The sequence below is a fragment of the Caulobacter sp. GW822-FHT01G02 genome (assembly GCF_058802865.1).
The window spans coordinates 166,751-282,093 of sequence record NZ_JBXAON010000002.1; the positions used below are offsets into that span (position 1 = coordinate 166,751).

The 115,343-nt window shown below is 68.1% G+C and carries 94 protein-coding genes (2 of these 94 running past the window's edge); 45 read left to right on the forward strand and 49 right to left on the reverse strand.

Going from position 1 to position 115,343, the window contains the following annotated elements; genetic code table 11:
* The 5 genes from AC1RNC_RS06335 to guaA form a co-directional block, all read left to right on the forward strand.
* A protein-coding gene (locus AC1RNC_RS06335; RefSeq protein WP_492884660.1) for a potassium channel family protein crosses the window boundary here: on the forward strand, positions 1-884 show its 3' portion. 163 nt of this gene lie to the left of the window's left edge; only the last 884 of its 1,047 coding nucleotides appear in the window; the start codon falls outside the window, past its left edge; the stop codon is at positions 882-884.
* A gap of 155 nt (positions 885-1,039) precedes the next feature.
* The gene (guaB, locus tag AC1RNC_RS06340) at positions 1,040-2,503 is read left to right on the forward strand and encodes an IMP dehydrogenase (protein WP_492884662.1); all 1,464 of its coding nucleotides are present in this window, start codon (positions 1,040-1,042) and stop codon (positions 2,501-2,503) included.
* Between the two features lie 3 nt (positions 2,504-2,506).
* Positions 2,507-2,902, forward strand: coding sequence for an MAPEG family protein (locus tag AC1RNC_RS06345; protein WP_492838377.1), 396 nt, complete (start codon positions 2,507-2,509; stop codon positions 2,900-2,902).
* Positions 2,902-4,179, forward strand: coding sequence for an RsmB/NOP family class I SAM-dependent RNA methyltransferase (locus tag AC1RNC_RS06350; RefSeq protein WP_492884664.1), 1,278 nt, complete (start codon positions 2,902-2,904; stop codon positions 4,177-4,179). The genes AC1RNC_RS06345 and AC1RNC_RS06350 overlap by 1 nt, the downstream gene beginning before the upstream one ends.
* A 42-nt stretch (positions 4,180-4,221) precedes the next feature.
* Positions 4,222-5,781: a glutamine-hydrolyzing GMP synthase gene (gene guaA / locus AC1RNC_RS06355; RefSeq protein ID WP_492884666.1), complete on the forward strand. Its 1,560-nt coding sequence runs from the start codon at positions 4,222-4,224 to the stop codon at positions 5,779-5,781.
* Positions 5,782-6,171: 390 nt separating this feature from the next.
* Here the strand turns inward: guaA and AC1RNC_RS06360 are convergent, their stop codons facing one another.
* The 5 genes from AC1RNC_RS06360 to AC1RNC_RS06380 all read right to left on the reverse strand — a co-directional run bounded on the left by AC1RNC_RS06360 (position 6,172) and on the right by AC1RNC_RS06380 (position 11,777).
* A complete protein-coding gene (locus AC1RNC_RS06360; RefSeq protein WP_492884668.1) occupies positions 6,172-7,428 on the reverse strand; it encodes a DUF2254 domain-containing protein in 1,257 nt (418 codons plus the stop codon).
* A gap of 128 nt (positions 7,429-7,556) precedes the next feature.
* Entirely contained in the window at positions 7,557-8,636 is a 1,080-nt protein-coding gene (locus AC1RNC_RS06365) for an AI-2E family transporter (protein ID WP_492884670.1), read from the reverse strand.
* Between the two features lie 150 nt (positions 8,637-8,786).
* Positions 8,787-9,965 (reverse strand): mechanosensitive ion channel family protein, encoded by a 1,179-nt coding sequence (locus AC1RNC_RS06370; RefSeq protein ID WP_492884672.1) that lies wholly within the window; start codon positions 9,963-9,965, stop codon positions 8,787-8,789.
* 42 nt (positions 9,966-10,007) lie between these two features.
* Complete coding sequence (locus AC1RNC_RS06375; RefSeq protein ID WP_492838330.1) at positions 10,008-10,367, reverse strand: hypothetical protein; 360 nt, start codon at positions 10,365-10,367, stop codon at positions 10,008-10,010.
* A 108-nt stretch (positions 10,368-10,475) separates the two neighbouring features.
* Positions 10,476-11,777, reverse strand: coding sequence for an SLC13 family permease (locus AC1RNC_RS06380; protein ID WP_492884675.1), 1,302 nt, complete (start codon positions 11,775-11,777; stop codon positions 10,476-10,478).
* 93 nt (positions 11,778-11,870) lie between these two features.
* On the opposite strand from AC1RNC_RS06380, the gene AC1RNC_RS06385 reads away from it, so the two are divergent.
* Positions 11,871-12,713 (forward strand): hypothetical protein, encoded by an 843-nt coding sequence (locus AC1RNC_RS06385; protein ID WP_492884677.1) that lies wholly within the window; start codon positions 11,871-11,873, stop codon positions 12,711-12,713.
* 16 nt (positions 12,714-12,729) lie between these two features.
* Here AC1RNC_RS06385 and AC1RNC_RS06390 read toward each other — a convergent pair whose 3' ends face one another.
* Positions 12,730-13,215, reverse strand: coding sequence for a MarR family transcriptional regulator (locus AC1RNC_RS06390; RefSeq protein WP_492884678.1), 486 nt, complete (start codon positions 13,213-13,215; stop codon positions 12,730-12,732).
* Between the two features lie 763 nt (positions 13,216-13,978).
* Here AC1RNC_RS06390 and otsB point away from each other — a divergent pair.
* From otsB to AC1RNC_RS06415, 5 genes are all read left to right on the forward strand, one after another.
* Entirely contained in the window at positions 13,979-14,752 is a 774-nt protein-coding gene (otsB, locus tag AC1RNC_RS06395) for a trehalose-phosphatase (RefSeq protein WP_492884679.1), read from the forward strand.
* Positions 14,749-16,164 carry an alpha,alpha-trehalose-phosphate synthase (UDP-forming) gene (gene otsA / locus AC1RNC_RS06400; RefSeq protein WP_492884680.1) on the forward strand — a complete coding sequence of 472 codons (1,416 nt, stop codon included), beginning with the start codon at positions 14,749-14,751 and terminating at the stop codon, positions 16,162-16,164. The genes otsB and otsA overlap by 4 nt, the downstream gene beginning before the upstream one ends.
* 199 nt (positions 16,165-16,363) lie before the next feature.
* The gene (locus tag AC1RNC_RS06405) at positions 16,364-16,660 is read left to right on the forward strand and encodes a hypothetical protein (protein ID WP_492884682.1); all 297 of its coding nucleotides are present in this window, start codon (positions 16,364-16,366) and stop codon (positions 16,658-16,660) included.
* Positions 16,661-16,952: 292 nt separating this feature from the next.
* Positions 16,953-18,287, forward strand: coding sequence for a chloride channel protein (locus AC1RNC_RS06410; RefSeq protein ID WP_492884684.1), 1,335 nt, complete (start codon positions 16,953-16,955; stop codon positions 18,285-18,287).
* Entirely contained in the window at positions 18,284-18,598 is a 315-nt protein-coding gene (locus tag AC1RNC_RS06415) for a hypothetical protein (protein ID WP_492884686.1), read from the forward strand. The genes AC1RNC_RS06410 and AC1RNC_RS06415 overlap by 4 nt, the downstream gene beginning before the upstream one ends.
* 9 nt (positions 18,599-18,607) lie before the next feature.
* On the opposite strand, the gene AC1RNC_RS06420 is transcribed toward AC1RNC_RS06415, so the two are convergent.
* From AC1RNC_RS06420 to AC1RNC_RS06445, 6 genes are all read right to left on the reverse strand, one after another.
* Positions 18,608-18,886: a hypothetical protein gene (locus AC1RNC_RS06420; protein ID WP_492884687.1), complete on the reverse strand. Its 279-nt coding sequence runs from the start codon at positions 18,884-18,886 to the stop codon at positions 18,608-18,610.
* Between the two features lie 93 nt (positions 18,887-18,979).
* The gene (locus AC1RNC_RS06425) at positions 18,980-20,899 is read right to left on the reverse strand and encodes a potassium transporter Kup (protein ID WP_492884688.1); all 1,920 of its coding nucleotides are present in this window, start codon (positions 20,897-20,899) and stop codon (positions 18,980-18,982) included.
* A gap of 93 nt (positions 20,900-20,992) precedes the next feature.
* Positions 20,993-22,231, reverse strand: coding sequence for a D-alanyl-D-alanine carboxypeptidase family protein (locus AC1RNC_RS06430; RefSeq protein WP_492884690.1), 1,239 nt, complete (start codon positions 22,229-22,231; stop codon positions 20,993-20,995).
* Between the two features lie 143 nt (positions 22,232-22,374).
* On the reverse strand, positions 22,375-23,076 hold the full coding sequence (locus AC1RNC_RS06435; RefSeq protein ID WP_492884692.1) for a hypothetical protein: 702 nt from the start codon (positions 23,074-23,076) through the stop codon (positions 22,375-22,377).
* On the reverse strand, positions 23,073-24,521 hold the full coding sequence (locus tag AC1RNC_RS06440; protein ID WP_492884694.1) for an outer membrane protein assembly factor BamB family protein: 1,449 nt from the start codon (positions 24,519-24,521) through the stop codon (positions 23,073-23,075). The genes AC1RNC_RS06435 and AC1RNC_RS06440 overlap by 4 nt, the downstream gene beginning before the upstream one ends.
* Positions 24,409-25,512 carry a PQQ-binding-like beta-propeller repeat protein gene (locus AC1RNC_RS06445; protein ID WP_492884696.1) on the reverse strand — a complete coding sequence of 368 codons (1,104 nt, stop codon included), beginning with the start codon at positions 25,510-25,512 and terminating at the stop codon, positions 24,409-24,411. The genes AC1RNC_RS06440 and AC1RNC_RS06445 overlap by 113 nt, the downstream gene beginning before the upstream one ends.
* A gap of 444 nt (positions 25,513-25,956) precedes the next feature.
* Between AC1RNC_RS06445 and nhaA the strand changes: the two genes are divergently transcribed.
* Positions 25,957-27,216 carry a Na+/H+ antiporter NhaA gene (gene nhaA, locus AC1RNC_RS06450; RefSeq protein ID WP_492884698.1) on the forward strand — a complete coding sequence of 420 codons (1,260 nt, stop codon included), beginning with the start codon at positions 25,957-25,959 and terminating at the stop codon, positions 27,214-27,216.
* A 57-nt stretch (positions 27,217-27,273) separates the two neighbouring features.
* Positions 27,274-28,521, forward strand: a complete 1,248-nt coding sequence (locus AC1RNC_RS06455; protein WP_492884700.1) for a cation:proton antiporter — start codon at positions 27,274-27,276, stop codon at positions 28,519-28,521.
* A gap of 185 nt (positions 28,522-28,706) precedes the next feature.
* On the opposite strand, the gene AC1RNC_RS06460 is transcribed toward AC1RNC_RS06455, so the two are convergent.
* From AC1RNC_RS06460 to AC1RNC_RS06470, 3 genes are read right to left on the reverse strand one after another with little or no spacing between them, the layout of a single operon-like run.
* Positions 28,707-30,086 carry an efflux transporter outer membrane subunit gene (locus AC1RNC_RS06460; protein ID WP_492884702.1) on the reverse strand — a complete coding sequence of 460 codons (1,380 nt, stop codon included), beginning with the start codon at positions 30,084-30,086 and terminating at the stop codon, positions 28,707-28,709.
* A gap of 3 nt (positions 30,087-30,089) precedes the next feature.
* Positions 30,090-33,209, reverse strand: coding sequence for a multidrug efflux RND transporter permease subunit (locus AC1RNC_RS06465; protein WP_492884704.1), 3,120 nt, complete (start codon positions 33,207-33,209; stop codon positions 30,090-30,092).
* A gap of 4 nt (positions 33,210-33,213) precedes the next feature.
* The gene (locus AC1RNC_RS06470; RefSeq protein WP_492884705.1) at positions 33,214-34,335 is read right to left on the reverse strand and encodes an efflux RND transporter periplasmic adaptor subunit; all 1,122 of its coding nucleotides are present in this window, start codon (positions 34,333-34,335) and stop codon (positions 33,214-33,216) included.
* A 168-nt stretch (positions 34,336-34,503) separates the two neighbouring features.
* Between AC1RNC_RS06470 and AC1RNC_RS06475 the strand changes: the two genes are divergently transcribed.
* The 8 genes from AC1RNC_RS06475 (at position 34,504) to AC1RNC_RS06510 (ending at position 43,173) form a co-directional block, all read left to right on the forward strand.
* Positions 34,504-35,193: a response regulator gene (locus AC1RNC_RS06475; protein WP_492884706.1), complete on the forward strand. Its 690-nt coding sequence runs from the start codon at positions 34,504-34,506 to the stop codon at positions 35,191-35,193.
* Complete coding sequence (locus AC1RNC_RS06480; RefSeq protein ID WP_492884707.1) at positions 35,190-36,281, forward strand: ATP-binding protein; 1,092 nt, start codon at positions 35,190-35,192, stop codon at positions 36,279-36,281. Before AC1RNC_RS06475 ends, AC1RNC_RS06480 begins: the two co-directional genes overlap by 4 nt.
* Positions 36,282-36,603: 322 nt before the next feature.
* Positions 36,604-37,542, forward strand: coding sequence for a LysR substrate-binding domain-containing protein (locus AC1RNC_RS06485; RefSeq protein WP_492884708.1), 939 nt, complete (start codon positions 36,604-36,606; stop codon positions 37,540-37,542).
* Positions 37,543-37,651: 109 nt separating this feature from the next.
* On the forward strand, positions 37,652-38,953 hold the full coding sequence (gene gabT, locus AC1RNC_RS06490; RefSeq protein WP_492884710.1) for a 4-aminobutyrate--2-oxoglutarate transaminase: 1,302 nt from the start codon (positions 37,652-37,654) through the stop codon (positions 38,951-38,953).
* Positions 38,953-40,431 (forward strand): NAD-dependent succinate-semialdehyde dehydrogenase, encoded by a 1,479-nt coding sequence (locus AC1RNC_RS06495; RefSeq protein WP_492884712.1) that lies wholly within the window; start codon positions 38,953-38,955, stop codon positions 40,429-40,431. The genes gabT and AC1RNC_RS06495 overlap by 1 nt, the downstream gene beginning before the upstream one ends.
* A 3-nt stretch (positions 40,432-40,434) precedes the next feature.
* Positions 40,435-40,791, forward strand: coding sequence for a cupin domain-containing protein (locus AC1RNC_RS06500; protein WP_492884713.1), 357 nt, complete (start codon positions 40,435-40,437; stop codon positions 40,789-40,791).
* 2 nt (positions 40,792-40,793) lie between these two features.
* The gene (locus AC1RNC_RS06505) at positions 40,794-42,206 is read left to right on the forward strand and encodes an NAD(P)/FAD-dependent oxidoreductase (RefSeq protein WP_492884715.1); all 1,413 of its coding nucleotides are present in this window, start codon (positions 40,794-40,796) and stop codon (positions 42,204-42,206) included.
* Between the two features lie 31 nt (positions 42,207-42,237).
* Positions 42,238-43,173, forward strand: coding sequence for a 2-hydroxyacid dehydrogenase (locus AC1RNC_RS06510; protein ID WP_492884717.1), 936 nt, complete (start codon positions 42,238-42,240; stop codon positions 43,171-43,173).
* Here AC1RNC_RS06510 and AC1RNC_RS06515 read toward each other — a convergent pair.
* The 6 genes from AC1RNC_RS06515 to AC1RNC_RS06540 form a co-directional block, all read right to left on the reverse strand.
* Positions 43,170-43,628 carry a hypothetical protein gene (locus AC1RNC_RS06515; RefSeq protein ID WP_492884719.1) on the reverse strand — a complete coding sequence of 153 codons (459 nt, stop codon included), beginning with the start codon at positions 43,626-43,628 and terminating at the stop codon, positions 43,170-43,172. The two genes, AC1RNC_RS06510 and AC1RNC_RS06515, sit on opposite strands and share 4 nt — an antisense overlap.
* 17 nt (positions 43,629-43,645) lie before the next feature.
* A complete protein-coding gene (locus tag AC1RNC_RS06520; RefSeq protein ID WP_492884721.1) occupies positions 43,646-44,371 on the reverse strand; it encodes an amino acid ABC transporter ATP-binding protein in 726 nt (241 codons plus the stop codon).
* A complete protein-coding gene (locus AC1RNC_RS06525; RefSeq protein WP_492884722.1) occupies positions 44,368-45,021 on the reverse strand; it encodes an amino acid ABC transporter permease in 654 nt (217 codons plus the stop codon). The genes AC1RNC_RS06520 and AC1RNC_RS06525 overlap by 4 nt, the downstream gene beginning before the upstream one ends.
* Entirely contained in the window at positions 45,021-45,788 is a 768-nt protein-coding gene (locus AC1RNC_RS06530) for a substrate-binding periplasmic protein (RefSeq protein ID WP_492884724.1), read from the reverse strand. The genes AC1RNC_RS06525 and AC1RNC_RS06530 overlap by 1 nt, the downstream gene beginning before the upstream one ends.
* Before the next feature lie 86 nt (positions 45,789-45,874).
* Positions 45,875-48,250, reverse strand: coding sequence for a TonB-dependent receptor (locus AC1RNC_RS06535; protein ID WP_492884726.1), 2,376 nt, complete (start codon positions 48,248-48,250; stop codon positions 45,875-45,877).
* A gap of 211 nt (positions 48,251-48,461) precedes the next feature.
* The gene (locus AC1RNC_RS06540) at positions 48,462-49,403 is read right to left on the reverse strand and encodes a LysR family transcriptional regulator (protein WP_492884728.1); all 942 of its coding nucleotides are present in this window, start codon (positions 49,401-49,403) and stop codon (positions 48,462-48,464) included.
* 33 nt (positions 49,404-49,436) lie between these two features.
* Here AC1RNC_RS06540 and AC1RNC_RS06545 point away from each other — a divergent pair, with 33 nt between their 5' ends.
* A complete protein-coding gene (locus AC1RNC_RS06545) occupies positions 49,437-50,936 on the forward strand; it encodes a CoA-acylating methylmalonate-semialdehyde dehydrogenase (protein WP_492884730.1) in 1,500 nt (499 codons plus the stop codon).
* Positions 50,937-51,058: 122 nt separating this feature from the next.
* Positions 51,059-52,795 carry an amidohydrolase gene (locus tag AC1RNC_RS06550; protein ID WP_492884732.1) on the forward strand — a complete coding sequence of 579 codons (1,737 nt, stop codon included), beginning with the start codon at positions 51,059-51,061 and terminating at the stop codon, positions 52,793-52,795.
* Positions 52,796-52,921: 126 nt separating this feature from the next.
* Here the strand turns inward: AC1RNC_RS06550 and AC1RNC_RS06555 are convergent, their stop codons facing one another.
* The 5 genes from AC1RNC_RS06555 to AC1RNC_RS06575 all read right to left on the reverse strand — a co-directional run bounded on the left by AC1RNC_RS06555 (position 52,922) and on the right by AC1RNC_RS06575 (position 57,929).
* Positions 52,922-53,824 carry a carbamate kinase gene (locus AC1RNC_RS06555; protein WP_492884734.1) on the reverse strand — a complete coding sequence of 301 codons (903 nt, stop codon included), beginning with the start codon at positions 53,822-53,824 and terminating at the stop codon, positions 52,922-52,924.
* Positions 53,824-54,948 (reverse strand): agmatine deiminase, encoded by a 1,125-nt coding sequence (aguA, locus tag AC1RNC_RS06560; protein WP_492884736.1) that lies wholly within the window; start codon positions 54,946-54,948, stop codon positions 53,824-53,826. The genes AC1RNC_RS06555 and aguA overlap by 1 nt, the downstream gene beginning before the upstream one ends.
* A 41-nt stretch (positions 54,949-54,989) precedes the next feature.
* The gene (locus tag AC1RNC_RS06565) at positions 54,990-56,435 is read right to left on the reverse strand and encodes an APC family permease (protein ID WP_492884738.1); all 1,446 of its coding nucleotides are present in this window, start codon (positions 56,433-56,435) and stop codon (positions 54,990-54,992) included.
* A gap of 3 nt (positions 56,436-56,438) precedes the next feature.
* Positions 56,439-57,485 (reverse strand): putrescine carbamoyltransferase, encoded by a 1,047-nt coding sequence (gene ptcA / locus AC1RNC_RS06570; RefSeq protein ID WP_492884740.1) that lies wholly within the window; start codon positions 57,483-57,485, stop codon positions 56,439-56,441.
* A gap of 177 nt (positions 57,486-57,662) precedes the next feature.
* Positions 57,663-57,929, reverse strand: coding sequence for a hypothetical protein (locus AC1RNC_RS06575; RefSeq protein ID WP_492884742.1), 267 nt, complete (start codon positions 57,927-57,929; stop codon positions 57,663-57,665).
* Between the two features lie 137 nt (positions 57,930-58,066).
* Here AC1RNC_RS06575 and AC1RNC_RS06580 point away from each other — a divergent pair, with 137 nt between their 5' ends.
* A complete protein-coding gene (locus AC1RNC_RS06580; RefSeq protein ID WP_492884744.1) occupies positions 58,067-58,540 on the forward strand; it encodes an Hsp20/alpha crystallin family protein in 474 nt (157 codons plus the stop codon).
* Between the two features lie 11 nt (positions 58,541-58,551).
* Positions 58,552-59,577 carry a zinc-binding alcohol dehydrogenase family protein gene (locus AC1RNC_RS06585; RefSeq protein ID WP_492885496.1) on the forward strand — a complete coding sequence of 342 codons (1,026 nt, stop codon included), beginning with the start codon at positions 58,552-58,554 and terminating at the stop codon, positions 59,575-59,577.
* A 99-nt stretch (positions 59,578-59,676) separates the two neighbouring features.
* On the opposite strand, the gene AC1RNC_RS06590 is transcribed toward AC1RNC_RS06585, so the two are convergent.
* The 4 genes from AC1RNC_RS06590 to AC1RNC_RS06605 all read right to left on the reverse strand — a co-directional run bounded on the left by AC1RNC_RS06590 (position 59,677) and on the right by AC1RNC_RS06605 (position 63,968).
* Complete coding sequence (locus tag AC1RNC_RS06590; protein WP_492884746.1) at positions 59,677-60,816, reverse strand: glycosyltransferase; 1,140 nt, start codon at positions 60,814-60,816, stop codon at positions 59,677-59,679.
* A gap of 130 nt (positions 60,817-60,946) precedes the next feature.
* The gene (locus AC1RNC_RS06595; RefSeq protein WP_492884748.1) at positions 60,947-61,627 is read right to left on the reverse strand and encodes an ABC transporter ATP-binding protein; all 681 of its coding nucleotides are present in this window, start codon (positions 61,625-61,627) and stop codon (positions 60,947-60,949) included.
* On the reverse strand, positions 61,624-62,883 hold the full coding sequence (locus AC1RNC_RS06600; protein ID WP_492884750.1) for an ABC transporter permease: 1,260 nt from the start codon (positions 62,881-62,883) through the stop codon (positions 61,624-61,626). The genes AC1RNC_RS06595 and AC1RNC_RS06600 overlap by 4 nt, the downstream gene beginning before the upstream one ends.
* On the reverse strand, positions 62,880-63,968 hold the full coding sequence (locus AC1RNC_RS06605; protein WP_492884751.1) for an efflux RND transporter periplasmic adaptor subunit: 1,089 nt from the start codon (positions 63,966-63,968) through the stop codon (positions 62,880-62,882). Before AC1RNC_RS06605 ends, AC1RNC_RS06600 begins: the two co-directional genes overlap by 4 nt.
* 184 nt (positions 63,969-64,152) lie before the next feature.
* On the opposite strand from AC1RNC_RS06605, the gene AC1RNC_RS06610 reads away from it, so the two are divergent.
* On the forward strand, positions 64,153-64,563 hold the full coding sequence (locus AC1RNC_RS06610) for a hypothetical protein (RefSeq protein WP_492884753.1): 411 nt from the start codon (positions 64,153-64,155) through the stop codon (positions 64,561-64,563).
* Between the two features lie 54 nt (positions 64,564-64,617).
* Here the strand turns inward: AC1RNC_RS06610 and mgtA are convergent, their stop codons facing one another.
* Positions 64,618-67,164 carry a magnesium-translocating P-type ATPase gene (gene mgtA / locus AC1RNC_RS06615; protein WP_492884755.1) on the reverse strand — a complete coding sequence of 849 codons (2,547 nt, stop codon included), beginning with the start codon at positions 67,162-67,164 and terminating at the stop codon, positions 64,618-64,620.
* The gene (locus AC1RNC_RS06620) at positions 67,161-67,802 is read right to left on the reverse strand and encodes a Bax inhibitor-1/YccA family protein (RefSeq protein WP_492884757.1); all 642 of its coding nucleotides are present in this window, start codon (positions 67,800-67,802) and stop codon (positions 67,161-67,163) included. The genes mgtA and AC1RNC_RS06620 overlap by 4 nt, the downstream gene beginning before the upstream one ends.
* 257 nt (positions 67,803-68,059) lie before the next feature.
* Between AC1RNC_RS06620 and AC1RNC_RS06625 the strand changes: the two genes are divergently transcribed.
* Both AC1RNC_RS06625 and AC1RNC_RS06630 read left to right on the forward strand, forming a co-directional pair.
* Positions 68,060-69,850, forward strand: a complete 1,791-nt coding sequence (locus AC1RNC_RS06625; RefSeq protein ID WP_492884759.1) for a PHA/PHB synthase family protein — start codon at positions 68,060-68,062, stop codon at positions 69,848-69,850.
* Positions 69,834-70,898: a lysylphosphatidylglycerol synthase transmembrane domain-containing protein gene (locus AC1RNC_RS06630; protein ID WP_492884761.1), complete on the forward strand. Its 1,065-nt coding sequence runs from the start codon at positions 69,834-69,836 to the stop codon at positions 70,896-70,898. Before AC1RNC_RS06625 ends, AC1RNC_RS06630 begins: the two co-directional genes overlap by 17 nt.
* On the opposite strand, the gene AC1RNC_RS06635 is transcribed toward AC1RNC_RS06630, so the two are convergent.
* The 4 genes from AC1RNC_RS06635 to AC1RNC_RS06650 form a co-directional block, all read right to left on the reverse strand.
* Positions 70,895-71,563 carry a helix-turn-helix domain-containing protein gene (locus AC1RNC_RS06635; RefSeq protein WP_492884763.1) on the reverse strand — a complete coding sequence of 223 codons (669 nt, stop codon included), beginning with the start codon at positions 71,561-71,563 and terminating at the stop codon, positions 70,895-70,897. The genes AC1RNC_RS06630 and AC1RNC_RS06635 overlap by 4 nt on opposite strands.
* A 149-nt stretch (positions 71,564-71,712) precedes the next feature.
* Positions 71,713-72,357, reverse strand: coding sequence for a glycoside hydrolase family 19 protein (locus AC1RNC_RS06640; protein WP_492884765.1), 645 nt, complete (start codon positions 72,355-72,357; stop codon positions 71,713-71,715).
* A 198-nt stretch (positions 72,358-72,555) separates the two neighbouring features.
* Positions 72,556-73,752: an LptF/LptG family permease gene (locus tag AC1RNC_RS06645; RefSeq protein WP_492884766.1), complete on the reverse strand. Its 1,197-nt coding sequence runs from the start codon at positions 73,750-73,752 to the stop codon at positions 72,556-72,558.
* Positions 73,753-73,771: 19 nt separating this feature from the next.
* Positions 73,772-75,022 carry a glycosyltransferase family 4 protein gene (locus tag AC1RNC_RS06650; RefSeq protein ID WP_492884767.1) on the reverse strand — a complete coding sequence of 417 codons (1,251 nt, stop codon included), beginning with the start codon at positions 75,020-75,022 and terminating at the stop codon, positions 73,772-73,774.
* Positions 75,023-75,211: 189 nt separating this feature from the next.
* Between AC1RNC_RS06650 and AC1RNC_RS06655 the strand changes: the two genes are divergently transcribed.
* Positions 75,212-76,429 (forward strand): glycosyltransferase, encoded by a 1,218-nt coding sequence (locus tag AC1RNC_RS06655; RefSeq protein ID WP_492884769.1) that lies wholly within the window; start codon positions 75,212-75,214, stop codon positions 76,427-76,429.
* A 5-nt stretch (positions 76,430-76,434) separates the two neighbouring features.
* Positions 76,435-77,367, forward strand: coding sequence for a hypothetical protein (locus tag AC1RNC_RS06660; RefSeq protein ID WP_492884771.1), 933 nt, complete (start codon positions 76,435-76,437; stop codon positions 77,365-77,367).
* Positions 77,368-77,422: 55 nt separating this feature from the next.
* On the opposite strand, the gene AC1RNC_RS06665 is transcribed toward AC1RNC_RS06660, so the two are convergent.
* From AC1RNC_RS06665 to AC1RNC_RS06690, 6 genes are all read right to left on the reverse strand, one after another.
* Entirely contained in the window at positions 77,423-78,523 is a 1,101-nt protein-coding gene (locus tag AC1RNC_RS06665; RefSeq protein ID WP_492884773.1) for a glycosyltransferase, read from the reverse strand.
* Positions 78,520-79,605 carry a glycosyltransferase gene (locus AC1RNC_RS06670; RefSeq protein WP_492884775.1) on the reverse strand — a complete coding sequence of 362 codons (1,086 nt, stop codon included), beginning with the start codon at positions 79,603-79,605 and terminating at the stop codon, positions 78,520-78,522. The genes AC1RNC_RS06665 and AC1RNC_RS06670 overlap by 4 nt, the downstream gene beginning before the upstream one ends.
* Before the next feature lie 14 nt (positions 79,606-79,619).
* Positions 79,620-80,939, reverse strand: a complete 1,320-nt coding sequence (locus tag AC1RNC_RS06675; RefSeq protein ID WP_492885498.1) for a lipopolysaccharide biosynthesis protein — start codon at positions 80,937-80,939, stop codon at positions 79,620-79,622.
* A complete protein-coding gene (locus tag AC1RNC_RS06680; RefSeq protein ID WP_492884777.1) occupies positions 80,932-82,092 on the reverse strand; it encodes a CDP-glycerol glycerophosphotransferase family protein in 1,161 nt (386 codons plus the stop codon). Before AC1RNC_RS06680 ends, AC1RNC_RS06675 begins: the two co-directional genes overlap by 8 nt.
* Positions 82,093-82,230: 138 nt before the next feature.
* Positions 82,231-83,145 carry a glucosamine inositolphosphorylceramide transferase family protein gene (locus AC1RNC_RS06685; RefSeq protein ID WP_492884778.1) on the reverse strand — a complete coding sequence of 305 codons (915 nt, stop codon included), beginning with the start codon at positions 83,143-83,145 and terminating at the stop codon, positions 82,231-82,233.
* Positions 83,146-83,189: 44 nt separating this feature from the next.
* Entirely contained in the window at positions 83,190-83,450 is a 261-nt protein-coding gene (locus AC1RNC_RS06690) for a response regulator transcription factor (RefSeq protein ID WP_492838246.1), read from the reverse strand.
* 289 nt (positions 83,451-83,739) lie between these two features.
* Here AC1RNC_RS06690 and AC1RNC_RS06695 point away from each other — a divergent pair, with 289 nt between their 5' ends.
* Complete coding sequence (locus AC1RNC_RS06695; RefSeq protein WP_492884780.1) at positions 83,740-84,417, forward strand: FadR/GntR family transcriptional regulator; 678 nt, start codon at positions 83,740-83,742, stop codon at positions 84,415-84,417.
* On the opposite strand, the gene AC1RNC_RS06700 is transcribed toward AC1RNC_RS06695, so the two are convergent.
* Complete coding sequence (locus tag AC1RNC_RS06700) at positions 84,385-84,972, reverse strand: gluconokinase (RefSeq protein ID WP_492884782.1); 588 nt, start codon at positions 84,970-84,972, stop codon at positions 84,385-84,387. The genes AC1RNC_RS06695 and AC1RNC_RS06700 overlap by 33 nt on opposite strands.
* Before the next feature lie 150 nt (positions 84,973-85,122).
* On the opposite strand from AC1RNC_RS06700, the gene AC1RNC_RS06705 reads away from it, so the two are divergent.
* From AC1RNC_RS06705 to AC1RNC_RS06750, 10 genes are all read left to right on the forward strand, one after another.
* Positions 85,123-88,134: a glycosyl hydrolase family 28-related protein gene (locus AC1RNC_RS06705; protein ID WP_492884784.1), complete on the forward strand. Its 3,012-nt coding sequence runs from the start codon at positions 85,123-85,125 to the stop codon at positions 88,132-88,134.
* A 22-nt stretch (positions 88,135-88,156) separates the two neighbouring features.
* Positions 88,157-91,192, forward strand: coding sequence for a glycosyl hydrolase family 28-related protein (locus AC1RNC_RS06710; protein WP_492884786.1), 3,036 nt, complete (start codon positions 88,157-88,159; stop codon positions 91,190-91,192).
* Positions 91,193-91,373: 181 nt separating this feature from the next.
* A complete protein-coding gene (locus AC1RNC_RS06715) occupies positions 91,374-94,373 on the forward strand; it encodes a TonB-dependent receptor plug domain-containing protein (RefSeq protein WP_492884787.1) in 3,000 nt (999 codons plus the stop codon).
* Positions 94,374-94,563: 190 nt separating this feature from the next.
* Complete coding sequence (locus tag AC1RNC_RS06720; protein ID WP_492884789.1) at positions 94,564-95,622, forward strand: LacI family DNA-binding transcriptional regulator; 1,059 nt, start codon at positions 94,564-94,566, stop codon at positions 95,620-95,622.
* Positions 95,615-96,898, forward strand: coding sequence for an MFS transporter (locus AC1RNC_RS06725; protein WP_492884791.1), 1,284 nt, complete (start codon positions 95,615-95,617; stop codon positions 96,896-96,898). The genes AC1RNC_RS06720 and AC1RNC_RS06725 overlap by 8 nt, the downstream gene beginning before the upstream one ends.
* Positions 96,899-97,384: 486 nt before the next feature.
* A complete protein-coding gene (locus AC1RNC_RS06730) occupies positions 97,385-100,186 on the forward strand; it encodes a TonB-dependent receptor (RefSeq protein WP_492884793.1) in 2,802 nt (933 codons plus the stop codon).
* 78 nt (positions 100,187-100,264) lie between these two features.
* On the forward strand, positions 100,265-100,903 hold the full coding sequence (locus AC1RNC_RS06735; RefSeq protein ID WP_492884795.1) for a sulfotransferase family 2 domain-containing protein: 639 nt from the start codon (positions 100,265-100,267) through the stop codon (positions 100,901-100,903).
* A complete protein-coding gene (locus tag AC1RNC_RS06740) occupies positions 100,900-101,520 on the forward strand; it encodes an aspartyl/asparaginyl beta-hydroxylase domain-containing protein (protein ID WP_492884797.1) in 621 nt (206 codons plus the stop codon). The genes AC1RNC_RS06735 and AC1RNC_RS06740 overlap by 4 nt, the downstream gene beginning before the upstream one ends.
* Entirely contained in the window at positions 101,517-103,418 is a 1,902-nt protein-coding gene (locus AC1RNC_RS06745; RefSeq protein ID WP_492884798.1) for a sulfotransferase, read from the forward strand. Before AC1RNC_RS06740 ends, AC1RNC_RS06745 begins: the two co-directional genes overlap by 4 nt.
* Positions 103,419-103,422: 4 nt before the next feature.
* Positions 103,423-104,361 carry an aspartyl/asparaginyl beta-hydroxylase domain-containing protein gene (locus AC1RNC_RS06750; protein WP_492884800.1) on the forward strand — a complete coding sequence of 313 codons (939 nt, stop codon included), beginning with the start codon at positions 103,423-103,425 and terminating at the stop codon, positions 104,359-104,361.
* Here the strand turns inward: AC1RNC_RS06750 and AC1RNC_RS06755 are convergent.
* Positions 104,358-104,933 (reverse strand): HD domain-containing protein, encoded by a 576-nt coding sequence (locus AC1RNC_RS06755; protein ID WP_492884801.1) that lies wholly within the window; start codon positions 104,931-104,933, stop codon positions 104,358-104,360. The genes AC1RNC_RS06750 and AC1RNC_RS06755 overlap by 4 nt on opposite strands.
* Before the next feature lie 22 nt (positions 104,934-104,955).
* On the reverse strand, positions 104,956-107,079 hold the full coding sequence (locus AC1RNC_RS06760) for a phosphocholine-specific phospholipase C (RefSeq protein ID WP_492884803.1): 2,124 nt from the start codon (positions 107,077-107,079) through the stop codon (positions 104,956-104,958).
* 187 nt (positions 107,080-107,266) lie between these two features.
* On the opposite strand from AC1RNC_RS06760, the gene AC1RNC_RS06765 reads away from it, so the two are divergent.
* From AC1RNC_RS06765 to phnX, 4 genes are all read left to right on the forward strand, one after another.
* A complete protein-coding gene (locus AC1RNC_RS06765; RefSeq protein WP_492884805.1) occupies positions 107,267-107,986 on the forward strand; it encodes a UTRA domain-containing protein in 720 nt (239 codons plus the stop codon).
* A gap of 90 nt (positions 107,987-108,076) precedes the next feature.
* The gene (locus AC1RNC_RS06770) at positions 108,077-109,408 is read left to right on the forward strand and encodes a DUF5690 family protein (protein ID WP_492884807.1); all 1,332 of its coding nucleotides are present in this window, start codon (positions 108,077-108,079) and stop codon (positions 109,406-109,408) included.
* Positions 109,409-109,410: 2 nt separating this feature from the next.
* Positions 109,411-110,547 (forward strand): TIGR03364 family FAD-dependent oxidoreductase, encoded by a 1,137-nt coding sequence (locus tag AC1RNC_RS06775; RefSeq protein ID WP_492884808.1) that lies wholly within the window; start codon positions 109,411-109,413, stop codon positions 110,545-110,547.
* Positions 110,544-111,353 (forward strand): phosphonoacetaldehyde hydrolase, encoded by an 810-nt coding sequence (gene phnX / locus AC1RNC_RS06780; protein WP_492884810.1) that lies wholly within the window; start codon positions 110,544-110,546, stop codon positions 111,351-111,353. The genes AC1RNC_RS06775 and phnX overlap by 4 nt, the downstream gene beginning before the upstream one ends.
* A 14-nt stretch (positions 111,354-111,367) precedes the next feature.
* On the opposite strand, the gene AC1RNC_RS06785 is transcribed toward phnX, so the two are convergent.
* From AC1RNC_RS06785 to AC1RNC_RS06800, 4 genes are all read right to left on the reverse strand, one after another.
* Positions 111,368-111,778: a Ros/MucR family transcriptional regulator gene (locus AC1RNC_RS06785; RefSeq protein WP_492884812.1), complete on the reverse strand. Its 411-nt coding sequence runs from the start codon at positions 111,776-111,778 to the stop codon at positions 111,368-111,370.
* An 80-nt stretch (positions 111,779-111,858) separates the two neighbouring features.
* Positions 111,859-113,409 (reverse strand): SulP family inorganic anion transporter, encoded by a 1,551-nt coding sequence (locus tag AC1RNC_RS06790; RefSeq protein WP_492838206.1) that lies wholly within the window; start codon positions 113,407-113,409, stop codon positions 111,859-111,861.
* A complete protein-coding gene (locus tag AC1RNC_RS06795) occupies positions 113,406-114,101 on the reverse strand; it encodes a carbonic anhydrase (RefSeq protein ID WP_125157796.1) in 696 nt (231 codons plus the stop codon). The genes AC1RNC_RS06790 and AC1RNC_RS06795 overlap by 4 nt, the downstream gene beginning before the upstream one ends.
* 180 nt (positions 114,102-114,281) lie before the next feature.
* Positions 114,282-115,343 carry the 3' portion of an ATP-binding protein gene (locus AC1RNC_RS06800; protein WP_492884815.1) on the reverse strand. It continues 261 nt past the right edge of the window, so the window shows 1,062 of its 1,323 coding nt (coding positions 262-1,323); its start codon lies beyond the right edge, outside the window; the stop codon is at positions 114,282-114,284.

The following is a 115,343-nucleotide window of genomic DNA, read 5'->3' on the forward strand; positions in this document are numbered from 1 at the left end:
TCTTCACGGTGGGTTATGGCGAGGTCAGGCCGATCAACACTGATTACTTGCACGGCGTCACCATGGCCACGATGGTGTTCGGGTGCACCGGAGTCATTATCGTCACCGGCGCCCTGGTTCAGGCCCTGACCCAATCGCAACTCGAACATTTCTTTGGAAAGCGCGTGGAACGCGACATCGACAAGCTGGAGGGTCACATCGTCATCTGCGGCTTCGGTCGCATTGGGCTGATGCTGGCCAGCGAACTGAGCGCCGCGGGCGAGACTTTCGTGATCGTGGAGCGTGACGAAGAGCGCTGCCGCGAGGCGAGGGCGCTGGGCTTCCTGTGTCGCCACGCCGACGCCACCGACGAGGACGTGCTGCGGGCCATGCATGTGGAGCGGGCCAAGGTCCTGGCGACCGTGCTGCCCGACGACGCGGCCAACGTCTACATCACCCTGTCGGCGCGCAGCCTGAATCCCAAGCTGGAGATCATCGCCCGCGGCGAGCGGCCCAGCACCGAGCGCAAGCTGATCCAGGCGGGCGCGGACAAGGTGGTTATGCCGGCCCATATCGGCGCCGAGCGGATCGCCGAGATCATCCTCTACCCCCGGCTGGCCAATTTCCTGCGCGAGGGGCGGTCCGACACGGGCGCGCGAGAGGAGGACCTCGCCGCGCTCGGTCTCGACCTCAGCGTGGTCACCGCCCCGGCGTCGTTCGCGGCGCGCCGCGTAACGGTCGGCGATTTCGAACGACGGGGGGGAGGCCTGCTCGTCGTCCGCCTCGATCGAAGCGATGGCCGGGTCATCGATGGGCCGAAGCCCGACGAGGTGATTCACGCTGGCGATGGCGTGGCGGTCGTCTCGAAGCTGGGACGGCTGGGACTGCCGACGATGGAAACCTGACATCGACGGCGTCCTGGGGCGTCAGAGGCCCCGTTGGGCGGGTCTGGCGCGAGGGTTCGCCTGGCCTTGGAAAAAATGATCCCCATTTCGCCTTCGCGGCGGGTCGACAACCGGCGGCCTCGCGGCTACATACGCGCCGCAAAATGGAGACTCCGATGGAGATTCGCGAAGGGCTCACCTTCGACGACGTTTTGCTCGAACCCGGCCCGTCCGACGTCATGCCGACCCAGGTGACGACCGAGACCCGGTTCACGCGTGAAATCAGTCTGAACATACCGCTCGTGTCCGCCGCCATGGACACGGTGACCGAAAGCCGCCTCGCCATCGCCATGGCGCAAGCCGGCGGCCTGGGCATCCTGCACCGCAACCTCACCAACGAGGAGCAGGCGGATCAGGTGCGCGAGGTCAAGCGTTACGAAAGTGGCATGGTCATCAATCCGCTGACCATCCATCCCGACACCACCCTGGCCGAGATCCGCGAGATCAAGGCCCGCCGCAAGATCTCGGGCTTCCCGGTGGTCGAGCGCGGCTCGGGCAAGCTGGTCGGCATCCTGACCAACCGCGACATGCGCTTCGAGGGCGACGACAAGGTCCCGGCCTCGGCGCTGATGACCCGCGAGGACCTGATCACGGTGGGCGAGGGGATCGATCACCGCGAGGCGCGCGAGCTGCTCCGCAAGCACAAGATCGAACGCCTGATCGTCGTCGACGAGGCCTATCGCGCTGTCGGCCTGATCACGGTGAAGGACATCGAGAAGGCCCAGGCTCACCCCCTGGCCGCCAAGGACGACAAGGGCCGCCTGCTAGTCGGCGCGGCCTCGACCGTGGGCGACGCCGGCTTCGAGCGTTCGATGGGCCTGGTGGACGCCGGCGTCGACGTCGTCGTCATCGACACCGCGCACGGCCACTCCAGCCAGGTCGCTCAAGCCGTCAGCCGCCTGAAGCGCGAAGCCAACCGCGTCCAGATCGTGGCCGGCAACATCGCCACCTACGACGCCGCCCGCGCCCTGATCGACGCCGGCGCCGACGCGGTGAAGGTGGGCATCGGCCCGGGCTCGATCTGCACCACCCGCATCGTCGCGGGCGTGGGCGTGCCGCAGCTGACCGCGATCATGGAAGCCGTGCGCGCCGGTCGCGAGAGCAACACCCCGATCATCGCCGACGGCGGTATCAAGTACTCGGGCGACCTGGCCAAGGCCATCGCGGCCGGGGCCTCGACCGCCATGCTGGGCTCGATGTTCGCCGGAACCGAAGAGGCGCCGGGCGAGGTGTTCCTCTACCAGGGCCGCTCGTACAAGAGCTATCGCGGCATGGGCTCGGTGGGCGCCATGGCCCGCGGCTCGGCCGACCGTTATTTCCAGAAGGAAGTGACGGACAGCTTCAAGCTCGTGCCGGAAGGCATCGAGGGCCAGACCCCGTTCAAGGGGCCGATCTCGCCAGTGCTGCACCAACTGGTCGGCGGGCTGCGCGCGGCGATGGGCTATGTCGGCGCGCCGACCATCCCCGAGTTGCAGGCGCGCGCCAAGTTCGTGCGCATCACGGGCGCGGGCTTGCGTGAAAGCCACGTCCACGACGTGATGATCACCCGCGAAGCCCCGAACTATCCGAGCGCGGTCTAGGCGATGCGGATGGCCTTCGAGCTTCAGATGCTGGCGGCGGCGGTCCTGATCGGGATCGTCCACCTGCTGTGGGCGGCCGCGGCCGCCCAGCCCCAGCGCGGCTTGAAGTGGAATGCGGGCCCCCGCGACGAGCCGGTCGTGCTGACCGGCGTCGCGGGGCGTCTGGAACGCGCCTTCGCCAACTTCCGCGAGACATTTCCATTCTTCGCGGTCTTGGTGCTGGTCGACTATCTCGGCGGTCGCCTGGGCGAGCTCACCTCGCTGGGCGCGCTGATCTATGTGGCGGCGCGCGCCGTCTATATCCCGCTCTATGCCTTCGGCGTGCCCTATGTGCGCAGCTTGACCTGGGTCGCCTCGATGGTCGGGATCTTGATGCTGCTCGCGGCCCTGGTGGTCTGATGCGCGACGGCGGACGGGTTTCGGCGGCGATCGAGGTTTTGACCGAGATCGAGACGCGGCATTTTCCCTCGAAGATGGCCTTGAAGCGCTGGGGCGAGACCGCGCGCTACGCCGGTTCCAAGGACCGCGCCTTCGTTTCGGGCCTGGTCCTGGACGCCCTTCGCCGCAAGCGTTCATTGGGCTGGATGATGGGCGATGCGAGCGCGCGTGGGGCGGTGCTGGGTGTGCTGGCCTTCACCTGGAAATGGACGCCTGACCGCATCGCGGAGGCGGCCTCGGAAGAGCACGGCTTCGGCGCCCTGACCGATGGCGAGCGTGAACGTCTGGCTCACCCGATCTCGCTGGATGCGGCTCCGGCCCCGGTGGCGGGCGACTATCCCGACTGGCTGGAAGAGCGTCTGGTGCGGGCCTTCGGCGCCGACCAGGCTGTCGAGATGCAAGCCCTGGCCGAACGCGCCCCGGTCGACCTGCGGGTCAACACTCTGAAGACCGACGCTGATCGCGCCGCCAAGGCCCTGGCACCGATCCACGCCGCGCCAGCTGGCGTCCTGCCCAACGCTTTCCGCATCCCCGCGCCCGCCGCCGCCGACCGCGCGCCGTCGGTCGAGGCGGTGCCGGCCTTCTCCAAGGGCTGGTTCGAGGTCCAGGACCTCGGCTCCCAGATCGCCGCCGCCGTGGCCGGCGAGGTCAAGGGCAAGCAGGTGCTGGACTTCTGCGCCGGCGGGGGCGGCAAGACCCTCGCGCTCGCCGCCGCCATGGGCAACACCGGCCAGATCTTCGCCCATGACAGCGACGCCCGGCGTCTGGCCGACTGCATCCGGCGCGGCCAGAGGGCAGGGGTTCGCAACCTGCAGATCCGCTCGCCGATCGAGGCCACGCCGCTGAAGGGCCTGGAAGGCAAGATCGACATCGTCTTCGTCGACGCCCCCTGCACCGGGGCGGGCACCTGGCGCCGCCACCCCGACGCCAAGTGGCGCCTGTCTCCCGACCAACTGGTCAAGCGCCAGATCGAGCAGGACAGCGTGCTGGAGGACGCCTCGACCTTCGTGAAGGCCGGAGGACGCATGGTCTATGTGACTTGCTCGCTGCTGGTCGACGAGAACGAGGACCGTGTCGCCGGCTTCCTTGAACGCCACCCCGAATTCACCGTGAAGCCGATCGCCCTGGAGGGCGTCGAGCACGTCACGCCCGAAGGCTATCTGCGCCTGACCCCTCATCGCGCCGGGACGGACGGCTTCTTCGCCGCCGTGCTGGAGCGATCCTCGTACACGCCCTGACCTGACGCCCTGATTGAAACGAAGACCGCTGGAGACCCGCCGATGACCACCGAAACCGAACACCAGCGCGTCCTGATCGTCGACTTCGGCAGCCAGGTGACCCAGCTGATCGCGCGCCGGGTGCGCGAGGCCGGCGTTTATTGCGAGATCCATCCGTTCGACAAGGTCGAGGCCCTGGTCGACGACTACAAGCCCGCCGCCATCATCCTGTCGGGCGGCCCCGCCAGCGTGCTGGAGGACGACAGCCCGCGCATCGGCCGCAAGTTGTTCGACCTCGGTTTACCGATGCTGGCCATCTGCTACGGCCAGCAGCTGCTGTGCGACGTGCTGGGCGGCAGGGTCGAGGGCGGCCACGCCGGCGAGTTCGGCCGCGCGGAGCTGACCATCGGCAAGCACAGTCCGCTGTTCCAGGGCCTGGCCGGCATTGGCGAGCTGGAAACCGTCTGGATGAGCCACGGCGACCGCGTCACCGCCATTCCCGAGGGCTTCGAGGTCATCGCCACCTCGACCGGGGCCCCGTTCGCGGCCATCGCCAATGACGAGAAGAAGATCTACGCGGTCCAGTTCCACCCCGAGGTGGTCCACACCGTCAACGGCTCGAAGATCTACAAGAACTTCCTGGCCCTGGCCGGGCTGAAGGGCGACTGGACCATGGCGGCCTTCCGCCAGGAGATGGTCACGAGGATCCGCGACCAAGTCGGGACCGGCAGGGTGATCTGCGGCCTGTCCGGCGGCGTCGACAGCTCGGTGGCCGCCGTCCTGATCCACGAGGCCATCGGCGACCAGCTGACCTGCGTGTTCGTCGACACCGGCCTGCTGCGCAAGAACGAGGCCGACCAGGTCGTCACCCTGTTCCGCGACCACTACAACATCCCGCTGGTCCACGTGGACGCCGGCGACCTGTTCCTGGGCGAACTGGCCGGCGTCAGCGACCCCGAGACCAAGCGCAAGACCATCGGCCGTCTGTTCATCGAGGTCTTCGACAGGGAAGCCGCCAAGATCGATGGCGCGCAGTTCCTGGCCCAGGGCACGCTCTATCCCGACGTCGTCGAGAGCGTCTCGGCCCGCGGCGGTCCCTCCGCCGTGATCAAGAGCCACCACAATGTCGGCGGCCTGCCGGACTACATGAAGCTGAAGCTGGTCGAGCCGCTGCGCGAGCTCTTCAAGGACGAGGTGCGCGCCCTGGGCGTCGAGCTGGGCCTGGCCCCGGCCTTCGTCGGTCGACACCCGTTCCCCGGTCCGGGCCTGGCCATCCGCATCCCCGGCGAGATCACGCCCGAGAAGGTCAAGGTCCTGCAGGACGCCGACGCCATCTATCTGGAGGAGATCCGCAACGCCGGCCTCTACGACCAGATCTGGCAGGCCTTCGCCGTGTTGCTGCCGGTCAAGACGGTCGGCGTCATGGGCGACGCGCGCACCTACGAGAACGTCCTGGCCCTGCGCGCGGTGACCTCGACCGACGGCATGACCGCCGACTTCTTCGAGTTCCCCTGGCCGATCCTGGGCAAGACGGCCACGCGGATCATCAATGAAGTCCGAGGGGTCAACCGGGTGGTTTATGACGTGACCAGCAAGCCGCCCGGCACGATCGAGTGGGAGTGACGGTAATATAATGCCGTATTCGCTGGATTTGCATCCGGCGTCTCACACTTACATGGGCGGCTCCGGCGACGACCGCTGGGAGATCGAGATCGATGAGTCAGGAGGGGCTACCGCGCCTGACTCATCGATGGCTCTTTGAAGGGGCCGCTTTCTGGCGTCGGCAACAACTCGCCGAGGCGGATCCCGCAGTCGGTGAGATTTAAGTCCTCTCAGCCAAGGTTGACGGGGTCAGGGATCGACCGCCGACCATCGACGCCCAGCAGCGGCCCCTTCGATTGCACCCTAACCTTGCCGTCGGGATAGGCGCGAAGGACATTGCTCGTGGAAGTGATGAACTGGCCGGTCGCCACGGGCGCGAGACATCGGCTGCGTATGTGCAATCGGAGCAGGCTACGCGCTCCCCTTGAGCCGGGCGGGGTCATCGCAGCCGAGCGACACCGCGCCCAACGCCCGGAGGAAGCCGAGCGCGGCGACCATGTCCCCGGCGCAGTACTGGGCCAGGGCTCCGAAGCCGCGCTCCATGTAGGTCTCGAAGGTTATGGGATGGGTGATCACCCGTAACGCGCCGTCCTCATCCACTCTCAGCGGTGACGGCAGTCGCCGTTGCGCCAAATCCGAGCAGGCCGCTCCCAGCCAGTCCAGGCAGGTCAGGGCCGTGAACGGGTCATTGACGCCCGGCGACAGCGCACGGCCGGCGATCTCGACGAGTTCGTCGATCAGGAACCGCAGATCCTGCAGCGCCGTGCGCCTGGAGCCGACCGCGAAAGCTTGGGTCACCGACCCGGCGCAGGCCTCGTCGTAGCGTTCCGGTGGCCAGGCCTCCACGATCGTACGACCCTCCTGGACGAAATCGCCCGGCTGATGCTGCAGGCGCAGCACCAGATCGTGCTGGCGGGCGAAAGCCATCAGGGTCTCGTCCTCCACCACCTGCAGGTAGCCGGTGCTTGGGGCGGCGATCAGGGCTCGGTTGGCGGCGTCGGCCACGCTGGCGTCCGGCCGGAACGCGGCGGGAATGGACGGCGGCGCGTTGTCGGCGGCGTGCGCGGGAGCCGGGGCGCCGACGACCCCAGGATAGCTGCGGCCGATACTCGCGAGCAGGCGGTCGCCAACGTCCTCGACGACGTGGTTGATATGCAGTTGGCGCGGCACATGGTGGATAAAGAAGATCAGGACAGCGATCGAACAGAGGGCCAGGGCCACCCCGACCAGAAGGGCGAGGTTCGGGACGAAGTCGCCTTGAGCGCCGGCCTCGTCGGCCGAACGGATCGTCCGCAGGATCAGCAGGCAATAGACGAAGGTCGCGATGAAGGTGCCCAGGGTGACTTGGTTGCCGCGATCGCTCATGAAGTTGCTGAGCAGTCGGGGGCCATATTGACCCGAGGCGTAGACGACCGCGGCGATGGTCACCGAAAACACCGTCCCGGCCACGGTGATCATCGAACTGCTGATCACCGAGAGCACCTGTCGCGCGCCGTTGGGGCGCGCGGCGTAGAGCCAGGGCAACCCGTCCATCCAGCCCGATCCAGCGTGGGTGTCGGCGAAGATCATCCCACTGGCAAGGCCGATAGCGGCCAGGACCATGATCGAGGGCAAGAACCAGTAGCTGCCCTGCAGGTCGTCGACCAGCTTGAGCAATTTGGATCTCATGGGCCGGACTCCTGGGCGTGTGGCGGGACGTGGCGCGCTCCTGGGAAGGCAACGCTTGGAGCGGGAAGATGCTGCACGCTTGGCCTGCTCCGTCCGGCTTCGGCGGGCATCGAGTCTTGAGCAGCCAACTAGGGTTTGGCCTGGCCGGGGGCGTGGGCGTCCTTGTCATGCAAGACGTCCTGCCGGTAGAGCATGGTGATGACGGTGTAGGCCACGAGGCACAGCGGCGTGGCGAACAGCACCCCGAGCGGCCCGAAGACAATACCCAAACCCACGACCGCGAAGATGCCGAGCACGACCGGAAGGGACGCCAGGTTCTTCTGCACCATCGGTGTGATGACATTGGCCTCCAGTTGCGACACCCCGGCATAAAGGGCCAGGGTCAGCCAGAAGGTCTGGCCGCCTTGCATCGCGGCCAGGATCAAGGCTGGCGCGGCCGAGGCGATGGGCCCCACGATCGGCACGAACTGGGCGACGCCGGTGATCAGGCCAAGCGCCACCGGCGCGGGCACGCCGATCGCCCAAAGCCCAAAGCCCACGAGCCCGCCGACGAGCGTCATCGACACCAATTGGGCCCGCAGCCAGCCGTTAAGGGCCGCGCCGCATGCGTTCAGCACCGCGCGCAGCCGGGCTCGGCGCGCCATGGGAATCATGGCCAGCACACCCTCGCGGCTGGCTTGGGGATGGACGGCGAGGAACACCCCCGCCACCAGGACCAGCAGCAGCGTCGCAAAGCCGGAGACCATCGCCAGGGCGACCCCGGGCGCGCGCGCCAACGCGGGCCCGGCCTCGGCCCCCAGGCCCTTCAATTGGTCGAGCACCACGCTCGCGAAGGGCCAAGCCGCCCACCGCGCCTGCACCGTCGCCCAGGCGCGGGGCAGGGTCGTGGAAAGATCCTCCACCTGATTGAAGATCTGGCGGCCAAACAGAAAGCCGATCCCGCTCAAGATCGACAGGACGATCAGAACGGCCAGGCCGACCGCGAGTCCGCTTGGCAATCTCAGCCGCTTGACCAACGGATCAGCGATGGACCGCAGGACCACCGCGACCACGATCGAGCCGAAGATCAGGATCCACAAGCTGGCCAGCTTCGCCGCGATCTGGGCTAGGCCATAGGTGACGACCAGCGCCACGGCGGCGCGGACGAGCGTGCCCGTCGAGATCGTGGGGCGCGCGCCCTCGCTGCGCGAAGGTGTTTCTGAGGTCATGGGCCTGGCTCCCGGGGCTGTCGGACGAGCGTCGCAATAGGGCCGAGGTTCCGTCGGCGAATCGCCCGCGGGGCCGACCCACGGCGCGCTCGCCGGCTTGAGTGATGGCGCGCGCCCCGAGATCCGCCCGACCCCGGCGCGGGACGCCCGTCAGTTGGCCGCGGCCCGCAAGCCAGCGAGTTCCGAGACTTGGCGCTCGGGCATCACCACTTTCAGGTGCGGGAAGGGGATCTCGACCCCGGCCTCGTCGAAGGCCAGCTTGATCCGGCGGTTGTACTCGCGCCCGACGTTCCACTGTTGGAGGGGCTGGGTCTTGATCCGCGCCTTGAGCACCACGCCGCTGTCGGCCAGGCTGTCGACCCCGACGACCTCGATGGGCTCGAGGATCTTGTCTGCGAAGTCAGGATCGGATTTCAGGCGCGCCCCAACCCGTTTCATGATCGCCAGGGCCGCGTCCAAGTCCGAGCCATAGGATACCTGCAGGTCGAAGACGTAGTAGGAGAAGCTCTTGGTCAGGTTATGCAGCACCTGCGCCTCGCTATAGGGAAAGACGTGCACGGTGCCGTCGAAGTCCCGCAGCCGGATGGTGCGCAGGGTCATCTGCTCGACCAGCCCGCCGCTGTCGCCGATGCGAATGATGTCGCCGACCGAGACGATGTCCTCGACGATCAGGAAGATGCCGGTCAGGAAGTCCTTGACCAGGGTCTGGGCGCCAAAGCCCAAGGCCACGCCGACGACGCCGGCCCCGGCCAGAAGCGGGCCGATCTTCACGCCCAACTCGCTCAGGGCCATCAGGATCGCCACGATGACTATCGCCGTTTGGGCCACGCCCCGCAGCAGGGGCGCGAGCGTGGCCAGTTGGGCGCGCCGGCGCGGTTCCACCGCATGGTCGGCGAAGCCCTCCATGCCCCGCCCGATCGCCAGGCTGACCACCTCGAACACCGCCACCGTCGCGATCAGCAAGAGTCCCAGGCGGATCACGCCGGCCAACATCCGCGCCCCCAGTGGCGTCGCGGTCCAGGCCAGCAGGTTGAAGCCCCAGATGTCGGCGATGACCAGCACGGCGGCGACCCCGGCGAGGGCCTGGACGATCCAGCCGGCCAGCCGCGCCAGGCGGTTGGCGCGGACGGTCATCTCCGCGTCGGCGGGACCGGGCAGGCGGTGGGCGCCAACCTTGGCGATGCGCCTGGCCAAACGTCCGGCCGCGATCGACAGGCCGACGACGAGCAGGGTCAGAAGCAGATTGAGCGCCCAGGCCAAGGCGCTGAGCTGGGCGAAATGGGACAGCAGGCCGGTCAAGGCCGCCAGGATGCGTTCGCTGGCCGTCATCGGGAGCGGGTCTCCTTGCAGGTGTGTGATTGGCGGGCCGGGTCAGGCCGGCGCGAACGCTTTGGCCAGCGCTCGGCGCACGCGCGCCACCTGCTCGTCCGGCGCGCGCCACCCCACCGTTTCGACCGCGGCGTGGGCGGTCTCGTCCAGCAGCATTGAGCGGACCCCCCAATTGTCGTTCAGGGTCTGAGCCAGCTGCTCGGCGCTGCGCTGGCCGGTGGTCTGGCTGGCCAGCAGCGCCACGGTGGGGCCCGTATGGGCGGTCACCGCCAAGGCCAGACCCGCGGTGGTGAAGGGGCCGATGACGCTCACCTGCGCCTCGTCCAGGGCGGCCATTAGTCGTGTGGCGCGATCCTCGTCGTCGCAGATCAGCAGAATGGTTTCGTTGATAGGATCGTCCATGTTCCCTCCAGCCGGTTGCGGTCAAGAAGCATCGTAGAGCGATCTAATCGGGCGCGGAAACACGATGGCCTGACAATATTGTGAGGCTTTGGCCGGGAACCTTGGCGGTCAGAACGGAAAGAACATCGGGATCACAGCCAGCCCCACCGCCCAGGTGATCAGATTGAGCGGCGCGCCGATGCGCACGAAATCCAGATAGCGATAGCCGCCCATCTGGTAGACCAAGACGTTGGTCTGGTAGCCGAACGGCGTGGCGAAGGCGGCGCTGGCGGCCATCATCACCGCCACCAGGAAGGGGCGGGGGCTGACGCCGAGGCTCTCGGCCAAGGCCACGGCGATGGGCGTCAACAGCACCGCCACCGCCGCGTTGGAGAGGATCTCGGTCAGCAGCAGGGTGGCCCCATAGATCAGGGCCAGGGCATAGAGCGGCCCCAGTTGCCGCAGCCAGCCGACCAGCGCGTCGGTGGCCAGGGCCGCAAGGCCGGTGACCTCCATCGACAGGCCCACCACGACCATGCCGGCGATCAGCAACAGGATCTCGGGCCGCAGGCCCTTATAGGCGTCGTCGACGCCGATCATGCCGGTAACCACCAGCAGCACGGCCCCCGCGAACGCCGCCGCCGCGATCGGTAGCAGGCCCAGGGCCGCGACCGTGACGACCAGGACGAAGACGCCCAAGGCCGCGCCGGCCCGCAAGGGATCGAACGGCGCGTCGACCGGATAGAGGGCGGGGTCTTCACCGGCGGGGGGATTGATCCCCGCGAGCGGGGCGGGGGCGTCCTGCGCGATGGGTGAGGGCGCGGCCGACAGCAGCCGAGGACCGAACACCACCATGTAGACGCCGGCGACGGTGGCGATGATCAAGGCCACGGGGGTGACCTCGAACAGGCTGAACGTCGGCTGGCCGGCGTTACGGGCCATGTCGTTGACCAGGAGATTGGTCGAGGTGCCGATCAGCGTGCAAGCCCCGCCCAGGATCGTGGCGTAGGACAGCGGGATCAGGAACCGCTTGGGCGACAGGTTCATCGACCGGGCGACATCGCGCACCACCGGCGCGCCCAGTACGACGATTGGAGTATTGTTCAGGAACGCCGAGGCCAGACCGCAAAGCACGATCACCAGCCACAGGCCTGTGGCGCCCAGGTGCGCGCATAGGCGCGTCGCCCCGCGGATCACCAAGCCCAGCAAACCCGACAGCTCCATGGCGTAGGCGATGACGAACAACGACGCCAAGGCCAGGATGGCCGGACTGGCGAAGGCGGCCTGCACCTCGACCGGACGCACGGTCCGCGTGCCCAACAGCACCGCCGCCCCGGCCAGGGCCACGACGTCCGAGCGCAGCTTGCCGTGAATGAGGCCGGCCACGACCGCCGCCAACACGGCCAGGGCGATGATCTGACCAGGCGTCATGGCCGGCGCGCGGACCCGGCGGAGAGGACGTCAGGCGCGAACCGGGGCGAAGGCGATTGCAATCGGGACCTTGTCTTCTGCTAGGCTCAAGCCATGAGCGACAATAGACAGAGGTCCCCGGACCGCAAGTTCGCCCTGATCGCGCCCCTGGCCATCGGGGCCGCGGCGATCGTCGTGCTGGTCCTGGTGCTGACGCGCCCCGCGCCCGCGCCGCCGGCTCCTGAGCCGCCGCCGCCCGTGGTCGCCGCGCCGCCGGCCAAGGTCGCGCCCGCCGCGGTCGTCTCTCGCGCCGACCTTATCCAGGCGGCGGCCAAGGCCGCCGACGCCTACGCCTCGGGAGCGCCCAGCCAGGGCGCCGATCTGATCGGCCGACGGTTTTCCGTGCGTCTGGCGTTTGGTTGCGCTGGCCCTCTCGCCGATCCCGGCCCCGCCCAGGCCTACTACCAGGTCGACGCCAAGGCTTCGTCCCTGCGTCTCGTCGCCAGGCCTTCGATCTGGACGGACCTGCCGCTCGTCCGCGCCGCGCCCACGCCGGCGGGCACCGAGACCGTCGAAGGGTTCTGGATTCCGCGCCCGTGGCTGACGGGCGACCAGTGCCCCAAGCGGCGAGAGGTCGCGCCGCCCGCCACGCCCACGCCGGTCGAGCAGCCAAGCCTTGGCTTGGCGGTCCTGCATGGTCAGGACGCCGCCCGGACCGAGCGTCGAGGCCAGCGCCCCTATGAGCATGTCCTGAAACTGCCGCCCGACAGCACAGCCCAGGGCCGGGTGTTCGAGCTGGTCCTGGAGGGGCGGATATCCGGCTTCGCCGATGGCGCGGCGGCCCATTGCTGGAGCGAGTCGGCCGAGCATCGGCCCGTGTGCCTCTTTGCGGTCGATCTCGATCGCGTCGCCTTCGAGGACAGGGACGGAGCGGTCCTGGCCGATTGGCCGCGATAGAGTTGCTCGTCTTGGATTACCGCGCGGCCGGCGCGGCGCGGTGAGCCGCCTCGATGATTTCGGCCAGGATGTCGGCGCCTTGCCGCAGTTGGCCCAGATTGCGCCTGGAGATGGTTTCCAGGATGTCCGCGCCGCGCGGTCGCAGCGCCAGAACCACCCGGCGGCGATCGGCGTCGTCATCGCGTCGCGAGACGAGGTCTCGTTCAATCAGACGCGCGACCAGTTCGACGGCGCTGTGGTTCTTGATCAACAGACACTGGGCTAGTTCGCCGATCGAGATGGGATCGGGGCCACGATGGGCCTTGATGGCGAGCAAAGCCTGATGCTGCTGACTGGTCAGGCCATAGGCCCGCGCGCCTTCTTCACTGAACGCCAGGAACTGGCGGATGGCCCGGCGAAACTCTCCTAAGGCTTGATAGTCATCGGCGGTGAGGGGCTGGCCAGGCTCGCCTTCGGCATTGCTTTCGACAAGAGGGAAGGCGGGCTGGTCGGGCGCGGTCACGGGCAAGGTCCTGGCGCGCGAAACACTCGCGTCGCGCTGGGCTTTCTAGCATGCCTGACGAGTCGAGGGAGAGGGGGAGGGCCCTCGATTTGACATCACATCGTGACACGATATTTATGGGCCATGACTGATCGCACACCCCAGGGCGACTCGGTCACGGGGGCGCCGAGGCGGACGTTCATGGTCTGGTTCGCATCAGCGTTTCGGGGCAAACGCCTGATGATCGCCTTGGTCGGGGCCGTCCTGATGGCGGCCGCGGGCGCTTGGGCTGGCGCCCGGCTTGGCCTGGACGATCTAGAACTGCGACCGCCTCGCGGACCGCACCTGCGCGTGCTGCCCGGGCAGGGTGGTAAAGCCAGTGTCACTATCCCGTGACCCGTCTCCCATCCGCCACCCTGCCTGTTAGGCTGCGGCGGGTCCTGACGCTTAGGCCGGGACCTGTCACGCTTTCGTCGCATCGTGCGACAGGATCGCCTGCCCGCTCGGCCGATCCCTCATCGTTGGAGAACCACCGCGCCGCGCACGGCGCTCGCATTCACAAGGGGCCTGTCATGCCATCATCGATCTCGCCAGGCGAACCACGCCTTCCGCTCGCCCGCCGCCGCGCCTCGTTGCGCCCCGCCGGCCAGTCGCCCAAGCCTTAGGCCTTTCGATCGCTCGGCGCGTTTGCGCGCCGCCCCCTGAGCCGCCGTCGGTCTCCACCGGCGCGCCGGCGTTCTTGCGTCCGAATTTGACCATTCCGGCGCCTGCCATGGAGCTCGCCATGACGGCCCAAATCATCACCTTTCCCGACCCCTTGCCGCCGCCGCCGCCGTTGATTACCGCCGGCTGCGCCTTGTTTCTGGATCTTGACGGCGTGCTGGCCCCGATCGTCGATAGGCCCCAGGACGTCGGACCCGACCCGCGAAGGACCTTCATCCTGCGCCGTCTGGCCGAGCGCCTGCAGCGACGGCTCGCCATCGTTAGCGGGCGCACCGTCGCCGAGGTCTCCGCGATCACCGAGGACGCCGTCGCGGCTGTCGCCGGCGTTCACGGCTTACAGAGACGCACGGTCTTAGGCGACGAGATCGCCGCGCTGCCCGACGCCGATCTGGCCGACGCCGCGGCGGTGTTCAGGGCGCTGGCCCGGGCCCAGCCGCTCTTGTTGGTCGAAGAGAAAGGCCTGAGCGTGGCGCTGCACTACCGCGCCTGTCCCAGCGCCTGCGAGGCGGTGCGCGAGGCCGCGCGGCGCCTGGAGGCGGCCACCGGCCTGGTCCTGCAGGAAGGCGACATGGTCGCCGAACTGCGAACGGCCGGCGCCGACAAGGGCCAGGCGGTGCGAGCCTTCCTGGGCGAATGGCCGTTCCAAGGCGCGCGGCCGATCTTCGTGGGCGATGACCTCACCGACGAGGACGGGTTCATGGCCGCCGAGGCCGCGGGCGGCTTCGGCGTGCTGGTCGGTCCCTCCAGCCGCCAGACCCTGGCGCGTCATCGTCTGCCGGACGTCCCCGCCGTGTTGGACTGGTTGGAGGCGGCCATTCCCGGAGGTGTCGCATGAGCCGGCTCATCGTGGTCTCCAACCGGGTCAATCCGCCCAGCGACGAGGGCGTGGGCACCGCGGGCGGTCTAGCCATGGCCCTGGCGGCGGCGCTGCGCGAATATTCCGGCGTCTGGTTCGGCTGGAGTGGTGAGACGACCGAGAGCTTCACCGGCCAGATCTCCATGCAGAAGGTCGGCGGAGTCACCGTGGCGCTCCTCGATCTGGAAGAGCAGGACCGGGAGGAATATTACGACGGCTACGCCAACCGCACGCTGTGGCCGATCTTTCATTCGCGGACCGATCTGGCCGCCTATGAGCGTTCGTTCGGGGAAGGCTATCAGCGGGTCAATCGCCGGTTCGCCGAGACCCTGGCGCCGCTGATCGGACCGGGCGACCGGGTGTGGATCCACGACTATCACCTGATCCCCCTGGCCCAGGAGCTGCGTCGTCTGGGCGTGGCCAATCGGATCGGCTTTTTCCTGCACATACCCTGGCCGAGCCGGCGGCTGCTGACGACCTTGCCCCAACACCGGGAACTGGTGGAATCTCTGCTGGCCTACGATCTGGTGGGCTTCCAGACGCGGGACGCTCTGGAGGCGTTCAGCGACTATGTCGAACGCGACCTGAACCTGACGATCGCGGACGGCGTGATCGCGGCCGAAGGCCGCTCCACGCGGATCGGGGCGTTTCCGATCGGCATCGAGGGCGACGCCTTCGCGCAGCTGGCGTGCGGGGACACCGCGCAAGCGGCGTTCGAGCGGGTGCGGGTGAGCCAGACCGGACGCAAGATGATCCTGGGCGTCGACCGGCTCGACTATTCCAAAGGTCTCGAAGAGCGTTTCCTGGCCTATGAGCAGCTTCTGGCCGACCATCCCGATTGGGCCGAGAGGGTGTTCCTACTGCAGATCGCCACGCCCAGCCGGGACGCGGTGGAGGCCTATCAGGAAATCCGCGCTCGCCTGGACGGGGTGTCGGGGCGCATCAACGGCGCCTACGCCACGGTCGACTGGGTGCCGATCCGCTACGTCAACCGCGCCCATCGCCGCGACGAACTGGCGGGTATTTATCGCGCCGCCCATGTCGGCCTGGTCACGCCCTTGCGCGACGGGATGAACCTGGTGGCCAAGGAATATGTCGCCGCCCAGGACCCCGATGACCCCGGGGTCCTGGTGCTGTCACGCTACGCTGGGGCGGCCGAGCAGATGCAGGACGCCCTGATCATCAATCCGTTCAGCCGCGAGGAGACCTCCGAGGCGCTCGGCCAGGCCCTGGCCATGTCCCGCGCCGAGCGGATCGCCCGCTGGCGGCGGTTGATGGACGGGGTGTCGCGCGATGACGTGGCGGCCTGGCGCGACGCCTACGTCAACGCGCTCGACCGGGGAAAGGCCGATGGCGATCAAGAGCACGGCGACAGTCGAAAAGCATCGTGATACGATGTACTGATCGATCCTAAATCGAAAAAGGCGACCGTCAGTGTCGCCAGTCGGGAGGAAACGCTCATGAAGCGCAACGGCGGTGTTCCGCTTGAGGTGATTATCGTGGCCTTGGCCGCAGTGGGGTGCCTGGCGGCGATGTCGCTGCGCCTGGCGGGTTAAGAGCGCTGCAAAACAGGATTGGAGTAGACGTCGCATGACTCATCTTGACTGGGAAGATGCGCTCGAAATCGTCGTGGGTTTCCTGGAGTCGCCCCCCGACGCGGATACCGAGGACGGTAAGCGATTCGATCAGGCGCTCTTTCGCGTGTTGGCCGGCGCTCCGGCCGTGGGGCACGACGGTGGGGCCCAAGCCGACGCCACGGCCGGGCTCGACGCCAGCTTGAGGGCGCGACTGGACGACCTAGCCCGTCGCCGCGCGCCGGCCAATCCGTTCGGGGATCATCCCGACGGGATCGGCCCCACCTTGGGCATGGATTTGAGCGGGTCATAGGACGGGCGGTTCGCGTAGATTGCCAAGAGCCGGCGACGGAGCGGGGCTTTAGAGGCCGCGTTCGGGAAGTCCGGGCTTCGCCAAGGGGTCGTCGCGGCCATCCTCATCAAGAACTTGCCGCCCCGGCGCCGGCTGTAGGCCTGCCGGCTTGACCCCGACGCCGGGCGCCCCTAGGGCGTAAACATCGTATGGCGATGCAATCGTCGCCAATGCTCTATTCCTCGCGCCAGGCAGCGAAACGTCCGTGTTAAAACCCTCGCCGCTCGAAAGGCTCGATCGTCAGCGCAAGCTCGTGAGCCTGCGCGCCCGGCGCTCGATGCGTACCGGGGCGGTGGTGGCCGCCGCCGTGGTGGCGGGCGCCGCCGCCGTCGGATTCGCCAAGCTCTGCGATGCGGCCATGGCCGCCCATGCTCATCTCGTCGCGGCCTGGCCCTGGCTTGGCCCCGCGCTCCTGATCGTGGGTTTGCCGCTGTGCGTCTGGCTGATGCGCCGCCTGGCGCCCGCCGCCGCCGGCAGCGGCATTCCCCAGGTGATCGCCGCCGGCGAAATCGGCCGGGGACGGGGTCTCGACGGCGAGAAGATCCATGATGACCGCGTTTCCATGCGCACCGCCCTGGTCAAGATCGTGCTGGCGGCCTTGCTGCTGGTTTGCGGCGGCTCGATCGGGCGCGAAGGACCCACCGTGCAGGTCGTCGCCGCGGTCATGGTGTTCCTGACCAGCTGGCTGCGCGGCGGCCCCGGGCGGCGCACCCTGCTGATCGCCGGGGGCGCGGCGGGAGTCTCGGCCGCTTTCAACACGCCCATCGCGGGCATCGTCTTCGCCGTCGAGGAACTGGCCCGCGGTTTCGACAAGCGCGCCAACACCGTGGTCATCCTGGCCGTGGTGTCGGCGGGGGTGGCGGCCTACGCGCTCGGCGGCAACTACGCCTACTTCGGCGACATGTCGGGCGCGGCCGGCTGGAAGGCGTGGTTCAGCGCGGCGCTGATCGGCGTGGTGTCGGGGCTGGCCGGAGGCCTGTTCTCGCGGTTGATGGCCGCCATACTGGTCGGCGACAATCCCGTGCGCCGGTGGAAGGATGCTCGACCCGTGCGCTTCGCCGCCCTTTGTGGCGTGGCGGCGGCCGCTGCGGCGGTCCTGAGCGGCGGCGTCACCTACGGCGCCGGCTATGCCGAAGCCAAGTCGCTGCTGTTTGGTCGCTTCGCTTCGGGCTGGGATCTGGCGGCCGGCAAGTGGCTGGCGACCCTTTCGGCGGCGGCCAGCGGCGCGCCAGGCGGGATCTTCGCGCCGTCTCTGGCCACGGGCGCGGGGATCGGGGCGCTGTTCGCGCACCTGGCGCCCTGGGCCGGCGGCCGCGAGGCCGTCACCTTGGGTATGGCCGGCTACCTCGCCGGCGTCGTCCAGGCGCCGCTGACCAGCGCGGTGATCCTGATGGAGATGACCCGCGATCCGGGCCTCGTCGGGCCGCTGCTGCTTTGCACCCTGATCGCCCGGCGCTGCTCAGAAGCGGTGGCCCCGACCCCGCTTTACCACGCCCTGGCCCGAGCCTGGACGGGGCCGCGCCGTCGCGCGGCCCAGGCCACGCCTGCGGGCGGCCCGGCGCTTCCTCCGGGAGACGGCGCGGCATGAGCCTTCTTCACCTGGCGCGAAGGCTCCTGTGCGCCAGCGCCTTGATCATGATCGGAGCGATCGGCGTCAGTGTCATGACCCATGACGCTTGGTTGATGGCGAGCCACATCGCTGGCGTCTTCAGCGCCGTGGTCGCCGCCGTCGCGGTGCTGGCCTTCGTCGTGGCGGGCTTGCGACGCGTCGCCGGAACGCTGCCGCCACGGCCGCCGGGTCACCCCGAGCTCGCCCCGTACGAGCGTGGGCTCACCGGGCTGGAGGCGGGGGCAGATCCGGCGCGCCCCTTGGCGTCGGATGGCTCTGCGGATCTCTGACCAACGCCTTCATCCGCCCGATCTCGCGCACTTGGGCGGTGAGGATCCCATCGGCCAGTTGGCGCACGCGGGGATCGCGGATATGGCCGCGTTCAGGCGCCGGTTGGAATACATCTTGCGCATGAACAGCAGCATGACGATCGCCATGGCCGCGCCCATCACCACAGCCATCCAGGCCCGGGTCTGGCTGAAGGCGACGTGATCGAGACTATAGGTGTTCAGATACATCAGGCCGTACATCAGCACGGTCGAGGTCGCGACCATCGCCGCGAAACGCAGATAGCTCATCGCGTCCTCCAGGACTGGCGCGGACCGCGCGCCCTGGCTCAATGATCGTGGAGCGATATATTTCCCGGCCCCAGCTCAAAAGCACGGTGTGGCCTAGACGGTGGTCTGGGTTCCCATCTCAACGACGCGGCCCGGCGGGATCCGAAAGAAGCTGGTGGGATTGGCGGCCACGCCCATCATGAACGCGAAGAGCTTATCCTGCCAGATGGGCATGCCCTTGGGCGAGGGGATGATGGTGCGCCGGCCCAGGAAGAAACTCGTTTCCATGATGTCGAACTTCAAACCCAATCGGCGGCTTTGGTTGAGCGCTTGGGGGAGGTTGGGGCTCTCCATGAAACCGTAGGTGACGATGAGCCTCTTGAAGTCGTCATTGACGGGCTCAAGACGCAGGCGCGCGGCGTCATCGACCCGTGGCACGGCGGCCGTGCGCACCGTCAGGATGACATTCTGGGCGTGCAGCACTCTGTTGTGCTTGAGGTTGTGCAACAGCGCCAAGGGCGCTTGGTCGGGCTCGGAGGTCAGGAAGATCGCGGTGCCGGCGGTGCGGTGCGGCGGCTTGGCCGCGAGGCTCTTGGCCAGCGCGGTCAGGGGGAGGGTTTCCTGCTGGGCGCGCAGCGCCAGGCGTCGCGCGCCGCGCGCCCAGGTCAGCATCGCCGTCACCAGGCCGCCGGCCAGCAGCAACGGCAACCAAGCCCCTTGCGGGATCTTCAGCAGATTGGCGCCGACGAACACTACGTCCAGCCCGCCAAACACCACCAAGGCGGCGACGGCGTTCCAGAGCGGGCGGTCCCACAGCCGCCGGATGATGACGAAGAACAGCAGACTGTCGACCAGCATCGCCCCGGTCACGGCGATGCCGTAGGCCGCCGCCAGGTTCGATGAGGTCTTGAACATCACCAGCAACATCAGCACCCCGATCAGCAGCAGGGTGTTGACGCCCGGCACGAAGATCTGCCCCGCCTGGGTCTCGCTGGTGCGCCGGATGACGATACGGGGCAACAGACCCAGCTGAACCGCCTGTTGGGTCATCGAGAACGCCCCGGTGATCACCGCCTGGCTGGCGATCACCGTCGCGGCGATCGACAGCAGCCAGACGGGCCAATAGACCGCGTGCGGGATCATCTGGAAGAACGGGTTGGTGCGCGCCTCCGGGTGGCTCAGCACGAAGGCGCCCTGGCCAAGATAGTTGAGCAGTAGGCAGGGCAGGACGAAGGCCAGCCAGGCGATCCGGATCGGCGTTTTGCCAAAATGCCCCATGTCGGCGTAGAGCGCCTCGGCTCCGGTCACGGCCAGGAAGACGCTGCCGAGAATAGCAAAGCCAAGCAGGCCGTTGTCGAGCAGGAACAGCGCGCCGTAGTGGGGTGACAGGCCGCGCAGAATGCCCGGGTCGTCCCGGATGTGGAGCAGGCCAAGCCCGGCCAAGGTCAGGAACCAAAGCGCGGTGACGGGCCCAAATAGCCGGGCGACGCTGGCGGTGCCGCGCGACTGGACCATGAACAGACTGACCAGGACGCCAATCGTCAAGGGCATGATCAGGAATGACAAGGTACGTCCGAACTTGGGGACCTCCCGCAAACCTTCCATCGCGCCGAGCACCGACACGGCGGGCGTGATGATGCCGTCGGCGTAGAAAAAGGCCGCGCCCAGGATGCCCAGGACCAAGACCGCGAACGAGCGCCGCCGTCCCGGGGTCTTGGCCAAGGCGCGCTGGGCCAGGGCCATCAGGGCCAAGGTGCCGCCTTCGCCCTTGTTGTCGGCGCGCATCAGGAAGACGACATATTTGAGCGTCACCACCAGGATGAGCGCCCAGGTCACCAAGGACACCACGCCCAGCACCGCCAGGGGCGCGGTCCCGCCCGAACGCGAATGGGCCAGGGCTTCGCGCATCGCGTAAAGCGGGCTTGTTCCAATGTCGCCGAAGACGACCCCGATGGCGCCCAAGGCCAGGGGCCAGAAGCGTTCGGCCGACGGCGCGGCATGGCTGTCGGTCGCATCGGTGACGATCTGGGTCATGTCATCCTCGCCAGGGCCGCACCAGGCTGCCTCCAGCGCGCCAAGGTTCGCGGTTCAAGCGCGCGAACCTTGAGGACGATGCATCAGACGGGCTCATTCCGTCAGCACCAGGCAATCCTCGCCCTCGGCGGCCAGGAGGGCGCAGGCCGCGTCGGCCCCCTCGGCGGTGCGGGCCGCAAAGCGCGCCGCGAAGAGGCCGCCGATCCGGGCTACGTCCCGCGACCGCTCCCCGAAACGGCGGGGATGACGTTTGACGACATCGGCCAGGCGCGCCTGGCCGCGCGCCTTGGAGCGGAACGCGCCAACCTGCACCCAAAGGCGAGACGGCGGCGAGGCCGCTGGCGAGGCGTCGCCCTGGGCCGTCGTCGGTTCGGCCTGGGTCAGGGCCGCCTGGATGACGGGCCGCGAGGCGACCTCGTCCGAAGCGACCGAGGCATACGAAAGAGGCGCGGCGGGTTGGGCCATCAGGTCCGCGACCGTCAGCTCGAAGCCGGCCGAGCGGATCGCGAGGCTGGAAAAGCTGGCCTGGACCAGTTTGGCCATGAACGCGTCGCGCGACCGCGCCGAGCGACCGCCCAGCACCACGGCGATCACCCGCCGACCGTCGCGCACGCCAGAGGTCAGCAGATTGTAGCCGGAGGCGTTGACGAAGCCGGTCTTGAAGCCGTCGATGCCCGGGCGGGACAGCAGGCGATTGTGCCCCTGGATCAGCCGTCCGCGGAACACCGTCTGCTCCTGGTCGAAAATGGCGTAGTCGTCGGGATGGTCGCGCAGAAAAGCCCGGCCCAGCAGCGCCAGATCCCGCGCGGTGCTGAAATGGCCCGCTTGGGGCAAGCCCGAGGCGTTGAGAAATTGGGTATGCTCCAGGCCAAGGCTTTTGGCCTTGGCGGTCATCGCGCGCGCGAAGGCGGCCTCGTTGCCGGCCAAATGCTCGGCCAGGGCCGTGGCGACATCATTGGCTGACTTGACGACCAGCACGTCCATGGCCTCCCGCATGCTCAGGCGCTCTCCGGCCCGCAGGCCAAGCCGCGAAGGGGGGCGGGCGGCGGCGCGCCGCGAAATGACCACCGGATCGGCCGATTTGACGCGACCGGCGTCCAGAGCGTCGAACGCCAGATAGAGCGTCATCACCTTCGTCAGCGAGGCTGGGTAGCGTCGCGCGTCGGCGTGGCGGGCATAAAGCGTCTCGCCGGTCTGCGCATCGATGACGATCGCCGCGAAGCGTTGCTCGACCGGGCTGTCGGCCATCGCTTGGGCTGGGGCGCAGACCATCACGACCATGGCGGCCAGGAGCTTGATCAGCGCAAGGCGCAAGCGCGACGACAAAATCATGGGCAGTCCGCCGGGCGGCGGTCCCTGAACTGGGCAAGAAGGTGTGGCCCATGTCGCCGGCAGCCTAGTTAACGTGATCTGAAGATTTGGGACAAAAATATCGCTACACGATGTTTTCGTGTTCGCGAACCCTTGGGGCGGACCTAAGATGAATCCGTGGCCTGTTCACAAACCGCGCCGCCGGCTGTCGCGGCTGACCTGCGCGCCGGTCCTGAGTGTCTGGTCGTCGCCTGCGGCGCTGGCGGCGGACGCCAGGCCCAGCAAGAGGCCCGCGCCTGCGCCCGCGGCGATCCTGGCCAGGATGATCGAAGGGCCGACAGGGTCTGATGCGGCGTGGGGTCGGTCAGGCTGACCACCACGCCATTGGCCCGCCAGGTCATGGTCACGCGCGGCTGGAAACTGGCCGAAAGGCGCACCCGAGCGCTTTTTGTCCGCGCCGGCGCGCCAAGCCGCGTCGTGAGCAGGTGCGTCACCGCATGGAAATTGTCAGGCGAGGTTTCGAACGCGACCGCCTCGACGATCTGTCTACGGATGATAAGAGTGAGTCGGGCTAGCCGCACCTTGACCGTGAGCGGCGCTGGGTCGTCGATCACATATTGGCCGTAGCGACGCGCCACGCGGCAGGCCTTGGCGCCATCGGGCCGTGGCGCGCCACAGACCAGAGGCGCGCGCGCCAGCGATGGCAGCTCTTGACCAATGAGGGCCTGGACGCCGGTCAGGCCCAGGGGCGCCGCGCCAGCCAGAGCTGCGCCGCCCTGTTGCTCGAAAGGCGCGCTCTGGGCGCGGGCTCCGCTCGCCAAGAGCGGCAGAACAAGCAAGAGGGCCAGGCCAGCTTTGCGGGTCATGGGTTGGCGCCTTTCGCGCTCGACGACGCCGGGCCGGGCAGGGCGTAGGCGACCAGGGCGTCGCCGATCGGGGTTTCCATGAAGTGGTGGCCGCCGGCCATGATCACCAGATATTGCTTGCCGCCGACCTCATAGGTCATCGGCGTGGCCTGGCCGCCGGCTGGCAACACGTCCTGCCACAGGGTGCGGCCGGTCTTCAGGTCGACCGCCCGAATGAGATTGTCGGTGGTCGCGGCGATGAAGATCACTCCGCCGGCCGTGACGACCGAACCGCCATTGTTGGGTGTGCCGATGGTCAAGGGCAGGTGCGAGGGGATGCCGAATGGACCGTTGGTGCGCGCCGTGCCCAGAGGACGATCCCATAGAGTCTTGCCGCTGAGCAGGTCGATGGCCCGCAGGCCGCCATAGGGCGGTTGCTTGCACAAAAGGCCCGTGAGCGGCAGGCGCCAGCCGGCGTTGACGTCGATGGCGTAGGGCGTGCCGGCCTGCGGATCGCCCGCGCCCTCGGCGCCCTTCTTCATCGAGCCGCCGCGTTCCTGGCCGCGCGGCGCCCAGCCCTTTTTGTCGGCTTCGGCGCGCGGCACCAGACGATTGTAGTTGGGCATGTCGTTGTAGTTGGCGACGATGACGCCGTGAACGGGATCGACGGCGACGCCGCCCCAGTCCGAGCCTCCGTTGTAGCCAGGATATTCGACGTAGCGGCTCTTGGTCTCGGGCGGGGTGTAGAAGCCCTTGTACGTGGCCAACCGGAACTGGATCCGGCAGATCATCTGGTCGATCGGCGACATGCCCCACATCGACCGTTCGGTCAGGTCGGGCTTGCGCAGGGTGTGATAGAGCGAAAACGGTTGGGTGGCCGAGCGCTCCTGAGGCTCGACGCCGCCCGTGGGCACGCGTCGCTCGGTTACGCCTGTCAGGGGCGCGCCGGTGCGACGGTTCAGGACATAGATGTCGCCCTGTTTGCTGGGGAGGATCAGGGCCGGAACCGAGCCCTGCCGGGTTGGGAAGTCCACCAGGGTGGCTTGCGATCCAAGGTCATAGTCCCAGACGTCGTTGCGCACGGCTTGGAACGACCAGACCTTGCGTCCAGTCGCCGCGTCCAGGGCCACAAGCGAGGTGGAATGGGCCTTTTCGCGTGAGGTGCGCAGCCCGCTCCAATAGTCCACCGCCGAATTGCCGAGCGGCAGATAGACCAGGCCAAGGGCCTCGTCGGCGGTCGCCGTCGTCCACATGTTGGGGGTTCCGCGGGTGTAGGTCTCGCCGGGAGGCGGCGCGCCGGTCCGCTCGGGCCGCACCATGTCCCAGGCCCAGGCCAGCTTGCCGGTGACGGCGTCATAGCCCTGGATCACACCGGATGGCGCGTCGCGCTTTTGCCCATCGAGCACCTGATGGCCCGTGACCACCACGCCACGCACGATGGTGGGCGCCGAGGTGATGGAGAACATGCCCGGCACGTGCTGGCCGATCCCTTGGGTCGTATCGACCTGGCCGCCGAACCCCGAAGTCGGGGCAGGGGCGGCCGGTGGCCGCGTCGACCGCGATCAACCGCGCATCCAAGGCGCCTTCGATGATCCGGGTGGCGCAGACCTCGCCGGACTTGGCGCCGGGCACGGCGTAGTAGGCCACCCCGCGGCAGGCGGCGGTATAGGGGATGTGGATGTCGGCGACCTTGGGGTCGAAGCGCCAGCGCGTCCTGCCGGTGGCCGCGTCGAGGGACATCAGGATGTTTTTTGGCGTGCAGAGATAGAGGCTGTCGCCCACCTTCAACGGCGTGGTCTCCGCGCCGTATTGCGACCGCGCCTGGGCGGAGGCTGGTAGGTCGCCCGTGTGGATCAGCCAGGCGCGCTCGAGCTTGTCGACATTGGCCGGCGTGATCTGGGAGAGGGTCGAGTAGCGTTGGGCGCCGTAAGTACCGCCATAGGCGGGCCAGTCGGCGCCGGCCGATCCCGCCGCCAGCGGGCCTGGACCGAGCGTCGGCGTTCCAGGGGCGGGGGGACGCCCCGCCAGGAGCACGGCGATCACCAGCACGGCCATTAGCGCGCTGGCCCCGACCGCAACCCCCAGACTCACCTGCCGGGGCGTGCGGTCCCGCGTCAGGTTGGGCACGCTGGCCATGACCAGCAGCAGCAGAATGAAGGGCCCCACAAGCCTTGGGGTCAGCGCCCACCCGTTGAGTCCCGATTCCCAGAGCGCCCAGACCAGGGTCGCGGCGAAGACCCCGGCATAGAGCCAGGCGCCCCGGACGCGCCGGCGGACCATCAGCGCGCCGGAGCCGACCAAGCCCAGTCCGGCCAGCAGATAGTAGGGCGATCCCCGCACGAGCGCGAGCCAAAGGCCGCCCGCCGACAAGATCGCGCCGATCAACACCAGGATGACGCCCACGGTGCGTGCGAACCAGGCGTGGCCTTGGACCAAGGTCTTGGAGGTGTTCGTCATGGGACGTTCCGACTGGAATCTAGGACGCGGCAAAGGGCGCGAGCGACGTTGAGCGGCCGCGCACCACAGACAATGCGTGAGACCGCCAAGCGGCGCCAAAAAAGATCGCGACACGATGTAAGTGCTTTTGGCGGGGGTGCGCAAAGTGGCCGGCGCAGGCAAAACGAACCACCCGAAGCCGGTTTTGCTTGACCTTGGCGGAGGTTGCGACAAGTTTCCGGCCAGATATCAGGCTGCGGTTGCGGCCAGGCCGCGCCTTCGGGCGAATACGGTCCGGCGTCCGTCGATAACCTGACGCCACGACAGCTCGATCCAGTCTGGAGGCCGCCGTGGCAGAACACCTGACCCTTGCACGATCCATCTTGAAGCACCTCTTGGCCCTTAGAAGCCGAATGACGGATGGCCGCCTTGCGCCCTCGTTTCCTATTTCGGAGGCCTGACGCCATGACCCCTTTCCAGACGGACCGGGCTCGCCCCATGTCGGCGCTGCGCGCTTTTCTCCAGCACGAGGCGTCGGGCGGCTATGTCTTGATGGCGGCCGCCGCGCTGGCGCTCATTGTCGCCAATACGCCCCTGGCCGACGCCTATTTCTCGGTGCTGGGCCATCACCTGGGCTTTTCATTGGGCCCGGTGTCGCTCGACGAGAGCGTGCTGCATTGGATCAATGACGGCCTGATGGCCGTCTTCTTCCTGCTGGTCGGATTGGAGATCAAGCGCGAGGTCCTCGACGGACAGCTCTCGCGACCGTCGCGCATCATCCTGCCGGGGCTGGCCGCTCTTGGCGGGGTCGCCGCGCCGGCCCTGATCTATCTGGTGTTCAACGCCGCCAATCCCGATACCCGGTCGGGCTGGGCCATTCCCTCGGCGACCGACATCGCCTTCGCGCTCGGCGTTCTGGCCTTGCTAGGTCCCCGCGTGCCGACCTCGCTGAAGATCTTCCTGACCGCCATCGCCATCATGGACGACCTGGCCGCCATTGTGATTATCGCCATCTTTTACACCGCCCAGCTTCACCTGGGCGCCTTGGCGGTGTCGGCCGGCATCCTGGCGGTTCTGATCCTCCTCAACCGTCTCGGTGTGAAGGCGCTTTGGCCCTATCTGCTGGGCGGGCTTCTTCTATGGTTCTTCGTTTTGGAGTCGGGCGTGCACGCGACCCTCGCCGGGGTGGCGCTGGCCATGGTCATCCCGCTGCGCAGGAGCCCGGCCTGTCCCGACGACGTGACCTCACCCTTGCATCGGCTCGAGCACGCCCTCCACAAGCCGGTGGCGTTCGTGATCGTCCCACTGTTTGGTTTCGCCAATGCGGGCCTGTCCTTCACGGGCGTCAGCCTGGCCAATCTGCTGGACCCGGTTCCGCTCGGGGTGGCCTTGGGTCTCTTCGTCGGCAAGCAACTGGGCGTGTTCCTCACCGCCTGGACGATCGTGCGGCTGGGCTGGGCCGACATGCCCAAATACGCCTCGACCGGCCAGCTCTACGGCGTGGCTGTGCTTTGCGGCATAGGCTTCACCATGAGCCTGTTCATCGGCAACCTGGCCTTTCGGCAAGACCATCTGGTCGATGAGACGAAGATCGGCGTGCTGGCCGGCTCCCTGGCCTCGGCTTTGCTCGGCATGCTGATCCTGCGAGTTTCCAAGTCCGATGCGCCCGAAAGCGAACGTCACGCCGCAACCCTGGCGGACGACGGGCAACTGGACCTTCGATAAGACCCAACGCGCCGCTCCGACCATTCTCCTCGAGGCCGTAGACTTTACGAGGTCCCCATGACCGCCTTCGATCTTGCCGCGATTTTCCTGGCCCTGGTGGGGCTGGTTGGCTGGTTGAACGTCCGGTTCTTCCACTTGCCGACCGCCACGGCGATGGTCCTGGCCGGTCTTGCCGGCGCGGGCCTATTGCTCGCCGCGCGGGCCTGGCTTCCCGGCCCCAACGCCGCGGGGCAGCTCGTTAGCGCGATCGCGGGGGTGGATTTTCCCAAGACCGTGCTGGGCTACATGCTGGCCTTCCTGCTGTTCGCCGGCGCCATGCAGGTCAGTCTCGCCGAGCTTCGCAAGCGACTGCTGGCCATCGGCAGCCTGGCCACCGTCGGCGTGCTGGCCTCGACCTTGATCGTCGGCGGCGGCCTCTGGCTGACCGCGCGTCTGCTCGACTTGCCGCTGACTTTGCCTTGGGCGTTCGTGTTCGGCGCCCTCATTAGCCCGACCGATCCGATCGCCGTGCTGGCGGCGGTGCGACAGGGCAGTCTGTCAAAGACCCTGGAGGCGGTGCTGCAGGGCGAGGCCTTGTTCAATGACGGGATCGGCATCGTGGTGTTTACCGCCGCGGTCGCGATCGCCAGTGGAGGGGGAGAGCTCCACCCACTGCAGGCCATCGGTCAGGTCGCCGTCGAGGCGATCGGCGGCCTGGCCCTAGGGTTGGCCGCTTCGCTCTTGGTCATCGCCGGCATGAGGGCCATCGACGACTACGCGGTCGAGGTCGGGCTCTCCATCGCGCTGGCGGTTGGCGTCTACGCCCTGGCCGACGCGCTGCACGTGAGCGGTCCGATCGCGGTGGTCGTCGCGGGCCTGATGGTCGGCAATCTGGGCATGCGCACGGCCATGAGCGACATGACCCAGAGGCACGTGCACGGCTTTTGGACCCTGGTCGACGAAATCCTCAACGCCTTGCTCTTCCTTCTGCTGGGCCTGGAATTGGTGGTGGTGCCGTTCGATTCGAGGATGGCGGGCCTCTGGCTGGTGGCCATCCTGCTGGTGATCCTGGCGCGATTGATCGTCGTCGCGCCCTGGGGCGCCTTCTTCCGCCGCCGGGAACAGCAACGCGGCGCCAGTCTGCTGCTGGGGTGGGGCGGACTTCATGGCGCCTTGTCCCTGGCGCTCGCGCTAACCTTGCCGCCGGGTGAGGCTCGGTCCTTGATCCTATCGACGACCTTCGCGGTCGTGATCTTCTCGGTCCTGGCCCAAGGTCTCACCTTCGGATGGTTGGCGGCTAAATTCGCCACGCGACAGGACCGGTGATGGGCGCCGCCTTGCCCTTGCCGGCCAATGTCTTCGATGGAGACATGTCCCAAGGCGACGCCTAAGCCGATTGATCGTCACTTCAAGGCCGAGCGGTGTGGACACATCGCTCTAATGCATCGCTTGGAGTGTCCGTGCAGGGGGGCGGCGTCATTGAATTCCGTCCTTCGATATCAGCTTCTCCATCACGACGTCGCCTCCAGACCGCCGCCGAGCGCGGCGTAGAGCGCTACCATGGCCGCCAGTTGGTCGCGCCTGAGCGACAGCAGAACCTGACGGGCGGCGTAGTCGGCGCGTTGCGCGTCGAGGCGTTCCAGCCGCCCGTCGAGCCCGGCGCGGTAACGCAGATCCGATAGCCGGAAGCGCCGGCGCGCGGCCTCGGCCACACCTTCCTGAACATGGATCTGGCTGGCGAAAGTGGCCTGCGCGGCCAAGCCGTCGGCGACCTCGCGGAAGGCGATCTGGATCTGGCGTTCGTAGGCCGCGACGGCGAGCGATTTGCGCGCCTCGCTTAGCGCCAGAGCGCCCCTCAACTGGCCGCTCCGAAAGATCGGTTGGGTGATCTGCGGCATGAACGTCCAGGCTTTGCTGCCTCGGTCGAACAGTGCGCCGAGGTCCGGACTGGCGCCGCCGATCGCGCCGCTAAGCGTAACCCTGGGCAGGAAGGCCGCGCGCGCGGCGCCGATGTCGGCGTTGGCGGCGCGCAGGACATGCTCGGCCTGGGCGATGTCGGGGCGCAGGGTCAGCAGCTCGGCCGGCAAGCCCGGCTCAAGCTGCGTCGGAAGCGGCTGACCGGCGAGGGGGATCGGCGGAGGCAGCGAAGCTGGTTCCGGCCCGCCGACAATGAGCTCAAGGGCGTTGCGCGCCTGGGCGAGCCCGCGCCGGCCCGCCTCGCGATCGGCCTCCGCCTGGCGAACCAGGCCCTCCGCCTGGGCGATGTCGAGGCCGCCGGCTTGCGAGGCCGCCTTGAGCCGTTGGGCGATGTCGAGAGAGGCCCGCCAGTCCGACAGCGTCGCTTCGCTCAACGCCAACTGCTCCTCGGCGAGCCGCTCGTCGAGATAGGCCGTGGCGACGGCCGAGATCAACGCGATCCGGGCGGCGCGCGCGCCGGTCTCGCTGGCCAGATAGCGCTCATAGGCCGCGCTGGACTGCGCCCGGAGCCGTCCGAACACGTCCAGTTCGAAGGCGGTGAGCCCAAGATTGGCCGCGTATGTCTCGGACCGCCCCTGGGCCAGCGAGCGCTCTTGGGTCCGAGAAAGATTGGCGTCGAGGCTTGGCCCCAGCGCGCCGCGCGCGATCCGGTTCTCCGCGCGGGCGGCCTCGACGTTCAGCAGGGCGGCGCGAAGATCGCGGCTCTGGTCCAGCGCCTGGTCGATGAGAGCCGCCAGCCTGGGATCGGTATAGACCTGCTTCCAGGCAAGCGACCTGGCCATGGGCATGTCCGCCGCCACGCCGCCTTCGACGACGGGATAGGCCGCCGCCACTGGAGCCGCTGGAAGGTCCAGACGCGGCGTGACGGAACACGCGCCGAGCAGCGCGGCGCCGCAGAGGATCAGACGACGCATGAATCAGGCCTCCATCTCAGGCGTGGCTTTGTTCCGTCTGAACAGGCGCTCCGCCGCGCCGACGACCAGGACGAAGAAGGTGGGAACCAGGATGATCGCGAGCAGGGTGCCGGTGATCATCCCGCCGAACACGCCGGTGCCGATGGCGTGATGGGTCTCGGCGCTGGCGCCGGACGCGATCACCAGCGGGACGACCCCCAGCGTGAAGGCCAGACTCGTCATCAGGATGGGGCGCAGGCGCAGCTTGGCCGCGTGTAGGGCCGCCTCCGTCAGGCTCATGCCGTTCGCTCGATTGGCCTTGGCGAATTCGACGATCAGGATGGCGTTCTTGGCCGACAGGCCGATGATGGTGATCAGTCCGACCTTGAAGAAGACGTCGTTGGGCAGGCCTCGTAGTAGCACCGCCGCCAAGGCGCCGATCAGGCCGAGCGGAATGGCCAGCATGACCGACAGCGGGATCGACCAGCTCTCATAAAGCGCCGCCAGCACCAGGAAGACGACCAGCATCGACAAGGCGAGCAGCGCGGGGGCTTGGGCACCCGCCAGTTTTTCCTGCAGCGACTGCCCGGTCCACGCGACGGCGTAACCCTGTGGAAGCTGCGCCGCCAGACGCTCCATCTCGGCCATGGCCTGGCCGCTCGAAACGCCGGGCGCGGCCGACCCCGTGAGGCGAACCGACGGATAGCCGTTGAATCGCATCATCTGGGCCGGCGCCCGGGTCCAGACCGGCGTGACAACTTCAGAGAGCGCGACCATGCCTCCGGTCTCGTTGCGGACGTAGAGCTTCAGCACGTCGCCGAGCTGCATCCGGAAGGGCGCGTCGGCCTGAACGATCACCTGCTGCAGGCGGCCGGCGTTGACGAAGTCGTTGACGTAGCTGGATCCCAGGGCGGTCGACAGGGTGTCGCCGATCGCCGCGAAGGAGACGCCCAGGGCTTGGGCCTTCTGGCGGTCGATATCCAGCCGCACCGTCGAGCCGGGGGGCAGGCCATCGGGATAGACGCCCGTCACCTGCTTGCTCAGCGCGGCCAGTTCCAGCAGTCGCGTCTGGGCCGCGATCAGGGCCTCCGGGCCGCGATTGGCGTGGTCCTGAAGCGCCAGGGTGAAGCCCGAGGAATTGCCCAGCTCGTCGATCGAAGGCGGCATCACCGACATGATCTCGCCCTCGCGCTGAGCTCCCATGGCCTCGGTCGCGGCCTGGACCTCGCTGGCGCTCGTCGCGCCGTCGCGCTTGTTCCAGTCCTTGAGCATCGTGAAGATGATGGCGGCGTTGGGTCCCTGGCCGGCGAAGCTGAAGCCGGTGACCGCCTGGGTGGTATCGATGGCGGGGCGCGTGCGCGCATAGTGCTCGAAGCGCGAGACCGCTTCGCTGGTGCGCTGCGCCGTGGCGTCGGCGGGCAATTGGAAAGAGGTCATGAAGTAGCCCTGGTCCTCCTCGGGAAGGAAGGCCGAGGGCAGGAGCATGAACGCTGCCGCTACGATCGCGACGACCACGCCGAAGGCGGCCATGGCGCGACCGCCGCGTCGCAACACCGCGCCCAGCAGGCGGGTGTAGCCCTCGGTGAGGCGGTCGAAGCGCTGGTCGAACCAGGCGAAGAAGCCCTTTTTCGGCGTGTGGGCGTCGATGGGCTTCAGCAAGGTGGCGCACAGGGCCGGCGTCAAGGATAGGGCCAGGAAGGCCGAGAACAGGATCGAGACGGCCATGGACAGGGTGAACTGGCGATAGATCGCGCCGACCGAGCCATCCGCCAGGGCCATGGGAATGAACACCGCCGCCAGCACGGCGGTGATGCCGATGATCGCGCTGGTCATCTCAGACATGGCCTTGCGGGTCGCGTCCTTGGGAGAAAGCCCCTCGGTCGCCATGATCCGTTCCACCGCCTCGACCACGACAATGGCGTCGTCGACGATGATGCCGATCGCCAGCACCATGCCGAACATGGTCAGCACGTTGATCGAGAAGCCCGCGGCCAGCATCACGGTGAACGTGCCCATCAAGGCGATCGGCGCGACGATGGCGGGGATCAGCGTGTAGCGGATCTTCTGCAGGAACAGGAACATCACCAGGAACACCAGCGCCATGGCCTCGACCAGGGTCTGGACGACCTTCTCGATCGAGACGCGGACGAATGGCGCGGTATTGAACGGGACGCCCAATTGCATCCCGGGCGGCGCGGCCTTTTGCAGCTCGTCGAGACGGGTCTGGATCGCGGCGGCGGTCCGCACCGCGTTGCCGCCGGGCGACAGCTGGACGCCCAGGGCCGTCGCCGCCTGACCGTTCTCGCGGGTCGTGAAGTTGAAATTGGCCGAGTTCAGTTCGAGGCGCGCGACGTCGCCCAAGGTGACGCGCGAGCCCGAGGTGTTGGCGCGCAGCACAATGGCGGCGAACTGTTCGACGGTCCGCAATTGGCCGTCGGCGGTCAGCGGCACGGTCACGCGCTGGTCCTCGATCGTGGGCTCGCCGCCCAGGGCGCCGGGGGCCAGCTGCTGGTTCTGCGCCGCGATCGCTCCGGTGACGTCGCTCAGCGTCAGGTTGAAGCCCGTGAGCTTGTTGGGATCGACCCAGATCCGCATCGCGCGCTCGGAGCCGAACATCTGCACGCGCCCCACGCCTGGAATGCGTTTGAGCTCATCGGCGATGTTGCGGACCATGTAGTCGCTGAGCGCCACTTCGTCGTCCCGTCCGTCGACGCTCCGCAGGCTGACCATCAGCAGGAAGTTGGACGCGGCGCTCTCGACGCCGACGCCGGTCTGCCGCACGGTCTGGGGCAAGCGAGGCTCGATGGTCTTCAGGCGGTTCTGGACGTCGACCTGGGCAAGCTCCGGATTCGTGCCCGGCTTGAAGGTCGCCGTGATCGTGGCCGAGCCCGAGGTGTCGGTCGAGGACTCGAAGTAGAGCAGGTTCTTGACGCTTGAGAGCTCACGCTCGATCAGGCTCACGACCGAGTCGTTCATGGCCTGCGGCGTGGCGCCGGGATAGCTGGCGTAGATGCTGACCGTGGGAGGGGCGACGACGGGATAGCGCGCCACCGGCATGCGGGGGATGGCCATCAGGCCCGCCAGAACGATGGCGATGGCGATGACCCAGGCGAAGATCGGTCGCTCGATGAAGAACTTGGGCATCCGACTAGCGCGCTCCCATCTGGAACGGAACGGTTTTGACCCCGGCGCCGGCCCTGACGCGGTCCTGGCCCTCGACGATGACGCGCTCGCCGACCTTCAAGCCGCGAGTCACCACGTAGCGGCCGTCCACCACGTCGCCGACCTCGACGGCGCGGGTCTCGACCACGCCCTTGGCGTTCACCAGGCTGACGATCGGTTTGCCGCCGCTGTCGCGCAGCACGGCCTGCTGAGGGGTCATGACCGCGCTATGGATCGGGGCGCGCGGCAGGCGGGCGCGGACGAACATGCCGGGCAGAAGCGCGCGGTCAGGATTGTCGATCTCGACGCGCGCGACCGCGTCGCCCGTCGCGGGATCGACCGCCACGCCCGAGAACAAGATCTTCCCTTTGCGGGGATAGGGCGCGCCGGACGGCGTCAGGATCTCGACCTCGCGGCCGGCGCCGCCGCCCGCCATGGCGCGCAAGGCTTCAAGGCGCGCGGTCGGCTGACGGACGTCGATATACACTCGGTCGATCTGCTGGATGGTCGCCATCGGACCCACGCCGCCGACGGCGACCAGGGCCCCCTCCGTGACCTGGGCCTCGCCGATCCGGCCGGAGATCGGCGCCGTGACCGTCGCGAAACTCAGCTCGATCCCACGGCGGCGCAGGGTCGCGCGCGCTTCGGCCAGATCCGCCTCCGCCTGCGCCTTGGCCGAGACCGCGTCATCATAGCTCTGGCGGCTGATGGCGTCGGCCTCTACCAGCGGGGCCAGGCGCGTCACCTGGGCCCTGGCGCGTTCGGCGACGGCGATCGCGCGCGAAAGCGCCGCCTGGGCTCCGGCGGCTTCGGCCCGATAGGGCGTGGGATCGATCTGGAACAGCGGCTGGCCGGCCGTGACATCACCCCCCTGGGTGAAGAGCCGGCGGGTTATGACGCCCGACACCTGGGGGCGGATCTCGGCGGTTCGGAACGCCACGACGCGCGCTGGCAGCTCATCCACGGGCGTGACCGTGGCCGCCTCGGCGGTCGCCACCGCAACCTCGGGCGGCGGCGGGGCGGCGGCGACCTCGGGATGACGGCAAGCGGCCAGCATCGTGCTCCCCAGCAGGAGAGCCGCGGCGATGCGACGACGGTGGCGGTCCATGAAAATCAAGCTCCCAAAGTCGCGCCTTTTGGGGCGCTGGGCGGCTATGCCCGAGCGCGGTTGCGCGATCGTGGAGCGAATGTTGCGACTTCGTGGAGGGCCCTGGCGTCGCCCGCGGAAGGATGATTATTGCCTTGGCGATCCGGTCGCGGCCGCATTGGAGATCCCGTGAACGCCTTAGTTCTGATCGTCGAGGACGAGTCCGAGATCGCGGAAATCCTCGTGGGCTATCTTGAACGCGAGGGGTTCAGGACCGTCACGGCGCGGGATGGTCAGACCGCGGTCGAGCTGCATCAGGCGCTTCGGCCCGATATCGTCTTGCTGGACGTGGGTCTGCCCAAGCTGGATGGCTGGGAGGTCCTGGCGCAACTGCGCAGGCGCGGTGCGACGCCCGTCATCATGCTGACGGCCTTGGACCAGGACCTGGACAAGCTGCAAGCGTTGCGGATCGGCGCGGACGACTATGTCGTCAAGCCCTTCAACCCGCTGGAGGTCGCCGCCCGCGCCAAGGCCGTGTTGCGTCGCGCCACAGGAAGGGACGCGGCGTCGGTGGCGCGCTCAGGACCGCTTGACGTCGATCCCGTCAACCACATCGCGACGGTGAATACACCGGAGGGGCCGCGCCGGCTGACCCTGACCCTGACCGAGTTCAGACTGCTCCTCCACATGGCCCAGGCGCCGATGCGCCTCTACACGCGGGCCGAGCTGCTGGACGCCTGCCTCTCCGGCGGCGACGCGCTGGAACGGACGGTCGACAGCCATCTGAGCAAGCTGCGTAAGAAGCTCGAGGTGGCGGGCGCGCCCGGCATGCTCGGCAATGTCCGAGGCCTCGGCTATCGCCTGCTGGGGGACCAATGAAAGCCCAGAGCCTTTCGCAGCGCCTGAACCTCGCCGTCGTCGGCATCACCCTGGCGACCTTGATCCTCAGTCTGATCTTCATCGCCTTCGCCTACGGTCTGCTCTTCGAGTTCGCGCCCAAGCTGCTGTCGGCCGAGGACGCGATCCTGCCCGGCCCTGTGGAGTGGGCGATGTACTCGGTCTGCATCGTGCTGGGCAGCATCGCCGCCAGCGTCGTCGCGACGCGGGTCGCTCGACGGATGGTCGAACCGCTCGAGGCGCTGGCGCAGGCCGCTCGCCAGATCGCCGGGGGAGACCTGGCGGCGCGGGCGAACTTGACCGCCCCGGCCCCGACCGAAGCCAGCCAGATGATCGCCGACTTCAACGCCATGGCTGATCGGCTTGAGAAGGCCGTCGATGACATCGTCACCTGGAACAGCCTGATCGCCCACGAATTGCGGACGCCGGTCACGATCCTCAAGGGCCGGCTTCAGGGGCTCGCCGAAGGGGTGTTCCAGCCCGAACCGGGGCTTCTCCAATCGCTGCATCAACAGGCCGACGCCCTGGCGCGGCTGGTCGAGGATCTGCGGGTCGTCAGCCTGCTGGACAGCGGCCGCCTGCATCTGCGGCTGGTCGAGATCGACCTGGCCTCGGAACTGGAAGGTCTGGCGCGGCTCGTCGAGCGTGATCTGGACAGGGCGGGCTTTGGCCTGCGCATGGTCCTTACGAGCGGCCGGTGCGTGGCCGATCCCGTCCGCTTGCGGCAGGCAGTGCTGGCCCTCGTCGACAATGCGTTGAAGTATGCGGAGCCCTGTGTCCTGGAAATCGCGACGCACGTGTCGGACACTGAGGTCCTGATCAGCGTCATCGACAGGGGCCCCGGAATGCCGGAAGGCCTCTCGAAGCGCGCGTTCGAGCCTTTCCGGCGCGGAGACGACGTCGATCTCAAGAGCGGATCGGGTCTGGGCCTGGCCGTGGTGCGCGGCATCGCCGAGGCCCATGGAGGGCGAGCGACCTACGAGCGACGTGACGGCCTTTCAGCCTTCACGATCACGATGCCCGCGAACCAATTGCCGAGTGAAGCGCCCAGAGCGGCGACAAGGTCCTAGCCGCCGAATCCGGGGACGAGCGGGCCGAGCCGTTCAAGCCGATCGCTCCGCTGCGTGAAACTGAAAGGGTCGAGGAAAGCACCACGCCCAACGCAGCGGCGGATTGACCAGCGCTCCGGTCTTTGGAAAGCGCAAGAACATCATCGGTCTCGCGCGCCTACGGTCCAAACGCCCTTTGGAGGCGACGCCCACGGGACCGGTTTCGGGAACGTTCAGCTCGACGCGGACGCTCAAGATGACATGACGCGGCGCTTGCCCTAGCCTGACGGCGGTATTGGAGTTCCGAATGTCGCCGCGTGCAACGTCCCCCGAAGATCCCCGCTTGGTCTTTTGGAACCGCCGCTCGACGCCGCCTTTCACGGCCTTGCGTGCGTTCGCGGCCGTCGGCGAATTTGGCGGCATCCGTAAGGCCGCGGCCGTGCTGGAGCTGGACCACGCCGCGGTCAGTCGGCACCTTCGCGGTCTGGAGGTCTGGGCCGGCGTCCCGCTGGTCGAGCGCGGGGCCAACGGCGGCAAGCTGACGCCGGAGGGCGCCAAGTTTCACGCCCGCATAACTTCCGCCCTCAACGAAATCGCCGCGGCGTCCGCCGATCTCCTGCATGGCTCGGACGAGCGCACGTTGCAGATTTCCTGCATCCCCGGCCTGGCCTCCAACTGGCTGTTGGCGCGCCTGGCCGACTTTCGCCAATCCCATCCCGAGATCCAACTGGTGCTGCGTCCGTCGGACACCGCCCCGGACTTCACCCGCCGCGATATGGACGGCGACATCCGCTACGTGATCGACGCCGCGCCGGACAAGCCGCCCGCCGGAGAGATCGAAACGGTGCAACTGGCTCGCCCGCCGGTTCTGGCCGTCGCCAGCCCGGCGCGCCTGGACGCCCTGGGCCAGCCCTCGACCGCGGCGGATCTCTTGAAGGGGCCGTTGCTGCACGAGGAAAACGCCCGGCAATGGACCGCCTGGTTCGAGGCCAACGGCGTGACCCCGGAGCCGGATCTGCCCGGGCACAGGCTCTGGCATGCCCACCTGGCCGTCGACGCCGCCCGTCGCGGGGAGGGCCTGGCCCTGGCCAACGCCTTCCTGGTCGGCGAGGATTTCAAGGCTGGCCGATTGGTGGATGTTGGCGCGCTGATCGGCGCGCAGCCGATCGTGATGGGGCGCTATGTGTTTTCGGCCCGTCGGGACCGCTGGCGCACCCCGGCGCTGCTGGCCTTCCGGCGATGGCTGGTGCGCGAGGCCGCCGGGGAAGCGGCGCGCTGGTAGCCCACGTCGGTGACGTTTCGTCACCACTCGCAGCGGAGTTGTCATCTCCGCATCGCGCCGGTTGTGGCCGAGCATCATCTCAGGTGTTTTGTTTCCTGAGAGAGTTGCCTTGTCCGCCTTCGCGACCGCTCCCGTCTCCAACGAATCCCTTCTGGAGCGTCGCCGCGCGGCGGTGTCCTCGGGCGTGGCCAGCTCGACGGCCATCTATGCGGATAGAGCGCTCAATGCCGAGATCTGGGACGTGGAGGGGCGTCGCTACGTCGATTTCGCGGGCGGCATCGCCGTCCTCAACGTCGGTCATCGTCACCCTCGGGTGATGGCGGCGGTCCAGAACCAGCTGGAGCGTTTTTCCCACACGGCTTTCCAAGTGCTGGCCTACGAACCCTACGTGGCGTTGGCCGAGCGCCTGAACGCCTTGGCCCCGATCGACGGGCCGGCCAAGACGATCTTTTTCACCAGCGGCGCCGAGGCGGTCGAGAACGCGGTCAAGATCGCTCGCGCGGTGACCGGCCGGCCTGGGGTGATCGCCTTCACTGGCGCGTTCCACGGCCGCACGACCCTGTCCTCGGCCCTGACCGGCAAGGTCGCGCCCTACAAGCGCATGTTCGGGGGCGCGCCGGCCAATATCTTCCATGCGCCGTTTCCGATCGCGGCGCACGGCGTCGACGTCGAGGATAGCCTGAAGGCCCTCGACTTCCTGTTCGCCGCCGACCTGCATCCCAGTTCCGTGGCGGCGATCATCATCGAGCCCGTGCAGGGCGAGGGCGGTTTCCACCCCGCGCCCGACGCTCTGATGACCGCGCTGCGGGCGATCTGCGACGCGCACGGCATCCTGCTGATCGCCGACGAGGTGCAGACTGGCTTCGGCCGTACGGGCAAGATGTTCGGCGCCGAGCACTGGAGCGTGCGGCCCGACCTCATCACCGTGGCCAAGTCGCTGGCGGGCGGCTTTCCCCTGTCCGGCGTCATCGGACGGGCGGCGCTGATGGACGGTGTCGAACCCGGTGGCCTGGGCGGCACCTATGGCGGTTCCCCGGTCGCCTGCGCCGCGGCCCTGGCGGTGCTCGACGTGATGGAGGACGAGGCGTTGTGCGCGCGCGCCGACGTCATAGGCGCACGGCTGCGTGAGCGCATCGCGGGCTTCGCGGGCCGCAACGACCTGATCCCGACCCGTGGTCTGCGCGGCCCGGGCGCGATGATCGGCTTCGACATCGTCACCGCCGACGGACGGCCCGACGGCGCTGGCGCCAGGGCCGTGGCGGGGCGAGCCCTGGAGCGCGGCTTGATCCTGCTGACCTGCGGGGTCGGCGGCGAAACGATCCGAGTGCTGGCGCCGTTGACCATCCCCCTTGAGCAATTGGACGAGGGTCTCGACATCCTCGAGCACAGCCTGCGCCTGGACCTCGCCTGATGGACGGCGCGACCCACCTTCCGATCCTGGCGCTGAGACGGCCCGACCTGCTGCGCCAGGCCGCCTATGTCGACGGCCAATGGATCGACGGCCCTGAAGAGATCGTCGTGACATCGCCCGCCACGGGTCAACGTCTTGGCGGCGTGCCCGACCTTGGCGCGGAGACCGCGACCCGGGCGGTGACCGCGGCCCAAGCCGCCTTCGGGCCTTGGCGCAAGCTGAGCGCTAAGGCGCGGGGCGCCATCCTGCGGCGCTGGCGCGACCTGATCCTGGAGAATGTGGAGGATCTGGCCCGGCTGATGACCGCCGAGCAGGGCAAGCCCCTGGCCGAGGCGCGCGGTGAGGTGGCCTATGCGGCCAGCTTCCTCGAATGGTTTTCCGAGGAGGCCAAGCGCGTCTATGGCGACGTTATCCCAGGGCATGACGCCGGCAAGCGCCTGCTGGTGCTGAAGCAGCCGATCGGCGTGGTGGCGGCGGTGACGCCATGGAACTTTCCGGCGGCGATGATCACCCGCAAGGTCGCGCCCGCCCTGGCCGTGGGCTGCACCGTGGTGCTCAAGCCGTCCGAGCTGACCCCGTTCTCCGCCCTGGCCCTGGCGGCCTTGGGCGAGGAGGCGGGCGTGCCGCCGGGCGTGTTCAACGTCGTGACGGGGCAGGCCGCGCCGATCGGCGAGGTGCTGACCGGCGATCCGCGGGTGCGCAAGTTCACCTTCACGGGGTCGACGCCGGTCGGGAAGATGCTGGCCGCCCGCTGCATGGCCACGGTCAAGCGCGTGTCGCTGGAGCTGGGCGGCAATGCGCCGTTCATCGTCTTTGACGACGCCGACCTGGACAAGGCCGTCGAGGGGGCGATGGCCTCGAAGTACCGCAACACCGGCCAGACCTGCGTCTGCGCCAACCGCCTGCTGGTGCAGGCCGGCGTCTACGAGGCCTTCGCGCGGAAGCTGACCGCGCGTGTCGAAAAGCTGGTCGTGGGCGACGGGCTGGCCGGCCCCACCGACCAGGGGCCGCTGATCAACGCCGCCGCCGCCGCCAAGGTCGGTCGCCATGTCGAGAACGCCGTCGCGGGCGGCGCGGTCGTCCGCACCGGCGGCCAAGCGCTCCCGGGGGCGGGCTACTTCTACGCGCCAACCGTGCTGACCGGCGTCACCGGCGACATGGCCATGGCCAGGGAAGAGACCTTCGGCCCAGTCGCGGGCCTGATCCGGTTCGAGACCGAAGCCGAGGCCGTCGCGATCGCCAACGACACCAGCGCCGGCCTGGCGGCTTACCTCTTCACGCGTGACCTCGATCGGTCATGGAGGGTCGGCGAGGCGCTGGAATACGGCATGGTTGGGCTGAACACCGGCCTGATCTCCACCGAGGTCGCGCCCTTTGGCGGGGTCAAGGAGTCGGGCCTGGGCCGCGAAGGTTCTCGCCACGGCGTCGACGAGTTCGTCGAACTCAAACTTCTGTGCAGCGATATTGCGGGGGACTAGGCCATGATCATCAAATTCGCGCCGGCCGAGCTCTTCGCCGCCATGCCGCCGGCCAATCCCGCGCCGGTTCCGATCGGCGATCCGGTCTCGCAGATCGCCGTGCGCGGCTTCGCCTCGCAGGCCGCCGCCTCCACGCGCACCGGCGTCTGGGAGTGCAGCCCGGGACGCTGGCGTCGGCAGGTGCTGGCGGCCGAGTTCTGCGTCTTCCTCGAAGGCGCTTGCGTGTTCGAGCCGGACGAGGGGGAGCCGATCCGTATCGCCCCGGGCGAGGCGGTCTATTTTCCGGCCAACACCGCCGGCGTCTGGACGATCGAGACCAAGGCCCGCAAGGCCTATGTCATCTTCGATGAAGCGCGATGAACATGCGGCCGCAGCCTCTCACGGCCGTAGCGGAAACGCAGGCCTATCGCGACACCAGCTTCTGGCTGGAGACCTGCAACGATGATCTGACGCCCCGCGCCTCGCTCAAGGGCCAGGTGAGCGTCGATGTGGCGATCCTGGGCGGCGGCTTCTCCGGCTTGTGGACCGCCTATTATCTGATGCGCGACAATCCCGGCCTGCAGGTGGCCATCCTCGAGAAGGACATCTGCGGCTACGGCGCCTCGGGGCGCAACGGCGGCTGGTGCTCGTCACGCTATCCGCTGGATGCGAGCACCCTGGCCAGGCGCTACGGCGTCGAGATCGGCCGCAAGACCCTTCTGGCCATGTATGACGCCGTCGAGGAGGTCGGGCGCGTCTGCGCGCGCGAAGGTATCGACGCGGAGTACCGCCAGACCGGCATTCTCAGCCTGGCGCGCGGCAAGGCTCAACTTCCGGCGGTCCAAGCCTCCCATCGCGCCTACGAACGCCTGGGCCTGGCGGATCAGAACCTGCTGCTCGGCGCGGAAGCCGCCCGGGAGAAGGTGCGCGCCACCGAGATCGAGGGCGCGCTGTTCTCGCCCAAGAGCGCCACCGTGCATCCGGCCAAGCTGGTGCGCGGTCTCGCCCAAGCGGTCGAGCGCCTGGGCGGGGAGATCTACGAGCGATCGCCGGTGACCCGCTTCGAGCCGGGCGAGACGCCGCGCCTGCACACCGACAGCGGCGTGCTGGTGGCTCGCAAGGCGATCGTCGCGGCGGGCGAAGCCTATCTGACCCAGCAACCGCGCTTCCGCCGCAAGCTTCTGCCGATGTCGTCGCTGATCGTGCTGACCGAGCCTTTGAGCGCCGCGCAGTGGGCCAGCATCGGCTGGGCGGACGGCGAGGGTCTAGGCTCGCAGGTCAATATGGTCGACTACTTCACCAAGACCACCGATGGCCGCATTCTCTATGGCAGCCGCGGCGCGCCCTATCACCTGAACTCCAACATGGATCACCCCTGGGACGCGGCCACGGCCAAGACCATGCGCGAGACCCTGGTCGAGTGGTTTCCCGCCCTTGATGGCGTGGCCTTCTCCCACAGTTGGGCGGGTTATCTGGGGGTCTCGCGCGACTGGACGCCCACGATCAGCTTCGATCCGCGCACCAAGATCGGCCAGCTGTTCGGCTATACCGGCCGGGGCGTGTCGACGACGAACATCTCCGCGCGCATCCTGGCCGGGATGATCACCGGCAAGCCGACGGGCTTTGAGTTCCTGCCCAGCGTCGGCAACCGCTCGCCCGACTGGGAGCCCGAGCCGGCGCGCTGGCTGGGCGTGCGCTACGTCCAGGAGGGCTTCGCCCGCATGGATGCGGCGATGAAGGCCAAACGTCCCGCGCCGCTGGACGCCCCCCTGGTGCGCCGGCTCAGCAAGCAGTAGGGCAGGCCCGAGACGCGGCGGCGGGGATTCCATGGACGCTCTGGGCAAGACGGTGGTGCTGTTCGCCTGCTTCGGCGTCCGGCCCGAGCCATGGCTGGCGGCTTTCGATCAGACCGCGCCGGACTTCGACTGGCGTGTCTGGCCCGACAGCGGCGCGAAGGACGAAGTCGATTACGTCGTCGTCTGGGCCCAGCCTAACGGTTTCCTGCGTCAATTTCCCAATCTGCGCGCGGTGTTGTGCATCGGCGCTGGGGTGGATCGGATCCTGCAGGACAGCGACCTGCCGGATGTGCCGATCGCCCGCATGCGCGATGAGGGACTCACCCAGGGCATGGTCGAGTTCGTGCTCGCCCGGGTCCTGCACTATCACCGCCTGATGCCGGCCTATGAGGCCCAGCAGCGCGAGGGTGTCTGGCGCCAGCTGGCCGCGCCGCTGGCGGGGGAGCGAACGGTCGGCGTCCTGGGTCTGGGCCAGTTGGGCGGAGCCTGCGCCGCCAGCCTGGCCGCCAACGGCTTTTCCGTGCGCGGCTGGAGCCGGACACCAAAGGATCTGCCCGGCGTCGCCGCGTTCGACGGACCCATCGAGGCCTTTCTCGAGCCCTGTGAGGTGGTGGTCTGTCTGCTGCCCCTGACGCCGGCGACCCGCGGCGTGCTGAACGCCGGGACCCTGTCGCATCTGTCGGGCGCCAGCCTGATCAATGTCGGCCGGGGCGCGCATCTGGTCGAGGCCGATTTGATCCCCGCGCTCGACGCCGGTCATCTGGCCAACGCCACCCTGGATGTCTTCGCGACCGAACCCTTGCCGGCCGGTCATCCGTTCTGGTCGGACCCGCGCATCACCGTGACGCCGCACGCCTCGGCCCTGACGCCGCCGGGGACGGCTGGGCCGACGATCGTGGCCAATATTCGCAGGCATCTTGCTGGCGAGGCGCTGCTCGACCTCGTGGACCGGGACGCGGGCTATTAAACCAGGCGTGCGCCGCTGAGCCGGAAGAGCAGGCCGACCTGGCCGTTATCCTGCACATCGAACCGCCCGCGCAGGCGGATTTCCTGGCTCTTCTGCTGCAGGACCGGCTCATCGGCGAAGACCTCGATGATCTCGTTGGGTCGCCCCTCGGGGCAGCACTCGATCGAGTAGCGCGAGACGATGAACCGCCGCGCCTGGCGCTCCATGGTCAGCGGCGTGATGAAACCGGAGATCTCGATCTCGCGGCCGCTCATCGTCTGAACGGCCGCAGGATAGTGCGCCCTATAGATATAGTCCGGCGGCGACTGGCTGAGCGTCGTGGCGCCCAGCACCGCCCAGAGCGGGTCGCGCGAGATATCCCGCTCGTCGCCGCCGGGATGAGCGAAGGCTTGCGACAATGGCGCCAGGGCCGCCGTGGTCGTGAGGCCGGCGAGCAGCTTGCGTCGATCGATCATGCCGAGGCCTCATGGCGCTAGAGGGGATTGAGCACCCGGTCGAGGAACACGCGGGTGCGCTCGACCTTCGGCGCGGTCAGGACTTCCCGCGCCGGACCACTCTCGACGATGCGGCCGCCGTCCATGAACAGAACGCGATCGGCCACCTCGCGGGCGAAGCCGATTTCGTGGGTGACGATGACCATGGTCATGCCCTCGTCGGCCAGGGTCCGCATCACCTTCAACACCTCGCCGACCCGTTCGGGGTCCAGCGCCGACGTCGGTTCGTCGAACAGGATCGCTTGCGGCTTCATGGCCAGGGCGCGGGCGATGCCCACCCGCTGCTGCTGCCCACCCGAAAGCTTGGCGGGGTAGGCGTCGCACTTGTCGCCCAGGCCGACCCGTTCGAGCAGGTCTCGCGCCTCGGCCATGGCTTCGGCGACCGGCCGGCCGGCGACATGGATCGGACCTTCGGCGACGTTTTCCAGGGCCGTGCGGTGAGGGAAGAGGTTGAACCTCTGGAACACCATGGCGACCTTGGCGCGAATGGCCGGCAGGGACTTTTCGCCGAGCACGGACCCGTCGACCACGATCTCGCCGCCGTCGTGCCGCTCCAGGCCGTTGATGCAGCGCAGGATGGTCGACTTGCCCGAGCCGGACGGCCCGATCAGGCAGACCACCTCGCCGCGCTGGATCTCGAAGCTGATGTCCTTGAGCACCTGGGTGTCGCCGAAGGACTTGCTGACGTTCTTGAGACTGATCATTTGCGGGCGAACCTGCGTTCGAGGCGGCCGACCAGGTAGGTCAAGGGCAGGCTCATGGCCAGGTAGAGCAGGGCGATCAGGGTGTAGACCGACATGTTCTGGAAGGTGCTGACGGCCAGGAGCTGACCGGCGCGCGTGAGTTCGGCGACGGTGATCGTCGAGGCGATCGAGGAATCCTTGAGCAGCATCACCGCGGTGTTGCCAAACGGCGGAAGCGTGACGCGGATGGCCAGGGGCATGATCACGCGCAGCATGATCTTGCGCTCGCTCATACCCAGCGACTGAGCCGTCTCGATCAGCATCGGATCCACCGACGAGAAGCCGGCCCGGAAGTTCTCGGCCTGATAGACGGAGTAGGCCACGCCCAGGCCGATCGCGCCGGCCACGAAGGCGTCCAGCTGGACGCCCAGCTCCGGCAGTACGAAGTAGACGTAGAACAGCTGCACGATGATCGGAACGCCGCGGACGGTGTTGATCACCACCCGGCTGATCGCGCGCAGCACGCGATTCCTGGAGATGCCCATCAGGGCCCAGACCAGGCCCAGGATCACGCTGATCACCAGCGCCGCCAGGGTGACGGCGATCGTCACCCCAAGCCCCGACATCAGGATGGGCAGGAACTTCACCGCGTCGGTGAGGAACTGGTCCATCAGAGGGACCACTTGGTCAGGATCGCGGCGATTTCCGTCGCCTTGATCTGGCCGATGGCGGCGTTCAGCTTGGCCAGCAGGGCCGGATCATCGCGGCGCACCAGCAGGCAGACGTCCTCGCGCGAGGGCGGCGTGAAGTCCGGGGCCAGGCGCAGCGTGGCGCTGGGCGTGGTGCGCAACCGGTAGGACAGGATCGGCGCGTCGCCGTAACCGGCCGCGATGCGGCCGTTGCCCAGGTCCTGCAGGATATCGCCCAGATTGTCATAGGTCTTGACGTCGGTGACGCCGGCCTGGGCCAGTTGGGCGACGAAGCGAGTGCCAACCTGGGCGCCGACGGAAAGGCCCTTGAGGTCCGCCAGCGCGCGGATCGGACGGGTCTGGCCCTGGGCCGTGACCACGCCGCCGCCATAGGCATAGACGGGATCCGTGAAGGCCACGACCTTCTCGCGTTCCGGCGTGCGCAGAATGCCGGCCGCGACCATGTCGATCTTGCGGGCGGTCAGCGACGGCACCAGCGCCGCGAAGGTGGTGGTCTGGATGCGGATGGCGAGCCCGGCCTTGGCCGCGACCGCGTGGGCGATGTCGATCATCGCCCCGGTCAACTGGTTGGTCTTGAGGTCCAGGAAGCTGAACGGAGCGCCGGTGGCGGTCGAACCGATGACCAGCGCGCCAGGCGCGCCGGGCTTGCGACCGCAGGCGCTGAGCGCCAAGGCGGCGCCGCTCATCGCCATCAGGGTCCGGCGGGTAGGATGACTTTGGATATTCACTCGGGCCTCTTGGTATCGGCGCATTTGGGCCGGGGGCGCTGGACCGGGCCGGGGAGGAGTCTCCGGTCCAGCGCCCCTGCGTCTGCCTAGTAGCGGGCGATGGCCTGAAGGCCGATCGTCCTCGGGCGAAGCGTGGCGCCGGTCCAGAGCGGACCGTTCACATAGGTCGACGACTCGGCGATGTAGTCGACATTGTTCAGAATGTTCTCCCCGTAAATGGAGAGGTTGACCCGGCCCAAGTCAACGCCGGCGCGCAGGTCCAGGGTCGTGGGCTCGGACGGCAGCGGGCGGCGAGGGTCGTAGGTCGTCGCGGTCGGGACCTGATAGAGGAACCGTCCGTCATTGACGCTGCGATAGTTGTACTGCGCGCGCACAAAGCTCTCGCGGCCGGCGACCGTGAAGCGATATTCGGCGCTGAGATTGACCGTCCACGGCGTCTGTCCCAGCGTCTGGCCGGCGATGACGACGGGCGCCGTGCCGATCTGGATGGTCTTGTCGTAGGTCGCGTCGTTATAGCCCAGGCCCAGGCCGAGCAGCAGGTTCTCGACCGGTCGGACGTTGAGATTGACGTCCACGCCCTTGCTGGTCGCGCTGGCGGTGTTGGCCACCAGGCTGAAGGCGCAGGTCAGGCGCAGTTGCTGCTGGATGTTCTTCCATTCGATATAGTAGGCGCTGGCCTCGAACTGCACCTTGCCGCCGAAGAGCCGGTTTTTCGAGCCGACCTCGTAGCTGTCGGTGGTGTCGGGTTGGTAGGTGGCGGCCTTGCCCAGGCCCAGAGCCGAAGATTCCGCGGCGCAGACGTCGGGCAGCGCCTTGTTGACGCCGCCCGTCCGATAGCCGCGAGCATAGGAGGCGTAGTAGAGCGCCGCGGGCGTGGCTTGCCACGACAGGGCGACCTTGGGCGTGAACGGCTTGGTGGTCATAGAGCCCGACGCGCGCGACACGCCGCCGGCGTAAGAAACCCCGCGTTCCAACACATCGAAGTCGAGGATGTCCTTGGAGTACCGGCCCCCCAGGGTCAGGGTCAGGTTGTCGAGGATCTTGTAGTCGAGGTTGGCGAAGATGGCGGTGGTCTTCTCGACCGTCCATTCGTTGCCGTAGTAGCGGGCGACGCCATTGACCAGGGGCGAGACACCCGCGGCCTGCGGCGTGCGCCCATAACGGACCAGGTAGAGCGCGTTGTAGTGCGGCTCGTTGATCGGCAGGTCCGAGCGCAGCGAGCTCCGCGAGAAGTAGGCGCCCAAGCTCCACTTCAGGCGTGCGTCGGGATTGGTGTTGTTGACCCGGAACTCCTGGGTGAACAGGTTCTGGTAGATGTTGGGGTTCTGCCAGGTGATCGACTGGGCGAAGCCCGGCGTGACCGGATAGAGATAGGCGTTGCCGAACGAGGTGCGGTCGTTGCCGTGCGTGGCGTCGTTCGTCTCCTTCACGTGGCGCTTGAAGAACGAGCTGACGCTGGTGAAGTTCAGGTCGTCGGTCGCGGCCACCATCTTCAACGCCGGCACCGTGAAGTGGTCGCTGCTGGGCTGCGGGATCGAGGCGTAGCTGAGGAACTTGCCGTTGTCGGGGGCCGAGGCGCCGAGCGGGCAGGGGTTCAGGGTCGGGTTGATCACCGAACCGGTCGTCGCAGGACAGCGCGTGGTCAGCGCCGTGCGGTCGTCGAACTTGCTGTTCTGGTGGTAGACGCTGGGCGTGATCGTCAGCCAGTCGGTGGGCTGGATGGTCAGCACGGCCCGGAAGACGGTCGCGGCGCTGCTGTTGACATCGTCATCGCGGCTGGCGGCGTTCTGCCAGCTCTGGCGGTCGATCCAGCCGGCGTCCTCGCGATGGTAGAAGCTGATCCGCGCCCCAACCTTGTCCTGAACGATCGGGCCACCGACGGCCACGCCCAGTTCATAGCCCTCGCCGCCGTTCTTGGTCTTGCTGACGGCGGCGCGGCCATAGCCGCTGTAGCTGTTCAGGCTGGGCGTGGGGGTGATGAAGCGGATGGCGCCGCCCTGCGAGCTGGCGCCGAACAACGTGCCCTGGGGACCCCGCAGCACTTCCACGCGCTCGAGGTCGAAGATGTAGGGCAGGGTGCTGCCGTTGTAGTTCAGCGAGGCGTTGCGGGCCTGGACCGGCGTGTCGTCGATATAGATCGCCGAGGTCGCCGCGCCGGCCGTCGAGTCGATGCCGCGAATGGTGACGCGGGTCGCGCCGCTGCGGGTGATGTCGACGCCCGGAGTCTGGTTGATCACGTCGCGGATGTCGCGAACGCCGCGCTTGTCCAACGCTTCCTGCGAATAGGCGGCGATCGAGATCGGGGTCTTGGAGAGAACCGTGCTTTGCTTGGTGGCGGTGACGATGATTTCCTCGATGCTGTCCGGTCCCGCGGCCGTCTGCGCCATGGCTTGTCCGCCGCCGATGATCGCCGCGGCCGCGCCGCACAGCAGCACCTGCTTTGAAATTCTGTCGCGAAGCATCGCTATCCCCCTTGTCATGCGCCAGTTGCGAACGCTGAGCCGGCGCCAGAAGGGTTCGGCCCTTCATCGGAAAGCCCACAAAGGCTCGCCTCTCAGTCCCCATGAGAGTTCCAGCAAGATCGCTTTGCGTAAGGTGAGAAACAGGACGGCGGTGGTGTCAAACCGACACCACTGTTCGATGAACCCCCTGATCTTCAGGAGCCTCCATTCGTCAGAGGTCCCTGTGGTGCGCGGCTGTCTGGTCGGCCAGAAAGTCCATCACGGCGCGAACACGGGGGATCCTGGCCTGGTCGGCGTGCGCGCAGAGCCAGTAGCTGCGCTTCAGATTGAGGGCCTCTGGTAGCACCCTCACCAGCCGGGGGTCTTGCGATGCCGCAAATTTGTGCAGGACGCCGAAGCCGAGCCCCGACGCGATCGCCGCCTGCTGGGCGGTGATCGAGTTGGACCGGAACATGGTCGGCGCGCCGTCGGCGACCTGGTCCAGGTAGCGAAGCTCGGGCACGTCGATCAGCTCGTCGATATACCAGACCAGTGGGCGGCCCGGCAGGTCGGCGAGGCTTTCGAGCGCGCCGTGCGCTTCGAGATAGCTGCGCGAGGCGTAGAGGCCCAGGGTGTAGTCCGCCAGCCGCCGGGCGACCAGGCGGCCCTGTGTCGGCCTGCTGAGCATGATGGCGATGTCGGCCTCGCGACGGGACAGGTTCACCGACCGTGATTCCGGAACCAGTTCCAGCTGCAGGCCCGGATACTGATCGTGAAAGGCCTTGGCGGCGGGGGCGACCAGCCAGGCGCCGAAGGCCTCGGGCGTGGCCAGGCGCACCGTGCCGGAGAGGGGCTGGCCCTTGATCCCCAGTCGCTCGGCCGCCGCGATGGTTTCGGCCTCGATGCGCTCGGCGTACTCCACCAAGGCCTGGCCCTGCCCGGTCAGGGTCAATCCCCGGGGCGAGCGGTCGACCAGCCGCGCGCCCACCGCCGCCTCCAGGGCCGATAGACGTCGGGCGACCGTCGTCTGATCCACGCCTAAACGCCGAGCCGCCGCCAGCAGGCCGCCCCCTCGCGCCGCCGCTAGAAAGAAACGAAGGTCGTTCCAATTGAGTGTTTGCATTTTTGCAGATTGCCACGCGATTTTGAGCACTATTGCTGCACAGGTGCGCATGGCTAGTCGAGAGGGGTAACCTCAGGAGCCGCCATGCGCACCATTCCCCACTTCGTCGGCGGCAGCGCCGTCGAGGGCACGTCCGGCCGTTTTGGCGACGTCTTCGACCCCAACACCGGCAAGGTCCAGGCGCGCGTCGCCCTGGCCTCGGCCTCGGAACTGGACGCCGCCATCGCCAACGCCAAGGCGGCCCAGCCGGCCTGGGCGGCGACCAATCCGCAGCGCCGCGCTCGGGTGATGTTCGAGTTCAAGCGCCTGCTGGACGTCCACATGGACGCGCTGGCGGAACTGCTGTCGTCCGAACACGGCAAGGTCATCGCCGACAGCAAGGGTGACATTCAACGCGGCCTTGAAGTCATTGAATTCGCCTGCGGAATTCCGCACCTGCTGAAGGGCGAATACACGCAAGGCGCCGGCCCCGGCATCGACGTCTATTCGATGCGCCAAGCCCTGGGCGTGGTGGCGGGGATCACCCCGTTCAACTTCCCGGCCATGATCCCGATGTGGATGATGGGGCCGGCCATCGCCTGCGGCAACGCCTTCATCCTCAAACCCTCCGAGCGCGATCCGTCCGTGCCGGTGCGCCTGGCCGAGCTGATGATGGAAGCCGGCCTGCCGCCGGGGATCCTGAACGTCGTCCACGGGGACAAGGACTGCGTGGAAGGCATTCTCGACCATCCGGACATCAAGGCCGTCAGCTTCGTCGGCAGCTCCGACATCGCCCAGTCGGTATTCCAGCGCGCCGGCGCCAGCGGCAAGCGGGTCCAGGCCATGGGCGGGGCTAAGAACCACGGTCTGGTCCTGCCCGACGCCGACCTCGACCAGGCGACCGCCGACATCATCGGCGCGGCCTACGGTTCGGCCGGTGAACGCTGCATGGCTCTGCCGGTGGTCGTGCCGGTCGGGGAGAAGACCGCCTTGGCTCTGCGCGAGAAGCTGGTCGCCGCCATCGGGTCCTTGCGCGTGGGCGTCAGCACCGACCAGGACGCCCACTATGGCCCGGTGGTCAGCGCCGCCCACAAGGCGCGGATCGAAAGCTACATCCAGATGGGCGTCGACGAGGGCGCGGAGCTGGTCGTCGACGGCCGCGGCTTTACTCTGCAGGGGCACAAGGACGGCTTCTTCGTCGGTCCGACCCTGTTCGACCACGTCAAGCCGACCAGCCGCTCGTACCAGGATGAGATCTTCGGCCCGGTGCTGCAGATGGTCCGCGCCGAAAGTCTGGCCGAAGGCGTCGCGCTGGCCTCGCGCCACCAGTATGGCAACGGCGTGGCGATCTTCACTCGCAACGGCGACGCCGCCCGCGAGTTCGCCGACCAGGTCGAGGTGGGTATGGTCGGGATCAATGTCCCGATCCCGGTGCCGGTCGCCTATCACAGCTTCGGCGGCTGGAAGCGCTCGGGCTTCGGCGACCTCAACCAGTATGGCATGGATGGGGTTCGCTTCTATACGCGGACCAAGACCGTCACCCAGCGCTGGCCCAAGGGCGGGGCGGTGCTGGACCAAAGTTTCGTCATCCCGACCATGCGGTGACGATTTCGCGCCACGGGTGGTGTCAGGACGACACCGTCCGTGGCGCGAATGGCAACTCCGCCTTGGCGGTGGCGCGGGACATGATCGCCGTCATAGATTTGAAAAGATCAGGGGAGCTTCGCGTGCGCCGTCCAGCCCAATCCGTTCTCGCGGGCCTCGCCCTGCTGGCGACCTCGGCCCTTGGCGCCTCGGCGTTCGCCGCGCCGAAGGCCGACCTGATGTTCATCAACGGCAAGGTCATCACGGTCGACGACAAGGACACGGTGGCCGCGGGCGTCGCGGTGATCGGCAACAAGATCGCCGCGGTCGGCGACGTGACGGCCTGGCGCGGTCCTCGGACCACGGTTATCGACCTGAAGGGGCGGGCGCTGCTGCCGGGCTTCATTGACACCCACTCGCACGTGGCGGGCATGGCCAATGTCGAGGCGCACTACATCAACATCCAGGTTCCGCCGCTGAAGGACGGCGCCGCGGTCATCGCGCGCCTCAAGGACGTCGCCGCCAAGCTGCCGCCCGGCGCCTGGCTGACCGGGCAGGGGACGTACAACCAGGTCATGCCGACCCGCGCCGAGATCGACGCGGCGTTCCCGGACAACCCCGTCGACCTGCAGTGGAGCGTCCACGACCACCTGATCAACCACAAGGCCGCGACGGTGATGGGCATGGGCAAGGCCTTCCCCGATCCTGCGGCCGGCGCGACGGGGCGCTACGAGCGCACCGCCGAGGGCGAGGTGGCGATCATCCGCGACGCGCCCGCGCCCTGGCCCAAGGACAAGTCGCCGGCCTTCAACCCCGCGGAGCTCAAGGAGGCGGTGCGCTACATCCTCAGCGACTTCTACCTCAAGCGCGGCGTGACGACGGTGTCGGACATGTCGGACATGGACTCCTACAAGGCCTATGCCGAGCTCAAGGCCGAGGGCCGCCTCCCGACCCGGGTGCGCATGAACTACATGCTGCGCGGTCTCAAGAGCGTTCCCGGCGTCAATACCGCGACGGATCCGTCCGTCTCGCCTCTGGCCTCGCTACGGGCCGCTGGCGTCGCGCCCGGCAAGGGCGATGACTGGTTGCGCGCGGGGGCCATCAAGTACATCGCCGACGGCGTCTGGGGCACGACGGCGGCGATCTACAAGCCGGTCTGGAATGGGGCGGGCACCACCTGGACGCCGAACAATTATGGCGGAACCGGCATGACCCAGGAGGAGATGACCGCGGCGGTGATCGAGGCGGCCAAGGACGGTTGGCAGGTGCAGATCCATGCCAATGGCGACAGGGCCCAGGACATGGTGCTGACGGCCTACGAGGCCGCGCAAAAGGCCTATCCGCGGCCCGACCCGCGCTATCGCATCGAACATTTCGGCCATTTCCTGGTCCAGGACCCGGAACGGACCGAGGCGCGGCTGAAGCGGATGAAGGACGACCACGTCATTCCCTCGCCGCAGCCGGCGTTCCTGTGGCGACTGACGGACGTCAACGTCAAGGAGCCGGACGTGAAGTTCTTCCCGATGAAGACCTTGATCGATCGCGGCTTCCACCCGGCGGGCGGCGTCGACACCGTGGGCACGCAGAACTTCGCGACCTATCCGATGTTCTCGATCGCCCGTGCGGTAAACCGCGACACCAAGTACGGCACGGTCACCCAGCCCGAAGAGGCGATTTCGGTGATGGATGGCATCCGCATGTTCACCGCCTGGGCCGCCTACGCCAACTTCATGGAAAAGACCCAAGGCAGCATCGAGGTCGGCAAATTGGCTGACTTCGTGGTCCTGGCGCAGGACCCGCTGACCGCGCCGAAGGCCAGGTTGGCCGACATTCCGGTCGACATGACGGTGTTGGATGGCAAGGTGGCCTATCAACGCTAGGTCCCGCCCGAGCAGAGGCGCGCAGGCGGTCCTGGCCTCTCGCCTCGGACGGGAGCGAGCGCCACCGTCTCGTCTTTCGAGCCGCTTCTGCAAGGGCTCGCTCGAAGGCCCGTCGCCCCTTTCGGCTCAAGGCGTGATCCGCGTCCCGCTCACGCCGGCCAGCAGGCCCGAGACGTCATCAAGCGAGCCGACAAGGGCCTCGCGTCCGGTCGCCAACGCGAACTGTCGGGCGGCCCGCACCTTTGGGCCCATCGAACCTTCGGCATAGGTCTGTCCCGCGGGATCGTCGGCGCGGATTATTCTCAGAGGCGTCGCGTTGGGACCGCCCCAGTCGCGATAGACCGCCTCCACGTCCGTCAGGATGACAAGTCGGTCGGCGTTCAGCCCTATCGCCAGCAGGGCCGCGACCAGATCCTTGTCGATCACCGCCTCCAAGCCGATCAGACGGCCGGTCGCGTCCCTGGCGACCGGAACGCCTCCGCCGCCCGCGCAGATCACCAGCATTCCTTCGGTCATCAGGCGCTCGATGATCGATTGTTCGATGACCTCGATCGGCGCGGGCGAGGCGACGACACGGCGTTGACCGGCGCCGTCCACGGCAAAGGACCAGCCGCGTGTCTCGCCCAAGGCCAGAACCTGCTCGGCTGTGTAAACCGGCCCGATCGGTTTGGTGGGGCGCTGAAAGGCCGGATCATGGCGATCGACCAGGGTCTGGGTCAGCAAGGCCGCGACCTGGCGTTCGGGCCGCGCGTTGCGGAGTTCCTGGGCCAGCACGTAGCCGATCATGCCCTGCGACTCCGCGCCCAGCATGTCGAGCGGGTAAGCTGGCGCGGCCGCGTAAGCCTCCGCTTGCAGCGCGAGCAGGCCGATCTGTGGGCCGTTGCCGTGGACAAGCACGGTCTGGACGCCGTCGCAGGCCGTCGCCAGGCTGGCGGCCGCCCGCGCCACGTTGCGGCGTTGATTGTCCGCCGAGGCGACCTCGCCGCGCTTGAGCAGGGCGTTGCCGCCAAGGGCGATGACCTGGCGCATCAGGCCTGCCGCAGGATCGCCGCCGGCCGTTGTCCCGACGGCTCCTGCTGAGTGATGCAGTGGATGTTGCCGCCGCCCAGGAGAATTTCGCGGGCCGGAACCGGCAGGATTTTTCGGCCGGGAAAGAGCTCGGCCAGCAGCGCCTGGGCGGGCGCGTCCATCGGGTCGTCGAAGGCGGGGGCGACCACCACGCCGTTGCCGATGTAGAAATTGACGTAGGACGCGGCCATCCGGTCGCCGGGCTCGCGGGGCAGGGTGCCCGGGACCTTGTCGACCCCGGCGGCCTCCGCAGCCGTGATCAGGACGGGGGCCGGCTGATGCAGCTTATGGACCCGCAAGGGGCGGCCTCGAGCGTCACGCGCGGCGGTCAGTCGTTCGAGCGCGGCGGCCGAGCGGGCATATTGCGGATCGGCTTGGTCATCGGTCCAGGTCAGCACGACCTCGCCGGGCGCCACGAACCGGCACATGTTGTCGACGTGGCCGTCGGTCTCGTCGAGATAGACCCCCTGATCAAGCCAGATCACGGTCTCGACCCCGAGATAGTCGCGCAGCCGTTGCTCGATTTCGTCCTGACGAAGGCCGGGATTGCGATTGGGGTTGAGCAGGCACTCCTTGGTCGCCAGGACGGAGCCCTGGCCATCGACGTCGATCGAGCCGCCTTCGAGAATGAAATCCGGGCCGTAGCGGTCGTCACCCTCCAGCTCGACGACTTTCTCGCCGACCAGGTCATCCTGATCCCACGGGAAATAAAGGCCCCCGATCAGACCTCCCCAGGCGTTGAACTTCCAGTCGACCCCGCGAACCTCTCCGGCCGCGTTGACCACGAAGGTCGGTCCGCAGTCACGGATCCAGCTGTCGTTGCTGGTCATCTCGACCACGCGCACGGCCGGGTCGAGCATTTCACGGGCGATGACGTACTGCGCCGGCGAGACGCAGACCGTGACCGGTTCGCCTTGAGCGATGGCGGCGGCGACGGCGACGAAGGCATGCTGGGCCGGCTTGGCGCCGCCGCGCCAGTTGTCGGAGCGTTCGGGCCACAGCATCCAACATCCGGCGTGGGGTTCCCATTCGGCGGGCATGCGGAAGCCGTCGGCGCGCGGCGTGGTGGTCAGGAGGCGGCTCATGGCGGGATCTTCCGAATGTGAGTGAGCGACGGGCTGAGAAATCAGCGCGGACTGACGGGTTCGGCGGGCGGGCGCGACTCCGGCGCGGGCGCGCGGCGATTGGCTTTCATCGTCCCGATCACCAGTTCGCCGAGCACCAGGGTGACAATGACGCCGCCCAGGATCGGCCCGGTCTTGCTCCAGTCGATCGCCACCCCTGGAACCCACAGGAAGAAGACGATCGCCTGGACGATGAACAGGGTGCAGACGCTCGCCAGGATTCCGGCGCCGATCGCTCCGCCGGGAACCCGGTAGGGGCGTGGCGTTGCGGGATCCTTGCGTCGCAAGGTGAGGAAGGCTGGAAACAGCACCAGGTAGGGCAGCAGGAAGATCACCGAACTGAAGGCGAACAGCGACCAGAACAGATCCTCGGCGCTACGGGCGAAGACGCCATAGGCGATGATCACCACCGTCGAGACCAGACCGGTGAGCAGGTAGGCCCCGATCGGCGTCTGGTTGGATTTGCGCTGCCAGCCAAAGACCTTGGGCAGTTCACCATCGGCGGCGGCGGACTGGGCCGCGCGGTTGGCGCCCATCGACCAGGTCACCAGATTGGCCAGGATCGTGAACACCGCGCCGACGCCGACGACAATGATGATCATGTTCAGGCCAGGCGCGCCGGCCAGCAGCGAGCGCAGGGTGTCCAGCAGACCCTTGATCAGGCCGATGTCCTTGACGGGCAGGGCGACCAGAATGCCGAACGTGGCCAGGAGATAGAAGGCCGAGATCAGCAGGCCGGCGGTGATCACCGCGATGGGCACGTCGCGGGCGGGATTGCGCATCTCTTCGCCAGCGCCGGAGACCAGTTCAAAACCCATGAAGTTATAGACGATGACCGGAAGGAAACCCAAACCCGCGCTCCAATGCGGGACCAGGCTGGCCCAGGACAGGTCGTTGGCCGCGCCACGGGTGACGAGGACGTAGATCCCGCCGCCGCCGATCAGCACCATGATGCCGGCCTTGATGAAGGCGCCGACATTGGGCACCCACTTGGCCGCGGCCAGACTGGTGACGCCGATCAGCACGGTCAGCCAGGTCGCGCCCACGCCGATCAGGATCTTCGACCACAGGCCCATCTCGACGCCGGCGATCTGCGCGATCAGGCCCGCCAGCAGGATGTAGCCCGATGGCATCCACAGCGCGACATTGACCCAATAGTACCAGGTGGTGCGCGCGGCCCAGCGGTCGCCGAAGGCGCGACGGATCCAGGTCTGGATGCCGCCCTCGCCGGGATAGGCCGCGCCGAGTTCAGCGGTGATCAGGCCGTAGGGAATGAAAAACAGGGCAAAGGTGATCACCCACCAGCTCAGGGCCGAAGGCCCAATCGCCGCTGATGCGGCCAGGGTGTCGATGACCAGGATCGCGCAGACCGTGAACAGGGTCACGTCGAGCAGGCCCATGACGCGGGCGAAGCGCGCGCGGACGGGGGCGGCGGGGGATTTGTCCATGGCTCAAGCCTCCTGAGCGGCGGCGGGCGTCGCCGCGCCGTCCAGTCTATGATCGTGAAGGAAGGCCCCGATCGCGTGTGCGTGACGGGCCGAGCGCTTTGCGCTGGGGAGTTTCAGGTGCGGCCGCACGAAGGCCACGAGGATCGCCTTCTCGGCGTGCAGCCGGTTCTCAGCCTGATCGTAGATGATGGCCCGAGGCCCATCCATGACGGCGTCGGTGACCTCGACGCCTCGCGAGGCCGGCAGGCAGTGCATGAACTTGGCGTGGGACGGCGCCTTGTCCAGCAGGGCGTCGTTGACCTGATAGCGCGGCATGAAGGCGGCCTGCCGCTCGGGGATCTCGGCCTCCTGGCCCACCCACCACCAGAGATCGGTGTAGATGAAGTCGGCGTCGGCGACGGCCTGGGCCGGGTCCTCGGTCACCGAGAACCGCCCCCCGGACTGGGCGCAATTGGCGCGGGCGATCGACTGCCAGGCCTCGGGCGCCTGGTAGCGCGCCGGCGCGCAGTGGACGAACTCCATGCCCATCTGGGTGCAGATCATCATCAACGAGGAGCAGACGTTGGTGGCGTCGCCGATGAAGGCGACCTTGAGCGCCTCGAGCGGTTTGCCGGCCGGCCGATGCTCTCGCATGGTGAAGACGTCGCAGAGCACCTGGGTGGGATGGTTGTAGTCGGTCAGGCCGTTGATCACCGGCACGTCGGCGTAGCGGGCGAGTTCCGTGACCGTGGCGTGCTTGAGCGTGCGCGCCTCGATGGCGTCGACCATGCGGCTGATCACGCGCGCGGAATCCTTGATGCTTTCGCGCACGCCCAGATGGATTTCGCCAGGCTTGAGATAGAGCGCGTGCCCGCCAAGCTTGGTCATCGCCACCTCGAACGAAATCCGCGTCCGGGTGGAGGGCTCCTCGAAGATCATCCCCAGCGATGCGCCGGCCAGCAGCGGAGGCAGGGCGCGCTCGCGGTCGGCCGCTTTCAGCAGCCCGATGAGGTCCATGAGCCAGACCAGCTCGCTCTTGGTGAAATCCTGGGTATCGATGAAGTGGCGCACGGCGGGCCTCGCGACGATGACGACCAACCCTAGGTCGGCCAGAGCGCGTGAAACTGATCTGCGTCAACTGGCTTGCCAGGGATGATCATGACGAATGGTCGTTCGCCACGCCGCGTCTCAGCCGAGCCGCGGATCCCAGGCGGCGGTTGGTCCTGACAAGGCCAAGTCGACCCAGTGTCAAGCGGCCGGCGGGCGCGCCCCGTCGAAGCCCGGCAGGACGGCGGTTCGGCGGGCCACGGCGTCCAGCCCTCCGATCACCAGGTCCGCGTTGGCGGCCATCAGATCTTCAGGGCCGCGCGCCTTGGCCAGGCTGGCGAAATAACGCGCGTATCGTTCGCAACTTTGCGACCAGTCGCGGGCCATCTGGGTTTGGCCGTTTTGCGCGGCGGCGATCACGGTGTCGAAGACGGACTCCGCGACCTTTGGGGTATCGGTCTTGGCCATTGGACTATCTCCGGGTTGAGGCGGCCAGGATGCGCCGCTCAAAAAGGACCGTTTTGACGGGGATCAATCCGCACCGGCCAGCCAGCGCGATCATTGGCGTGCGCCGTTTGGGCGTGTCTTGCGCAAGGAACTTTCCAATGTCCCAGCCTGAGATCAAATCCACTCTGCCGACCATCGGACAACAGGCCAGCCACATCTTCGCGCCGCTTCAGCGCGAGATCGATCGCGTGTTCAGCGATTTCGGCCGAGGCTTCGGCATCGCCGAGAATTTCACCGTTCCCAGTCTCGACTTCAGCGAGACCGCCAAGGACATCGAACTGAAGCTCGATGTGCCGGGCTACACCGAGGACGAATTGACCGTGACGGTCGAAGACGACCGTCTGATCGTCCATGGCCACAAGACAGATCAGACCGAGAGCGGCGATAAGACCTATCGCGTGCTCGAACGGCGCTCCGGCGAATTCACGCGCCAGGTCACCTTGCCGCGGACGGTCGACGCCGAGGGTTTCACCGCCAATCTCAAGGACGGCGTGCTGACTATCGTCGCGCCGAAGACCAACGGGCACGCCGGACGCACCATCCCCATCCAAGCCGCTTCACCGGCCGCCTGACCATGCTGGCCATGGTCCTGCAGGACGGTCGGCTGACGGCGACCCTGCGCCCGGTTCCCGAACCGGGCGCNNNNACCTACCCCCCCCCCCCCCCCCCCCCCCCCCCCCCCCCCCCAGGGCAGGTGCGGCTGGAGGTCCGCGCCTGTGGAGTCTGCCGCACCGATTTGCATCTGCTCGACGGCGAACTCTCCACGTCCGGCCCCGTCGTGCCGGGCCATCAGGTCGTCGGGACCGTCGCGGCGCTGGGCGAGGGCGTCACGACGCTGGCGCTCGGTCAACGCGTCGGCGTGTCCTGGCTGGGCAGAGCCTGTGGCCGCTGCAACCTTTGCCGCGAGGGGCTCGAGAACCTCTGCAAACGCGCCGAGTTCACCGGATGGACCCGGGACGGCGGCTACGCCGACCAGGTCTTGGCCGACGCCGCCTTCTGCCTGCCGTTGCCCGACGCGTTCAGCGACCTTGAGGCCGCGCCTCTGCTTTGCGCCGGAGCGATTGGCTTTCGGGCCTGGCGCATGGCTGGCCAGGGGCGCGCCATCCGACGCCTGGGTCTCTACGGCTTCGGCGCGGCGGCGCATCTCCTGGCGCAGCTGGCGATCTTTGAAGGCCAGGAAGTTTACGCCTTCACGCGGCCCGGGGACACCGCGGCGCAGGCTCTGGCGCGCTCGCTCGGCTGCGTCTGGGCCGGCTCTTCCGCCGAGCGGCCGCCCCAACCGCTGGACGCGGCGATCATCTTCGCCGCCGACGGGGCCCTCGTCCCCTTGGCGCTGCGCGCGGTCGACCGAGGGCGCGCGGTAGTGTGCGCCGGCATCCACATGAGCACCATTCCAGCCCTCGACTATAACGACCTGTGGGAAGAGCGCCGGGTCCTGTCGGTGGCCAATCTCACTCGCGCCGATGGCGCGGATTACCTGAAGCGCGCCGCTGCGGCGGGAGTGCGCGCGCACATCACGACCTACGGGTTGCGCCAGGCCGGAAAGGCTCTGGCCGACTTGCGCGCCGGCGCCTTCACCGGCGCGGCCGTCCTCGCGATCAGGGGCTAGAGCATTTTTCGACGAAGTGGACGCCGGTGCGTCGGCAAAAAAACGCGCAAAAACAGGAAGCTAGAGCATTTTACCGATCCGGTTGGATCGGAGAAGGCTCTAGCCTGGGCCGGCGGTGAACGCGCGCAGTCCTGTCAGGCGCTGATAGAGGCGCGTCAGGTGTTCGAAGGTGGTGTCCCAGCGATATCGCTCGACGGCTCGCGCCCTGGCGCATGCTCCTAGAACCGACAGGTCGCGATCAAACAGCGCCGTGATCGCGCCGGCCATGGCCTCGGGCGTGGCCCGCGCGGCCAACTGGCCGAACGTCTCGTCCACGGTCTCGCCCACGCCCCCATGGGCGACCCCCACCACCGGCACGCCGCAGGCCATGGCTTCGAGCACCACCAGGCCGAGGGTTTCGAAGGGATTGGCATGCACCAGGGCGTCGCAACCCGAGAGAATCCTGGCCAGCCTTGCAGGGTCGTTTTGGAACGGCAGCGTCAGCACCTGCCTAGAGCGCGATGCGCCTCCGCCGATCAGGAGCAGGCGATAGTCCGGGCCCAGGCGCTCCACGGCCTCGACCAGCACGTCCAGTCGCTTCTCTGGCGCGGGCCTTCCGGCGAAGACCAGCAACCGTTCTCGCGCGCTCAGGCCAAGCGCCGCACGCAGCGGCGCGCGGGCCTGCGGATAGGGATGGAAGACGTCGGTATCGACGCCCAGCGAGACGGCCTGGACATCTTCCACGCCGGCTTCGCCGAGGATCTGGGCCATGTATCGACTCGGCGCCAGCACCTGGTCAAAGCGGCGGAAACGACGCGCCCAAAGCTTGCGAAACGCGGTGGCCCCGCGCCCCTCCAGAAGGAGCCGGGTCAGGGCCGCCACGTCGCTGTGACAGAAGCCGACCACGGGGACGCCGAGGACTTGGCCGGCCCGTAGCGCCGCCTTGCCGGGTAAGTAAGGGTCCTCGGCTTCGATCAGGGCGGGCGTGTCACGCACGATGCGTTCGGTCCAGGCCGTCAGGTTCATCGGCCAGCGATAGCCGTGCGTGAAGGGCAGCTTGGCCGACTGAACAAAGGCGATGTGAGCCTCGTCACGATCGGCCGGCCCAGGCAGCACCTGCCGATGGCGCAGGCCGGGTCGGTGCTGGGCCAGCCAGTCCGTCTTGGCGCTCAGATAGCGTCGCACGCCGCCGCTGGCCGGCGCGTAGAGCATCGTCGTGTCGACCAGCCCGACCGAGCCAAGGGGGGCGGGGGCGGGCAAGTTGGTCGCTGCGATGGAGGGGGGAACATCACGCCACATGGCGCCTCCAATAAGCGCCGATGACCAGCATGCGACGAACGCTAGGCGTATTGGCCAAGTTGTTTTGCGTCAAACGCGACCTTGCCCCGATCTAGCGATCCTCGACGATCCGGCCGTCCAGCATGCGGATACGGCGATCGGCGGCCTCGGCGAAACCTTCGTCGTGGGTCACGCACACCACCGCGCGCTGTTCGGCATGGGCTAGACGCTGGAACTCCTCAATCACCAGGCGAGTGTTGACGCTGTCGAGATTTCCCGTCGGCTCATCGCATAGCACGATGGCCGGGTCGTTGGCCAAGGCGCGCGCGATCGCTACGCGCTGCCGCTGACCGCCCGAGAGGCGGTCGGGCCGCCGCTGAGCCTGTTGGGCCAGGCCGAGCTTATCAAGCAGGGTCTGGACGGCCTGATCGATCTCCGGAGGACTGCGGCGTCCCAGGCGTCGCATCGGCAGGGCGACATTGGCGTGCGCCGTCAGCTCGGGCAGCAGGAAATGGAACTGGAAGACATAGCCGATCCGCTCCAGACGCAGCCGCGTGCGGGCCGCTTCGCCCAGATTGGTCGTCGGCTGTCCGGCGATCAGCACCTCGCCCTGATCGGGTCGATCCAGGAGACCCAGCAGGTAGAGCAGCGAAGACTTGCCGCACCCGGACGGTCCCACGATCGCCACCAGGGCGCCGGCTTCGATCTTCAGGGTCGCCGCGTCGACCAGGGTGAAGGGCTCGGGATCCGCGAGAACCCGCGTGACCGCGCGCGCTTCGATCAGGGCGCTCACGTCGCCCCTCGGAGGATGGCGACCGGATCCACCCGCGCGGCCTTGCGCGCTGGCAGCCAGGCGGCGATCAGGGCCGCGGCGAGCGATGCGCCGCCGGCCAGGAGATACTGCGGCAGGCTGCGGTCGAGCGGCAGCACGAGCGGCTTGCCGCCCATGGTCAAAGGCAGGCTGGCCAGGATCTGCAGAAGGCCCGTGCCGACCGCGAAGCCGACGAGCGCGCCCAACAGTCCCACCAGCAGGCCCTCCATCAGGAAGATCGCCTGGATGTCGCCGGCCGTGAAACCCATCGCGCGCAGGATGGCGATGTCGCGGCGCTTGTCGGCGACGCTGTTGGAAACGGCGGTGTAGATGCCGAAGCTGGCCACGATCAGGATGGCCAGGATCACCGCGTACATGATGACGTTGCGCACGACGAGCAGGTTGAGGATGTCGGCCGAGCGCTCCTGCCAGGACTCCCACTTGTAGCCCCATCGACCTTCCAGGCGATTGGCCTGCGCCTGGGCGTCGTCGGACCGGGCAAGCCGGATGTGGATCTGGTTCACGATATTGGGCCGTGTGAACAGGACCTGGGCGGTGCGCAGCAGACCATAGGCCACAGTGTCGCCGGCATAGAAGCCGGCTTGGGCGTCGGGCTCGATCAGCGCCAGGATCCGCATGCGCTGGAGGGTTCCGCTGGAGGCGGTCACGACCAGGGTGTCACCCAACCGCGCGCCCAGACGCTCGGCCAGGGGGCGGCTGATAATGATCCCGTCGGGTCGAGCCTCCAGATCCGTCAGCGCGCCACCGACCAGAGTTTCGCTGATCTTGGCCAAGCGTCCTTCCAGCCGTGGGTCAACGCCATTGAGCGCCACCGCCGCGGTCCTGCCGGCGTAGGCGATGGTCACCGCGCCGCTCAGCGACGCGGCGGCCACTGCGCCGGGGATCGCGCGGGCGTCGGTGAGCATGGCGGACCAATCCTTCAGGCCGCGCACCTCCTCTTGGGGGCGCAGGCCGTGGATGGCGATCGCGGCGCCGGGAAAGGCGTCCAGGGCGGGCTGTCGAACCGGTTTACGCTGCTCGTCGCGGACGATGATGTGTGGCGCGGAGTCCACCAGCGTCTTGATGAAATCCTTCTGGGAGCCAACCATCATGCCCGAGACGGCCAGGAAGAACCCGACGCCGATCGCCACGCCCAAGGTGGCCACGAGGGTCTGACGGGCTCGAACTCGAACATGCGCCAGGGCGACCCCGGCCAGAACGCTGACGACCGAACTCATGGGCGCGCGGCCACGCTCACGCGTTGACCGTCCCGCAGCCGGTCGGGCGCCACGATGACGGTGTCACCGGCCGCCACGCCTGACCTGAGTTCGGTCTGGGCCGCGCCAATCGCGCCGACGACCACTGGGACTTGGCGCGCGCGCCCATTTTCCACGCGCCACACCTTGCCGTTCTGGACCGCCGTGGCGGGGACGAGGATCGCATGCTCGCGCCGGGCGGCGACGAGGTTGGTCTCGACGGTCATGCCGGGCGAGAGCGGGCAGTCGGCGGGCAGGGCGATGCGGACGCGAAATACCCGGCCCGTGGCGTCCCCGGCCGGGGTGATCTGAGCGATGGATCCCTGGAACGTCCGCCCGGGAAAGGCGTCGGCGCGGATCAGGGCCTGGGCGCCTAGCTTCAGGCGGGCGATGTCACGCTCGTCGACATCGGCGGTGATGCGCAGGGTGCGCGGATCGGCCAGCAGGAACAGCATCGTTCCCACCGCCGCCAGATCGCCGGGTTCGGCCTCGCGCCTCAGGATCTGGCCGGCGAACGGCGCGGTCAGGCGATAGTCGCGCAGGCGGGCCATGGCGCCGTCGGCGGCCGCCCCCGCGGCGCGGGCCTGGGCTTGAGCGTCGTCATCGGCGGCGCGCGCGGCGAAACCCGCTTCCAGCAGGCGTCGCGTACGACCGGCCACGATGCGGGCCTGCACCGCTTGGGCGGCTAACTGCAGAGCCGTACCTTGCGCCGGACCATCCTCGAGCTGGGCCAGTCGTTGGCCCGCCGTGACCCATTGGCCTTCGGCGACCATGACCTCGCGGATTGGCGCGCTGACGACGGGCGCGACATGAGCCTGGCGCACATAGTCGACCACGCCGGAGGCATACACGACGTCGACGGCCTGACCCACGACGGCTCGAGCGACGACGACCTGCGCCGGCTTCAGATAGAACGCCGCGGCGGCAAGCGCCGCGATCAGCACGAGCAGGCACGCGCCAAAGACCCATAGCCGGCGCGATCCTGCCTTGGCGGAGATCGGCGCGGCCGCCGGCGCGGGATTGGCCGTCTTTGGCGCCGCGGCGGAGCGTGGGAGGGGCGTGTCCATCGGGCCAAGGGCCAATCCAAAAGGCCGCCGGACGCCGGCCTTGGAGGGTGATGACACGGGCTGGGGCGGCCGGGATTGATCAAGATCATGCGGTCGAGCGCCAGGCGGCGCGAAGTTGACGAACCCCGCCGCGCGCCCTGGAGAAGCTCCCGCCATGCCCCGATGTCTCACCCGCAGAACCTTGATGACCTTGGCCGCGATCCTGCCGCTGGCGCCAAAGGCCTTCGGCCAGGGCCGTACGGATACGGCGCAAGCCACATTCAGGGGCGAGAACCTGGCCTTGGTGATCGGCTATCAGTCCGGCTCGGGGCGGCTGACCTTCCGGGGGCGGCGCTATGACTTTCGCGTCAACGGCCTGGCTGCAGTCGGCCTCGGCGCCGAGCGTCTCGAAGGAACCGCCGAGGTCCGCAACTTGAAGTCCCTGGCCGATTTCGAGGGGGTCTATTGGGGCGCGGGGGCGGGCGGCGCCTTGATCCTGGGCCACGGCGCGGCGATCTTGCGCAACGGCAAGGGCGTGGAGATCCGCTTACGCCTCGAAGGCCGAGGACTGGCCTTGATGATCGCCGCCGGTGGCGCGAGGATCGCCTTTGGCTAGGTATCTGGTCGCGGGGGCCTTCGGTTCAGCTTAGCGCTCACGCCGGCGCTGGGCCTAGAAGATCCTCCCGCCGCGAGCTTGACCCAGCGCCAGGCGCTTCAGCCCCTCGGCGCAGACGAGATAGGCGCCCACCAGCCCGGCGATGGCCGCCAGGGTCGCCCCGGTCGGCGGCGCGAAGCCCAGCACTACGCCCCATGGCAGGAACGGCAAGGCCAGGGCGAGGGCCAGGCCGGCGAGCGCCGTGGCGGTCAGGGCCGGATGCGCGCGGCTCGCCAGGGCCGGACCCGCCGTCCGGATCACGAAGATCACCAGGATCTGGCTGGCCATCGATTCGATGAACCAGGCGGCGCGAAACTGGGCCACATCGGCGTGGAACACCCACAGCAGCAGGGCGAAGGTGGCGACATCGAACACCGAAGACAGAGGTCCCATGATGGCGGTGAACCGCAGCAGGCCGCGCATGTCCCAGGCCCTGGGACGCGCCAGATCCGAAGCGTCCGCCCCATCGAACGGAATGCCGACCTGCGCCAGATCGTAGATCAGGTTGTTGAGCAGCACCTGGACGGCGGTCAGCGGCAGGAATGGCAAGACCAGCGAGGCCAGCGCCATGGTCAGCATGTTGCCGAAGTTGGAGCTGGTGCCCATGCGCACGTATTTCATGATGTTGGCGTAGGTGCGCCGTCCCTCGGCCACCCCGTCGGCGAGGACGGAAAGGTCCGGCGCTAGCAGGATCATATCGGCCGCCTCGCGCGCCACGTCCGTGGCGCCGTCGACCGACAGGCCGACATCGGCGGCCTTGATCGCCGGGGCGTCGTTGATCCCATCGCCGATGAACCCGACCGTGTGGCCACGCGCGCGCAAGGCGCGGACGATCCGCGTCTTCTGGTCGGGCGTGACGCGGGCGAACAGATCGGCGTGCTCGACCCTGACGGCCAGGGCCTGGTCGTCGAGCTTGTCGATCATCTCCCCGGTCAACAGGCCCTCGACCGGCAGGTTCAGCGTGGCGACCAGATGCTGTACGACGGCGGCGGCGTCGCCCGAGATCACCTTGACCCGCACACCGGCCGCCTGGAGCCGCGAGATCGCCTGGGTGGCGCTGGCCTTGGGCGGGTCGACGAAGACGCAGAAGCCTAGGAACACAAGGCCGGTATCGCCATCCTGGCCGATGGTGTCGCGTCCTGTGGCAGGCTTGAACGCCACGCCCAAGAGGCGCAGGCCCTGGGCGGCGCGGTCGGCCTGGAGGTCGGTCAGGCGCTGACGGAGCGCCGCATCGAGCGGCCGGATCACCCCCGAGCGATCCCGCGCGTCCGTGCAAAGCGTCAACAGAGTTTCGGGCGCGCCCTTGACGATCTCGAGCCGAACGCCGTCGACCGCGCGCTCGACGAGAACCGAGACTCGCCGCCGTTCGAAATCGAAGGGGCGCTCGTCAAGCTTGCGCCAGCCGTCGAGGCTGCGGCCGGACATGTGCAGGAGCAACGCCTCGTCCAGAGGGCTCTTCAGACCAGTCTCGAAGCGCGCGTTGATCGCCGCCCATTCGGCCACCTGGTCTTCGTCGTCCCCGTCGATTCCGGGATGGGCGACCAGCGTGATGCGCGCCTGGGTCAGCGTGCCCGTCTTGTCGGTGCACAGAATGTCCATCTGGCCAAGGTCGTGGATGGCCGACAGGCGCTTGACCACCACCTTGGCGGCGGCCATGCGCTGGGCGCCGCGTGACAGGGCCACGGTCATGATCATCGGCAGGAGTTCGGGCGTCAGCCCGACCGCCAGGGCCATGGCGAACAGGAACGACTGCAAGGCTGGTCGGCCGAGCGCCAGGTGAGCCAGGAGCACGAAGAGCACCAGGAACAGGGTCAGGCGCACGATCAGGACGCCCAGTTGGTGAACGCCGCGCTCGAACGCGGTGGGCGGCTGCGTCTTGCCCAACGCGCCGGCGATGGCGCCAAGTCGGGTGCGCGGGCCGGTGGCGGTCACCAGCATCCTGGCCGTGCCGGCGACCACCGAGGCGCCTTCGAACAGCGCGTTGCGCGCGTCCGCCAGGGTGGCTTCGGTCGCGGCCGGCTCGACGGCCTTCTCCACCGGATAGGGCTCGCCGGTCAGCAGGGCCTGGTTGACCTGGACGTTGTTGACGGCAAGCACCACGCCGTCGGCCGGCACGAGGTCGCCGGCCGCCAAGTCGACGACATCGCCCGCCACCAGCTGGGCGACGGGAACTTCGCCGGCCTTGCCGTCTCGCCAGGCGCAGGCGCGCAACGCGATCGTCTGGCGCAAGGCTTCTGCGCTGGCCTGGGCGCGATGTTCCTGGATCATGTCCAGTCCGGTGGAGGCCAGGACGACGGCGACAATGATCACGAAGCTGGGCAAATCGCCCGTCGCCCCGGCGATCGCGGCGGCCACCAGCAGGATGGCCACCAACGGGTTCGCCAGGCGACGCAGAAGCTCCGTCAGGGGATGGCGACGGGCGCGTTGGGCGATGGCGTTGGGACCGTCCACGGCCAGTCGGCGCAGGGCTTCCCGCGTTGAAAGACCCTGGAGATCGCTCCCCAGGGCCTTGAGCAGGACGTCGGCGCCTTGCCGCCAGAAGGGCGGGGGCTTGGCGCTCACCGCCGACGTCCGGTCAGGCGAAGCGCGAACAGGAAGAGGTTCAGCAGATCGAGATAGAGCGTCAGGGCGCCCATCACCGCCGGCCGCGCGTCGCCATCCCAGCCTTCGGCGGCGAGGCGCCGCAAACGCTGGACATCGAAGGCCGTCAGGCCGGCGAAGGTCAGGGCGCCCATTGCGCAGATCGCGAGATCCAGCGGCGAAGATCGCAGAAAGAGGTTGGCGAGCATGGCCACGAGCAAGCCAACGACGCTCATGGTCATGAAGGCGCCCAGGCCGCCAAGATCGATCCGTGTCACCGCGCCGAGCGCGGCCATGACGCCAAAGCCAGCCGCGACGGCGACCAGGGCCAGGGCCAGGTCATGGCCGGAATAGGCCATCACCATTCCGCCCAGGGACAGTCCGACCAGCGCGGCGTAGCCCAGGAACAGGATCGCCGCCGCGGTGGGGGAAAGGCGGGTGACCGAGGCGCTGAGGGTCAGCACGATCAGCAGGGGCGCCAGGGTCACCACCCAGCCGACGCCCGTCAGACCTTGGTCGGTGAACAGGACCCGCGAAACGGCCGGCAGATAGGCCGCGCCCCAGGCCGCGCCCGCCGAGATCAGCACGCCGCCAGCCATCCAGCACCAGACAGAGGTCATGAACCCCCTCGCCAGATCAGGCGGCGCCGACAAGGCCGCGCCAAGGTCCGGGTCGTCTCCGCGCCTGAACATCCCATTCTCCTCCGCTGTCGCCGCCGGCGCCAGACGAGCGTCGACGGGTCGCGAACCAGACGGACAGAGGGTGGTCGGGGCGACCGCCGCACCCAATTGGGAAAGCTACGTAGATTTGCGAGGTTCGCCCGAGCCGACGTCGCGGTAGGTCAAGCGCTCGCCGCCTTGGTGGAGGAGAGCCCGCCGTGACCGCCGCTCTTGCGATCGACACCCGCCACTCGCCAGCCGCAGAGGCCGACGACGATCCCTCCGAGGCTTGGGCTGAACGTCTGGATCGTCTGACCAGCGCGGGGTTGGCGCGGATGACTGGCGGGCTCTCGCCGCTGTCGATCCTGTCCGCCTATGCCGACTGGGCCACTCACCTGGCTCTTTCGCCCGGCCGCCAGTGGCGCATGGGCGTCAAGGCTGGACGCAAGATGTCGCGCTTGGCCGACTTCACCGGGCGCGCCCTTCTGGAAGGATCGGCCGCCGCGCCGGCGATCACGCCCTTGCCCCAGGACCACCGGTTCGATGATCCGGCTTGGCGAACCTGGCCCTTCAATCTGCTTGAGCAGGGCTTCCTGCTGCAACAACAATGGTGGGATGCCGCCTTGACCGGCGTGCCGGGCGTCACCGCGCCGCACGAGGCGATGGCGCGCTTCGCCGCGCGCCAGATGCTGGATGTCCTAGCGCCGTCGAACTTCGTGCTCACCAATCCCGTCGTCCAAGCCAAGGTCGCCAAGACGGGCGGCGTCTGCCTGGCCCAGGGCGCGGCCAATCTCCTCGACGATGTCCGCCGCGCGCTCTCCGGCGAGCCGCCGGCCGGGGCGGAGGCCTTTCGTCCCGGCCACGAGGTGGCGATCACGCCGGGGCAGGTGGTGTTCCGCAACGACCTGATCGAGCTGATCCGCTACGCGCCCGCCACCGAGCAGGTCCGGCCCGAGCCGGTGCTGATCACCCCGGCCTGGATCATGAAGTTCTACATCCTGGACCTGTCGCCCGAAAATTCCCTGGTGCGTTGGCTGGTGGATCAGGGCTTCTGCGTCTTCATGATCTCCTGGCGCAATCCTGGCCCTTCGGATCGTGGCCGCGACCTGGAGGACTACCGGCGTCAAGGTTTCCTGGCGGCGCTGGACGCGGTGGTCGCGGAGACCGGAGCCCGCGCCGTTCACGCGGTAGGATACTGCCTGGGCGGCACCCTGCTCGCCATCGCCGCCGCGGCCATGGCGCGCGACGGCGATGAGCGACTGGCGAGCGTGACGCTGCTGGCCGCGCAGACGGAGTTCAGCGAGCCCGGCGAACTGGGTCTCTTCATCGATGCGGGCCAGGTGCGGTTCCTGGAGGACCTGATGTGGTCGCGCGGCTATCTCGACCCCCGTCAGATGAGCGGGGCGTTCCAGATCCTGCGCTCCAACGATCTGGTCTGGTCGCGCCTGGTGCGCGACTACCTGATGGGCGAGCGCGCGCCCATGAGCGATCTGATGGCCTGGAACAGCGATGGCACCAGACTGCCCTACGCGATGCACAGCCAATATCTTCATTCATTGTTCTTGAACGACGATCTGGCCGAGGGCCGGTTCCTGGTCGAGGGGCGCCCCATCGCCCTGGAGGATATCCGGGTCCCGATCTTCGCGGTCGGCGCTGAATGGGATCACGTCGCGCCGTGGCGCTCGGTCTTCAAGATCCATCTGCTGACCGGCGCGGAAGTCACCTTCCTGCTGACCAGTGGCGGACACAATGCCGGTATCGTCTCCGAACCGCAGCGTCCTGGCCGGCGCTGGCGGCGCCGGACGCGGCCCACCGACGGCCGCTATGTCGATCCCGAGACCTGGCTTTGTCAGGCCGAGCAGGGGGAGGGATCCTGGTGGCCGCAATGGGCGCAGTGGCTGGCCGATCGCTCGGGTCCGGCCGTTCCGGCCCAGACGCTGGAACGGGCGGACCAGCCCGGGAAGGGCAGCCGCGCGCCCGCGCCGGGGCGCTATGTCCTCGAACGCTGACCTCCGGGAAGCAGCACAAGCCAAGCTCGCGCCGTCCTCGCGCCCGTCCCTGGGCCTCGGCGGCGCCTGGCGACGGTGGTCGCTCGGCGTCCTGACCGCGGCGGCCCTGGTCTGGGCTATTCTTCACTTCGGCGAGTTGGCGGCGTTCGGCCAGCTCCTGGCCCGGGCCCGGCCGCTCTGGCTCGCCGCGGCGCTGGGCCTTCAGGTCATGACCTATGTCAGCGTCGCCGGTGGCTGGGCCTTGGTGCTGGCCCGCGCCGGGGCGCCACAGAAGGTCTCACGCCTGGCCCCGATCGCCGTGACCAAGCTCTTCGCCGATCAAGCCGTTCCGACGGCGGGCCTGGGCGGCAATGTCGTGCTGATCGATCAACTGGTCCGGCTGGGCGTTCCGAAGGGCGCGGCGGTCGCGGCGCTGATCATGTCCCTGATCGGCTACTACGCCGCCTATGCCGCCTTCGCCGTCCTCATGCTGTTCATGTTGTGGCTGCACGATCACGCCACCCCTCTGATGGTGGGGCTGGTCACGACCTTCCTGCTGGTCGCCCTGGCCATACCGGCGCTGGCCCTGTGGTTGCGACGGCGCGGCAGTCAGCCCTTGCCAGCTTACCTTGAGCGTCTGGCTCCAGTGCGTCTTCTGCTCGACACCCTGGCGCAAGCGCCCGCGGATCTCCTGGCCGACAAGGCGCTGCTAGCCCGTGTGACGCTCTGCAATGGCCTGGTCTTCATGATCGACGCGGCGACCCTTCAGGCGTGCCTTCTAGCGCTGGGGGGAGGGATGGCGCCGGCCACGAGCTTCATCGCGCTGATCATGGCTTCGATCGTCGCCACCTTGGGGCCGATCCCGTTGGGGCTGGGCGCCTTCGAGGCCACCTGCACGGCGACCCTGCATCTGCTGGGCGTGCCACTGGAGCAGGCGTTCGCCTCGACGGTGCTGTTGCGCCTGCTAACCCTGTGGACGCCAATGGCGCCCGGCATGGTTCTGCTGCATCTTGGCGCGCACGGCGGGAAGAGCGGAACCGCATCGGGTCATGGGCCCAAGAATACCTAGAGCGCGGCGAGGGCGGCCAGCCGGGTAGGGGCCATCACGCGAAAGCGTCGGCAGCCTTCCAGGGCGATAAGACCCTCGCTCTGCAACTGGCTGAACATGCGCGAGACGGTCTCGATGCTCAGGCCCAGGTGATCGGCGATATCCTGGCGGCTCATCGCCAACTCGCTCCAGACGGCCCGCTGTCGCTTGGCCACGTCGGACAGGAAGCCGGCGACTTTCTCAAAGGCGCTTTTGCGGGCCAGGAGCATCATGTGTTCGTGGGCCCGTTCCAGCTCCGAGCCGGTCGCGCGCCAGATGGCTCGTTCCAGGCTGTGGCCGGCCTCGCCGTGATGACGCATAGCCGAGCGCCGGGCGACCAGGACGCGGGTCGGCCCCAGCGCCTCGGCCGAGGATAGGTGCGCGGGCCCGGTTTCCAGGCCGAAGAGATCGCCCGGATAATAGAACCCGGCGATCTGACGGCGGCCGTCGCTGGTCAGGCGCGAGGCGCGCACCGCGCCGCTCTGCACCTGATAGACGAGATCGGTCTCTTCGCCCTGGGCGTAGATCTCCTCGTCGCAGGCATAGGCGATGCTGACGCCCATGTCGCCGAACATGTCGGCCGTGGGCGGATACAGCGACGTCATCGCTGGAGCGGCGGCGGATCTCGGTAAGGCGTGTATCGACATCGTGGCTCTCCCTGCGGATCGATGACAGGGATAAGGCCGGGCGGCCCAGCCACACTATTGGGAACAATACTTAACCCTGGCGTGCAGACCTCCGTTGACGTGCACCGGTCCCGCTCTCGGACCGTCCGGTGCGGTCGACGGGACGCGGGCTACCAGATCGTCATGGCCCTTTGGGTCCAGGTCCATCGCGACTCCCAGCCGGTTTGGCCGTTGTTGATCGCCTGGGTGATCTTCTTGCTCGCGCTTTCTTCGTTGCTGTCGGTCTGCAAGATCGCCGAGAGGTGGTTCTTGTCCCAGAACCAGGCCGCGGCGAGGGACCCGATATCCGGGCCGGCGACCAACTCAGGCTTCAGTCGAATATCGCCAACATCGGGTCGTCGAGACGCCAACCAGGCGCCAAAGAGCGTGTAGTTGTCGCGCCCGGTCAGTTGCTTGGGGCCCCGGCCTCGGAAGTAATAGCCGTCGTCCGAACCCTCGCGATTGCCCATGCGGCCGTTGTAGACCTTGTTGGCGAGCGCCTTTGGGTTTCCGGCGAACGGGGTGGGGTCGACGGTCTTGAAACGTCCGGGCCAGGTCTTGCGAATTTGCGCGGCCGAGTACCACAGATCCTCCTCGAACGTGCGAAATCCCATGGACTCGTGGGCCATCTGGCCGAGCCAGTGAACGGTCGCGCGCCGACCGGTGACGCCACACGTATCGCCTGCCCGCGCCAGCGCGGCGCACCAGGCGTCCGCGTTTTGAGGTCCGATCTTGGGTACGAATTTCCGGAAGGTGTCGTAGGTGATCAGAGACATGCGCCCACTTTCTCCTGAAGCGCCTTCGACTCGACATTGCTATTATGGCGTGTGTATGGCCGAAGTTCGCGTGATCACCATGAGCGATTGAGCTGGACCGTCAAGACCAGCGTTCTACGTGACCGCCGCGGATAGACCGCCGTCAGTGGCGAGAGTTCGGGGAGGCGTCCTTCTTCCGGCGCGCCTGGAGGCAGTCGGCTACGGCGCGACACGACGCATGCGGAGCGCCCGTGCGACGGCGGCGAAGGCGGCGGCGACGTGCTCGGTCAGCCAGCTGACGGGATTCTCGCCGGGGCGCCGGCGGCTGGCCATCCAGGTGGCGACGCAGATGATCGCGAAAAGCGCGGCCGGTCCGCCGACCGTGACCACCGCCGGCAGGTGAGCCGCCGACACCATGGCCTGGCCGAGGATCATCGAGGTCTCGAAGAGGAACAGCAGAATCCCGCCGGTGGCCATGGCCGACCCCGAGCCCGCGCGCTTGGCGCTCAGGCCGAACGGAACGGCCAGGAGCGGCAGCAGGGGCAGGATCAGCGCTCGCGAGGACCGAGCATAGAGTTCGGCCAGCAGGGTCTGTCGGGGGATGGCGGGTCGCGCGGCGCCAAAACCCTGCTGGGCAAGCTCGATCAGGGTCAGTTCGCTGACTTCGTCGCCCCGGAGCCGCAACAGCTTGGCTGATTGCGACAGGGGAAGGTCGAACGCGAAACGCGAAAAGTTGGCGACATAGACCCGGGCGTCGCGGGTCGTGCTGACCTGTCGACCGTCGCGCAGTTCCAGCTTCACGCTTTGATCGCCCGCGTCCTTGCTGACCTCCGCCGAGATCGCCGTCAGGACGTCCTCGCGGCCGTCGGGGCCGATCTTACGGATGAAGACGTGCTCGAGCCGGCGTCCGCTGGCGTCGGCGTCATCAGCGGTCAGGAAGACGTCGGGGCCAGCGGTGAGCAGGGCCTTAGGCCTGACGTCGCCGTTCCAACCGGCGTTCTCGGCCGCGTGCAGGACCGCGTGATAGGCGTAGCGGCTGTAGGGCTGGATGAAGCCGAACAGTATCACGCTGAAGACCATCAGCAGGACGCCAAGGCCGACGAAGGGCGCGGCGAACCGGCCCAGAGATATGCCGCTGGCCAGGATCGCGTCGATCTCCGAACTCTTGTTGAGCCCGTTGACGACCACGAACAGGCCGATGAAGAAGCCCCCGGGCAGGGTCAGGCCCACATAGTGCGGGACGAGATTGACCAGCAGTTCGGTCAGGAACTTGAAACCCTCCGTCGTCTGCGACAGCAACTGGAAGGACCGCATCAGACGCTCCATCAGGAACGCCACCATCGTGCTGATCAGCACGGCGGCCATCGGCGTCAAGGTCCGCCGCAGCAGGTAGCGGTCGAGCGTGGTCGGGATCATGGGCGATACGCGCGGGGCTTCAAAGCGCCGGCAGGCCGGCGGCCCGCGGCTCGACCGTGGCCGTCGAGCGCCACGCGCGCGCGCGGGATGCTTGCAGGGCGGGGCGCGCGTCCAGGGCCTCGGCGTAGACGTCCAGCACCTCGTCCAGAATCTCCGTCCAGCGATAGGCGCCGCTACGCTCTAGCGCGGCGGCGCCCAGGCGCCGTTGTTCTTCCGGGTGGATGAGCAGGCCCGACAGGGCGTCGGCATAGGCGGAAGGATGATCCGCGCAGAGGAGGGCGTTGCGGCCGTGGCGTAGCAGCGCGCGCGTGTTGGGCGCGTCGGCGCAGACCATCGCCAGGCCGCAGGCCATCGCTTCCAGATTGACGTTGCCGAAGGTCTCGGTGGTGCTGGGATTGAGGAAGATGTCGCCGCTGGCCAGGGCCGTGGCCAGGGTCTCTCCGGTCAGGAAGCCGGTGAAGACCGCCGAGGGCATCCGCTCCTGGAACCACGATCGGCCGGGACCGTCGCCGATCACCACCACCTGCGGGGTGTGGCCCGCCGTCTCCAGTTGGCCGATGGTCTCGGCGAACGCCGCCAGACCTTTTTCCATGACGATCCGCCCCAGAAAGACGATCACCGGACGATCAGGGGCGAAACCCTGGCTCAGCCGCCAAGCCTCGCTGCGACGTCCGGGATGGAACAGTTCGGGATCGACGCCGCGCGCCCAGGTTCGGATGCGGGCCGGAAGATTCTGGGCGCGAAGCTCGTCGCCGATCGCCTCGGTCGGGGCCAGGACATAGTCGCACGCCCCATAGAAGTTCCAGAGCTGGCGGCGCACCAGCGGGCGCAGCCGGCCAAGGCCGTAGTAGTCAAGATAGGTGTCGAACAGCGTGTGCAAGCTGGCGACCACCGGGACCTTCAGGGCGCGCGCCAACTTCAAGGCCGCCGAACCCAGAAGGTCCGGCGCGGACAGGTGGATCAGGTCGGGCTTGAACGCCTCGACATCGCGTCGCAAAGCGCGCGGCAGGCCCAGGGCCAGGCGATAGTCCCGCCGGAACGGGATCTTCACCGACGGCACCGAGATCAGCTCGCCCATCGGCTCGAACGCGGGGTTCGGTCCGGTCGGAGAATAGACCCGCACCTGCGCATCCACCGTGCTCTGCAGGTGGCCGACCAACCGGTTCAGCGACTTGTTCGCGCCATCGAGGGTGTAGTTGTAGTTCCCCGAAAACAAGGCAATCCGCAACGGGCGCACACCATCGGTGCGCGTCAACGCCTTGATATCCATATCAGTCCTTCCACGAGCGCGCTCTGGCCCCCCGGCCACTACGACGACGCGCTTGCCCCACCACCACAAGGAATCTCGAATGCGATGAGACCTACACCCGCTAACGTCGTCTTTTTGTGAAGGTCGTCAGCCGCATCACCGTCATGGTGATGCTTTAACGGTGAAGGCGGACTATTTTCGGGAAACGCGATGCGGGTAGTGGATGTCGCCGAGTTCTATTCGCCCACCGGCGGGGGCGTGCGAACCTATATCGATCGCAAGTTCGAGGCGGCCGCCCAGTTGGGCCACGAACTCTTCGTCATCGCTCCCGGGCCGGAGGACGGATTCGAACCGCGCGCCTCGGGAGGCCTGATTCAGGTTCGCTCGCCTCGGCTGCCGTTCGACGCGAACTATCACATGTTCTGGGAGGCGGAGCCGGTGCATCGCTGGCTCGATTCACTGTCGCCGGATCTGGTCGAGGCGTCCTCGCCTTGGCGTGGGGCCTGGATCGTCGCCAACTGGTCCGCGCCCGTCGCTCGCGCCATGTTCATGCACGCCGACCCGGTGGCGATCTATCCCCAAAGGTGGTTGGCCTCCGTCGCCAGCCCGGCTCGGATCGACCAGCTCTTCGACTGGTTCTGGAGCTATCTTCGCAAGCTGACGGGACGCTTCGCCTCCGTCGTGACCGGAGGGCACTGGCTCGGTCGGCGCTTCGAGCAACACGGCCTGCAGGCCGTGACGAGCATCCCGCTCGGCGTGGATCGGGGCTCCTTTTCCCCGGGACTGCGGGACGCGCGTCTGAGGTCGGAACTGCTCAAGGCCTGTTCATGCCCCGGCGATGCGAAGCTGGCCCTGGCGGTGGGACGCTTCCATCCGGAAAAGCGCTGGCCGATGGTGATCGAGGCCACGACAAGAGCCCGCGCCGATGTCCCGATCGGCCTCGTCGTGGTGGGCGATGGTATCGATCGCGTCAGGGTCTTGCGCGCGGCCGCCGGAAAGACTCACGTCCACCTGATCCCGCCGATCCGCGACCGGGGCGTGCTGGCCGCTCACCTGGCCAGCGCGGATGTGCTGGTGCACGGCTGCGACTCGGAGACTTTCGGCCTGCTTCCGGCCGAGGCGATGGCCAGCGGCCTTCCTCTGGTGGGGCCGGATCGCGGCGGCTTCGCCGACCTCGCCCAGCCGTCGACCTCGGAAGTCTATCGCTCCGGTGACACCAAAGCGGCGGCGGCGGCCATCCGTCGTCTGTTCTCGCGCGATCCGGGCGCGTTGAAGGCCGCGGCGATCGAGGCGGCCGCTGGGGTCCGGCGCGACACCGACCACTTCGCGGACCTGTTCGAGCACTATCAAGTCGTCGCGGACAGGGGCGGGTCGGTCGAGCCGCGCCCCGCGCCCCGACTCCCGCAGGCGGTCGGCGCGGGCGCTTGACTCGCGTGACGCAAGCCGATTGCGCCCCCTCCGGCGTCACCCCGGAGGTCGCGACGAACAAGGCGTCGCCTTGGTGGACTCTGCTGGGCGGCGCCCTGTCGGTCGGCCTGGTCGTCGCGATCGTCCTGCAGCTGGACGGCGCGACCTCGGACGTCCTGAAGACCATAGATCGGCTCCCGCTCCTCGTCTGGCCGGTCTTGGTGCTGCTCTACCTGACGCAGCCACTTTGTGATTTCGCGGTCTTCCGGCGTCTGTGGAGGCTGCCCCTGGCCGGGTTCGAGGCCCTGCTACGCAAGACCGTGATCAACGAGGTCGTGCTCGGCTACAGCGGCGAGGCCTATCTCTACGTTTGGGCGCGGCGCGCGGTCGGCGCCGCCGCGCCTTTCGGGGCCATCAAGGACGCCAACATCGTCTCGGCGCTGCTGGGTAATCTCCTGACCCTGGCCCTGGCGGCGATCAGCGCCACGCGGCTCCAGGATCTCGACTTCGCCCAGCGGCTGGGGCCGGCGCTTTGGTCGGGGCTTGTTCCCGTGGCGATCTCCGTCGGCCTTCTGGTCTTCGGGCGCCGGGTGTTCTCTCTTCGCCTGGGGCAACTGGCCTATATCGCCGCCGCCCACGGGCTCCGGCTCGTGGTGTCGACGGCCCTGATCGTTCTGATCTGGCGGATGGCGTTGCCGGACGTCGCCCCGGGCCTGTGGCTCGTCCTGCTGGCGATCCGCTATCTCGTTTCGCGCCTCCCGCTGATCTCGAACAAGGATCTGGTGTTCGGAAACCTCATGCTTTTGCTCTTGGGCGCGCAGTCCTCGGTCGCGGTATTGCTGGCGGCGCTGGCGCTCATGACGCTTGGCCTGCACCTTGCCGTCATCCTCGGACTTTCCGCTGTCGATCTGATCCGTGGCGTCTGGCGCGGGGCCGGGCGGCGCGCCCGCGACGCCTGAAGGCGGCAGAGGATTTCGTCAGGCTGCTCGCAACCGCTTGTTTGGGCGGTGGCGCCTAGGCGACGGAAGTCCGACGCCGCGTCCGGCTCGCCTCGAAGACGGCGAGATAGGCGTTCGCCACCGGCGTGATCCGATACGCCTGAACCGCGGCGATCAGGGCGGAGGGCTCCGGCGGCGCTGAGGCGAGTTCGGCTTCGAGCGCCCTGGCGAGGCCGTCCACATCGCCCGGCGCCGCGACACGTCCGCGCCCGGGCATGTCGAGAAGGTCCCGGACCGCCGGGGTGCAGTCGGTGGCGACGACCGGGCGGCCGCGCCCCAGGGCCTCGACGATGACCGCGCCGAAGCCTTCGTGCCAGGAACTGAGCAGCAGCAGCCGCGCGCGGTCCAGCCATGGCCCGATGTCGGACGCGTAGCCGGCGAAGGTCACGCGCTCCCGGACGCCGAGGCTGTCGGCCAGGGCCTCGAGCTGCGAGCGCAGCGGGCCATCACCGACGAAGGCCAGCCGGGCTTCCGGATCGGCGACCTTGGCGAACGCCTTCAGCGCGATGTCGTAGCCCTTCTCCGGCGCGAGGCGCCCGGCCGCGACGATCAGCTTACCCGAGGCCGTCTCGGCGGGATGGACGATGTCGTCGAGCGCGGGAAGGGGGATGGCGGTGGCGATGCGGCGGCCCAGCAGCCGGTCGATCTGCGGAAGGGTCTGGGGTGACAACGTCACTATCGCGTCGGCGTCGCGCAGTCGGCGGCGGGCGCCAACCTCGAAAGCCCATTGCTTCAAGCCGTCGCGACCACGCTTGAAGATCGGAGAGCTGACCTGGGCGACGATAGCCGGGCGGTCGTCGCCCAGGCCCTTGGCGACAGACCGGCAGACCGACCAGTGGAAGTTTCCCGGTACGAACAGCAAGTCGGCGGGATGATGGCGCAAATGCTCGGCCACCGCGCGACCCAGGCGGAAGCGTGAGCCGAAGCCGCGCGGTATCGGCGGGGCGCACTCGACCAACTCGACAGCCTCTGACACCAAACCCGCCTGAGCGCCGGTCGCCGAGCCGCACAGCAGGGTGACCTGATGGCCGGCCTTGGCCCAGGCTGTGGTCAGGCGCAGGGCGACGCGCTCGGTGCCGCCTAGGGGCAGGTCGTGCAGGACGACGAGGATTCTCATGTCAGGCGCTTCAAGCGCTGGACGATCGCCGCGCCGCGCGCCGCGAACTGTTCGGCGCCGAAGCGCGCCTCGACCCGCGCGCGGGCGGCCTGACCCATGGGCTCCAGGCGCTCCGGATTCGATAGCGCTTTGGCCAGCGCGGCGGCCAGGGCGGCGGGGTCGCGCGGCGGAACGAGGAAACCCGTCTCGCCGTCCACGATGCTGTAGGGCAGCTCGCCGACCGCCGAGGCCAGCACCGGCAGGCCCGCCTGCATCGCTTCGTGGGCGGCGACGCACAGGCCCTCCGAGCGTGATGGCTGCAGGTAGAGATGCAAGGTCGCCAGGAAGCTGGGCGGATCCTGACAGAAGCCGACGAACCGGACATTGTCGAGACCGGCTTCCGCCCTCTGGGTCTCGAGCCGCTCCAACTCGCCGCCATCGCCGGCGATCAGCACCTCGAACGGCGTGGCGGGCGCGAAGCCTCGGGTCTTCAGTTGGGCCAGAGCCTCGAGCAGGATGTCATAGCCCTTCACCGGGTGCAGCCGGCCCAGCGCGCCGAGGCGCAGGGTCTGACCCGGACGCCACGGCGCGGCCTGGGGCGCGTTGGCGTCCATCGAGAAGATCGGCCAGCAGACCAGCTTGTCCGGATCGGGGGCGATCCGCTCGGCGGTCAGGGCGGTGACGCTTTCGGAATCGCCGATCCACAGGGCCGACGCCGAGCGCCGCCAGCGCAGCAGGGCGCGGTTGGCGGGCTTGAGGAAGGCGGCGTGCTGCCAGCTGACCACCGGCTTGCCCAGCCACCCGCCGACGATCTGGCCCATCAGGGTGGCGCGGGTCAGGGAGGTCCAGACCACATCGGGCTTCCAGGCCTTCAGTTCGGCGTGGAGCCAGCGAAGGGCGGCGATCTGCTGCTTTTCGCTGGCCGGACAGACGCGTACGTCCAGGCCGGCCGCCTCCATGGCGACGGCGCCTCGGCCGTCGCGGCGGCTGAGCGCGAACACCGCGACCTCCGCGCCTTCGTCGCGCAGCACCCTGGCGATGGCGGGAACAGGCGATTGAGCGCCGCCGCCTTCGACGGAGTTGATCACATAGGCGATACGCATGTCAGGCGGCCAGGCTAGGCGGTTTGGGGCGTGCTCGCGGACGGGCGAGCCTGGGTGGCCAGCGCTGCGGCCAGCAGAGCCATGGTCAGCACCGCCTGCGCGACGATGCAAGGACCGATCGCGCCCTGGCCCCAGTTGGGCAAGGCGATCGACAGCATGGCGACCAGGCTGAAACTGCCCGCCAGGTTCATGCCGGCCGATAGGCCGGGACGGCCGAGGGCGGTCAGGGCCGCGCTTAGCGGTGGGGCGCAAAGCAGCAGGGTGCGGGCGATGGCCAGCCACAGCATCAGCCCGCCGGCCGCGGTGAACCCGTCGCCGCCCATCAGCCGGGCGAATGTGTCTCCGAACAGACCGAACAGGACACAGACCGGGACGGCGATGGCCATGGTCACGCCGCTGGCCCGGGCGATCGTCGAGATGACCAGCGTCGTCTGCCCCTTGGCTGCCAGCTTCGCCAGCTCGGCATAGGCCGCCTGGCCCAGGCTCTGGGCGGGTTGGGCGATCACGGTGGTGGCGCGCTGGGCGATGGCGAAGAGGCCGGCGGCGGTCGGGCCGCCCAGCCAGCCGATGGCCAGGGGCGTCGCCCGCGCGGCCAGTTCGGCGAAGGTCACGTCGGCGTTGGCGCCCAGCATGAAGCGGACGATGCCGGGGTTTTCGGCCCGCACGCCATGAAGGTCGGCGGTCACGGCCAGCCTGCGCAGCGAACGCGGCATGACGGCGAAGGCCATGATCCACATGACCGCCCATTCCAGCACCGCCGCGGCCAGCCAGGCCCACAGGAAGCCGACCAGGCCCCAGCCGCCAGCCCAGGCGACGACGGCGCCGATCAGGCGCACGACGGGCGGGACCAGGCTGTGGGCGCCCAGCAGGCCGAAGCGTCCGGTGACCTGCAGATAGCCGGCGGCCGTCGCGCGCACCGTGGCCAGCACCGCCAGGCTATAGGGCAGACTCAGTTCGATGGCGCGGGGCGACCAGCCGAGCTTGGCGCCGACCCATGGGGCCAGCAGCGCGGCGATCCCGACAGCGACCACGCCGCAGACCAGCTCCAGCGCCGTCGCGAGTTTCAAAAGGCGGCCCAGTCGCTGTTCGTCGCCGGCCAGCAGAGCCTGCGCGCCATAGCGCACCACCGCGTGCCAGCCGGGGAACTCGATAATCCCCCCGACGGCCAGCACATAGGTGTGGACCAGCACGAGAATGCCGTAGTCCTTCGGGCCCAGGGCGTGGGCGGCCAGGGCGATATAGACAAGGCTGATGATCCCGGCCCCGGCCTTGCCGCTCAGGAGACGCAAGGTATTGCCGAAGATGCCGCGCAACGCGCCGCGATCCTCAGCCATTGGCGACACGGGCGAACTCGGCGATCGGCTGCAGAAGAGGCGCGGTCAGGCCCGCGAACGCCGCCACGGCCCGAGCCGCGCGACGGGCCGAGGGCTCATCGGTCAGGTCGAAACTGTTCTCGAACTGCTCGCGCTGGATCTGGCTATAGCCGGCGGCGTGGTCGGCCGAGGCCGTTTCGAGCGCGCCGCCCAACTGATCGACGCCGTTGATCACCCGGCCCATCTTCCAGTGTCCGAAGTTCTTGTCGTCCTGCCAGTCGTGGCCCTGCGGGTTCAGGAAGATGCAGGGACGCGAGCGCAGCAGGAACTCGTAGACCTGGCTGCTGGCGTCGCCAAGATAGATATCGGCGGCCTGGGTGTAGGTCATGGTCGTCGAGGCGCGGCTGCCCAGGTCGATATGGATGTTCGGCGCGTTCAGGTGTCGCGCCGCCATGCGGCCGGGCCGGTCGATGCGCAGCTTGTCGACGCTGATCACGAAGGGCCGTTCGAACAGCATGACATGCGGCGCGAAGATCAGCTGATACTTGGGGTGGTCGACGAACCAGTCGAGAACCTGACGGCCGACGGTGAACCACGACGACAGGTGCGGCGAGACGTGTGGGTTATACAGCACCAGTGGGCGACCGTCGTTCGGCAGCGGCCGGGTGGGCTGAGCCGAGGCCAGGTCGAATTTCGGATAGCCGACCACCGAGATCGCCTCGGGGCGCACGCCGGTGTCGCTGACCAGCCGCTCGCGAATCTTCGGACCCGAGACCAGCACATGGTCGAAGAGAGCACTGGCGGGGTCGAAGCCGACGGCCCGGTCCCCAGCGCCGTGGCGGGTGTGAACGATTTTCAGGTCATCCAGACCGAACTTGGTCTTGAGGATCAGCGAGGTTTTCTCGGCGACCACCAGCACGTCCACCGAGCGGAAGAAGTCGAGATTGTCGCGATAGAACAGCAGTTTCCCGGCGGGCAGCAATCGCTCCAGCATCTGGTTCGCGAGCTGGCTGGACCTACGCGTCAGGCCCAGTTCCACGACGGGCAGGCCGGGTCGCCCCGCGCTCAATCGCGTCACTTCGGCGGTCAGCCGGGCGTTCGACGTCGCGATGATGATCTCGGCGTCGAGATTGGCGTCCAGCATCGCCAGGGCGATCGGCAGGCTGTGCGCCACCTGATGGACTTGGTCGTGATTGAAGAGGAAACAAATCCGCATACCAGTCAGACGACACCGATCGGGCGAAGCCGTACTGGTTCCTAAAAAAACCGTGACCGCGACGTCTCGCCGGGTCTCACCGTAGGGGGAAAAGCGTCAGGCGGAGCGCCCGGCCTTCGCCCCCCGCGCGCGGATCTTGCGGACGATATCGATAGCCAGACCGCGCGGCGAGGCCTTCAGCCGCTTGGCGTCGAACAGGGTCACTGGCCCGCAGGCGGCCAGGGTGTGGCGTCCGCCGGCGTAGCGGCCGGCGTCGAGCGGGGCTTTGAGAGGCGTCGTCGCCTCGGCCTCGAAGCGGTCGGGGGTCAGGACGTTGACGACCAGCAGGCGCAGGTCGCCGCCATAGGTGCGGGTGCAGTCCTGGACCGGCAGATGCAGGCGGCTCTCGTGGATGAAGGGCGTGCCGCCCGGCCGGCTGCTGGCCAGGTCGATCCGCACCGGATTGCCCGGATGGGTCGTCCAGGGGCCTTCGAGGCGGTCCGCATGGGCCAGATGCAGCTTGCCCTGCTTGTCACGCTGCGTGCCGTCCGGCGAATAGGCGCACCACCAGCGGCCCTCCCACTGGAAGAAGGTCGGGTCGATGGCGGGGGTGTCGAAGGCGATCTTGGCCGCCGGCTCCCAGACGTCGGGGAAGCGCTTGGCGCGATAGAGCGTGAAAGTCCCGGACCGGAAGGCCTCTGGCGTCATCCAGGTCTGGCCGTCGGCCTCGAACACCATGGGGTACGAGAGATGCCAGGGCTCGCGGATCACCGTGCTGCGGCGGACCGGCCGATAGTCGGCGTCCAGTTCGAGATGATCGATGACGCCATGCCGTGTGCGGTAGTCGTAGGCCTCGGCGAACAGGTGCAGGCGGCCGTCGCGCCACAGGCCGAACGGATCGGCCAGGAAGGTGTAGGACGGCTCCTCTGGCAGCCAGCGCACCGGGGCGGCATGCAGGCCGCCGGCCGCGACCACCGCCTGGATGGAGCTTTCGATCACGCCGACGCGCCAGATGTCCGAGAATAGGGGCATGCCCCTGCGCTAGCGCGAGGTCGTCCTGCTTGGCAAGCGCGGGCTTAGCGTCCGGCGGACCGCAGGCCTTGAGTCAGGGACTGTGCGGCGATGGCGGCCTGGGTGCGGTTGTGGACGTTGAGCTTGCGCATCAGCGCGGTCATGTGCGCCTTCACCGTGGCCTCGGCAATGCCGAGGTCGTGGGCGATCTGTTTGTTCAACAGTCCCAGATTGACGCCTTCCAGGACTTTCATCTGGGTCGGCGTCAGCGCGCCCAGCCCGGTCTCGATGCCTTGGTCCGCGCCGCGGATGTCCATCGTGGTCATGCGTCAACCCCTCTGTCTCTTCCCTGCGCCTCCGTGTTCGGAGGTGCGGCGACCGGCTTTCTCGCTGCCGCTGTGAGTCGGCTGGGCCCGGTTCGCCTATTTCAGATGTTAGCGTTATCTGTTGGACCAATTCAAGAGATTTTAGCAATGTGAGCGTGAACATCGCGTTGGTGTCGTCATATCTTCCAAATCTGTCATACAGGTTTCGGGGCGACGCACGGTGACGAGGCGCTGGGGTTGGCCTCGCGACGCGAATGGCCCGATGGTGGCGTCAGCAAAGGGGAGAGCGATGAGCGAAGGCCGCCTGGCTGATAGGGCCTATACGGGCATCGTCGAGATGATCAACAGTGACGGCCTGGAGGTCGGCGACCGCCTGCCGTCCGAGGCGCGGCTGGCCGAGATGTTCGGCATGTCGCGCACCGTCGTGCGCGAAGCCCTTGTGCGCCTCGCCGCCGACAGCATCACCGAGGCGCGGCGCGGCGCGGGGTCGTTCATCAAGAACCGGCCGTCGGACAAGCTGGGCGCTTACATGCCGCTGTCCGAGTTGCCATCGACCATGGGCAGCTATGAGGTGCGCTTCGTGTTGGAGGCCGAGGCCGCGCGGCTGGCGGCGGTGCGACGCTCGGCCGAGGAGATGGTGGCGATCGAGGCGGCGCTGTCGAGGCTGCGCAGCGCCTTGATGTCCAGCGCGCCGGCCCACGCCGAGGACATGGCGTTGCATCGCGAGATCGTGCTGGCGACCGCCAACCCGGCCTTCCTTGCCGCCTTCGAGGCGCTGGAGGCCGATGTCGACCGCATCATGCGCGCCGGCGTCGACATCTCGCGGTCAAGGCCGCCGGAAGCGATCGCCGAGATGATGCGCGAGCACGAGATGATCGTCGAAGCGATCCGGGCGCAGGACGGCGACGGCGCGGCCCTGGCGATGCGCTGGCATCTATCCAGGGGGCGAAAGCGGCTCATGCCCTAGGCGCGTGGCGCTGACGGGCCGCGCTATGGTCTCCAGCCAGGTTTGCGCCAGTTCCCGCAGACGTTCGGGCGAGGTGGCCGCGTCGAGCGTGAGGATGGCCTCGTCGGCGTCCGGGCGCTCCAGGGTGGCCAACTGGCTGTCCAGCAGGCTGGCCGGCATGTAGTGGTCCGCGCGTTGGGTGAGGCGGCGCAGGAGCTCGTCCGGTTGTGCGTCCAGAAGGATGAACCGTGTGGGAGCGCCTGTGGCCTGGCGCAGCCGTTCGCGATAGCCGCGTTTCAACGCCGAGCAGGCCGCCACGACGCCGCCGTGCGTCGCTAAGGACTCGCCGATGGCCGCGCCCAGCCGGTCGAGCCAAGGCCAGCGGTCGTCATCGGACAGGGGTTGCCCCGCCCGCATCTTGGCGACGGCGCTGGCGGCGTGGAATTCGTCGCCCTCCAGGAACGGGCAATCCAGCGCGCCGGCCAGCAGGGCGCCCAGGGTCGACTTTCCGCAACCGCTGACGCCCATGACGACGACGGCGAAACCTGCGGAGCGTGCTGGGCGCGATGGCGGCAAGCGGTTTCCTCGACCGAAGGTGTCGGAGATCGACACGCCGAGGTTGGGGTTCTAGCGACGTCTCGACGGGCCGTAACTACGACCATGGTCGCGGTGGTCGCCAACGCCGACGGCTCTATCACTAGTCTCAAAGTAGATTTGGGGAGTGGCATGAGAGCGATCCTGTTGTCGGCGATCCTGGTGGCCGCGTGCCCCATCGTGGCGGAAGCCGCGGCTTCGAATTCCTTCCTGCCGAAAGCGCCGGAGGATCCCAAGGCGATTACCGTCAAGGGCGTGGGCGACGGCAAGGCCGACGACACCGACGCTGTCCAGAAGGCCATCGACGCCGCGCGCGACGGGGCGGGTCATGGCCTGGTCTTCCTGCCGTCGGGTCGCTATCGCATCAGCCGAAGCCTGCTGGTGCCGCCGGGCGTCCGCGTTTTCGGCGTTGGCCCGACGCGTCCCGCCTTCGTGCTCGGCGCTAACACGCCGGGCTTCCAGGAGGGCGTGGGCACGATGGTCGTGTTCACCGGCGGCGACCAGTATCAGGTCGGCGACATCCCCGTGCCGGTGCCGACCGTTCGGCCCGCGACCGCCAAGGTCCGCGACGCCAATTCGGGCACCTTCTATTCGTCGATGAGCAATGTCGACATCGAGATCGGCGACGGCAATCCGGCCGCGGCCGGGGTCCGCTTCCGGATGGCCCAGCACGCCTTCCTCAGCCACATGGACTTCCGCCTGGGCTCGGGCTTCGCCGGCGTCTACCAGGCCGGCAACATCATGGAGGATGTGCACTTCCACGGCGGCCGCTACGGCATCGTCACCGAGAAGACCTCGCCCGCCTGGCAGTTCACCCTGGTGGACTCAACTTTCGACGGCCAGCGCGACGCGGCGATCCGCGAGCACGAGGTCGACCTGACCCTGGTCAATGTCGCGATCAGGAACACCCCGGTCGGCATCGAGATCGACAAGGGCTACAGCGACAGCCTGTGGGGCAAGAACGTCCGCTTCGAGAACGTCTCCAAGGCCGGCGTGGTCATCTCGGCGGAGGACAACGTCTTTACCCAGGTCGGCTTCGACAATGCCGTGGCGTCCAACACGCCGGTGTTCGCGCGCTTCCGCGACAGCGGCAAGACGGTGACGGGCAGGGGCAAGGCCTATCGGGTCGCCAACTTCACCTACGGCCTGACCCTGCCGGGCCTGGGCCACGTGGGCGAGTACAAGACGATCGCGGACATCGCGCCGCTGAAGGCGCTGCCGGCCGTCACGGCGCCGGCGCTGCGGGCCACGCCGCCGATCGGCGAATGGACCAACGTCAAGACGCTGGGCGTCAAGGGCGATGGCGTGACCGACGACACCGCCGCGCTTCAGAAGGCCATCGACAGCCACCGGGTGCTCTACCTGCCGATCGGCTTCTACAGGGTCAGCGACACGCTGAAGCTGAAAGCCGACACCGTGCTGATCGGCCTGCACCCGGCCCTGACCCAACTGGTCATCCCGGACGGCAATGCCCGCCACGCCGGCGTCGGGGCGGTGAAGCCGATCCTGGAGACGCCGAAGGGCGGCGACAACATCCTGTCGGGCATCGGGCTGTTCACCGGCCGCATCAACCCGCGCGCCTCGGCGCTGCTGTGGCGGTCGGGCGAAAAGTCCCTGGTCACGGACGTCAAGATCATGGGCGGCGGCGGCACGCCCACCGCCGACGGCAAGCCGCTGGGCGCGGCCCAGGCCCGCAGCGGCGATCCCGTGGCCGACGGCCGCTGGGACGCTCAGTACCCCAGCATCTGGGTAACCGACGGTGGCGGTGGCACCTTCGCCAATGTCTGGAGTCCCAACACCTTCGCCTCGGCCGGGTTCTACATCAGCGACACCAAGACGCCGGGCCACATCTATGAGGTCTCGGTCGAGCACCACGTGCGCAACGAGTTCGTGCTCGACAATGTCGAGAATTGGGAGTTCCTCGCGCCGCAGACCGAGCAGGAGGTCGGCGACGGTCCCGACGCGGTGTCGCTGGAGATCCGCAATTCGAAGAACATCCTGTTCGCCAACTATCACGGCTATCGGGTGACGCGGTCGTACCACCCGGCCGAGACGGCGGTGAAGCTGTTCAACTCGACCGACATCCGCTTCCGCAACGTTCACATCAACGCCGAGAGCGGCGTGGCCCTTTGCGACACAATAGGCTGCGGCACCTACCTGCGGGCCAGCAAGTATCCGTTCGAGAACGCCATCCAGGACAAGACCCGCAAGCTGGAGGTGCGCGAGCGCGAGTTCGCGGTGCTGGATGTGAAGGATGACCAGCCGGCGCCGCCTCCCGCCAATCCGAACGTCAAGAAGCTGGAGATCGGTTTCTGGTCGATCTCGGGCGCGACGGTGGGCGCGGACGGGGCGCTGTACTTCGTCGAGAAGCGCTTCCAGCGGATCTATCGCTGGACGGCGGCCAAGGGCCTGGAGATCGTCCGCGACAGCTCGCTGGACCCGACGAACCTGGCCGTCGACCGCTCGGGCAACCTGCTCGTGGTGTCCTCGTACGGCCCGCAGGCCAGCGTCTATTCGATCGATCCGAACGGTCCCAAGGACCAGATGACGATGATCGCGCCGACGGCCGTGTCCTCGCGCGCCGGGACCAAGACGCTGCTGCCGGTCAACTGGTGGAACAATGGCGAATTCCGCGACCAGTACGACCCGGCCAGGGGCGAGTTCACGACCCTGGCGCAGATGTTCGCCCGCGATGTCGGAACGCCCAAAGCCCAGGAATATGTCTCGCCCGACGGCAGCGTCTCACTGCCGGCCTTCCGGGTCTGGCAGCAGGGGCCGCCGGACCATGTCGGCTGGCGCTGGGCCGACAGCCTGCAGACCCACGGCCTGATCGGCGGCGCGGTTGGCGAGCGCTTGTTCTTCACCAACGGCTCGGAGAACAAGACCTATAGCGGCCAAGTCGGTCCCGGGGGGACGCTGACCGATCTGAAGGTCTTCGCCAATCGCGGCGGCGAGAGCGTCGCGGTGGACGGGCAGGGCAGGGTGTTCGTCGCCAATGGTCAGATCTTCCAGTACGGCGCCGATGGCCAGCCGGCCGGTCGCATCGACGTGCCCGAGCGGCCGCTGCAACTGATCTTCGGCGGGGAGGGCGGCAAGACCCTGTTCGTCCTGACCCACCATTCGCTCTACGCTGTGAACCCTTAGGTCGCGGGTGAAGGAGGCTGCCATGAAGCATTGGCTTGTGTTGGGCGCGGCTTCGATCGCGTTGAGCTTGGCGACCGATCCCGCCTGGGCCTCGACCTCGGTCCTGGCCACGGTCCCCGACGACCCGGCCGCCATCATGGTCAAGGCCAAGGGCGACGGGAAGACCGATGACGGCGCGGCGATCCAGGCGGCGATCGACGCGGCGGCGGCCAAGCCGGGCGGCGGCCTCGTCTTCCTGCCCTCGGGGCGCTATCGGATCACCAGGACCTTGTTCCTGTGGCCGGGCGTGCGGGTGTTCGGCGTCGGCGCCACGCGGCCGCTGATCGAGCTCCCCGACGCCACGCCGGGCTTCCAGAAGGGCGTCGCTAACATGGTGATCTTCGCCGGCGCCAAGCGCGACCCGGCGGGCCGTCCGGTGGCCTTCCCGCCGCCGGGCAGCGTGCCGTTCGACAAGAACGTGCCGGATGCCAATCCCGGCACCTTCTACAGCGCGATGAGCAACATCGACTTCAAGATCGGCAAGGGCAATCCGGCCGCCACGGCGATCCGTTTCCACGCCGCCCAGCACGCCGTACTGACCCACATGGAGTTCGACATCGGCTCGGGCCTGGCGGGTCTCTACCACGTCGCCAATGAGGCCGAGGACCTGCACTTCAAGGGCGGTCGCTATGGCATCCTGGCCGAGAAACCGTCGCCGGCCTGGGGCTTCGTGCTGCTGGACTCGACCTTCGAAGGCCAGCGCGACGCGGCGATCCGCGAGCACGAGGCGGGCCTGACCCTGGTCAATGTCACGATGCGCGACACGCCGATCGGCATCGAGATCGACAAGGGCTATGGCGATTGGCTGTGGGGCAAGGACGTCCGCTTCGAGAACGTCTCCAAGGCCGGCGTCGTCATTTCCAACGAGCGCAACGTCTATACCCAGGTCGGCTTCGAGAACGCCGTGGCGTCCAACACCCCGGTGTTCGCCCGCTTCCGCGACAGCGGCAAGACGGTCGCCGGCAAGGGGGCGACCTACCACGTTTCCGCCTTCAACCACGGCCTGACCGTGCCGGCGCCCGGCCAGATGGGCGAGTACCGCACGAACCTCCAGGCCGAACCCTTGAAGGCCTTTCCCAAGCCCAACGCGCCCGCGATCCGGGCGCTGCCGCCGACCGCCGATTGGACGAATGTCCGGACACAGGGCGCCAGGGGCGACAACGCCACCGACGACACCGCCGCCATCCAGAAGGCGATCGACGCCCATCGCGTGGTCTATTTCCCGATAGGCTTCTACCGCGTCACCGACACCCTGAAGCTCAAGCCCGACACCGTGCTGATCGGTCTGCATCCCAGCCTGACCCAGATCGTGTTGCCCCACGGCACGCCCGGCTATCAGGGCGTTGGCGCGCCCAAGGCCCTGGTGGAGTCGGCGAAGGGGGGCGACAATATCGTTTTCGGCCTGGGCCTCTACACCGACGGCGCCAATCCGCGCGCCACGGCGCTGCTTTGGACGGCCGGCGCGACCTCGATGGTCAACGACGTCAAGTTCCAGGGCGGCCACGGCACCAACCTATTCGATGGGACGCGGGTCATTCCCTACAACGCCAACGGCACGGGCGACGCCGACCCGGCCAAGCGCTGGGCGGGTCAGTATCCCAGTCTGTGGGTGACCAATGGCGGCGGCGGGACGTTCTCCAATGTCTGGAGCCCCAATACCTACGCCTATACGGGGATCTACGTCTCCGACACCACGACGCCCGGCCATGTGTACCAGACGTCGGTCGAGCACCACGTGCGCACCGAGATCACCCTGAACCGCGTCGCCAACTGGGAGTTCCTGGCCCCGCAGACCGAAGAGGAGGCCGGGGAGGGCGAGGACACCGTCTCGCTGGAGATCCGCGACTCCCACAACATCCTGCTGGCCAACTATCACGGCTATCGCGTCACCCGGACGCGCAAGCCGGCGGCGGCGGCGGTGCGGGTCTATAACTCGCACGACATCCGGTTCCGCAACGTGGCCGTTAATGGCGAGAGCGGCCTGGGAACCTGCGACGAGAATGGCTGCGCGACCTTCCTGCGCCTGACCAAGTATCCGTATGAGAACGCCATCCAGGACGTCACCAACGGCCTGGAGGTGCGCGAGCGCCAGTTCGCGGTGCTGGACCTGCCGGCGGTCTCGAAGCCGGTCGCGCCCTCTGTTTTCCCGGTTGGCGCGACGGTGGAGAAGCTGGCCGACGGCTTCTATTCATTGGGCGGCGGCGCGGTGGACGCGGCCGGGACGCTGTACTTCGCCGATCGCAAGCACCAGCGCATCTACAGCTGGTCGGACGCTCGCGAGCTGTCGATCGTGCGCGACAACACCCTGGATCCGGTCAACCTGGCGGTCGACGCCTCGGGTAGTCTTCTGGTGCTGTCGTCGGACGGCCGCAACGGCTCGGTCTACAGCTTCAGGCCCGGCAGCCCGGACACCGAGGTGACGGTGATCGCTGCGACGCCGACCGCCGACCATGCCGGCGCGGCCACGGTGCTGCCGGTCAACTGGTGGAGCAACGGCGAGTTCAAGGACCAGATCGACCCGGAGACCTACCAGTACCCGACCCTGGCCGAGCTCTTCGTCCGTGGCATGGCCGGCTCGAAGTCGCGCGAATACGTCTCGCCTGACGGCAGCCTGGTGCTGCCGGCCTACCGCGTCTTTCAGCAGGGACCGCCGGACTATCGCGGCCTGCGGTTCTCCGACTCGCTGGACACCTATGGCTTCACGACGGCGAAGCCGGGGCAGCGAGTGTTCCTGGCCAACAGCTCCGAGAACAAGACCTACAGCGGCGTGGTTGGGAAGGGCGGGGCGATCACCGACCTGAAACCCTTCGCCGACCGGGGCGGCGAGAGCGTCGCGACGGACGGCCAGGGCCGGGTCTATGTCGCCAATGGCCAGGTATTCGTCTACGCGCCGGACGGCCAGGAACTGGGGCGCGTCGACGTCCCCGAACGGCCGCTGCAGCTGCTGTTCGGCGGCCCCGACAAGCAGACTCTGTTCGTGCTGACCCACCACGCGCTCTACGCGGTTCGCCCGCGATAAAGCCCCGATGACGGACGGCAAAGCAGCCCCGGGCGCGCCGCGTGCGGGGCTGTTGGCGTTGGCCCGAAGCTCCAGCCCGCAGGGCATACGACCATGGTCGTATAGTTAGCGGTCCCATCGTCTGAGATAGTCCGATCAGGCCATCGAACGATGGTCTCAATGAAAAATGGGAGGGTGTAGGATGAGCGCTGTCGGTAGCCTGCGGGGGCGATCGCCCGTTTTGAGCGTGTTGCTCGCGACCAGCGCGGTCGCGATGGTCTTGGCGGCCGGAGCGGCCAACGCCCAGACGGCGCCGGCTCCTGCCGGGGGATCGTCCGACTCGACGGCGCTGACCGAAATCATCGTCACGGGTACGCGGATCCGGTCGACCGGCTTCACCGCGCCGACCCCGACCCAGGTTCTGGGCACGGCCGACCTTGAGCGCGCCGCTCAGCCGAACATCTTCACCGCCATCACCCAGCTGCCGTCGCTGCAGGGCTCCAGCGGCGCCACCACCGGCACGTTCAGCACCTCGAGCGGTCAGCAGGGCCTGTCCTCGTTCTCGCTGCGCGGCCTTGGCACCATCCGCACCCTGACCCTGCTGGACGGCCAGCGGGTCGTGCCGGCCAATGTCACCGGCGTGCCGGACATCAGCCTGTTCCCCCAGCTGCTGGTTGAGCGGGTCGACGTGGTCACCGGGGGCGCCTCGGCCTCCTACGGTTCGGACGCCGTTGGCGGCGTGGTCAACTTCATCACCAACAAGAAGTTCGTGGGCTTCAAGGCCAACGTCATGGGTGGCGTCACCACCTATGGCGACAACCACCAGTGGCTGGCCCAGGTCGCGGCCGGGAAGAACTTCCTGAACGACCGCCTGCACGTGCAGGTCAGCGGCGAATACGACTGGGAAGAGGGCGTTCCGGCGGGTGGCTTCGGCGAGGACGCGCCGGGCAGCCGCGACTGGTACACGACCGCCACCCTGGTCAATCGTGGGGTCACCAACGACGGTTCGCCTCAGTACCTCTATCGCGAGCACGCCCAAGCTTATCAGTACACCAAATACGGCCTGATCAGTAACGGCCCGCTGCAAGGCACGGCCTTCGACCAGGCCGGCAATCCGTTCCAGTTCCAGTATGGCGGTGGCGGCGTGCCGTCCAAGGCGGCCAACGGCGCGGTCAGCGGCTGCTACACGAACGGCGGCTTCTGCGTTGGCGGCGACCTGTCGGGCAATGTCGGCGTCGGCACCTCGCTGCAATCCCGGATCAAGCGGATGGGCAGCTATGGTCGCATCGGCTACGACCTGGACGACAACAACGAGATCTACGCGACCCTGAACGTCGCCCGTGTGGAAAGCAGCAACCAGCCTAACCCGGGCGCCGCCACCACCAACCTCTCGATGTCGTGCTCGAACCCGTATCTGCCGGCCTCGATCGTGGCCGCCTGCGCGGCCAATGGCGTCACAAGCTTCAACTTCGGCACCAGCAACGCGCTGCTGCCGCGGAATATCTCGGTCCATCCGACGCGGACCCAGGTTCGGGCGGTGATCGGCGCCGACGGCAAGTTCAACGCCTTGGGCAAGGAATGGCGCTACGACGCCTATTACACCCACGGCCAGAACACCACGAACATCCACGTTCGCGACATCCTGCTGATGCCGCGCTATCGCGCGGCCATCCAGGCCACGACAGTCGGCGGTCAGATCGTCTGCGCCGACCCGATCGCCCGCGCCAACGGCTGCGTGCCGTTCAACATCTTCGGCGGCAAGGCGCCGAGTGAAGCGGCCCTAGCCTATATCACGCCCAAGAACGGCCCGTACCAGCACTCGGTGCAGAAGCAGGACGTCGCCAGCATCAATTTCAGCGGCGAACCCTTCTCGTCGTGGGCGGGTCCGGTCTCGCTGGCGTTCGGCGGCGAGTGGCGCAAGGAGCAGTACCACGTCAAAGGCGACCCCTACGGCGATGGCAACACGGACTCGCCCAATACCGCCGACTATCCCGCCGACCCGGTCCTGAATGCATCGGGCTCCAACTGGTTCGCGGGCAATTACCACTCCGGCGCCGGCGAGTATTCGGTCAAGGAAGCCTATGCCGAAGTGAATATCCCGCTGGTCAATTCGGAAGCGGCGGGCAGGGCCAATCTCAACATGGCCGGCCGCTGGACCGACTACAGCACCTCCGGCACCGTCTACACCTGGAAGGTCGGGGCCACCTGGGACACGCCGATCGACGGCGTCCGCCTGCGGGCCGTCACCTCGCGTGACGTCCGCGCGCCGAACCTGTCGGAACTGTTCGCCGCGCCGGTGACGACCACCCTGCCGAACTTCACCATTCCCACGACCAATAACCCCCCGCCAGGCCAGCCTTCCGGCGGCGCGGTGACGGCGTTCCAGAACGTGGTGGGGAACCCGGACCTGAAGCCGGAAATCGCCAAGAACGTGACCATCGGCGCGGTGTTGTCGAACCCGCAATGGCTGCCGGGCTTCAGTGTCTCGGTCGACTGGTATAACATCGTCCTTAACGGCGGCATCTCCAGCCTGGGCGCCCAGCAGATCGTCAATTTCTGCTATGCTGGCCTCAGCCAGTTCTGCGGCGCCTTCAATCTTGCCCCCTCGGGCGGCGTGACGCCGTTCATCAACTCGCAGACGTTCAACCTGGCCTCGATCAAGACCAGCGGCTTCGACATCGAGAGCAGCTACCGCTTCGAACTGCCCAGCGTTCCGGGTCGCTTCACGGTCCGTGGCCTGGCCACCAACACCCACAAGTTCGTCACCAACCCCGGCATCCCCGGCGCGGTCGCCGTAGACTCGGCCGGCCAGAACTCCGGCGCCACGCCGGACTGGAAGTTCCTGGCCATTCAGTCCTGGGACACCGACCGCTTCGCCTTCAGCGTTCAGGAGCGCTGGTTCAGCGACGGCAGGTTCGGCGGCACGACCACCGACTACGTCGAATGCAAGGTCGGTAGCTGCCCAGTCTCGACCGGCAGCAACCCGACCATCGACTACAACCACATGAGCGGCGCGACCTACGTCGACATCAGCGCCTCGTACAAGTTCGGCAAGGGGCTGCAGATCTACGGCAAGGTCGACAACCTGCTGGACCGCGATCCGACGCCGTCGCCGCAGACCAACACCGGCCTGGACGCCAACCCGGCGCTCTATGACCTGCTGGGCCGCTTCTACCACGTCGGTCTGCGTTACGCATTCTAGACCCTGTCTCCGCCTCTCCTTCCCCAGGGCGGCCTCGCCCGGGCCCGAATCCGGCCAAGCGCCGGATCGTGGCTCGGGCGTCTTTCTTTGCGCTACAGACTGAAACCGGCTGGGGCGCCCGAGGCGGCCCAGCCGGGGAGATCGAGTTGATGATTCTGGTGACGAGAGAGATCAGCATAGGGGGCGCCCGTTGAGCAGGCCGGACCGCCTCCGGGACGCCACCATGGCCGACGTCGCCGAACGGGCGGGCGTCTCGCGGATGACCGTGTCACGGGTCATCAACGACGGCGCCAAGGTCCGTGACGCCACCCGGCGGGCGGTGCTCGACGCCATCCGCGACCTGAATTTCCAACCTAACCAGGCGGCCCGCAATCTGGTCACGGCCGGCGAGCTGCGCATCGGCGTCGTCTATTCCAATCCCAGCGCCGCGTTCATGAGCGACTTCCTGGTCGGTGTGTTCGAGGAGGCCACCAGCGCCGGCGCGCGGCTGATCCTGGTTCGCGGCGAGAACGGGGCTGTCCCTTCGCTCCACGAGCTGCGGCCACTGCTGAACGGCGGCGTTCATGGCGTGGTGCTGGCGCCGCCGCTCGGCGAGTCCGCCGTGGTGCTGGATGTCCTGCGCGCCGCCAATCTGCCCGTCGCCGTGGTCGCCGCGGGCCGTCCCCCGATGGACGCGATCAATGTCCGGATCGATGATCGTCAGGCCAGCCTGGCCATGACCCGGCATCTTCTGGATCTGGGCCATCGCCGGATCGGCTTCATCGTCGGCAACCCCAACCAGACCGCCAGCGCCGCGCGCCTGGACGGCGCCCGGGCGGCCATCGCGACCGTCGAAGGCGCCGAGCTTGTCCTGGCGCACGGCGCGTTCACCTACGACTCGGGTCTGCGCGCCGCCGAGGCGTTGCTGGACGGCGACCGGCTGCCGACCGCCATCTTCGCCAGCAACGACGACATGGCCGCCGCGGCCGTGTCGGTCGCCCACCGCCGACACCTGGACGTGCCAGGCGACCTGACCATCGTCGGGTTCGACGACACGACCGTGGCCACCACGTTGTGGCCGCCGCTGACCACCATTCGCCAGCCCGTCCGCCAGATGGCTGCGGTGGCCCTCGATCTTCTGCTGCGCGCGTTGCGTTCGCCCGCGCCCTCGGCGGAGGTCTATGCGGATCACGTACTGGACCATGTACTGATCCAGCGGGACTCTACCGCTCCACCCCGACGTCCCGACAAGAGGCCCTCGAATGTCTGATCCGTCTCCCGATCTGGAAGTCGCGACCGTCCGGCGGGTCACCGCGCGGCTGATGCCGCTGTTCTGCCTGATGTACCTGATCGCCTATATCGACCGGCAGAACGTCTCCTACGCCAAGCTGGACATGGTCCAGGCCCTGGGTCTCAGCGAAGCCTCCTATGGCCTTGGCGCGTCTCTGTTCTTCATCGGCTACTTCCTGTTCGAGGCGCCGTCGAACCTGATCCTGGCCAAGGTGGGCGCGCGGGTATGGTTCGCGCGGATCATGTTCACGTGGGGTCTGGTCACTCTGGCCCTGGGCTTCACGCAGAACGCGACGATGTTCTACGTGCTGCGCTTCCTGCTCGGGGTCACCGAGGCCGGGTTCTTCCCTGGCGTGCTTTATGTCCTGACGCTTTGGTATCCCCAGTCGCACCGGGCGCGGATGGTGGGACTGTTCATGATCGCCAGCGCCATCGCCAACGCCGTCGGCGCGGTCGTGGGCGGCCTGCTGCTCGATCTGGACGGCCTGCTGGGACTGGCCGGCTGGCAGTGGGTGTTCCTGGCCACCGGCGCGCCGGCGATCCTCCTGACGCCCTACGTGCTGTGGAAGCTGCCCAATGGCCCGGCCCATGCCCGTTGGCTGCCGGACGACCAGAAGGCTTGGCTCGCCAAGGTGCTCGACACCGAGCGGGGCGGGGTGGTCGACGACCATCGCGGCGCCTGGAAGGCGATGTTCGATCCGCGCGTTCTGCTGCTGGCCGGCCTCTACATCGGCATGCCGCTGGGGGCCTACGGTCTGAGCTACTGGCTGCCGACCATCGTCAAGTCGTTCGGCGTCTCCAATACGACAAACGGTCTGATCAACGTCATTCCCTGGCTGATGGTCGCCGTGGCGCTTTGGGCGGTGCCGCGCCATGCCGCGCGCCATGGGGCCAGCGCCTGGCATATCGCCGGACCGGTTCTGCTGGGCGCCCTCTGTCTCGTCCTCAGCGTGATCCTGCCCGGCCCGGTGCTGAAGTTCGCCGCGTTGTGCATCGCCGCGCCGGCCATCTTCGCCGCCCAGCCGGTGTTTTGGAGCCTGCCGCCGAGCTTCCTCAGCGGTCCCAGAGCGGCGGCCGGCATCGCGGCGATCAACGCGATCGGCAATCTGGGCGGCTTCATCGCCCAGAACATGGTGCCGATGGTGCGCGACGCCACCGGCAGCAACCTAGCGCCCATGCTGGCCCTGGCGGCCGTGCTGCTGGTGACCAGTCTGCTGATCTTCTACGCCATGCGGAAGCTGGGTCGGCGGGCATGAGTGTTGGACGATCGCAAACTCCTGGCGCTCGGCCTGTCGCGACGCGCTGAGCTCCAGGCGCGGGCCAAGTCGCCGTCCTGGGGCGCGCCGCCCGGAGTCGGCCGACGGTCTTCGCCCGCCGACGCGCCGGCGGCGGGGAAGGGCTCCCTGATCTCATTTGGTATAGTCCAAAAGTAGAGTTTCTCGCTGATCTCGCGGAGATGACGAGGCATAGCGCGCACGCGCCTGCCAGCATGTCTGGTGGAGGAGGCGTCGCCTGGGCATGGATGTCGCGGCGCGGTGTTCATCCGTATGCGATGAAATTCGCCTGTGAGGGCCCATTCGATCGGATCCTGGGTCTCAGCTTGAGCTTGCGGCAAGGGCCGTTACTGGCGCGTCAGCCAGGGGGGCGGAATTTCCGGGGCTTCGACGCCGACTGTCACGCTGATGTCGTGGCAAGCGCTTAAAGCGCTCTGGTCCATACCAGTTGGGGCAGGGGAACCAATCATGTCGACGCTATATCCCGTTCGAGCCGCGCGCCCGAACCTGAAGAGCTTTTTGTTGGCGACCGTCGCGGCTCTGGCCGTTGGCGCTCATTCATCGGCCGCGTTCGCGCAACAGACCGCCAATGAATCGGCCTCGGCCGACACGGTCGACGCGGTCGTCGTCACCGGCTTCCGCAAGTCGCTGAGCGACGCGCGCGCCATCAAGCGCGACTCGGTCATCCAGAAGGACGTGATCGTCGCCGAGGACATGGCAAAGTTCCCGGAACTGAACCTGGCCGAGTCGCTGCAGCGCCTGCCGGGCGTGCAGATCACCCGCGAGGCCGGCGAAGGTCGCCGCATCTCGCTGCGGGGCCTGGGTCCCGACTTCGCGCGCGTGCAGCTGAACGGCATGGAAGTGCTGGGCAATGTCGACTCGGCGCAGGACAGCCGCGGCCAGCGCTCGCGCGACCGCGCCTTCGACTTCAACATCTTCGCTTCGGAACTGTTCTCGAAGGTCGAGGTCGAGAAGACCTTCCAGGCCGCCCAGAACGAGGGCGGCATGGCCGGCACGGTCGGCCTGTTCACCGGCAAGCCGTTCGACTACGCGCCCGGCGCCAAGGGCGCCATCTCGGTCAAGGCCGGCACCAACCAATATACCAAGGACACCCAGCCGCGCGTCGCCGGCCTGTTCAGCTACAACTGGGACAACAGGTTCGGCGTGGCGGTGTCGGTCGCCTACAGCAAGCGCGAGACCACCGAGCAAGGTCACAACACCTATAACTACGACAAGCTCAGCGCCTCTGACATGGGCAAGCTGGTCGCCAACGGCTTGGACATCTCCCACCTGTCCGCCGCGCAGCAGAGCAAGTTCCTTTCCGGCGACCTGTATATCGCGGACGGCAACCGCATCTCCTCCTGGAACTCAAAGGCCGAGCGCCTGGGTCTGACGGGCGCCGTGCAGTGGAAGCCGGCGGACAATCTCCTCCTGACGCTGGACGTGTTGCACGGCGAGTTCACGACCCACCGCAACGAATATCACCTGGCCACGCGGCCGCTGGGGTCGGGGACGAAGTCCTTCGCGTTCGACACCCCGGCGGGCGGCGTCTGGCCGTCGCAGTTCCAGAAGGGTTCGGTGCTCAACAACCTGGCGTGGGACAGCAGCAACTACGTCACCATGACCGATGTCACGGGCACGACCTTCGGCAGCGAGCATCGCCGGTCGTTGAACGAAAACCGCTTCAACCAGGTCGCGCTGACCGGCAAGTGGGACCTGTCCGATCGCCTCAAGATCGATGGTCACGTCGGCTACGAGAAGTCGACCTACAAGACCCCCTATGACGACAAGCTGTATATGCGCGCCAAAGGCAATATGGTCGCCAACTATGGCGCTGATGGCCAATCGGCGACGTTCTCCTACCCGAATTTCGACGCCACCAACCCGGCCAACTACGCGTTGGATTCCTTCTATTATCGCGGCTTCAACAACCAGTCGGAGCTGAAGGAAGGCGTTCTGAACGTCCAGTATGCGCTGAACGACGTGTGGACCCTGCGCGCTGGCGTGGCCTACCACAAGTTCACGCAAGGCGGCCGGGACCTGTTCTATGACGACAACGTCAATGGAACCCGGTCCAAGATGCGCGGCAAGTCGGTCGCCGACGTCACCACCGTCTTCACCAACGAGTTCGGTTCGTGGCTGGTTGGCGACTATGACAAGACCTTCGCCAAGTTCAACGAGTACCACCGGTTCGGCCCCAACAAGGACGGCACGGGCGGCGCGCTGCAGGACATCGAGAACGTCTACGAGACCTCGGAAGCGACCGTGTCCGAGTACGTGCAGGCGGACTGGGACAGCGACCTTTTCGGCAAGCGCTTCCGCGGCAATATCGGCCTGCGCGGCTATCAGACCGACACTCACGGCACCGGCTGGATCCAGGGCGACGCTTACGCCTATCTGGGCACGACGGACGTGAAGGGCAGCTATGACGGCGTGCTGCCGGCCATGAACTCGGTTCTGGAACTGACGCCGCAGGTGATGGTGCGCTTCTCCGCCACGCAAAACCTGAACCGTCCGGGTCTGGGCTCGATGGCGGCCAAGGGCAGCGCGTTCCAGGCCGACAGCGGCGATATCACGGCGTCGCGCGGCAACCCCAACCTGAAGCCCTACAAGGACAGCACGCTGGACCTGGCGGCGGAATACTACTTCGGCCAGGACGGGTTGCTGTCGGCGAGCGTGTTCCACAAGAGCCTGAAGAACTTCATCGGCACGCAGACGCTCGAGAAGATCCCGTTCAGCCAGACGGGCGTGCCCTACACCACGATCCCGGGTGCGACGGCCAACACGATCGTCAAAGAGTTCGAGATGCCGGTCAATATCGCCGGTACGAAGCAACTGACGGGTGTGGAACTGGCCGCGCAGGGGCAATTCTCGTTCCTGCCGGCGCCGTTCGACAAGCTGGGCGCGGTGGTGAACTATACCTATGTGGACGCCGACGAGGCGCTCACCGGCATCTCGAACACCAGCTATAACGCCACGCTCTACTATGAAACCGAGCGCTGGGGCCTGCGGGGCTCCTTGAGCCATCGCAACAAGTGGTTCACCGGCCACAGCGACAGCCTGATGAGCGCCAGCACGCGCGGGTTCCAGGGATCCACCTATGTGGACGCCTCGGCCTTCCTCAACGTCTCGAGCGCGCTCCAGCTGACGCTGAATGCGATCAACCTGACGAACCAGAAGGACACCCAGTTCTGGGGGCAGAACGAGTATCTCTATAACCAGACCCAGAGCGGTGCGACCTACATGGTCGGTCTTCGCTACAAGTTCTAAGACGATTAAACTTGGTCAATACCGCGCCCCGACCCGCCTTTCCGGCGGGGAGGGGCGCCCCTTTGCGTGGGCTCGAACGTGATTGTCTCGCATCGACATCGCTTCATCTTCGCCGCGGTGCCCAAGACAGGCACCCATGCCGTGCGACGGGCCCTGCGCGAGCACCTGGACGACGGCGACGTCGAGCAGGTGGGTCTTTTCGTCGACAAGCGCTTCCCCTGGCAGGACCTGGCGGCGATCCGGCATGGTCACCTGTCCCTGCGGCAGGTGCGGCCGTATGTCGGCGAGGCGGCCTTCGGCGACTATTTCAAGTTCGCCTTTGTGCGCAATCCATTCGACCGTTTCGTCTCGTACTGCGCCTTCATGCTGCGCGGCGGCGACGTCTTCGATCGGCAACCGCGCGAGGCGATGCGCCACTTCCTGTTCGTCGACCCGCCTGAACAACACGTCCTGTTCCAACCGCAAGCTTCACTGCTGGTCGACGCGGATGGCTACACCCTGCTGGCCGATGAGGTCGGCCGGGTCGAGGACATGCAGGTGTCCTACGACGCCATCTGCGCGCGGATCGGCATTCCCTCCCAGCCGCTCGAGCGCGTCAACGGCAGCCAGCACGGCGACTATCGCCAATACTACGATCAGGCGCTGATCGACGGCGTCGCGGCCCGCTACGCCCAGGATCTTGAGCTGTTCGGCTACACCTTCGAAGGCCTGCGATGAGCGCCATGCCGGCCGCCAATCCGCGCAAGACCGCGGCGGTCCGCAAGCTCGGCCTCGTCGACATCGCCGCCTTGCGGACGGCCGTGCTGGCGATCCCCGAGGACATCTGGGCGGCGGAGAACGCCGCCAAGCCGAACAGGTTCGAGGCGTTGGGCGCGACCCGTCACATCGTCTTCCGTTTCATCGACAGTCCGCGCGACTGGCGCGGGTCGCATGATCGTCGGGCCTGGGCCCCATGGCGCGATCTGCTGGAGCCGGCGCTCGCCCAGGCGGTGCGCGACTACGGTTATGCGCGCGGGGTGTTTCCGCGGGTGATGCTGGCCCGCTTGCCGCCGGGCGGGGTGATCCATCCACACATCGACGCCAACCCCGCCGCGAAATGGCCGCACAAGATCCACGTGCCGCTGACGACCAATCCCGGTGTCGTATCGTTCTTCGGCGGCGAAGAACGCCATTTTCCGGTCGGCGAGGCGGTGGAGGTCGACAACCTCGGCCCCCACTGGGTGCGCAATGACGGCGCCACGGACCGCATCCACCTGATCTTCGAATATTACGACGCCGACCAGCCGGACCCGGACTGGTTGACGCCGTTCCTGGCGGCGAGCGCGCCGCGGTGACGGAACGCGACGCCTTGCTGCGTGAAGCCCAGCACCTGCGCGCCGGGCAGCGCGTCCCGGACGCCCTGGCCACGCTGGCGCGGCTGGAGGCGCTGCATCCCCGGTTCAGCCGCCTTCATCAGGAACGGGGTCACTGCCACATCCTGCTGCGCGATGGGCCGGCGGCGATCGAGGCGCTGCATGAGGCCGTGCGCCTCAACCCGAGCCTGCCGGCCAGTTGGGACATGCTGGAGCAGCTCTACCGCATGGCGGGCGACGCCGCCCAGTCGGCGACGGCGGCTCAGCATCTGGCGATCTTGAAGCAACTGCCGCCGGCGGTGGTGATGGCCAGTAGCCTGCTGGCCGACGGCGACCTGGAACCGGCGGAGGCGGTGCTGCGCGACTACCTGCGCCAGGATAATCTCAATGTCGGCGCCTTGCGCCTGTTCGCCCGAATTCGTCTGGAGCGTGGCGATCTCGCCGAGGCAGAGGCGCTGCTGCAGTCGGTCGTCGAGCGCGCGCCGGACTACCATGCCGCCCGCTTCGACTACGGGATGGTGCTGCTGCAGCGGCAGAAGCCGGCCCAAGCGCGGCAGGAGGCCGAGCGCCTGCTGCGGGACGATCCCGACAACCGCGACTACCTCAAGCAGTACGGCGCGGCCTGCGTCGCGCTGGGTGACCACGAGCCGGTCATCGACCTCTATGCGCGGCTGCTGGACGGTCTGCCCCCGACGGGACCGGAGGTGGCCGACCTGCGCCTGTGGCGGGCCAACGCGTTGAAGGTCACGGGCCGGCGGGAGGAGGCCATCGCCGACTACCAGGCTTCGCTGGCGGCGCGGCCGGACAATGGCGTGGCCTGGTTCAGTCTGGCCAACCTCAAGACCTATCGCTTCTCCGACGATGAGGTCGCGCGGATGGGCGCTCTGGAGGCTCGGAACGATCTCCCGGACATGGACCGCGTCTATCTGGGCTTCGCACTGGGCAAGGCGCTGGAAGATCGGGGCGACTACGAGGCCTCGTGGCGATCCTACGCGCGCGGCAATGCGGTGCGTCGCGACCTCGCTCGGTGGCGCCCGGAGGCGGCGGAGGCCTGCGCCGCTCGGCTGAAGAAGGTCTTTACCGCCGAGGTCTTCGCCGAACGCGCCGGCTGGGGGGCGGACGATCCCGCCCCGATGTTCGTCCTGGGCCTGCCGCGTTCGGGCTCGACCCTGATCGAGCAAATCCTGGCCTCCCATTCCCAGGTCGAGGGCACGCAGGAACTGACCGAGATCGGCCGCTATGCCGGGGAGCTCTGCGGGCGCGATGCGGATTGCGGCCTGCCGCTGGAGCCAGAGGCGCTGCTGGACCTGACGGCCGGAGAAGCGAGGGCGCTGGGCGAGCGCTTTCTGACCGAGACGCGGATCTATCGCCGGCTGGGCCGACCGTTCTTCGTCGACAAGATGCCGAACAACTTCTGGCACATCGGCCTGATCCACCTGATCCTGCCGCGCGCGACGATCCTCGACGTCCGGCGCGAGCCGATGGCCTGCGGCTTCAGCAATCTCAAGCAGCTGTTCGGCACGGCGAACCAGGAATTCACCTACGGGGTCGACGATATCGCCCGCTACTACCGAACCTATCTCGACGTCATGCGGCACTGGAACGCGGTGCTGCCGGGCCGGGTGCTGAGGGTCTCGTACGAGGACGTGATCGAGGATCTCGAGGGCGGCGTGCGGCGGATGCTGGCCCATGCCGGGTTGCCGTTCGAACCGGCCTGCCTGACCTTCCACGAAACCCGTCGCAGCGTGCGCACGCCAAGCTCCGAACAGGTGCGCCAGCCCCTCGGCAGGGACGGACTGACCCAGTGGGAGCACTACGCGCCGTGGCTGGCTCCGCTGGCCGATGCGCTGGGCGACGCCCGGGCGACCTACAGGAGCTGATCCGATGCGGCTATCGCGCCCCTTCTTCCAGATTCCCGTGCTCTTCGACGTGGCGCGCCTGCAGGTCGAGGTCGCGGCGTTGCCGGGCGAGGCCTGGGTTGCGCATCCGGATCGCCTGCCGGGCAACAGCGCGGCGCGCCTGATCAGCGCAGGCGGGGGCGAGACCGACGCCGTGCACGGACAGATGCTGCCGACACGCTGGCTGCAGAGCATGCCCTACCTTCAACAGGTCCTGGCGGGCTTCGGCGTGGTCTGGAGCCGCTCGCGGCTGATGCGCCTGGCGCCTGGCGCGGGCGTGCCCGAGCACGCTGATATCAACTACCACTGGCACACGCGCGTGCGGGTCCACATTCCGGTCTTCACCCAGCCGGCGGTCCGCTTCCATTGCGACGGCGAGGCGGTGCACATGGGCGCCGGCGAGGCCTGGATCTTCGACAACTGGCGCCGGCACCATGTCGAGAACAACGCCGACGCCGAGCGTATCCACCTGGTCGCCGACACCACCGGCACGGCGGCGTTCTGGCGGCTCGCCTGCGGGCCGACGCCGCCGCGCGCGCAATGGCGGACGGTGGCCTGGGATCCTAGCGCCTCTCCGGACCTGCTCACCGAGGACGACCAGCGCTCCCCCGTAATGCCCGCCGCCGAGGCGCAGTGGCTGATCGATGACCTGTGCGCGGAGCTGGCGCTCGCCGACGACACCGCCGACGCCAGGGCGCGCGCCGCGCGGTTCGGCAAGCTGCTGGAGAGCTTCATGTTCGACTGGCGCCAGCTGTGCGCGCTCCACGGCGTCGGCGGGCGAGGGCTGGAGGACTTCCAGCGGCTGGTCGACGCTGTGCGCCAGGCCGCCGGGCCGCTGGCCGAGGGGCTAGTGATGCGCACCAACGACGCCAGCGCCTTGCTGGTGCTGGAAAAGCGCGTGCTGCAGCACCTCGTCGTGAACTAGGTCCCGTCCGCGCGATCGATCAGGTCGCGGAGGAGACCCTGATAGGTCTCCAGGCCCGCGATCTCGGCGTCGGGCGCCTTGCCTGCCTCATCATAGCCGCGTAGCCGCAGGGCGGGCCGCGCCGCCGGATCTGCCAGGAAGTCTTCGATCTCGGCGGCGGACAACGGACCGCCCTGTAAGGCCAGGCTCTGCAGCGAGGCGGGGCTGAGACTCTCCAGATAGGCCGGATCGACCGCGACCCGATAGCGCTTGGCCGCCACGTGCAGGCGGATCGGCTCGGTGACCGCCGGGCTGAAGGCGCGGGCCAGATAGCCGGCGCCGATGTGCTCGTGCCGGGTGTCGATGCCGAGGTCGGCGGCGTTCTCGCCGACCTTCTGCATCATGTGGCCGACGTCGTGCAGCAGGGCGGCGGCGACCAGTTCCGGCGGCGCGCCGTCCAGCTCGGCATGGTGCGCGGTCTGCAGCGCGTGCTCCAGCTGGCTGACGCCCTCGCCGTAGTGCAGGCCGCCCAGGCGCGTGAAAAGGTCGGTCAGTTCGGCCACGAAAGCGTCGGCCGCGGGACGAGAGGTCATCGAATATCCGTGAACTGAAGGCTTAGAGGCGCATACGGCCGATGCCGGGATCGGTGCGGCTGGCGCGGCCAGTTTCCAGGTGTCCGGCCAGACGCTGGGTGAACGATGGATCGTCGGCCAGGGTCAGGGTCAGGTCGTACCAGTGGTCGCTGCCGCGCAGATCCCAGATCGAGCGGACGACGCCCGGGGGCTTCAGCATCACGGTCTGGCGCGCCTCGCCCTCGGCCAGGGGATAGTCCTCGGCCATGCGCAGGGTCGCCAGGCCGGCGCCTTGCAGGCTGACGACCAGGCGCGCGCGGGCGTCGGCGGCGACCGTGACGACCGGCTGCGGCCGTGACGTGTCGCCGACGAAGCGACGGTGGAAACCGTTCGGGCCGTGGACGGTCAGGTCATAGGGACCCGACGGGCGGCCGTCCTTGTTCCAGTGACCGGCGGCGTATTTCCGGCCAGCCGCCAGGGTGAAGCGCCAGGGGCCTTCGCGGTCGGTGTTGTCGAAGACCTGGAAGACCGCGCCCACCCGCCCGGCATTGACCAGGTCGATCCACAGCGCGCCGCCCGAGACGCGAGCATCGGCCGACAGGACGTAGGGCAGGGGACGCGCGCCACGCTGTGGGCCGTCCTGGGCCGATGGACCTTGGGTTTGGGGAATCCTCAGGCTCGGCGCCGCCTTGGAGTGGGCCACGCGCTGCATATAGTCGGCGGTGGCCGGCAGGGTCAGGGCCGTCCAGTCCTGGTTCGGCGTGGCGAAGTCGAAGGCCGAGGTCAGGTCGCCGCAGACCGTCCGGCGCCAGTCGCTGATGTTGTCCTCGCGTACGCCGAACCGCCGCTCCAGGAACTTCAGGGTCGAGGTGTGGTCGAACACCTCCGAGCAGACGAAGCCGCCCCGGCTCCAGGGCGAGACGATGATGGCCGGCACGCGGATGCCCAGGCCCAGCGGATAGGCGCCCTTGTTGGCGCCCTCGGCGTCCGGGCCGTAGGTCTTGGCCTCGCCAGCCACCGACACCGAACTCCAGCCTTGCTCGGGCGTCAGTGGCGGCATCGGCGGCTGCATGTGGTCGTAGAAGCCGCCGGCCTCGTCGTAGTTGACGATGAAGACCGTCTTGGCGAACACCTCGGGGTGGTCGACCAGGGCCTTGATCAGTTCGGCGCAGACATGCTCGCCCTTGGACGGCTCGGCCGAGGGATGTTCGGAGAGGTCGGCGGCGGTGACGATCCACGAGACTTGCGGCAACCGGTCGGCGGCGACGTCGGCGCGGAAAGCCTGGACCAGCTGCTCGCCATCCGACCGCTTGCGATCGGCGCCGGACTTGCCTTCGCCCACCCAGGAGCGGCCGCGCGCGTAGAACTCGGAGTCCTTGGCGCAGGGGCGGAAGGTCTTGAACACCGACAGGATGTTATCGCCGAAATTGTCATACTCCTGGTAGACCTTCCAGCTGACGCCGGCCGCCTGCAGGCGTTCGGCATAGGTCGTCCAGTCGTGCGGCCCCTTGGCCATGACCTTGTCTTCGGCCATGTCGGCGCTGGGCGTCTCGTCCTCGCCGTAGTTGCTCATTTCCGGATCGCCGCCGACCTTGCCGCCGCCGTTGCAGCCCGTCCAGAGGTGCAGGCGGTTCGGGTAGGTCTGGGTCAGGGTCGAGCAGTGATAGGCGTCGCAGACCGTGAAGGCGCTGGCCAGGGCGTGGTAGAAGGGCAGGTCGGAGGCCTTGTAGTAGACCATCCGCTTGTGCAGCTCGCCCGAGTGTCCCCACTGATCGTAGCGGCCGCCGTTGACGATGGTGATCGCCGCCTGATGGCCCTGGTCCGAGCCGTCGACGGTGTAGGCGTTGGTCGCCGAGGCGTCGCCGTGGAACGGGGCGACGAAGCCGTCGGGATGCTCTTGACTTGGTTGTCGCCACACCGAGGCGCCGCCGGGCAGGCGCTGCGGACGCGGATCGCCCAGGCCACGCACGCCGTTCAGCGCTCCGAAATAGTGATCGAACGATCGGTTCTCCTGCATGAAGATCACGACGTGCTCGACATCCATGATCGTGCCAGTGCGATGGCGCGCGGGGATGGCCAAGGCCCTGGCGACGGTGGTCGGCAATAGGCCAGCCGCCGCGCTGGCCGTGGCGGCGGCGCGCAGGAAAGAGCGGCGGTCGGTCGTCATCGGCCCATCTCCCGAGATTCGATTTTTGGTATAGACCAGGTAGTTTGGGGCTTCGGCGAAACTTTCGTGACACCAAGGCGCGGGTCATGCTTGCGGGACCGTTGGTCCGATCCAGTTCCTTGACCCTGGGGGAGCGCCCTCCCATCCTCACGGCATGGCGGGATTCGACCGCTGGCCAGGTCGCCCGATGCAGCAACCCGAAAGCCTTCAGTATATCGGCGTGCGCGACGACATCGCCGCGCGCATCGCTGGCGGAGAGTTCAAGCCAGGCGAGCGCCTTCCGTCCGAGCGCCAGATGCAGATCGGCGGCGGCGTCGCTCGCGGCACCGTGCGCGAAGCCCTCTTTCAATTGGAGGCCGAGGGGGTCATCTACCGCAAGGAGCGCAGCGGCTGGTACGTCTCGCCGCCGCCGGTGGTGTATGATCCGACCCGCTGGGAAGGCTTCATGTCCTATGTCGAGGCGCAGGGGCGGCAGCCGTCGACCGAGACCCTCAGCAAGATCGAGATCGCCTGTGACGGCGTGCTGGCCGAGATCTTTTCGCGCCCGATCGGGGCGCCCTTGTACTGGATCCGCCGCCGGCGTTCGGTCGATGGTCGGGCGGTTCTGTTCGAGAGCATCATCGTCGACGCGTCGCTGACGCAGGGCCTGATAGACCACGACCTGAATGGCTCGCTGACCAGCTTGCTGAAGTCGGTCTATGGCATTGGCGTGGCGCGCAACAAGGTCGATATGAGACCTTGCGCCCTGACTGGCGAGGAGGCCGAGGCCCTGCGGGTCAAGTCCGGCTTGCCAGGGCTTAATCTGGTCCGCACCTGTTACGACGCGCAAGGTCGCGTGGTCGAGTTCGACCGCGAGCACTGGCGCCACGACGCCCTGAAGATCAGCGTCGACATCCGCGTGCGCTGACCCGTGAAGCGGGGGAACCCGGACCAGCGCGGCCGTCATCCAGTTGTCGTGGACTTGGTCTAGACCAGTGCGCTCCAAAGAGGGCGTCTCATGACAACTGGTCCAAAGCGCTGGCTGGAGCGCGCCAATCCGCTGGCCTTCACCCTGTTCGCGGGCCTTGCCGGCTTCTGCGCCTATTTCTCGATGTACGCCTTCCGCAAGCCGTTCGCGGCGGCGACCTTCGGCGCGGTCGAGGGCTGGAGCTTCGCGGTCGACTACAAGATCGCTCTCGTGCTGGCTCAGGTCGCCGGCTACGCCCTGTCCAAGATGATCGGAGTCAAGGTGATCTCCGAGATCGCGCCCCGCCATCGCGGTGTCGCCATCCTGGGCCTGATCGGCCTCTCGTGGCTGGCGCTGCTGGCCTTCGCGGTCGTGCCCGCGCCCTGGAACGTCGCGGCGCTGTTCCTGAACGGCCTGCCGCTGGGCATGATCTGGGGCCTGGTGTTCGGCTTCATGGAGGGCCGCCGCACCTCGGAGGTGCTGGGCGCCATCCTCTGCGCCAGCTTCATTCTGTCGTCGGGCGTGGTGAAGTCGGTCGGCAAATGGCTGATGGTCGACTTGCACGTTTCACCGTTCTGGATGCCGGCCGCCACCGGCGCGATCTTCATGCCGCTGCTGGCGATCTCGGTCTGGGCGCTGGTCCAGATGCCGCCGCCCAGCGCCGCCGACGAGGCCGCTCGCGTGCGCAGGGAGCCGATGGACAAGGCCCAGCGCCGCGCCTTCCTGGGCTCTTACGCGCCGGGCATCGTGCTGCTGGTGCTGGCCTATATCCTGCTGACGGCCTTGCGCGACTTCCGCGACAACTTCGCCGCCGAGATATGGACCGCCCTGGGCTTCGGCCAGGCCTCGGGCGTGTTCACCGCCAGCGAGCTGCCGGTCGCGGTCGTCTCGTTGGCCGTGATGGGCGCGGTGATGCTGGTGCGCGACAACCTGCGAGCCTTGCTGGTCATGCACGGCGTGATCCTGGCCGGCTTCCTGGTGCTGGGCGGCTCGACCCTGGCGTTTCAGGCGCATATGCTGACCCCCCTGACCTGGATGGTCCTGACCGGCGCGGGGCTCTACATGGCCTACACCCCGTTCAACGCCATGCTGTTCGACCGCATGATCGCCTTCAGCGGCCAGGTCGGCACGGCCGGCTTCCTGATCTATGTGGCCGACGCCTCGGGGTATCTGGGCAGTGTGGCGCTGCTGGTCTGGCGCAACTTCGCCATGGTCGACCTCGACTGGCTGAGCTTCTTCGTCAACAGCGCCTATGCGACCAGCGCCGTCGGCGCGGTCTGCACGCTGTTCGCGGGCCTCTATTTCCTGCGCCGGCGGAAGACGTCCGCCAGCGGGCAGGGCGTGGGGGCCTTCCCGGCCGCCGGTCAGGTCGTCGAGCCGTGACCTTGGAGCGCCCCTTCGATCTCGCCGTTGTCGGCGCGGGCATTGTCGGCCTGGCCCATGCCCTGGCCGCCGCGCGCCTTGGCAAGCGTGTCGTGGTGATAGACCGCGACGCCCAGGCCAACGGCGCCTCGGTGCGCAATTTCGGCTTCGTGACCGTCACGGGCCAGGCGCGAGGCGAGGTCTGGCGACGGGCGCGGCGCTCGGCGCGGGTCTGGGCCGAGATCGCCGGGCCGGCCGGAATCGAGGTCGTGCAGCGCGGCCTGACCATGGTCGCCCGCCGGACCGAGGCCAAGGCCGTGCTGGAAGCCTTTCTCGAAACCGAGATGGCCGAGGGCTGCGCCTGGCGCGACGCGGGCGACCTCGGCGACCGACTGCCGGTTCAGGGCGAGGTTCTGGGAGCCCTGACCAGTTCGGTCGATCTGCGGGTCGAATCCCGCACCGCCATTCCGCGCCTGGCCGCCTGGCTGGAGGCCGCGCACGGCGTGACCTTCCTGCGAGGCGTCGCCGTGCGCGGCGTCGAGACCGGTCGCCTGGAGGCCTCCGTCGGGACGATCCACGCCGAGACCATCGTGGTCTGTCCGGGGGACGATCTCGTCACCCTGTTTCCCGACGCCTTCGCCCAGGCCGAGGTGACGCGTTGCAAGCTGCAGATGCTGCGCCTGGCCGCCCCGGGCTGGCGGCTGCCCGGGCCGGTCATGTCCGACCTGGGTCTGGTTCGCTACCTCGGCTATGCCGCCTTGCCCGAAGCGCCGGCCCTGCGCGCGCGGCTTGAGACCGAGCAGCCGGCGCACCTGGAGCACGGCGTCCACCTGATCGTGGCGCAGAGCGCCGACGGCTCGCTGGTGGTCGGCGACAGCCACCACTATGCCCCCACGCCCGATCCCTTCGCCCGGGACGACGTCGACGCCCTGATCCTCGACGAGTTCGCCAAGGTGTTCGGCCAGGCTCCGCCGCCGGTTCTGGAGCGCTGGACCGGCACCTACGCGTCGGCGGCCGGTCACAGCCTGATCGAGGCCCCGATGCCGCGCGTTCGCCTGGTGACCGTGACCGGCGGCACTGGCGCCTCGACGGCTTTCGGTCTGGCCGAGGACGTGATCGCCGGCCTCTACGGCCTTCCCCGGCAAGGAGCCGTCGCATGAGCCCGATCCAGGCCGTCATCTTCGACTGGGCCGGCACCATGATCGACTTCGGCTGCCGGGCGCCGGTCATGGCCCTGCGCGAGGTCTTCGCCGAGGCGGGGATCGAGATCTCGGAGGCGGACGTCCGCGCCGACATGGGCAAGGCCAAGCGCGATCATGTGCGGGCGTTGCTGGCCTTGCCGCGCGTCGCCAGCCTCTGGACGACGCTCCACGGCGCGGCCTCGACGGAGGCCGATGTCGACCGCCTGCACGACGCCGTCGAGCCGAAGATGCGCGCCGCCGCTCGCGACTGCGCCCGGCTGATCCCCGGCGCGGCCGATCTCGTCGCCGACCTGCGGGCGCGAGGCGTGAAGATCGGCTCCACGACCGGCTACACCCGCCCGATGATGGCCGACATCCTGCCGCTGGCCGCCGAACAGGGCTACGCGCCCGAAGTGGTGGTCTGCGCTGGCGAGACGGCGGCGGGACGGCCTTCACCCCTGATGATGTGGAAGGCCCTGGTCGAACTGGGCGCCTGGCCGGCGCGGACCTGTGTCAAGGTCGACGACGCGGTCGTCGGCGTCGGCGAGGGGCTGGAGGTCGGCGCCTGGACCGTGGGCCTGTCGGCCTCGGGCAATGGTGTCGGACTGTCGCGCGAGGACCTCGACCTGCTGCCGGAAGCCGAGCGCGCCGCCCGGATCGAAGCCTCCGCTCAGGCCCTGCGCGACGCCGGCGCCCACTACGTGGTCGAGAGCGTCGCCGGGCTAGGGCCCGTCCTGGCCGATATCGCGACCAGGATCGAACGCGGCGAGCGCCCGGCGGCTTAAGGCTCCCGGCGGCGTTACTCGGCCGCCACCGCCGCGCCGCCGAAGCGCTGGGCGCGGGCGGCGCTAGAGCGCAGGTCCGAGAAGCTCTGGGCGACCAGCGGATAGTCGGCGGGCAGGCCCCACTTGGCGCGGTACTGCTCTTCGCTCAGCCCCAGCTGGTTCAGGTGCCGGCGCAGCGAACGATAGCGGCGGCCGTTCTCGAAGCTGACGATGGCGTCGGGGGTGATGCTGGCGGCGATCTGGTCGGGCGTCGGCGGCTCGATGGGCGGGGCGATGGTCCCCGGGCCGGCGAAGACGGCTTCAAGCGCGGCGTAGGTGCGCGCGCTGAGGGCGGGCAGATCGTCCGCCGACACGGTGTTGCGGCTGAGATAGGCGCACAGCACCTGGGCGGCGATCTCGGCGGCGCGTTCCTGGGCCTTGGTCATGAGAATAGCTCGGGACGTTGAGAAGAAACCCAGGGGCGCTGGGATCGCGCCCCTGGGTCAGTTGGCGGGCGAACGGTGGGTCAGTGCGCGCCCGCGGCTCGGAGACGGTCGCCGAAGGCGCAGGCCGGCGGCAGCTCGACCTTCACCCCGGCGCGCGCCTTGCCTTTCAGCCAGTCGCTGAGAGCCTCGGCGACGGTGTGGTCCAGGCTGGTGAGGCCGCGCGTGTCCAGTTTCACCCGGCCATTGTTCGGCGCGCCGTCGAGGACCTTGGCGATCTTCGGCAACTGAATGAACGTGGCCGCACCCTCCAGTCGGATCTCGCTCTCGTCGGGACCCAGTTCGTGCTGGGAGACGCTGAGGCGCATCTTCTTGAGGTTGGGGACCAGCTCGAGCAGCGTCAGGCCCATGCCGACCAGCACGCCGGTCAGGAGGTCCGTCGCCACGACCATCACGAAGGTCGCCGCCCAGATCATCGCCGGCAGCAGACCGTAGCGGGCGAAGAGGTGGCGGACATGGTCCAGGCTGACCAGCTTCCAGCCCGTGACGACCAGCACGCCGGCGAGGGCCGCGCTGGGCACCATGCGCAGCAGCCAGGGCAGCAAGGCGACGAAGGCCAGGATCCAGACGCCGTGCAGGATCGCCGACAGGCGGGTCATGGCGCCGGCCTGGACGTTGGCGGAGCTACGCACGATCACGCCGGTCATCGGCAGGGCGCCGACCAGGCCGCACAGCATATTGCCGACGCCCTGGGCGCCCAGCTCCTTGTTGTACTTGGTGCGCTCGCCGTCGTGCATGCGATCGACGGCGGCGGCCGACAGCAGGGTCTCGGCCGAGGCGATGAAGGCCACCGCGATGGCGGTCACCAGCAGCATCGGATCGGCCATGCGGGCGAAGTCGCCGACGCCAGGAATGGCGATCGCCGCGGCGATCGATTCCGGCACGACGATCTTCTGGACGTCCAGGCCCAGGACCGTGGCCAGCACGGTGCCGGCGACGACGCCCAGCAGGGCGCCCGGGACCAGCTTCAGCGCCTTGGGGCGGAATTTCTCCCACAGCAGGATCGAGCCGATGGTCACCACGCCGACCGCCAGGGCGGCTTCGACCTGGGTCAGGGTGGCGAACTGAACGCCCGCCAGAGCCGACGGGATGGCCGCCAGATTCTGCAGGCCGTGGGCCTTGGGCGAGTCGCCGAACAGCACGTGGAACTGGCCCGCCACGATCAGCACGCCGATGCCGGCCAACATGCCATGCACGACGGCTGGCGAGATGGCGCGGAACCAGTTGCCCAGCTTGGCGGCGCCGGCGATCAGCTGGATCAGCCCGGCGACGACCAGGATCGGACCCAGCATGGACAGGCCGTGCTTGGCGACGATCTCGAAGACGATGACCGCCAGGCCGGCGGCGGGGCCGCTGACCTGTAGCGGCGAACCAGCCAGGGCGCCGACGATGACGCCGCCGATGATGCCGGTGACGAGGCCGCGCTCGGCCGGGACGCCCGAGGCGACGGCGATGCCCATGCACAGCGGCATCGCCACGAGGAAGACGACGATCGAGGCAATGAAGTCACGCGACAGGATCGTCGAGAAGCCAGGCTTCACGCCCTGGGGAGAGGAGGCGACAGCTTGGGTCATTCGGCGGCGATGCCCAGGTGATCGGCGGCGACCATGCGGCGCGAGGGGCGCTGGGCGACGGGCAGCGGAGCCCCTTCGTAGACCTGCTCGAACTGGCCGGTGTCGCCATTATAGGCCTGGATCTGGCCGGTCTCGATCTCGAAGAACCAGCCGTGCAGGGTCAATTTGCCTTGGGCGATGGCCGACGCCACCGACGGGTGGGTGCGCAGGTGGTTCAGCTGGACGACGACGTTTTCCAGCGACAGGGCGCGGGTCGTGCCGTGCTCGTCCAGGCCGTGATAGGCGTTGCAGACGACGCTGTGGGCGGCGTGGGCGTGGCGCAGCCAGGCGGCCACGTTTGGCATCTTTTCCAGAGCCGCCGGGTTCGAGAACGCCTTCATCGCGCCGCAGTCGGAGTGGCCGCAGACGACGATGTCGCGAACGCCCAGGGCCATGACGGCGTATTCAACCGCCGACGAGACACCGCCATTGGCTTGGCTGAACGGCGGAACGATGTTGCCGGCGTTGCGGCAGACGAACAGGTCGCCGGGGGCGGCCTGGGTGATCAGTTCGGGGACCACGCGCGAGTCGGCGCACGAGATCATCAGGGCCGAGGGGCTCTGGCCGTGGCTGGCCAGGCGTTCGTAGAGGGCGCTCTGGGCGGGGAAGACCTGGCCGCGAAAGAGCGCGGCGCGTTCGAGAAACTGTTCCAAGGGACCTCCATGAACTGATCGCCGCGACGCCCAAAAGGGGGGCGGGCGCCGCGGCGAGCGTCACGGCGAGAAGCGCCGGATGCGTCGATGAAGGTCGTTTGGGGTCTTTGCTGCGGTGCAGCGGCTTTGTGACAAAGGATGTCTTGGGAGATGTCTTTGGGAGGGGACGTCTTGGGCGCGCTAAAGCGCGGGTAGGCGGATCTCGACGCGCAGTCCGCCTTGAGGGCGGTTCTTCAGGGCCAGGGTTCCATTCTCGCGTTGCAGGATCTGCTGGACGATGGTCAGGCCCAGGCCGAGACCGCCGGTGTTGCGGGCCCGGGCGTCGTCGAGACGATGGAACGGCTGCAGCACATGAGCCAGCTCGGCCTCGGGGATGCCGGGACCGTTGTCCTCGATGGCCAGCACCGCCGCGTCGCCCTCGCGTGTCAGGGTCAGCGTGGCGTCGCCGCCATAGTGCAAGGCGTTCTCGACGATGTTGCTGATCGCCCGTTTCACCGACAGCGGCCGGGCCAGCACGGGCAGGTGGTCGAGGCCGGCATAGGTCGCTGGCCGCTCGGCGTCGGCGGCGTCGTCGACGACGGTCATGGCGATGGCGGCCAGGTCCGTCCGTCGCCGGGGCTCGGGATCCTCCTGGCCACCCAGATAGGCCAGCAGGGAGTCCAGCATGGACGTCATCTCGTCGACGTCGGCCTCCAGGGCTTCGCGAGCGTCGGCGTCCGTCACGAAACCGGCCCTCAGCCGCAGGCGGGCCAGAGGCGTGCGCAGATCATGGCCGACCGCGGCCAGGGCCTCGGTGCGGGCTTGCAGCAGGCCGGCGATGCGGTCCTGCATGGCGTTGAAGGCCTTGGCCACCAGCTTGAGATCGCCGGCCCCGCTCTCGGCGATGCGGACCTGAGCGCCCTTACCGACCTTGTCGGCCGCCTCGGCCAGCGCCCGCAACGGGCGGCTGAGATTGCGCAGCACCAGCGCCGCGGCGATGATCACGCCAAGGCCCAACGTAAAGGCCGAGCCGAAACCGCTCAGCAGCACGGCCCAGGGCGCGACGCGTATCTTGGTGCTCAACGCCATCCAACTGCCGTCGCGCAACTTGACGGCGACTTTCAGGTGCGTGTCGCGTGGCAAGGCGCGGTCGATGTCGGCGTGGACGCGCAGATCCCGGTCGCGCAGGCTGGGCTCGGCGTCGAACAGTTCCTCGCGGTAGTCGTTTTCGACCGCCCGGCCGCCGTCGACCAGCGTGGGCAG

Excerpts from the sequence above, each read along its gene's own strand:
- AC1RNC_RS06750 (WP_492884800.1), top strand. The coding sequence starts at position 103,423 with ATGCGGCTATCGCGCCCCTTCTTCCAGATTCCCGTGCTCTTCGACGTG.
- AC1RNC_RS06445 (WP_492884696.1), bottom strand. The coding sequence starts at position 25,512 with ATGACGAACACCTCCAAGACCTTGGTCCAAGGCCACGCCTGGTTCGCA.
- nhaA (WP_492884698.1), top strand. The coding sequence starts at position 25,957 with ATGACCCCTTTCCAGACGGACCGGGCTCGCCCCATGTCGGCGCTGCGC.
- AC1RNC_RS06565 (WP_492884738.1), bottom strand. The coding sequence starts at position 56,435 with ATGGACAAATCCCCCGCCGCCCCCGTCCGCGCGCGCTTCGCCCGCGTC.
- AC1RNC_RS06500 (WP_492884713.1), top strand. The coding sequence starts at position 40,435 with ATGATCATCAAATTCGCGCCGGCCGAGCTCTTCGCCGCCATGCCGCCG.
- AC1RNC_RS06365 (WP_492884670.1), bottom strand. The coding sequence starts at position 8,636 with ATGACCTCAGAAACACCTTCGCGCAGCGAGGGCGCGCGCCCCACGATC.
- AC1RNC_RS06675 (WP_492885498.1), bottom strand. The coding sequence starts at position 80,939 with ATGGCTGAGGATCGCGGCGCGTTGCGCGGCATCTTCGGCAATACCTTG.
- AC1RNC_RS06375 (WP_492838330.1), bottom strand. The coding sequence starts at position 10,367 with ATGGACGATCCTATCAACGAAACCATTCTGCTGATCTGCGACGACGAG.
- AC1RNC_RS06540 (WP_492884728.1), bottom strand. The coding sequence starts at position 49,403 with ATGCGCACCTGTGCAGCAATAGTGCTCAAAATCGCGTGGCAATCTGCA.
- AC1RNC_RS06690 (WP_492838246.1), bottom strand. The coding sequence starts at position 83,450 with ATGACCACGATGGACATCCGCGGCGCGGACCAAGGCATCGAGACCGGG.
- AC1RNC_RS06635 (WP_492884763.1), bottom strand. The coding sequence starts at position 71,563 with ATGTCGATACACGCCTTACCGAGATCCGCCGCCGCTCCAGCGATGACG.
- AC1RNC_RS06440 (WP_492884694.1), bottom strand. The coding sequence starts at position 24,521 with ATGTTCTCCATCACCTCGGCGCCCACCATCGTGCGTGGCGTGGTGGTC.
- AC1RNC_RS06520 (WP_492884721.1), bottom strand. The coding sequence starts at position 44,371 with ATGATCAGTCTCAAGAACGTCAGCAAGTCCTTCGGCGACACCCAGGTG.
- AC1RNC_RS06360 (WP_492884668.1), bottom strand. The coding sequence starts at position 7,428 with ATGAGATCCAAATTGCTCAAGCTGGTCGACGACCTGCAGGGCAGCTAC.
- AC1RNC_RS06645 (WP_492884766.1), bottom strand. The coding sequence starts at position 73,752 with ATGATCCCGACCACGCTCGACCGCTACCTGCTGCGGCGGACCTTGACG.
- AC1RNC_RS06605 (WP_492884751.1), bottom strand. The coding sequence starts at position 63,968 with ATGGACACGCCCCTCCCACGCTCCGCCGCGGCGCCAAAGACGGCCAAT.
- AC1RNC_RS06710 (WP_492884786.1), top strand. The coding sequence starts at position 88,157 with ATGAAGCATTGGCTTGTGTTGGGCGCGGCTTCGATCGCGTTGAGCTTG.
- AC1RNC_RS06525 (WP_492884722.1), bottom strand. The coding sequence starts at position 45,021 with ATGGACCAGTTCCTCACCGACGCGGTGAAGTTCCTGCCCATCCTGATG.
- AC1RNC_RS06790 (WP_492838206.1), bottom strand. The coding sequence starts at position 113,409 with ATGACCCAAGCTGTCGCCTCCTCTCCCCAGGGCGTGAAGCCTGGCTTC.
- aguA (WP_492884736.1), bottom strand. The coding sequence starts at position 54,948 with ATGAGCCGCCTCCTGACCACCACGCCGCGCGCCGACGGCTTCCGCATG.
- AC1RNC_RS06380 (WP_492884675.1), bottom strand. The coding sequence starts at position 11,777 with ATGACGCCTGGTCAGATCATCGCCCTGGCCGTGTTGGCGGCGGTCGTG.
- AC1RNC_RS06770 (WP_492884807.1), top strand. The coding sequence starts at position 108,077 with ATGACAACTGGTCCAAAGCGCTGGCTGGAGCGCGCCAATCCGCTGGCC.
- AC1RNC_RS06715 (WP_492884787.1), top strand. The coding sequence starts at position 91,374 with ATGAGCGCTGTCGGTAGCCTGCGGGGGCGATCGCCCGTTTTGAGCGTG.
- AC1RNC_RS06630 (WP_492884761.1), top strand. The coding sequence starts at position 69,834 with ATGTCCTCGAACGCTGACCTCCGGGAAGCAGCACAAGCCAAGCTCGCG.
- AC1RNC_RS06535 (WP_492884726.1), bottom strand. The coding sequence starts at position 48,250 with ATGCTTCGCGACAGAATTTCAAAGCAGGTGCTGCTGTGCGGCGCGGCC.
- AC1RNC_RS06740 (WP_492884797.1), top strand. The coding sequence starts at position 100,900 with ATGAGCGCCATGCCGGCCGCCAATCCGCGCAAGACCGCGGCGGTCCGC.
- AC1RNC_RS06555 (WP_492884734.1), bottom strand. The coding sequence starts at position 53,824 with ATGCGCCAGGTCATCGCCCTTGGCGGCAACGCCCTGCTCAAGCGCGGC.
- AC1RNC_RS06425 (WP_492884688.1), bottom strand. The coding sequence starts at position 20,899 with ATGACCCAGATCGTCACCGATGCGACCGACAGCCATGCCGCGCCGTCG.
- otsB (WP_492884679.1), top strand. The coding sequence starts at position 13,979 with ATGACGGCCCAAATCATCACCTTTCCCGACCCCTTGCCGCCGCCGCCG.
- AC1RNC_RS06515 (WP_492884719.1), bottom strand. The coding sequence starts at position 43,628 with ATGATCGATCGACGCAAGCTGCTCGCCGGCCTCACGACCACGGCGGCC.
- AC1RNC_RS06370 (WP_492884672.1), bottom strand. The coding sequence starts at position 9,965 with ATGACGGCCAGCGAACGCATCCTGGCGGCCTTGACCGGCCTGCTGTCC.
- AC1RNC_RS06600 (WP_492884750.1), bottom strand. The coding sequence starts at position 62,883 with ATGAGTTCGGTCGTCAGCGTTCTGGCCGGGGTCGCCCTGGCGCATGTT.
- AC1RNC_RS06755 (WP_492884801.1), bottom strand. The coding sequence starts at position 104,933 with ATGACCTCTCGTCCCGCGGCCGACGCTTTCGTGGCCGAACTGACCGAC.
- AC1RNC_RS06465 (WP_492884704.1), bottom strand. The coding sequence starts at position 33,209 with ATGCCCAAGTTCTTCATCGAGCGACCGATCTTCGCCTGGGTCATCGCC.
- AC1RNC_RS06460 (WP_492884702.1), bottom strand. The coding sequence starts at position 30,086 with ATGCGTCGTCTGATCCTCTGCGGCGCCGCGCTGCTCGGCGCGTGTTCC.
- AC1RNC_RS06705 (WP_492884784.1), top strand. The coding sequence starts at position 85,123 with ATGAGAGCGATCCTGTTGTCGGCGATCCTGGTGGCCGCGTGCCCCATC.
- AC1RNC_RS06345 (WP_492838377.1), top strand. The coding sequence starts at position 2,507 with ATGCGGATGGCCTTCGAGCTTCAGATGCTGGCGGCGGCGGTCCTGATC.
- AC1RNC_RS06730 (WP_492884793.1), top strand. The coding sequence starts at position 97,385 with ATGTCGACGCTATATCCCGTTCGAGCCGCGCGCCCGAACCTGAAGAGC.
- AC1RNC_RS06695 (WP_492884780.1), top strand. The coding sequence starts at position 83,740 with ATGAGCGAAGGCCGCCTGGCTGATAGGGCCTATACGGGCATCGTCGAG.
- AC1RNC_RS06405 (WP_492884682.1), top strand. The coding sequence starts at position 16,364 with ATGACTCATCTTGACTGGGAAGATGCGCTCGAAATCGTCGTGGGTTTC.
- AC1RNC_RS06415 (WP_492884686.1), top strand. The coding sequence starts at position 18,284 with ATGAGCCTTCTTCACCTGGCGCGAAGGCTCCTGTGCGCCAGCGCCTTG.
- AC1RNC_RS06510 (WP_492884717.1), top strand. The coding sequence starts at position 42,238 with ATGGACGCTCTGGGCAAGACGGTGGTGCTGTTCGCCTGCTTCGGCGTC.
- AC1RNC_RS06385 (WP_492884677.1), top strand. The coding sequence starts at position 11,871 with ATGAGCGACAATAGACAGAGGTCCCCGGACCGCAAGTTCGCCCTGATC.
- AC1RNC_RS06655 (WP_492884769.1), top strand. The coding sequence starts at position 75,212 with ATGCGGGTAGTGGATGTCGCCGAGTTCTATTCGCCCACCGGCGGGGGC.
- guaB (WP_492884662.1), top strand. The coding sequence starts at position 1,040 with ATGGAGATTCGCGAAGGGCTCACCTTCGACGACGTTTTGCTCGAACCC.
- AC1RNC_RS06470 (WP_492884705.1), bottom strand. The coding sequence starts at position 34,335 with ATGGACCGCCACCGTCGTCGCATCGCCGCGGCTCTCCTGCTGGGGAGC.
- otsA (WP_492884680.1), top strand. The coding sequence starts at position 14,749 with ATGAGCCGGCTCATCGTGGTCTCCAACCGGGTCAATCCGCCCAGCGAC.
- AC1RNC_RS06455 (WP_492884700.1), top strand. The coding sequence starts at position 27,274 with ATGACCGCCTTCGATCTTGCCGCGATTTTCCTGGCCCTGGTGGGGCTG.
- AC1RNC_RS06480 (WP_492884707.1), top strand. The coding sequence starts at position 35,190 with ATGAAAGCCCAGAGCCTTTCGCAGCGCCTGAACCTCGCCGTCGTCGGC.
- AC1RNC_RS06765 (WP_492884805.1), top strand. The coding sequence starts at position 107,267 with ATGCAGCAACCCGAAAGCCTTCAGTATATCGGCGTGCGCGACGACATC.
- phnX (WP_492884810.1), top strand. The coding sequence starts at position 110,544 with ATGAGCCCGATCCAGGCCGTCATCTTCGACTGGGCCGGCACCATGATC.
- AC1RNC_RS06430 (WP_492884690.1), bottom strand. The coding sequence starts at position 22,231 with ATGATTTTGTCGTCGCGCTTGCGCCTTGCGCTGATCAAGCTCCTGGCC.
- guaA (WP_492884666.1), top strand. The coding sequence starts at position 4,222 with ATGACCACCGAAACCGAACACCAGCGCGTCCTGATCGTCGACTTCGGC.
- AC1RNC_RS06685 (WP_492884778.1), bottom strand. The coding sequence starts at position 83,145 with ATGCCCCTATTCTCGGACATCTGGCGCGTCGGCGTGATCGAAAGCTCC.
- AC1RNC_RS06620 (WP_492884757.1), bottom strand. The coding sequence starts at position 67,802 with ATGACCTCTGTCTGGTGCTGGATGGCTGGCGGCGTGCTGATCTCGGCG.
- AC1RNC_RS06725 (WP_492884791.1), top strand. The coding sequence starts at position 95,615 with ATGTCTGATCCGTCTCCCGATCTGGAAGTCGCGACCGTCCGGCGGGTC.
- AC1RNC_RS06435 (WP_492884692.1), bottom strand. The coding sequence starts at position 23,076 with ATGACCCGCAAAGCTGGCCTGGCCCTCTTGCTTGTTCTGCCGCTCTTG.
- AC1RNC_RS06505 (WP_492884715.1), top strand. The coding sequence starts at position 40,794 with ATGCGGCCGCAGCCTCTCACGGCCGTAGCGGAAACGCAGGCCTATCGC.
- AC1RNC_RS06665 (WP_492884773.1), bottom strand. The coding sequence starts at position 78,523 with ATGAGAATCCTCGTCGTCCTGCACGACCTGCCCCTAGGCGGCACCGAG.
- AC1RNC_RS06640 (WP_492884765.1), bottom strand. The coding sequence starts at position 72,357 with ATGTCTCTGATCACCTACGACACCTTCCGGAAATTCGTACCCAAGATC.
- AC1RNC_RS06580 (WP_492884744.1), top strand. The coding sequence starts at position 58,067 with ATGTCCCAGCCTGAGATCAAATCCACTCTGCCGACCATCGGACAACAG.
- AC1RNC_RS06350 (WP_492884664.1), top strand. The coding sequence starts at position 2,902 with ATGCGCGACGGCGGACGGGTTTCGGCGGCGATCGAGGTTTTGACCGAG.
- AC1RNC_RS06545 (WP_492884730.1), top strand. The coding sequence starts at position 49,437 with ATGCGCACCATTCCCCACTTCGTCGGCGGCAGCGCCGTCGAGGGCACG.
- AC1RNC_RS06670 (WP_492884775.1), bottom strand. The coding sequence starts at position 79,605 with ATGCGTATCGCCTATGTGATCAACTCCGTCGAAGGCGGCGGCGCTCAA.
- AC1RNC_RS06760 (WP_492884803.1), bottom strand. The coding sequence starts at position 107,079 with ATGACGACCGACCGCCGCTCTTTCCTGCGCGCCGCCGCCACGGCCAGC.
- AC1RNC_RS06575 (WP_492884742.1), bottom strand. The coding sequence starts at position 57,929 with ATGGCCAAGACCGATACCCCAAAGGTCGCGGAGTCCGTCTTCGACACC.
- AC1RNC_RS06785 (WP_492884812.1), bottom strand. The coding sequence starts at position 111,778 with ATGACCAAGGCCCAGGAACGCGCCGCCGAGATCGCCGCCCAGGTGCTG.
- AC1RNC_RS06610 (WP_492884753.1), top strand. The coding sequence starts at position 64,153 with ATGACCTTGGCCGCGATCCTGCCGCTGGCGCCAAAGGCCTTCGGCCAG.
- AC1RNC_RS06420 (WP_492884687.1), bottom strand. The coding sequence starts at position 18,886 with ATGAGCTATCTGCGTTTCGCGGCGATGGTCGCGACCTCGACCGTGCTG.
- AC1RNC_RS06495 (WP_492884712.1), top strand. The coding sequence starts at position 38,953 with ATGGACGGCGCGACCCACCTTCCGATCCTGGCGCTGAGACGGCCCGAC.
- AC1RNC_RS06650 (WP_492884767.1), bottom strand. The coding sequence starts at position 75,022 with ATGGATATCAAGGCGTTGACGCGCACCGATGGTGTGCGCCCGTTGCGG.